Annotated in this window: 100 protein-coding genes and 3 pseudogenes (1 of these 103 cut by a window edge); 66 read left to right on the forward strand and 37 right to left on the reverse strand. The window is 69.3% G+C overall.

Annotated features, from left to right (window positions below; translation table 11 throughout):
- Together ACGFX9_RS18715 and ACGFX9_RS18720 are read right to left on the reverse strand one after the other, a co-directional pair.
- Positions 1–741 carry the 5' portion of a LysR family transcriptional regulator gene (locus tag ACGFX9_RS18715; RefSeq protein WP_393472693.1) on the reverse strand. It extends 171 nt beyond the left edge of the window, so only the first 741 of its 912 coding nucleotides appear in the window; it begins with the start codon at positions 739–741; the stop codon falls past the left edge of the window.
- A 2-nt stretch (positions 742–743) separates the two neighbouring features.
- Positions 744–1,085 carry a PLDc N-terminal domain-containing protein gene (locus ACGFX9_RS18720; RefSeq protein WP_393472696.1) on the reverse strand — a complete coding sequence of 114 codons (342 nt, stop codon included), beginning with the start codon at positions 1,083–1,085 and terminating at the stop codon, positions 744–746.
- A 101-nt stretch (positions 1,086–1,186) separates the two neighbouring features.
- Here ACGFX9_RS18720 and ACGFX9_RS18725 point away from each other — a divergent pair, with 101 nt between their 5' ends.
- From ACGFX9_RS18725 to ACGFX9_RS18765, 9 genes are all read left to right on the forward strand, one after another.
- Positions 1,187–2,644: a menaquinone biosynthesis decarboxylase gene (locus ACGFX9_RS18725; protein ID WP_393472699.1), complete on the forward strand. Its 1,458-nt coding sequence runs from the start codon at positions 1,187–1,189 to the stop codon at positions 2,642–2,644.
- A gap of 2 nt (positions 2,645–2,646) precedes the next feature.
- A complete protein-coding gene (mqnP, locus tag ACGFX9_RS18730) occupies positions 2,647–3,570 on the forward strand; it encodes a menaquinone biosynthesis prenyltransferase MqnP (protein WP_393472702.1) in 924 nt (307 codons plus the stop codon).
- Positions 3,571–3,579: 9 nt separating this feature from the next.
- Entirely contained in the window at positions 3,580–4,260 is a 681-nt protein-coding gene (locus ACGFX9_RS18735; RefSeq protein WP_393472704.1) for a UbiX family flavin prenyltransferase, read from the forward strand.
- A 119-nt stretch (positions 4,261–4,379) separates the two neighbouring features.
- Positions 4,380–4,835, forward strand: a complete 456-nt coding sequence (locus tag ACGFX9_RS18740; protein WP_160510435.1) for an Lrp/AsnC family transcriptional regulator — start codon at positions 4,380–4,382, stop codon at positions 4,833–4,835.
- A 63-nt stretch (positions 4,836–4,898) separates the two neighbouring features.
- A complete protein-coding gene (gene mqnE / locus ACGFX9_RS18745) occupies positions 4,899–6,062 on the forward strand; it encodes an aminofutalosine synthase MqnE (RefSeq protein WP_393472707.1) in 1,164 nt (387 codons plus the stop codon).
- A gap of 111 nt (positions 6,063–6,173) precedes the next feature.
- The gene (locus ACGFX9_RS18750) at positions 6,174–6,698 is read left to right on the forward strand and encodes a GNAT family N-acetyltransferase (protein WP_393472710.1); all 525 of its coding nucleotides are present in this window, start codon (positions 6,174–6,176) and stop codon (positions 6,696–6,698) included.
- A gap of 117 nt (positions 6,699–6,815) precedes the next feature.
- Positions 6,816–7,106 carry a DUF4229 domain-containing protein gene (locus ACGFX9_RS18755; protein WP_393472713.1) on the forward strand — a complete coding sequence of 97 codons (291 nt, stop codon included), beginning with the start codon at positions 6,816–6,818 and terminating at the stop codon, positions 7,104–7,106.
- A gap of 406 nt (positions 7,107–7,512) precedes the next feature.
- Complete coding sequence (locus tag ACGFX9_RS18760; protein ID WP_393472715.1) at positions 7,513–8,874, forward strand: dicarboxylate/amino acid:cation symporter; 1,362 nt, start codon at positions 7,513–7,515, stop codon at positions 8,872–8,874.
- 174 nt (positions 8,875–9,048) lie between these two features.
- On the forward strand, positions 9,049–9,660 hold the full coding sequence (locus ACGFX9_RS18765) for a TetR/AcrR family transcriptional regulator (RefSeq protein ID WP_393473949.1): 612 nt from the start codon (positions 9,049–9,051) through the stop codon (positions 9,658–9,660).
- Here ACGFX9_RS18765 and ACGFX9_RS18770 read toward each other — a convergent pair.
- Positions 9,657–10,496 carry a MaoC family dehydratase gene (locus tag ACGFX9_RS18770; protein ID WP_393472718.1) on the reverse strand — a complete coding sequence of 280 codons (840 nt, stop codon included), beginning with the start codon at positions 10,494–10,496 and terminating at the stop codon, positions 9,657–9,659. The genes ACGFX9_RS18765 and ACGFX9_RS18770 overlap by 4 nt on opposite strands.
- Before the next feature lie 323 nt (positions 10,497–10,819).
- Positions 10,820–12,139, reverse strand: a complete 1,320-nt coding sequence (locus ACGFX9_RS18775) for a 3-oxoacyl-ACP reductase (protein ID WP_393472721.1) — start codon at positions 12,137–12,139, stop codon at positions 10,820–10,822.
- Between the two features lie 72 nt (positions 12,140–12,211).
- Between ACGFX9_RS18775 and ACGFX9_RS18780 the strand changes: the two genes are divergently transcribed.
- The 3 genes from ACGFX9_RS18780 (at position 12,212) to ACGFX9_RS18790 (ending at position 17,418) form a co-directional block, all read left to right on the forward strand.
- Positions 12,212–13,486 (forward strand): acetyl-CoA C-acetyltransferase, encoded by a 1,275-nt coding sequence (locus ACGFX9_RS18780; protein WP_393472723.1) that lies wholly within the window; start codon positions 12,212–12,214, stop codon positions 13,484–13,486.
- Positions 13,487–13,745: 259 nt separating this feature from the next.
- Positions 13,746–15,659 (forward strand): AMP-dependent synthetase/ligase, encoded by a 1,914-nt coding sequence (locus ACGFX9_RS18785; RefSeq protein ID WP_393472726.1) that lies wholly within the window; start codon positions 13,746–13,748, stop codon positions 15,657–15,659.
- 331 nt (positions 15,660–15,990) lie between these two features.
- Positions 15,991–17,418 carry an alpha/beta hydrolase gene (locus tag ACGFX9_RS18790; protein ID WP_393472728.1) on the forward strand — a complete coding sequence of 476 codons (1,428 nt, stop codon included), beginning with the start codon at positions 15,991–15,993 and terminating at the stop codon, positions 17,416–17,418.
- Between the two features lie 5 nt (positions 17,419–17,423).
- On the opposite strand, the gene ACGFX9_RS18795 is transcribed toward ACGFX9_RS18790, so the two are convergent.
- Positions 17,424–18,281, reverse strand: a complete 858-nt coding sequence (locus ACGFX9_RS18795) for a helix-turn-helix domain-containing protein (protein WP_393472732.1) — start codon at positions 18,279–18,281, stop codon at positions 17,424–17,426.
- A 427-nt stretch (positions 18,282–18,708) separates the two neighbouring features.
- On the opposite strand from ACGFX9_RS18795, the gene ACGFX9_RS18800 reads away from it, so the two are divergent.
- Positions 18,709–20,121, forward strand: a complete 1,413-nt coding sequence (locus tag ACGFX9_RS18800) for an MFS transporter (RefSeq protein ID WP_393472734.1) — start codon at positions 18,709–18,711, stop codon at positions 20,119–20,121.
- A 149-nt stretch (positions 20,122–20,270) separates the two neighbouring features.
- A complete protein-coding gene (locus ACGFX9_RS18805; protein ID WP_393472736.1) occupies positions 20,271–20,930 on the forward strand; it encodes a hypothetical protein in 660 nt (219 codons plus the stop codon).
- A gap of 27 nt (positions 20,931–20,957) precedes the next feature.
- Here the strand turns inward: ACGFX9_RS18805 and ACGFX9_RS18810 are convergent, their stop codons facing one another.
- Positions 20,958–22,118 (reverse strand): lipase family protein, encoded by a 1,161-nt coding sequence (locus ACGFX9_RS18810; RefSeq protein ID WP_393472739.1) that lies wholly within the window; start codon positions 22,116–22,118, stop codon positions 20,958–20,960.
- Between the two features lie 155 nt (positions 22,119–22,273).
- A complete protein-coding gene (locus tag ACGFX9_RS18815) occupies positions 22,274–23,317 on the reverse strand; it encodes an AraC family transcriptional regulator (protein WP_393472742.1) in 1,044 nt (347 codons plus the stop codon).
- A gap of 493 nt (positions 23,318–23,810) precedes the next feature.
- Here ACGFX9_RS18815 and ACGFX9_RS18820 point away from each other — a divergent pair, with 493 nt between their 5' ends.
- Positions 23,811–25,637, forward strand: a complete 1,827-nt coding sequence (locus tag ACGFX9_RS18820) for an AMP-dependent synthetase/ligase (protein ID WP_393472745.1) — start codon at positions 23,811–23,813, stop codon at positions 25,635–25,637.
- Here ACGFX9_RS18820 and ACGFX9_RS18825 read toward each other — a convergent pair.
- Positions 25,603–25,917 (reverse strand): AzlD domain-containing protein, encoded by a 315-nt coding sequence (locus ACGFX9_RS18825; RefSeq protein ID WP_393472748.1) that lies wholly within the window; start codon positions 25,915–25,917, stop codon positions 25,603–25,605. The two genes, ACGFX9_RS18820 and ACGFX9_RS18825, sit on opposite strands and share 35 nt — an antisense overlap.
- Positions 25,914–26,717: an AzlC family ABC transporter permease gene (locus tag ACGFX9_RS18830; protein WP_393472751.1), complete on the reverse strand. Its 804-nt coding sequence runs from the start codon at positions 26,715–26,717 to the stop codon at positions 25,914–25,916. Before ACGFX9_RS18830 ends, ACGFX9_RS18825 begins: the two co-directional genes overlap by 4 nt.
- 96 nt (positions 26,718–26,813) lie before the next feature.
- On the opposite strand from ACGFX9_RS18830, the gene ACGFX9_RS18835 reads away from it, so the two are divergent.
- The gene (locus ACGFX9_RS18835; protein WP_393472754.1) at positions 26,814–27,395 is read left to right on the forward strand and encodes a helix-turn-helix domain-containing protein; all 582 of its coding nucleotides are present in this window, start codon (positions 26,814–26,816) and stop codon (positions 27,393–27,395) included.
- Between the two features lie 277 nt (positions 27,396–27,672).
- On the opposite strand, the gene ACGFX9_RS18840 is transcribed toward ACGFX9_RS18835, so the two are convergent.
- Positions 27,673–27,876: a cold-shock protein gene (locus tag ACGFX9_RS18840; RefSeq protein ID WP_018528239.1), complete on the reverse strand. Its 204-nt coding sequence runs from the start codon at positions 27,874–27,876 to the stop codon at positions 27,673–27,675.
- A gap of 336 nt (positions 27,877–28,212) precedes the next feature.
- On the opposite strand from ACGFX9_RS18840, the gene ACGFX9_RS18845 reads away from it, so the two are divergent.
- Together ACGFX9_RS18845 and ACGFX9_RS18850 are read left to right on the forward strand one after the other, a co-directional pair.
- The gene (locus ACGFX9_RS18845) at positions 28,213–29,091 is read left to right on the forward strand and encodes a menaquinone biosynthetic enzyme MqnA/MqnD family protein (protein ID WP_393473951.1); all 879 of its coding nucleotides are present in this window, start codon (positions 28,213–28,215) and stop codon (positions 29,089–29,091) included.
- A 126-nt stretch (positions 29,092–29,217) separates the two neighbouring features.
- A complete protein-coding gene (locus ACGFX9_RS18850) occupies positions 29,218–30,846 on the forward strand; it encodes a serine/threonine-protein kinase (protein ID WP_393472756.1) in 1,629 nt (542 codons plus the stop codon).
- A gap of 105 nt (positions 30,847–30,951) precedes the next feature.
- On the opposite strand, the gene ACGFX9_RS18855 is transcribed toward ACGFX9_RS18850, so the two are convergent.
- Positions 30,952–35,634, reverse strand: a complete 4,683-nt coding sequence (locus ACGFX9_RS18855; RefSeq protein ID WP_393472758.1) for an FtsK/SpoIIIE domain-containing protein — start codon at positions 35,632–35,634, stop codon at positions 30,952–30,954.
- Positions 35,635–35,943: 309 nt separating this feature from the next.
- Here ACGFX9_RS18855 and ACGFX9_RS18860 point away from each other — a divergent pair, with 309 nt between their 5' ends.
- The 7 genes from ACGFX9_RS18860 to ACGFX9_RS18890 all read left to right on the forward strand — a co-directional run bounded on the left by ACGFX9_RS18860 (position 35,944) and on the right by ACGFX9_RS18890 (position 40,030).
- A complete protein-coding gene (locus ACGFX9_RS18860) occupies positions 35,944–36,246 on the forward strand; it encodes a WXG100 family type VII secretion target (protein WP_249588461.1) in 303 nt (100 codons plus the stop codon).
- Between the two features lie 108 nt (positions 36,247–36,354).
- Positions 36,355–36,708, forward strand: a complete 354-nt coding sequence (locus ACGFX9_RS18865) for a hypothetical protein (RefSeq protein WP_393472760.1) — start codon at positions 36,355–36,357, stop codon at positions 36,706–36,708.
- 2 nt (positions 36,709–36,710) lie between these two features.
- Complete coding sequence (locus tag ACGFX9_RS18870; protein WP_393472763.1) at positions 36,711–38,153, forward strand: putative T7SS-secreted protein; 1,443 nt, start codon at positions 36,711–36,713, stop codon at positions 38,151–38,153.
- Entirely contained in the window at positions 38,150–38,824 is a 675-nt protein-coding gene (locus ACGFX9_RS18875; protein WP_393472766.1) for a hypothetical protein, read from the forward strand. The genes ACGFX9_RS18870 and ACGFX9_RS18875 overlap by 4 nt, the downstream gene beginning before the upstream one ends.
- Before the next feature lie 9 nt (positions 38,825–38,833).
- Complete coding sequence (locus ACGFX9_RS18880; RefSeq protein WP_393472769.1) at positions 38,834–39,112, forward strand: hypothetical protein; 279 nt, start codon at positions 38,834–38,836, stop codon at positions 39,110–39,112.
- A 32-nt stretch (positions 39,113–39,144) separates the two neighbouring features.
- Positions 39,145–39,468: a hypothetical protein gene (locus ACGFX9_RS18885; RefSeq protein ID WP_393472771.1), complete on the forward strand. Its 324-nt coding sequence runs from the start codon at positions 39,145–39,147 to the stop codon at positions 39,466–39,468.
- A gap of 1 nt (position 39,469) precedes the next feature.
- The gene (locus ACGFX9_RS18890) at positions 39,470–40,030 is read left to right on the forward strand and encodes a hypothetical protein (protein ID WP_393472775.1); all 561 of its coding nucleotides are present in this window, start codon (positions 39,470–39,472) and stop codon (positions 40,028–40,030) included.
- A gap of 26 nt (positions 40,031–40,056) precedes the next feature.
- Here ACGFX9_RS18890 and ACGFX9_RS18895 read toward each other — a convergent pair whose 3' ends face one another.
- The 9 genes from ACGFX9_RS18895 to ACGFX9_RS18935 all read right to left on the reverse strand — a co-directional run bounded on the left by ACGFX9_RS18895 (position 40,057) and on the right by ACGFX9_RS18935 (position 49,569).
- On the reverse strand, positions 40,057–41,124 hold the full coding sequence (locus ACGFX9_RS18895; RefSeq protein ID WP_393472778.1) for a hypothetical protein: 1,068 nt from the start codon (positions 41,122–41,124) through the stop codon (positions 40,057–40,059).
- The gene (locus ACGFX9_RS18900) at positions 41,121–41,792 is read right to left on the reverse strand and encodes a hypothetical protein (protein WP_393472781.1); all 672 of its coding nucleotides are present in this window, start codon (positions 41,790–41,792) and stop codon (positions 41,121–41,123) included. Before ACGFX9_RS18900 ends, ACGFX9_RS18895 begins: the two co-directional genes overlap by 4 nt.
- A 207-nt stretch (positions 41,793–41,999) precedes the next feature.
- Positions 42,000–43,355, reverse strand: coding sequence for a hypothetical protein (locus tag ACGFX9_RS18905; RefSeq protein ID WP_393472784.1), 1,356 nt, complete (start codon positions 43,353–43,355; stop codon positions 42,000–42,002).
- Positions 43,345–45,594 (reverse strand): hypothetical protein, encoded by a 2,250-nt coding sequence (locus ACGFX9_RS18910; protein WP_393472787.1) that lies wholly within the window; start codon positions 45,592–45,594, stop codon positions 43,345–43,347. The genes ACGFX9_RS18905 and ACGFX9_RS18910 overlap by 11 nt, the downstream gene beginning before the upstream one ends.
- Before the next feature lie 10 nt (positions 45,595–45,604).
- Positions 45,605–46,564, reverse strand: a complete 960-nt coding sequence (locus ACGFX9_RS18915) for a hypothetical protein (protein WP_393472790.1) — start codon at positions 46,562–46,564, stop codon at positions 45,605–45,607.
- Positions 46,564–47,298, reverse strand: coding sequence for a hypothetical protein (locus ACGFX9_RS18920; RefSeq protein WP_393472793.1), 735 nt, complete (start codon positions 47,296–47,298; stop codon positions 46,564–46,566). The genes ACGFX9_RS18915 and ACGFX9_RS18920 overlap by 1 nt, the downstream gene beginning before the upstream one ends.
- Positions 47,295–47,966: a hypothetical protein gene (locus ACGFX9_RS18925; protein WP_393472795.1), complete on the reverse strand. Its 672-nt coding sequence runs from the start codon at positions 47,964–47,966 to the stop codon at positions 47,295–47,297. Before ACGFX9_RS18925 ends, ACGFX9_RS18920 begins: the two co-directional genes overlap by 4 nt.
- 30 nt (positions 47,967–47,996) lie before the next feature.
- Positions 47,997–49,181 (reverse strand): enoyl-CoA hydratase/isomerase family protein, encoded by a 1,185-nt coding sequence (locus ACGFX9_RS18930; RefSeq protein ID WP_393472798.1) that lies wholly within the window; start codon positions 49,179–49,181, stop codon positions 47,997–47,999.
- 55 nt (positions 49,182–49,236) lie between these two features.
- Complete coding sequence (locus tag ACGFX9_RS18935) at positions 49,237–49,569, reverse strand: hypothetical protein (protein WP_393472801.1); 333 nt, start codon at positions 49,567–49,569, stop codon at positions 49,237–49,239.
- A gap of 335 nt (positions 49,570–49,904) precedes the next feature.
- On the opposite strand from ACGFX9_RS18935, the gene ACGFX9_RS18940 reads away from it, so the two are divergent.
- Positions 49,905–50,726: a hypothetical protein gene (locus ACGFX9_RS18940; protein ID WP_393472804.1), complete on the forward strand. Its 822-nt coding sequence runs from the start codon at positions 49,905–49,907 to the stop codon at positions 50,724–50,726.
- Here the strand turns inward: ACGFX9_RS18940 and ACGFX9_RS18945 are convergent.
- Together ACGFX9_RS18945 and ACGFX9_RS18950 are read right to left on the reverse strand one after the other, a co-directional pair.
- Positions 50,716–51,657, reverse strand: coding sequence for a hypothetical protein (locus ACGFX9_RS18945; protein ID WP_393472807.1), 942 nt, complete (start codon positions 51,655–51,657; stop codon positions 50,716–50,718). The genes ACGFX9_RS18940 and ACGFX9_RS18945 overlap by 11 nt on opposite strands.
- Before the next feature lie 68 nt (positions 51,658–51,725).
- The gene (locus ACGFX9_RS18950) at positions 51,726–52,409 is read right to left on the reverse strand and encodes a hypothetical protein (RefSeq protein WP_393472810.1); all 684 of its coding nucleotides are present in this window, start codon (positions 52,407–52,409) and stop codon (positions 51,726–51,728) included.
- Between the two features lie 542 nt (positions 52,410–52,951).
- Here ACGFX9_RS18950 and ACGFX9_RS18955 point away from each other — a divergent pair.
- The 4 genes and pseudogenes from ACGFX9_RS18955 to ACGFX9_RS18970 all read left to right on the forward strand — a co-directional run.
- Positions 52,952–53,593 (forward strand): hypothetical protein, encoded by a 642-nt coding sequence (locus tag ACGFX9_RS18955; RefSeq protein ID WP_393472813.1) that lies wholly within the window; start codon positions 52,952–52,954, stop codon positions 53,591–53,593.
- A 99-nt stretch (positions 53,594–53,692) separates the two neighbouring features.
- Positions 53,693–54,823 carry a DUF6531 domain-containing protein gene (locus ACGFX9_RS18960; protein WP_393472816.1) on the forward strand — a complete coding sequence of 377 codons (1,131 nt, stop codon included), beginning with the start codon at positions 53,693–53,695 and terminating at the stop codon, positions 54,821–54,823.
- Positions 54,824–54,899: 76 nt separating this feature from the next.
- Positions 54,900–55,025: a hypothetical protein gene (locus ACGFX9_RS18965; protein ID WP_393472819.1), complete on the forward strand. Its 126-nt coding sequence runs from the start codon at positions 54,900–54,902 to the stop codon at positions 55,023–55,025.
- Positions 55,026–55,049: 24 nt separating this feature from the next.
- Positions 55,050–55,394 (forward strand): annotated as a pseudogene (locus ACGFX9_RS18970) (Imm26 family immunity protein); the annotation flags it as partial.
- A gap of 137 nt (positions 55,395–55,531) precedes the next feature.
- Here the strand turns inward: ACGFX9_RS18970 and ACGFX9_RS18975 are convergent.
- Positions 55,532–56,434: a S1 family peptidase gene (locus tag ACGFX9_RS18975; RefSeq protein WP_393472822.1), complete on the reverse strand. Its 903-nt coding sequence runs from the start codon at positions 56,432–56,434 to the stop codon at positions 55,532–55,534.
- Between the two features lie 462 nt (positions 56,435–56,896).
- Between ACGFX9_RS18975 and ACGFX9_RS18980 the strand changes: the two genes are divergently transcribed.
- From ACGFX9_RS18980 to ACGFX9_RS19020, 9 genes are all read left to right on the forward strand, one after another.
- Positions 56,897–57,628, forward strand: a complete 732-nt coding sequence (locus ACGFX9_RS18980) for an RcpC/CpaB family pilus assembly protein (protein WP_393472825.1) — start codon at positions 56,897–56,899, stop codon at positions 57,626–57,628.
- A 17-nt stretch (positions 57,629–57,645) separates the two neighbouring features.
- A complete protein-coding gene (locus ACGFX9_RS18985) occupies positions 57,646–58,536 on the forward strand; it encodes a hypothetical protein (RefSeq protein ID WP_393472828.1) in 891 nt (296 codons plus the stop codon).
- Positions 58,533–59,843: a CpaF family protein gene (locus ACGFX9_RS18990; protein ID WP_393472830.1), complete on the forward strand. Its 1,311-nt coding sequence runs from the start codon at positions 58,533–58,535 to the stop codon at positions 59,841–59,843. Before ACGFX9_RS18985 ends, ACGFX9_RS18990 begins: the two co-directional genes overlap by 4 nt.
- A gap of 7 nt (positions 59,844–59,850) precedes the next feature.
- The gene (locus tag ACGFX9_RS18995; protein ID WP_393472833.1) at positions 59,851–60,915 is read left to right on the forward strand and encodes a type II secretion system F family protein; all 1,065 of its coding nucleotides are present in this window, start codon (positions 59,851–59,853) and stop codon (positions 60,913–60,915) included.
- Positions 60,912–61,847: a type II secretion system F family protein gene (locus tag ACGFX9_RS19000; protein ID WP_393472836.1), complete on the forward strand. Its 936-nt coding sequence runs from the start codon at positions 60,912–60,914 to the stop codon at positions 61,845–61,847. Before ACGFX9_RS18995 ends, ACGFX9_RS19000 begins: the two co-directional genes overlap by 4 nt.
- Positions 61,848–61,927: 80 nt before the next feature.
- Complete coding sequence (locus ACGFX9_RS19005; RefSeq protein WP_393472839.1) at positions 61,928–62,179, forward strand: hypothetical protein; 252 nt, start codon at positions 61,928–61,930, stop codon at positions 62,177–62,179.
- 103 nt (positions 62,180–62,282) lie between these two features.
- Positions 62,283–62,663 (forward strand): TadE family protein, encoded by a 381-nt coding sequence (locus ACGFX9_RS19010; protein WP_393472842.1) that lies wholly within the window; start codon positions 62,283–62,285, stop codon positions 62,661–62,663.
- Positions 62,663–63,109: a TadE/TadG family type IV pilus assembly protein gene (locus ACGFX9_RS19015; protein ID WP_393472845.1), complete on the forward strand. Its 447-nt coding sequence runs from the start codon at positions 62,663–62,665 to the stop codon at positions 63,107–63,109. Before ACGFX9_RS19010 ends, ACGFX9_RS19015 begins: the two co-directional genes overlap by 1 nt.
- 2 nt (positions 63,110–63,111) lie before the next feature.
- Positions 63,112–63,570: a pilus assembly protein TadG-related protein gene (locus ACGFX9_RS19020; protein ID WP_393473954.1), complete on the forward strand. Its 459-nt coding sequence runs from the start codon at positions 63,112–63,114 to the stop codon at positions 63,568–63,570.
- Between the two features lie 37 nt (positions 63,571–63,607).
- Here ACGFX9_RS19020 and ACGFX9_RS19025 read toward each other — a convergent pair whose 3' ends face one another.
- The 7 genes and pseudogenes from ACGFX9_RS19025 to ACGFX9_RS19055 form a co-directional block, all read right to left on the reverse strand.
- Positions 63,608–65,476: a serine/threonine protein kinase gene (locus tag ACGFX9_RS19025; protein WP_393472848.1), complete on the reverse strand. Its 1,869-nt coding sequence runs from the start codon at positions 65,474–65,476 to the stop codon at positions 63,608–63,610.
- A gap of 93 nt (positions 65,477–65,569) precedes the next feature.
- Positions 65,570–65,923 (reverse strand): hypothetical protein, encoded by a 354-nt coding sequence (locus tag ACGFX9_RS19030; RefSeq protein WP_393472851.1) that lies wholly within the window; start codon positions 65,921–65,923, stop codon positions 65,570–65,572.
- A 36-nt stretch (positions 65,924–65,959) separates the two neighbouring features.
- Positions 65,960–66,502, reverse strand: a complete 543-nt coding sequence (locus ACGFX9_RS19035) for a barstar family protein (protein WP_393472854.1) — start codon at positions 66,500–66,502, stop codon at positions 65,960–65,962.
- A 10-nt stretch (positions 66,503–66,512) separates the two neighbouring features.
- On the reverse strand, positions 66,513–66,794 hold the full coding sequence (locus ACGFX9_RS19040) for a ribonuclease domain-containing protein (RefSeq protein ID WP_393472857.1): 282 nt from the start codon (positions 66,792–66,794) through the stop codon (positions 66,513–66,515).
- A gap of 199 nt (positions 66,795–66,993) precedes the next feature.
- Positions 66,994–67,206: pseudogene (locus tag ACGFX9_RS19045) on the reverse strand (hypothetical protein); the annotation flags it as partial.
- A gap of 64 nt (positions 67,207–67,270) precedes the next feature.
- Complete coding sequence (locus ACGFX9_RS19050) at positions 67,271–68,359, reverse strand: hypothetical protein (protein ID WP_393472859.1); 1,089 nt, start codon at positions 68,357–68,359, stop codon at positions 67,271–67,273.
- Positions 68,356–68,988, reverse strand: a complete 633-nt coding sequence (locus tag ACGFX9_RS19055; protein WP_393472862.1) for a hypothetical protein — start codon at positions 68,986–68,988, stop codon at positions 68,356–68,358. The genes ACGFX9_RS19050 and ACGFX9_RS19055 overlap by 4 nt, the downstream gene beginning before the upstream one ends.
- 467 nt (positions 68,989–69,455) lie before the next feature.
- Here ACGFX9_RS19055 and ACGFX9_RS19060 point away from each other — a divergent pair, with 467 nt between their 5' ends.
- From ACGFX9_RS19060 to ACGFX9_RS19090, 7 genes and pseudogenes are all read left to right on the forward strand, one after another.
- Positions 69,456–72,452, forward strand: a complete 2,997-nt coding sequence (locus tag ACGFX9_RS19060; protein ID WP_393472864.1) for a BTAD domain-containing putative transcriptional regulator — start codon at positions 69,456–69,458, stop codon at positions 72,450–72,452.
- Between the two features lie 98 nt (positions 72,453–72,550).
- Complete coding sequence (locus ACGFX9_RS19065; RefSeq protein ID WP_393472867.1) at positions 72,551–73,276, forward strand: prepilin peptidase; 726 nt, start codon at positions 72,551–72,553, stop codon at positions 73,274–73,276.
- 71 nt (positions 73,277–73,347) lie between these two features.
- A complete protein-coding gene (gene mqnC, locus ACGFX9_RS19070; RefSeq protein ID WP_393472870.1) occupies positions 73,348–74,547 on the forward strand; it encodes a cyclic dehypoxanthinyl futalosine synthase in 1,200 nt (399 codons plus the stop codon).
- 30 nt (positions 74,548–74,577) lie between these two features.
- Positions 74,578–75,177 (forward strand): hypothetical protein, encoded by a 600-nt coding sequence (locus tag ACGFX9_RS19075; protein WP_393472872.1) that lies wholly within the window; start codon positions 74,578–74,580, stop codon positions 75,175–75,177.
- Positions 75,178–75,356: 179 nt separating this feature from the next.
- Positions 75,357–76,049, forward strand: a complete 693-nt coding sequence (locus ACGFX9_RS19080; RefSeq protein ID WP_393472875.1) for a demethylmenaquinone methyltransferase — start codon at positions 75,357–75,359, stop codon at positions 76,047–76,049.
- A 196-nt stretch (positions 76,050–76,245) separates the two neighbouring features.
- A pseudogene (locus tag ACGFX9_RS19085) lies at positions 76,246–76,314 on the forward strand (zinc-ribbon domain-containing protein); the annotation flags it as partial.
- 333 nt (positions 76,315–76,647) lie between these two features.
- Positions 76,648–78,783, forward strand: coding sequence for a hypothetical protein (locus tag ACGFX9_RS19090; protein ID WP_393474038.1), 2,136 nt, complete (start codon positions 76,648–76,650; stop codon positions 78,781–78,783).
- Between the two features lie 48 nt (positions 78,784–78,831).
- Here ACGFX9_RS19090 and ACGFX9_RS19095 read toward each other — a convergent pair whose 3' ends face one another.
- Complete coding sequence (locus ACGFX9_RS19095) at positions 78,832–79,356, reverse strand: GNAT family N-acetyltransferase (protein WP_393472877.1); 525 nt, start codon at positions 79,354–79,356, stop codon at positions 78,832–78,834.
- A gap of 97 nt (positions 79,357–79,453) precedes the next feature.
- Between ACGFX9_RS19095 and ACGFX9_RS19100 the strand changes: the two genes are divergently transcribed.
- Together ACGFX9_RS19100 and ACGFX9_RS19105 are read left to right on the forward strand one after the other, a co-directional pair.
- Complete coding sequence (locus tag ACGFX9_RS19100) at positions 79,454–80,743, forward strand: geranylgeranyl reductase family protein (RefSeq protein WP_393472879.1); 1,290 nt, start codon at positions 79,454–79,456, stop codon at positions 80,741–80,743.
- Positions 80,744–80,862: 119 nt separating this feature from the next.
- On the forward strand, positions 80,863–81,189 hold the full coding sequence (locus ACGFX9_RS19105) for a putative quinol monooxygenase (protein WP_393472882.1): 327 nt from the start codon (positions 80,863–80,865) through the stop codon (positions 81,187–81,189).
- Between the two features lie 81 nt (positions 81,190–81,270).
- On the opposite strand, the gene ACGFX9_RS19110 is transcribed toward ACGFX9_RS19105, so the two are convergent.
- On the reverse strand, positions 81,271–82,089 hold the full coding sequence (locus tag ACGFX9_RS19110) for a C40 family peptidase (protein WP_393472885.1): 819 nt from the start codon (positions 82,087–82,089) through the stop codon (positions 81,271–81,273).
- Between the two features lie 997 nt (positions 82,090–83,086).
- Between ACGFX9_RS19110 and ACGFX9_RS19115 the strand changes: the two genes are divergently transcribed.
- The 15 genes from ACGFX9_RS19115 to recQ all read left to right on the forward strand — a co-directional run bounded on the left by ACGFX9_RS19115 (position 83,087) and on the right by recQ (position 101,189).
- Positions 83,087–83,446 carry an NADH-quinone oxidoreductase subunit A gene (locus ACGFX9_RS19115; protein WP_003992243.1) on the forward strand — a complete coding sequence of 120 codons (360 nt, stop codon included), beginning with the start codon at positions 83,087–83,089 and terminating at the stop codon, positions 83,444–83,446.
- Between the two features lie 20 nt (positions 83,447–83,466).
- Positions 83,467–84,021, forward strand: coding sequence for an NADH-quinone oxidoreductase subunit B family protein (locus ACGFX9_RS19120; RefSeq protein ID WP_005313804.1), 555 nt, complete (start codon positions 83,467–83,469; stop codon positions 84,019–84,021).
- Positions 84,018–84,740, forward strand: coding sequence for an NADH-quinone oxidoreductase subunit C (locus ACGFX9_RS19125; protein WP_393472888.1), 723 nt, complete (start codon positions 84,018–84,020; stop codon positions 84,738–84,740). Before ACGFX9_RS19120 ends, ACGFX9_RS19125 begins: the two co-directional genes overlap by 4 nt.
- Positions 84,740–86,062, forward strand: coding sequence for an NADH-quinone oxidoreductase subunit D (locus ACGFX9_RS19130; RefSeq protein ID WP_393472891.1), 1,323 nt, complete (start codon positions 84,740–84,742; stop codon positions 86,060–86,062). Before ACGFX9_RS19125 ends, ACGFX9_RS19130 begins: the two co-directional genes overlap by 1 nt.
- Before the next feature lie 38 nt (positions 86,063–86,100).
- Positions 86,101–86,907, forward strand: coding sequence for an NADH-quinone oxidoreductase subunit NuoE (gene nuoE, locus ACGFX9_RS19135; protein ID WP_393473957.1), 807 nt, complete (start codon positions 86,101–86,103; stop codon positions 86,905–86,907).
- Positions 86,907–88,268, forward strand: a complete 1,362-nt coding sequence (gene nuoF / locus ACGFX9_RS19140) for an NADH-quinone oxidoreductase subunit NuoF (RefSeq protein ID WP_393472894.1) — start codon at positions 86,907–86,909, stop codon at positions 88,266–88,268. The genes nuoE and nuoF overlap by 1 nt, the downstream gene beginning before the upstream one ends.
- On the forward strand, positions 88,265–90,778 hold the full coding sequence (locus ACGFX9_RS19145) for an NADH-quinone oxidoreductase subunit G (RefSeq protein WP_393472897.1): 2,514 nt from the start codon (positions 88,265–88,267) through the stop codon (positions 90,776–90,778). Before nuoF ends, ACGFX9_RS19145 begins: the two co-directional genes overlap by 4 nt.
- Entirely contained in the window at positions 90,778–92,151 is a 1,374-nt protein-coding gene (gene nuoH, locus ACGFX9_RS19150; protein ID WP_393473960.1) for an NADH-quinone oxidoreductase subunit NuoH, read from the forward strand. The genes ACGFX9_RS19145 and nuoH overlap by 1 nt, the downstream gene beginning before the upstream one ends.
- Positions 92,144–92,818, forward strand: a complete 675-nt coding sequence (gene nuoI, locus ACGFX9_RS19155) for an NADH-quinone oxidoreductase subunit NuoI (RefSeq protein WP_393472900.1) — start codon at positions 92,144–92,146, stop codon at positions 92,816–92,818. Before nuoH ends, nuoI begins: the two co-directional genes overlap by 8 nt.
- A complete protein-coding gene (locus tag ACGFX9_RS19160; RefSeq protein WP_393472902.1) occupies positions 92,815–93,630 on the forward strand; it encodes an NADH-quinone oxidoreductase subunit J in 816 nt (271 codons plus the stop codon). The genes nuoI and ACGFX9_RS19160 overlap by 4 nt, the downstream gene beginning before the upstream one ends.
- Positions 93,627–93,926, forward strand: a complete 300-nt coding sequence (nuoK, locus tag ACGFX9_RS19165; RefSeq protein ID WP_249588397.1) for an NADH-quinone oxidoreductase subunit NuoK — start codon at positions 93,627–93,629, stop codon at positions 93,924–93,926. Before ACGFX9_RS19160 ends, nuoK begins: the two co-directional genes overlap by 4 nt.
- 14 nt (positions 93,927–93,940) lie before the next feature.
- Positions 93,941–95,836, forward strand: a complete 1,896-nt coding sequence (gene nuoL / locus ACGFX9_RS19170) for an NADH-quinone oxidoreductase subunit L (RefSeq protein WP_393472905.1) — start codon at positions 93,941–93,943, stop codon at positions 95,834–95,836.
- 5 nt (positions 95,837–95,841) lie between these two features.
- Positions 95,842–97,413, forward strand: a complete 1,572-nt coding sequence (locus ACGFX9_RS19175; protein WP_393472908.1) for an NADH-quinone oxidoreductase subunit M — start codon at positions 95,842–95,844, stop codon at positions 97,411–97,413.
- Complete coding sequence (nuoN, locus tag ACGFX9_RS19180) at positions 97,410–99,074, forward strand: NADH-quinone oxidoreductase subunit NuoN (RefSeq protein WP_393472911.1); 1,665 nt, start codon at positions 97,410–97,412, stop codon at positions 99,072–99,074. The genes ACGFX9_RS19175 and nuoN overlap by 4 nt, the downstream gene beginning before the upstream one ends.
- A gap of 174 nt (positions 99,075–99,248) precedes the next feature.
- Positions 99,249–101,189 carry a DNA helicase RecQ gene (gene recQ, locus ACGFX9_RS19185; RefSeq protein ID WP_393472914.1) on the forward strand — a complete coding sequence of 647 codons (1,941 nt, stop codon included), beginning with the start codon at positions 99,249–99,251 and terminating at the stop codon, positions 101,187–101,189.
- Positions 101,190–101,341: 152 nt separating this feature from the next.
- Here recQ and fahA read toward each other — a convergent pair whose 3' ends face one another.
- Positions 101,342–102,664: a fumarylacetoacetase gene (gene fahA, locus ACGFX9_RS19190; RefSeq protein ID WP_393472917.1), complete on the reverse strand. Its 1,323-nt coding sequence runs from the start codon at positions 102,662–102,664 to the stop codon at positions 101,342–101,344.
- A gap of 189 nt (positions 102,665–102,853) precedes the next feature.
- Between fahA and ACGFX9_RS19195 the strand changes: the two genes are divergently transcribed.
- Together ACGFX9_RS19195 and ACGFX9_RS19200 are read left to right on the forward strand one after the other, a co-directional pair.
- Positions 102,854–104,116, forward strand: a complete 1,263-nt coding sequence (locus ACGFX9_RS19195; protein WP_393472920.1) for an ATP-grasp domain-containing protein — start codon at positions 102,854–102,856, stop codon at positions 104,114–104,116.
- Positions 104,117–104,193: 77 nt separating this feature from the next.
- Positions 104,194–105,396, forward strand: a complete 1,203-nt coding sequence (locus ACGFX9_RS19200) for an FAD-dependent oxidoreductase (protein WP_393472923.1) — start codon at positions 104,194–104,196, stop codon at positions 105,394–105,396.
- A gap of 45 nt (positions 105,397–105,441) precedes the next feature.
- Here the strand turns inward: ACGFX9_RS19200 and ACGFX9_RS19205 are convergent, their stop codons facing one another.
- Positions 105,442–105,939 carry a hypothetical protein gene (locus ACGFX9_RS19205; RefSeq protein WP_393472925.1) on the reverse strand — a complete coding sequence of 166 codons (498 nt, stop codon included), beginning with the start codon at positions 105,937–105,939 and terminating at the stop codon, positions 105,442–105,444.
- A 34-nt stretch (positions 105,940–105,973) separates the two neighbouring features.
- Positions 105,974–110,461 (reverse strand): DUF6531 domain-containing protein, encoded by a 4,488-nt coding sequence (locus ACGFX9_RS19210; RefSeq protein ID WP_393472928.1) that lies wholly within the window; start codon positions 110,459–110,461, stop codon positions 105,974–105,976.
- Positions 110,462–110,781: 320 nt separating this feature from the next.
- Between ACGFX9_RS19210 and ACGFX9_RS19215 the strand changes: the two genes are divergently transcribed.
- A complete protein-coding gene (locus tag ACGFX9_RS19215) occupies positions 110,782–111,633 on the forward strand; it encodes an HAD family hydrolase (protein WP_393472931.1) in 852 nt (283 codons plus the stop codon).
- 107 nt (positions 111,634–111,740) lie between these two features.
- Here the strand turns inward: ACGFX9_RS19215 and ACGFX9_RS19220 are convergent, their stop codons facing one another.
- Together ACGFX9_RS19220 and ACGFX9_RS19225 are read right to left on the reverse strand one after the other, a co-directional pair.
- Positions 111,741–113,729 (reverse strand): CocE/NonD family hydrolase, encoded by a 1,989-nt coding sequence (locus ACGFX9_RS19220; protein WP_393472934.1) that lies wholly within the window; start codon positions 113,727–113,729, stop codon positions 111,741–111,743.
- 10 nt (positions 113,730–113,739) lie between these two features.
- Complete coding sequence (locus tag ACGFX9_RS19225) at positions 113,740–115,254, reverse strand: peptide MFS transporter (RefSeq protein WP_393472936.1); 1,515 nt, start codon at positions 115,252–115,254, stop codon at positions 113,740–113,742.
- Positions 115,255–115,343: the final 89 nt, after the last annotated feature.

Genomic DNA, 115,343 nt, shown 5'->3' on the forward strand with positions numbered 1-115,343 from the left:
CACCGCCATCCGCGGAAGCAGCGCCACCCCGAGGCCACCGGCGACACCCCGCTTGGTGGCCTCGATGGTGCCGAACTCCATGAAGGGCGGCGGCGCCCCGTTCCGCTCCCGCAGCGCGTCCTCGAACAGATCCCGGTAGGGGCAGCCCGGCTCCGTGCCGACCAGCTGGACCGCCGCCAGATCACCCGTGGCCAGCGGACCCGACCCGTGCCGGGCCAGCGCGTGCGACGGCGCGCAGACCAGGACCAGCGGCTCCTCGGCCAGGACCTCGGTCTCCAGGCCCGCGTGCTCGGTCTCCCGCTCCATCAGGAACCCGACGTCGTACGTCCCCTGCCGCAGCGCCTGGCGCGTCTCGTCGCCCAGGGTGGGCCGCAGGGAGAGCTGCACCTTCGGGTAGCGGTGGTGGAAGAGTTCGAGCAGCGGGGGCAGGCGGTAGGAGGTCAGCGACTCCATCGTGCCGACGGCGATCGCCCCGGTCGGCTCCTCTGCGCCGACGACCGCGGCCCGCGCCTCGTCCGTCAGCTCGATGATCTGCCGGGCGTAGGGGAGCAGCCGCATCCCCGCCTCGGTCAGGCGGATACGGCTGCCGAGCCGGTCGAAGAGCTCCGTGCCGAGCGAGGACTCAAGGGCGCGGATCTGGCTGGTGACGCTTGACTGGGCGTACTTCAGCTCGGCGGCGGCCTGCGTGAAGCTGAGCACGGTCGCGACCTTCTCGAAGGTGACGAGCAGCCGAAGTTCCATCGTCAGCTCTCCGTGCCGTCGTCCCGCTTCTTGTCGTCCGGGTCCTTGCCCGGGTCCTCGTCCCTGAGGGACTTCAGGAACTCCGGGTTGTCGTCCGGCGCCACCCACGGCCCGCCGCGTCCGGTGCGCGGGCCGCGCGGCCCGCCCCCGGCGGGAGCCTGGCGCACCTTGCCCGTCACGAACCAGGCGATCGGACCGAGAAGCACTTCGCCGAAGAGCAGCACGATGATGACCCACACCACCTTCGGCAGATGCCTGATCTCCTTCTCCGGAGTGTTCAGGACATCGATGAAAGCGTAGATCCACACGGCCAGGACCAGCAGGAACGGCAGATACCTGAGCATGGTGGCGAGATTCCCCCAGCGACGGAAGGCGGGCGGCGTCAGGCGACATGGCCTGCCCCCGGTGACCGGGCCAGGGTAGCCGGTGACCGATACTGGAACGCATGGCTTATGACGATCTTCGCTCCCTGCTCCGTGCACTGGAGCGCGAGGGCGATCTCAAGCGCATCAAGGCCGAGGTCGATCCGTATCTGGAGGTCGGCGAGATCACCGACCGGGTGCAGAAGTCCGGCGGCCCCGCGCTCCTTTTCGAGAACGTCAAGGGCTCGGCGATGCCCCTGGCCATGAACGTGTACGGGACGGACCGCCGCCTGCTCAAGGCGCTCGGCCTGAAGTCGTACGCCGAGATCAGCGACAAGATCGGCGGGCTCCTCAAGCCGGAGCTGCCGCAGGGCTTCGTCGGCGTACGCGAGGCCTTCGGGAAGCTCGGCGCGATGACGCACGTGCCGCCGAAGAAGGTGAAGTCCGACAACGCGCCCGTGCAGGAGGTCGTCCTCACCGGAGACGACGTCGACCTGGAGAAGCTGCCCGCGCTCTTCACCTGGCCCGAGGACGGCGGCTCCTTCTTCAACCTGGGCCTGACCCACACCAAGGACCCGGACTCCGGCGTCCGCAACCTCGGCCTGTACCGCCTCCAGCGCCACGACAAGCGCACCATCGGCATGCACTGGCAGATCCACAAGGACAGCCGCAACCACTACCAGGTGGCCGCCCGCAGGGGCGAGAAGCTGCCGGTCGCGATCGCCTTCGGCTGTCCGCCCGCCGTGACGTACGCGTCGACCGCGCCGCTGCCCGGTGACATGGACGAGTACATGCTGGCCGGGTTCATCCAGGGCAAGCGCGTGGAGATGGTCGACTGCAAGACGGTCCCGCTCCAGGTGCCCGCGCACGCCGAGGTCGTCATCGAGGGCTGGCTGGAGCCCGGCGAGATGCTGCCGGAGGGTCCCTTCGGCGACCACACGGGTTTCTACACGCCGCAGGAGGACTTCCCGGCGCTGAAGATCGACTGCGTGACGATGCGGAAGCGTCCGCTGCTCCAGTCGATCGTGGTGGGCCGGCCGCCCACGGAGGACGGGCCACTGGGCCGCGCCACCGAGCGTTTCTTCCTGCCCCTCCTCAAGGTGATCGTCCCGGACATCGTGGACTACCACCTGCCGGAGTCGGGCGGCTTCCACAACTGCGCGATCGTCTCGATCGACAAGAAGTACCCGAAGCACGCGCAGAAGGTCATGCACGCCATCTGGGGCGCCCACATGATGTCGCTGACCAAACTGATCGTGGTCGTGGACAAGGACTGTGACGTCCATGACCTGCACGAAGTGTCCTGGCGCGCGCTCGGCAACACCGACTACGCGCGCGACCTGACGGTGGCCGAAGGTCCCGTCGACCATCTCGACCACGCCTCCTACCAGCAGTTCTGGGGCGGCAAGGCGGGCATCGACGCGACGAAGAAGCTGCCCGAAGAGGGATACGTACGGGACGGGGGCTGGCCGAACATGGTCGAGTCCGACCCGGAGACGGCGTCGAAGGTCGACCGCCGCTGGAAGGAGTACGGGCTCTAGACATGAGTGCTGAATCAGCGACCCCGGAACTCTTCGGACCCGAACCCGCGCCCCCCGGCAAGGTCAAGGCCTTCCTGCGCCTCGTCATGATCGAGCACTCGGTCTTCGCGCTGCCCTTCGCCTATATCGCCGCGCTGACCGCGATGTTCCAGCTCGACGAGAACATCCACTGGGGGCGGCTGCTCCTGGTCACCATCTGCATGGTGGGCCTGCGCACGTTCGCCATGGCCGCCAACCGGATCATCGACCGCGAGATCGACGCCCGTAATCCGCGGACCGCCCACCGTGAACTCGTCACGGGCGTGGTCTCGGTGAAGTCCGCCTGGACGGGCGCGCTCATCGCGCTCGTCGTGTTCCTCGGCTCGGCGGCGCTGCTCAACCCGCTGTGCCTGGCGCTCGCGCCCATCGCGGTGATCCCGATGGTCGTCTATCCCTACGGCAAGCGGTTCACCAACTTCCCGCAGGCGATCCTCGGCCTCGCCCAGGCGATGGGCCCGGTCGGCGCGTGGATCGCGGTCACGGGGGAGTGGTCGGGGCAGGCGGTGATCCTGGGGCTCGCGGTGGGTGTCTGGATCGGCGGCTTCGACCTGATCTACGCCTGCCAGGACGTGGAGACGGACCGTGAGGTCGGCGTGATGTCGGTGCCCGCGCGGTTCGGCATCCCGGGCGCCATCTGGGGCGCGCGCGCCTGCCACCTGGTGACCACGGCGCTGCTGGTCTGGTACGCGGCCTCCACCGACGCGGGCGGCTTCTTCTGGCTCGGCCTCGCGGTCGTCGCCGGTGCCTTCGTCTACGAGCACTCGATCGTGAAGCCGCATGATCTGTCCCGCCTCAACCGTGCCTTTTTCCAGGTCAACGGCTTCATCGGCATCGCACTGTTCGTCTGCGCGCTGCTCGATCTGCTGGTGCGTGGCCTGACCGTCTAGGCTCACAGCGTGAAGCCAGGAGATACGCAGCGTAAGCCTTGGATCGTGGGGGTGTCCGGCGCCTCGGGGACCCCGTATGCCGCGGCCGTGCTGCGTGCGCTGCTCGCGGCCGGGGAGAGCGTGGACCTGGTGGTCTCGCGGGCATCGCGCCTTACGATCCTCGACGAGACGGGCATCGCCTTCCGGGACGCGCACTGGCAGGAGGACCTGCGGGAGTGGCTCGGCCGTGGCGCCGACGGGAAGCCGGGGACCTTCGAGGTGCCGGTGGACGACGTGCGGTACTGGGCCGCCGGGGATCTGGCGGCGGGGCCCTCGTCGGGGTCGTACGCGACCAAGGGGATGCTGATCGTGCCCGCGTCCACGGCGTGCGTGGCCGGGGTGGCGCTCGGTCTCTCCAAGGATCTGCTGCAGCGTTCGGCGAGCGTGACGCTCAAGGAAGGGCGTCAACTGGTCGTCTGCGTACGCGAGACGCCGCTGAACGGACAGACACTGAAGCACTTGGTGACGCTGGACGAGGCGGGCGCGGTCGTGCTGCCCGCCTCTCCGGCGTTCTACGCGGGGGCGACGCACATCCAGGATCTGGTGGACTTCGTCGCCGGGCGGACACTCGACGCGGCGGGGGTGCCGCACCGGCTGTACCGGCGCTGGAAGGGGGAGCTCGGTTCGGGCTCCGCCCCTTCGGGGGACTAGCGCCGAACGCGCACTCCCGAGTGTTATTTTCCGAAGATTCATAGGGCCTAGACCCTGTTGCACCTTAGATTCTGAACATAGACTCGCGGTATCGCTGAATAATGAAAGGCATCGCACCTATGGACGCCGTGGACAGGCAGCTCATCCAGGCTCTGCGCGAGAACGGCAGGGCCTCGTACGCCGAACTGGGCCGGCTCGTCGGCCTCTCCGGCCCCAGCGTCACGGACCGGATCAACCGCCTCGAAGCGGCGGGCGTCATCACCGGCTACCGCGCGACCGTCGACTCCGCCTCCCTCGGCCTGGGCGTCATCGCCCTCATCGGCATCTCCCTCTCGGACGCCGCCGACCACGAGGACGTGGCGCGGCGCCTGAAGGACCTGCACGAGATCGAGGACTGCTGGTTCATCGCGGGCGACGACTCGTACATGCTCAAGGTCCGGGCCAGTGACGTGGACGGCCTGGAGAAGACGATCCGCCGGCTCAGCGGCACGAAGGGCGTCTCCAGGACGCGTACGACGATCGTGCTCTCCACGAAGTGGGAGAACCGGGTCGGGGAGCTGCCTGAAGAGGAGTGAGCCCCGGGGCGTACGGTTGGCGGGGGTTTGTGACAGGTCGTAGGGAGAGGTAAGGGCGAGGGCATGGACGCAGGTCTCAAGCGCGAGCTGGAGCAGAAGGTCCGGGACGGTGAGCGGCTGTCCCGCGAGGACGGCATCGCCCTCTACGACTCGGACGACCTCGCCTGGCTCGGCGGTCTCGCCCACGAGGTGCGCACGCGCAAGAACGGCGACGTCGTGCACTTCAACGTCAACCGCCACCTCAACATGACGAACGTGTGCACCGCGTCGTGCGCGTACTGCTCGTTCCAGCGCAAGCCGGGCGAGAAGGACGCGTACACGATGCGCATCGAGGAGGCCGTCCGCCTCGCCAAGGCGATGGAGGGCGAGAACCTCACCGAGCTGCACATCGTCAACGGCCTGCACCCCAACCTGCCGTGGCGCTACTACCCGCGGTCGCTGAGCGAGCTCAAGAAGGCGCTCCCGAGCGTCTCCCTGAAGGCGTTCACGGCCACGGAGATCCACCACTTCGAGACGATCTCGGGGATGTCGGCCTCCGACATCCTGGACGAGCTGATCGAGGCGGGCCTCGAATCGCTGACCGGCGGCGGCGCGGAGATCTTCGACTGGGAGGTCCGCCAGCACATCGTGGACCACCGCACCCACTGGGAAGACTGGTCGCGCATCCACCGGCTCGCGCACGAGAAGGGGCTCAAGACCCCGTCCACGATGCTGTACGGCCACATCGAGGAGCCCCGGCACCGCGTCGACCACGTGCTTCGGCTGCGTGAACTGCAGGACGAGACCGGCGGTTTCCAGGTCTTCATCCCGCTGCGCTACCAGCACGACTTCGTGGACATGAAGGACGGCAAGGTCAGGAACCGCCTCCAGGCGCGGACGACCATGGCGTCGGGCGCCGAGGCCCTGAAGACCTTCGCGGTCTCGCGCCTCCTCTTCGACAACGTGCCGCACGTCAAGGTCTTCTGGGTCATGCACGGCCTGCAGACGACGCAGCTCGCGCTGCAGCACGGCGCGGACGACATGGACGGCTCGGTCGTCGAGTACAAGATCACGCACGACGCGGACAACTTCGGTACGCCGAACAAGCTGACGCGCGAGGACCTGCTCGACCTCATCCGCGAGGCGGGCTTCCGTCCCGTCGAGCGGAACACGCGCTACGAGTCGATCCGTGAGTACGACGGCCCTGACCTGGCGCTCCGCGAGACTCCGCAGGCGATGCGGGTCTGACGGACCCCCCGCGCCGACGACGAGCCCCGGCCCTTCGGCCGGGGCTCGTCGCGTTGTCCGGGATGCGGAACGCGCTTGAGGCACGGCGGATGTAATGGTTAGCCTTCCCTTATGACGCTTACCTTCCGCCTGGACCCCGAGATCGATCCCGCTCTGCGCGACGGCGTGCTCGCGCTCTGGGCGGATGTGTCCAACGCCGGCGGCGCCGTCGGCTTCGTACCGCCCGTGACGGTTGACGACATACGGCCGGAGTGGCTCAAGCGCCTGGCCGAGCTGAGCGACGGGCGCACCCGGCTGCTCGTCGGGTACGACGAGGACGGAGCCGTCGCCGCGACCGCCTTCCTCGCCTACAACTCGCACCGGCTGATGAAGCACTGGCTCTGGCTGTACGTGGTGATGGTGCACCCCAGGCACCAGGGCAAGGGATACGGGCGCGACCTGATGGGCGCGGCGGCCGACGCCGCCCGCGGGATCGACGGCATCGAAGCTATCCGGCTGACCTGCCGGGGTGGCACGGGAGTCGACCGGTTCTACGGGTCCTGCGGATACAAGGAGGTCGGGAGGGTGCCCGGCGCGATCCGCGTGGCCCCCGGTGACGACCGCGACGACATCACGATGCTGCTCCCGCTCGGCTGACGGGTCGCGGGAGGTTCGCGCGAGGGCTCACCCCCTTGTCGGACGCGCCCCCTCCCATGCTTCACTGGTGTGGCTCGTCCTACTCGGGCCCATTTCGGAACGGAAGAGTGGATTGACATGCTCCGCTACACGCTGATGCGCCTCGGACTCTTCGTGGGCTGCTTTTTCGCGGTCTGGGGACTTGTCTACGCCGGTGTCCTGCCCAAGGGACTCGGAGACTCCAACCTCCTGTGGGTGCTGCTGCTCGCACTCGTCATCTCCGCGCCCCTCAGCTTTGTGCTGCTGCGCAAGGAGCGCGACCGGGCATCGATCCAGGTCGTCGCCCGCGTGGACCGCACGAAGGCCAACCTGGAGGCGAACCGCAGCCAGGAGGACCTCGCCGACGAAGCGGCTCGCGCGCAGTCGTAAGTTTCGTCACAAAGCCCACAACCCCGGTACCGGAGCGGTCGCTCCAGACCGGGGTTTCGTGCGTCCCGGGGTGTCTCCGCCTCTGATTGGCCTCGTCTACCTCAAACAAGACCTTTGATGTTCCCAAAGTTCAAGTGTTAACGTGTTCGACATGAAGACAGCAGCCGTCGCGCCCCGCATCCCCATGAGCGTTCCGCTCGTGGCGCGCCTGCATGTCGATCTCTGCCGCTGCATGTCCGCGGCCTGTCGTCGCCGTCTCTGAGTCTCTCCGCAGTCTCTGCGAACAGCGCGAACGACAAGCACCAAGTGACATCTGCATTGCAGCGGCGCCCTCAAGGCCGTTCCGTCCGACCCCCTCGCGGTCGCCGCTCCCTCACGTCCCCCCGCCATTACCCGGAGTGTGTCCGTGTCCGCGAACTCCCCCGTATCCCCGGCCGTCGAGGCCGAGCAGCCGAAGTCCGGCTCCCGGATACCCAGATTCCTCAAGCTCCCCTTCTGGGCCCAGATCCTCGGCGGTCTGGTCCTCGGTGTCCTGCTCGGCTGGCTGGCCCGCAGCCAGGACGTGTCCTGGCTCGTCACCACCCTGGACAAGGTGGGAAGCACCTTCATCGGGCTGCTGAAGCTCGCTGTCGCGCCGCTCGTCTTCTTCGCCATCCTGGTGTCGATCACCAACCTGCGTAAGGTCAACAACGCCGCGCGGCTCGCCACGCAGACGCTGGTCTGGTTCATGATCACGTCGCTCATCGCGGTCGTCATCGGCCTCGCGATCGGGCTCATCACGAACCCCGGCGCAGGCACCGGCCTCACCCCGAAGGACGGCTCCAAGCCGGACGAGGCGGGGTCGTGGATCGACTTCCTCACCGGGATCATCCCGACGGACGTCATCACGCCGTTCACCGAGCTCAACGTCCTGCAGATCGTCTTCATGGCCGCCGTCGCCGGTATCGCCGTACTGAAGATCGGTGACAAGGCGCAGCCGATCCTTGAGCTGAGCGAGTCCGTCCTCGCGCTGCTCCAGAAGGCCCTGTGGTGGGTCATCAAGCTCTCGCCGATCGGCACCATCGGCCTCATCGGCTTCGCCATCGCCGACTACGGCTGGGACCTGATCAGCAAGTACGCGACCTTCACCGCCGACATCTACGTCGGCTGCGCCCTGGTGATGTTCGGCGTCTACCCGCTGCTGCTCTCCACGGTCGCCAAGGTCAACCCGCTGCAGTTCTTCAAGGGCGCCTGGCCCGCGATCCAGCTCGCCTTCGTCTCGCGCTCCTCGGTCGGCACGATGCCGGTCACCCAGCAGGTCACTGAGCGCCTCGGCGTGCCGAAGGAGTACACGTCCTTCGCGGTGCCGTTCGGCGCCACCACCAAGATGGACGGCTGCGCCGCGATCTACCCGGCGATCGCCGCGATCTTCGTCGCGCAGATCTTCGACGTGCAGATGGGCATCAAGGAGTACCTGCTCATCGCCTTCGTCTCGGTGGTCGGCTCCGCCGCCACGGCCGGTCTGACCGGCGCCACGGTCATGCTGACGCTGACCCTGTCGACGCTGGGCCTGCCGATGGAGGGCGTGGGCCTGCTGCTCGCCATCGACCCGGTCCTGGACATGATGCGTACGGCCACGAACGTCGCAGGCCAGGCGGCCGTGCCGGTGATCGTCGCCGCCCGCGAGAAGATCCTCGACCGCGACAAGTACGCGAAGGCCACGTCGTCCCCGCTCGACGGGTACGACGAGCCCGCCGACGAGCGGCAGCCGGTGCCTGTCGCCGCCTGACGTCCCCCCGCTCGATCGCCCTGCCGCGCCCCGCCCCCGTTCTGGGGGCGGGGCGCGGTCGGTTGTCAGGGGGTGATCGTAGGCTGGAGGTTCTGTGCGTCGGTTGGGTGGAAGGCGGGGGCGGCCGGGGTGGGCGAAGTTGTGGCCGGGGCGGCGGGTAGGCGGCAGAAGCGGATGCCGCGGGCCGTGCGTGAGCAGCAGATGCTGGATGCCGCCGTGCGGATCTTCGGGCAGCGGGGGTACCGGGCCGCTTCGATGGACGAGATCGCCGAGGTCGCCGGGGTCTCCAAGCCGCTCGTCTATCTCTACCTGAACTCCAAGGAGGAGCTGTTCACCGCGTGCATCCGCCGGGAGGCGGCGGCGCTGGTGGCGGCGGTGCGGGGTGGGGTGAGCGGCGAGGGCCCCGCCGACCGGCAGCTGTGGGACGGGCTGCGGGCCTTCTTCACGCACACCGCGGAGCGGCCCGACGCGTGGGTGGTCCTGCACAGCCAGGCGCGGACGCACGGGGAGCCGTTCGCGGCCGAGGTCGCCGTGATGCGCGAGGAGATCGTGGCGTTCGTGACGTCACTGATCGCGGAGGCGGCCCGGGAGGCCCACCGCAAACCGGAGCTGGCCGAGCGTGAAGTGGCGGGCCTCGCACAGGCGTTGGTGGGGGCGGCGGAGTCGCTCGCGGGGTGGGCGAACGGGGACGCTTCGGTGTCGGCGAAGGAGGCAGCGGCGACGCTGATGAACTTCGCGTGGGCGGGGCTCGGGGGGTTGATGGAGGGGCGGGGCTGGGTCCCTTAGCGGACTGTTCCGCTGAGGTAGGTCCTGTCGGCGCTGAGGAGCTGGAAGGCGGGGCCTTCGGAGGCGTAGGTGACTGTGCTGGGGAGTAGTACGGGGGCCTTGAAGTCGATGCGTACGTGGACGGATTCGGGCGTGCGGTTGTGGTTCTGGCTCTCGTTCTGGTCCTCGTGCTGGTGCTCGGCGAGGCAGCGGGCGGCGGTCCACATGCCGTGGGCGATGGCGCGGGGGAAGCCGAAGAGGCGTGCGGTGAGCGGGTGCAGGTGGATGGGGTTGCGGTCACCGGAGAGGGAGGCGTAGCGGCGCCCGAGGCCGGCGGGCAGCTGCCACTCGGCTTGGGCGGGGAGGGGCTGGGCGTCGTCCCTTTGTGGTGGCTCGATGGTGGTGCGGTGGCGGGCCAGGTAGGTGCTGCTTGAGGTCCATACGAGAGTGCCGTCGACGCGTGCCTCGGTGACGAGGGTGGCTTCGGTGCCCCGGTGGTGGGGTGCCAAGTGGGATGCGTGGACGGAGAGTTCGAGGCTGTCCGTGGTGGTCAGGGTGCGGTGCTGGGTGATCTCGATGGACGTGTGGACGAGACCGAGGAGGGGGAGCGGGAAGTCGCGGGCGGTCATGAGGCGCATGGCCAGGGGGAAGCTGAGGACGTGGGGGTAGGTGAGGGGGAGGGGTTGGTGGGCCTGCTGGGGGGTGCGGTAGCCGCAGAGGCGGGAGTAGGCGGCTAGGTGATCGGGGCGGGGGCGTACGCCGGTGAGGGTTGGGCGGGAGCGGGGGAGGGGGGCGTCGGGGTCGGGGCGCTTGAAGGGGGAGAGGGCTGCGGCGCGGAGGAGGTGGGGGGTGAGCATGGGGTCCCTTCGGGGTGGCGGCTGGTGGGCGGTGTCTGTTGGTCTTGGGGCTGCGGCGCCGGAGTTCCGCGAACCGTGCTCCGGGCGGAAATACCGACACGTCCCCTCGCGAGCGTCGCCGACTGCGGGTGCGCCCACCGGGGCCCCGCTCTCTCCGAACGAAGGTCACTACGGGGCAATCGGGCGGGTGGGTGGGAGAGGCTTGTTCGTGGAGGGGTCGCTGCGGGGCAATCGGGCGGGTGGGTGGGAAGGGCCCGTCCGGTGCGAAGCGGCTGCGGGCCAACCGGCCGGAGGGTCGGCGCGGGGCACGGTCAGGGCGAGGGCTACGACCCGAGCAGGCTCTGACCGCAGACCCGGATCACAGAGCCGTTCACCCCGCCGGAGGCGTCCCCCGCGAGCCACGCCGTGGTCTCCGCCACGTCCACCGGCAGTCCCCCCTGCCCGAGGGAATTCATCCTGCGGCCCGCCTCGCGGATGAAGAGAGGGACCGCCGCCGTCATCTTCGTCTCGATGAAACCGGGGGCCACCGCGTTCACCGTCACCCCGTACTCCGCCAACGCCCCCGGCGCGAGGGCCCGCACCAGGCCGATGATCCCCGCCTTGCTGGCCCCATAGTTGGTCTGGCCCACGTTGCCCGCGATCCCGGCGATCGACGCGGTGGCCACGACCCGCCCGCCCCGCTTCAGCGTCCCTGACTTCAGCAACGCGTCCGTCGTACGAAGCACGCTCGTCAGGTTCACGTCCAGGACCGCATTCCAGCGGTCCGCCGCCATGTTGGCCAGCTTGCGGTCCCTCGTGATCCCCGCGTTGTGGATCAGGATGTCAAGGCCGCCCCGGTCGGCGAGCGCCGCCGCCATACGCTCCCCCGCGTCGTCCGCGGTGATGTCCAGCGGCAGCGCGGTCCCCTTGAGCCGGTCCGCCACCCGTACCAAGTCCTGCTGGGCGGAGGGGACATCGAGGACGACCACGTGCGCCCCGTCCCGCGCGAGCACCTCCGCCACCGCCTCCCCGATCCCACGCGCCGCCCCCGTCACGAGTGCCGTACGGCCGGAGAGTGGGCGGTCCCAGTCGATGGAGGTCGTCGGGTCAGCTTCCCCCACCTCGATCACCTGGCCGCTCACATACGCCGACCTCGGTGAGAGGAGGAACCGCAGCGTCGACTCCGCCGCCCCGGCCGAGCCCATGCGGACCAGCGACGCCGTGCGGCCCCTGCCCAGCTCCTTGCCCAGAGAACGTACGAAGCCCTCCAACGCCTGTTGCGCCGCCGCCTGGTGGTGGTCGGAGGGTGAGACCGGGGCGCCGAGGACCACCACGCGGCCGTTCTCCGCCACCGAGCGCACCACGGGATGCAGCGCCGCGTGCACCTCGGCGAGGCCCGGAGTGTCGCTTATGCCCGTCGCGTCGAGCACCACCGCCGTGGGGTGCGTGGGATTGGGGGTCGACGTGAGGCCCGTGCGGGCGAAAATCTCGGTCAGTTCAGCCCCGTGCGGCGACGCACCCGCCGTCAGGTGCAGCAACTCACCCTCCAGATAAGGGTGTTCCGCTGACCATCGCCTCAGCGCCGACGGCTGCGGCAGGCCGAGCTTTCGGGTGAGGAAGCGGCCGGGTGCGGTGCCCGTGAAGTTCAGATAGCGGTCGGCCATTGTCCAACTCCCAGCTCGGTCGTAAATTTACTTCAGAGTAAGGTTACTCAAGAGTCAGGAGCTGGTCGAGAGATGAATCTGCCCACCACCCGCCGCGTGGCGGTCATCGGCGGCAGCCGTATCCCGTTCGCGCGCTCCGACGGCCCGTACGCGACCGCGTCCAACCAGGAGATGCTGACCGCCGCCCTTGACGGGCTCGTCGAGCGGTTCGGCCTTGAGGAGCCCGGCGCGGTCGGGGAGTTCGTGGCCGGCGCCGTGCTCAAGCACAGCCGGGACTTCAACCTCGCCCGCGAGACCGTCCTCGGCTCGCGCCTCGCGCCGACCACACCCGCGTACGACATCCAGCAGGCCTGCGGTACCGGGCTGCAAGCCGTCATCGCCGCCGCCAACAAGATCACGCTGGGGCAGACGGAGTCAGCGGTGGCCGGCGGCGCCGACACCGCGAGCGACGCCCCGCTCGGCGTCAACGACTCCCTGCGGAAGATCCTCCTGGCGGCCCGCCGCGCCAAGTCGGCCGGAGGCCGCGTCAAGGCCCTCGCGCGCGTGCGGCCCTCGCACCTCGTGCCCGACATCCCGCGCAACGCGGAGCCCCGCACCGGCCTCTCGATGGGCGAGCACGCCGCCGTGACCGCGCGGGCCTGGGGCGTCACGCGCCAGGCGCAGGACGAGCTCGCCGCGGCGAGCCATCAGCGGCTGGCGGCGGCGTACGAGAGAGGGTTCCTGGACGGGCTCGTGGTGCCGTTCCGGGGTCTTGAGCGGGATCAGAACCTGCGGCCGGGGTCGAGCGTCGAGAAGCTGGGTCAGCTGAAGCCCGTCTTCGGGGCGAAGAAGCCCGGCGCGACGATGACCGCCGGGAATTCGACCCCGCTGACGGACGGTGCCGCCGTCGCGCTGCTCGCCAGTGAGGAGTGGGCGGGGGCGCGCGGGCTTGAGCCGCAGGCCTACCTGACCGCGTACGAGACGGCTGCCGTCGACTTCGTCGGAGGCGATGTCGCAGGGGGCGAGGACGGTCTGCTCATGGCGCCCGCCTACGCGGTGCCGCGGATGCTGGAGCGGGCCGGGCTCGGGCTCGCGGACTTCGACTTCGTCGAGATCCACGAGGCGTTCGCCTCGCAGGTGCTTGCCACGCTGGCCGCGTGGGAGAAGCGGGGGCTCGGCACCGTGCCCCGCGACCGGCTGAACGTCACCGGGTCCTCACTCGCCACCGGCCACCCCTTCGCCGCCACCGGCGCGCGGATCATCGCCACGCTTGCCAAGCTGCTGGCCGAACGGGGCACTCCTGGACGCGGGTTGATCTCGGTCTGCGCGGCGGGCGGGCAGGGGGTGACGGCGATTCTTGAGCGGTAGCCGGTGGCGGGGCACGCAAGGGCTTGGTCCGGCTCGGGGTTGTTGCTCAAGCGGGAGCCCGGCATCGGCTCGTTTCTGAGGTGCCGCAGCCGCCGCAGGCAAGCACCGGCCCCGTCGAGTTCGAGGTCCCGCCCGCCCCCGCGCCATACGTGCCGAATTCCTCCCCCTGACCATCACCGCACGCGTCGCATTCCCCCCGATCATCACCCGGACGGGCTGCCCCCCATCAGCGCCCGAACCCGACAAGGAGCCGCCACCCATGTCACGCGCCCCCGCCTCCCCCTCCCCCCAACCCGCCCTCGTCGAACCCCACTTGCGCCACCTCGACGGCGTCGTACGCGAGGCATCCATGCCGCCCTTCGCCGCCGCCGTCAGCAGTGGGTCCCTCGCCGACATCCCCTTCGACAACGCCCGTGAGGCAGCCGCCGAAGTCGTGCTCTCCCGTAAGGGTGCCGACGGGAAGTGGCGGGACGTGAGTGCCGGGGAGTTCGCCGAGGAAGTCCTCGCCGTCGCCAAGGGGCTGATCGCCGAGGGGCTGGCCCCGGGGGACCGGCTCGCCATCATGGCGCGTACGACGTACGAGTGGACGCTGCTCGACTTCGCGGGCTGGGCGGCCGGGCTCGTCACCGTGCCCGTCTATCCGACCTCCTCCGCCTACCAGACCCGGTGGATCCTCCAGGACTCGGGCGCCGTCGCGCTCGCCGTCGAGACCGCCGAGCTCGCCTCCTCGCTCGGGCCCGAGCGGGACCGGATGCCCGACCTGGAGCATCTGTGGTCCTTCGAGAAGGGCGATGTGCGCCGGCTCGCGGAGCTGGGGCGGCAGGGGGGTATCGAGGATGCCGAAGTCGCCGGGCGCCGGGCCGAGTTGGGGCCCGATTCCGTCGCCACGCTCATCTACACCTCCGGCACCACCGGGCGCCCCAAGGGCTGCGTGCTGACCCACGGCAACTTCTTCGCCGAGGTCGACAACGCCATCGAGCTGCTCCACCCCGTATTCAAGTCCGTCAGCAAGGAGCCCGCGTCCACGCTGCTGTTCCTGCCGCTGTCCCACGTCTTCGGGCGCATGGTCGCCGTCGGCTGCATGCGCGCGCGGGTGCGGCTCGGGCACGCGCCCAGCATCCAGACCCAGGACCTGCTCGCGGACCTGGGGGGCTTCAGGCCCACCTTCCTGCTCGCCATCCCGTACGTCCTGGAGAAGGTCTTCAACACGGGGCGCGCCACCGCCGAGAAGATGGGCCGCGCCTCCTCCTTCGACCGCGCGGCCCGCCTCGCCGTCCGCTACGGCGAGGCGGTCGAGGCACGGGAGCACGGCACGGGCCCCGGTCCGGCGTTCGGGCTGCGCCTTGCCCGCGCGCTGTACGACCCGCTCGTCTACCGGCGGATCCGCGCGGCACTCGGCGGCAAGGTGCGGTACGCGATCTGCGGCGGCTCACCGCTCGGGCGCCGTCTCGCCGCGTTCTACGCGGGGGCGGGCGTCGAGATATTCGAGGGGTACGGGCTGACCGAGACCACCGCGGCGGCGACCGTGACCCCGCCGCTGAAGCCGCGCCTGGGGACGGTGGGCTGGCCGCTGCCCGGCACCCGCGTGCGGATCGCGGACGACGGGGAGGTGCTGCTCGCCGGCGGGCAGGTCTTCGGCGGGTACTGGGACGGGCAGGCGGGCCGGGCGGTGCCCGCGGAGGGGGAGTGGTTCGCGACGGGCGACATCGGCGCGCTCGACGCCGACGGATACCTCTCCATCACCGGGCGCAAGAAGGACATCCTCATCACCACCGGCGGCAAGAACGTGGCGCCCGCCCCCCTTGAGGACTGGCTGCGCGCCCACCCGCTGGTCGGTCAGTGCATGGTGGTCGGCGACGACCGGCCGTACATCACCGCGCTGCTCACGCTGGAGGCGGACGGCATCGCGCACTGGTGCCGCATGAAGAAGAAGGACGGCATGGAGATGGCCGAACTCGTGGACGACGCCGATCTGCGCGAAACCCTGCAGCGGGCCGTCGACGAGGCCAACAAGCTCGTGTCGCGGGCCGAGTCCATCCGGCGGTTCACCGTCCTGCCGGTGGACTTCACCGAGGCGAGCGGGCATCTGACCCCGTCCCTGAAGCTGAAGCGGGACGCCATCGAGCGGGACTACGCGGCGGAGATCGAAGAACTGTACGGACACGCACGGTAGCGATACTCCCGGTTCGTCACCCACTGTCACCTGGACGGGCGGGGTCGCCGCGCCGCGCTTAGGGTGATCGAGGGGCAGACCCTGGGAGGTTGCCGTGCGCAGAGCTGTTGCGCTCGCCGGCGTTGCCGCGCTGGCAGTCATGGGGACAGGAGCGGGACTGCCGGGCATGAGCGCGGCAGCCGCTCCTACAAAGCCGTCACCGGAACCGTCACCGTCTCCAACCTCATCCTCACCCTCATCCTCACCTTCGCCTTCGCCTTCGCCCAATCTCTCCCGGTACTACACGCAGAAGATCAAGTGGGGCGCCTGCGAGGGAGACGGCGCGGACCTCATGGCCGACTCCGACGCCACCGCCGTACCCAAGGACAAGAACATCCGCTGCGGCAAGATCAAGGTGCCGCTCGACTACGCGAAGCCGGGGCGCGGCACGGTCGACGTAGCCATGATCCGCGTCAAGTCCAGCGGCGACTCGCGTGGTTCGCTCCTGCTGAACTTCGGGGGGCCGGGAGGCGCCGGTGTTTCCGGGCTCCTCAACGCGCAGAAGGAGTTCGAGTATCTCGGCAAGGGGTACGACGTGGTCTCCTTCGACCCGCGTGGCGTGGGCGAGAGTTCGCCGGTCAGCTGCGGGGACGCCGGGGCGGAGGAACCGGGTGCGGGGGAGAACCCCGACCATCCGGCGGCCGTACTCAAGGAGATGCGCAAGATATCCGAGCAGTGCAAGAAGGAGTCGGGGCGCATCCTTCCCTACGTCGGGACCGTCAACGTCTCGCGCGACATGGACGTCATGCGTGAGGTGCTCGGCGACAAGAAGCTCAACTACCTGGGCTTCTCGTACGGGACACGGCTCGGCGCCGTGTACACCTCCCAGTTCCCCGGGAAGGTCGGGCGGATGGTCCTCGACGGCGTGGACACGCTGACCGAGAACGTCACCGAGCAGGCCCTGGTCAGCGCGGAGGGACGGCAGACGGCGCTCGACAACTTCCTCAAGTGGTGTACGGGCAACGCGGGTTGTGTCTTCGGGACCGACTCGCGTGCGGCGCGTGGCCAGATGGCCGACCTGATCAAGGGGCTCGACCAGTTTCCTCTTGAGTCATCGGACGGCGCCGAGTTCACCGGCCAGGACGTGGTGGACGTACTCGGGCAGGCGCTCTACAGCAGGCAGTCGTGGCCCGCCCTTTCGCAGGCGCTGGGCGCGCTGATGGCGGACGGCGACCCCAGGGCTCTGCTGCGGATGAGCGGCTCCCTTGCCCAGCAGAAGCCGGGCGGCGGCCTTGCGGGGGTGGTGCGGGGACGCGCGCCCGAGGATGTGCCCGCCGACAACATGGCGGCGGCGCTCATGGCCGTGAACTGCGCGGACGACCCGGACCGCCCCGACGCGGGCAGCCTGGAGAAGAAGGTCGCGAAGCTGCAGAAGGAGTTCGAGGCGACGTCCGCCACGTTCGGGCGGTCGATGCTGATGCCGGTCCTGTTCTGCTTCGGCAGGCCGCCGGGCACGGACTACATCCGCGACGACGTACGAGACGTGAAGAGCCCCGATTTCCTCCTGGTCGGCACCCGCGGCGACCCGGCCACGCCGTACCGCTGGACGGAGGAGACCGCCGAGCGACTCGGCTCGTCGGCCGTCGTACTGGACAACAAGGGCGACGGGCACACGGGTTATTCCGGTTCCAAGTGCGTGCGGGACAAGGTGGACGGGTTCCTGCTGTACGGGGAGATGCCGAGGCACGGGAGTTCGTGCGGGGTGGAGGAGGAAGACTGAGGCGGCTAGCGGGCGGCGCGGGCCGCCGGGTCCAGGCGCAGCATCGCTTCCTCGTCCGGGGTGCCCGGCTCGGCCTGGTAGACCACGAGACGCTGGCCGTCCGTCCTTGACAGCTTCATCACCTCGTACGTGAGTGTCATCGCGCCGACCTTCGGATGGTCGAAGGACTTGGAGCCGCCGCCGCGCTCCTTGACTTCGTAACGCTCCCAGAGACGGGCGAAGTCCGGTGACTTCAGGAGGAGTTCGCCGACCAGGGCGGCCAGCTGCGGGGAGTGCACGTCGACGCCGCCGACCGCGCGCAGGTGTGCGATGGACTTGGCGACGGTCTCCTCCCAGGGCCGGTAGAGCACGCGGCCCACGGGGTGGAGGAACTGGTACCGCGTGACGTTGCGCTGTTCCGGCGGCAAGTCCCACAGGCCCGGCAGGAGGCGGCGCCCTGCCGGGTTCGCGGCCAGCATGTAGCTGTGGCGGCTCACCACGTACGCGGGAAGGGGGCTCAGGCCCTCCAGCATCCGCTGGATGCTCGGGCGGACCGTGTCGCCGGGGGTGGGGTACGGCTCGGTGAGGCGGCCCGACGCCAGCTCGGCCAGGTCGTGCAGCCGCTCGTGGGCGTCACCGCAGAGGCGCAGGGCGCGGGCCAGGGAGTCGATGACGGAGGCGGAGGGGTTCGTCTCGCGGCCCCGCTCAAGGCGGGTGTAGTAGTCGACGCTGACCCCGGCGAGGGTGGCGAGTTCCTCACGGCGCAGCCCCGGGGTACGGCGCAGTCCGGTGCCGACCGGTAGCCCGGCGTCGGCGGGGCTGATCTGCGCCCGCCTCGCCCGCAGGTACCGGCCGAGTTCTGTTCCCTCTGGTGCTGCTGCCATCCGTCCATTGTCCCCGGTGCCGGGGGTGTGTGGGGGGCCGTGTCAGGGCCAGGAACGGTGCGGTCTGCCGGGGGCGGCGGTTTGGGCGGAGCCTGGGGATGACTCCGGGCGGGGCGCCGTCCGTAGCCACCGTCCGTAGCCCGCAGCCGCCGTCCACCGCCCGTAGCCCGCCGTCCGCCGTCTATCCGTCCGTCCGCCTATCCGTCTGTCTGCGGGTGCGTTGTGGCTTGTCGCGCAGTTCCCCGCGCCCCTTGCGGGGCTGGGTGCCGTCTGCGGGTGTGTTGTGGCTGGTCGCGCCGTTCCTCGCGCCCCTTGCGGGGCTGAGTGTCGTCTGCGGGTGCGTTGTGGTTGATCGCGCCGTTCCCCGCGCCCCTTGCGGGGCGCCTATCCGTTCGTCCGTCCGCTGTCTCGATAGGAGCCACAGCCCATGTCCCCCTCCACCGTCACCCAGAGCGCCGCCCCCTCCACCCCCTCGACCCTCCCCACCCGCCCCGGAACCCTCGCCCCCCTCCTCGCCTCTCTCCTCGGGTTCACCGTCATCACCATCGACGTGTCCGCCGTGAACATCGCGCTGCCCGCCATCCGTACCTCCCTGCACGGCGGCATGGCCGGCCTGCAGTGGGTCGTCGACGCGTACACGTTGATGTTCGCCGCCCTCATGCTCTCCGCGGGGGCCCTCGCCGACCGGGCGGGGGCGCGGCGCGCCTACGTATGGGGGGTCGGGCTGTTCACGCTCGCCTCGCTGGCCTGCGCCCTCGCGCCCGGCATCGGAACCCTCATCGCCGCCCGCGTGGCGCAAGGCGGGGCCGCGGCCGTCGTCATGCCCGCGTCCCTCGCGCTGATCCGGCAGGCGTACGACGACCCGCGCCGCCGGGCCCGCGCCATCGCGCTGTGGACGGTGGGCGGGTCGGTGGCCATGGCCGCCGGGCCCGTACTCGGCGGCGTACTCACCGAGGTGGCCGGCTGGCGTGCCGTCTTCCTGCTCAATCTGCCCGTCGGTGCCGTGATTCTGGCCCTCCTCGCCCGCACCGCCCCCTCCCCGCGGCGCCCCGCGCCCCTCGACCTCGCCGGTCAGGCCACCGCCGTACTCGCCCTCGCGGGCCTCGCGTTCACCGTCATCGAGGGCGGGCACCTGGGGTGGACCAGCGCGCCGGTGCTGGGTGCGGCGGCCCTCGCCGTCGCGGCGGGCCTGGCCTTCCGCGCCACCGAGAAGCGGCACCGCGCGCCGATGGTCCCGCTCGGCATGGTGCGCGAGCGCCGGGTCGTCGTCTCGCTGGCGGTCGGCTTCGCCGTCAACGCGGGCTTCTACGGGGTCGTCTTCCTGCTGGGCCTCTACTTCCAGCAGCTGCGCGGGATGTCGGCGGTGGCGGCGGGCCTGATGTTCGTGCCGCTGGCCGTCATCATCACGTCGACGAACCTCGTCTCGCCGCGCATGGCGGAACGGATCGGCCGCCGCCGGGTCATCGTGGCGGGCCAGGCGGTGCTGGCCCTCGCGATGTTCGTCCTCGTGCCGCTGGCCGCGGACACCCCGCTCTGGCTGGTACTCGTCCTCCTCATCCCCACCGGCATGGGCGGCGCGTTCGCGGTCCCCGCGCTGACCGCCCTGCTGATGGACGCCGTACCCGCCGAGCGCGCCGGCACGGCCTCAGGCCTGTTCAACTCCCTTCGCCAGACCGGCGGCGCGATGTCGGTGGCCCTCTTCGGCGCACTCCTCGCCTCCGACGACGCGACGGGCTTCTCCGTCACCGGAATGCGGGAAGCGCTCCTCGCCGTGGGCCTGCTGCTGTGCGCGACGGCGGCGCTCGCGGCGTGGCTGCTGCCGAGGGACGGACGCCGGTGAGCATGCGGGCCGGCGAGTTGCGGAAAAGTTCCGGTAACAGGCGAGGCGTGCCACGTGATGCCGGAACTTTCCTGCAACTCGGCGACCTGGGCGACCCGGCTAACCCGGGCAGCCTGGGACCGGACAGCACGCACGGCTACCGTTCCCGCATGCGCCGACAAGCCGAACAAGATGCCGCAACCCCCGGCCCCGTAACCGCCGACGACCTCGACCAGGCGGTCCAGCTCGCCCTCGCCACCCTGCGCGAAGCGCCCCCCACCGCCTGGGACGGCAAGGCGGGGACCCTGGAGTGGGACTGCTGGGAGACGGTGGAGCACCTCAGCGACGATCTCTTCGCCTACGCCGCCCAACTCGGCCCGCGGCAACCGCCCTTGGACGGTGAGGTGCCCTTCCTGTGGGAGCCCCGCAGGCCCGGCGGCCCCGCCAACGCCATCCACGCCGACCACGCCGCGGGGCCCGTGGGCCTGCTCCAGGTCCTGGAGGCGAGCGGCGCGATGCTGATCGCCATGGTGCGTACGGCACCGCCGTCCACCCGCTCCTACCACGGCTTCGGCATCTCCGACCCCGAGGGCTTCGCGGCGATGGGCGTCGTCGAAACCCTCGTACACACCCACGACTTGGCCGAGGGACTCGCACTGCCCTGGGCCCCGCCGACCGCCCTCTGCGCCCGCGTACTCCACCGGCTCTTCCCGGACGCCCCGTACGACACCGACCCCTGGCCGACCCTGCTCTGGGCGACCGGCCGCGCCGAGCTGCCGGGCCACCCGCGCCGCACGACCTGGCGCTGGAACGGCGTACCCAGGTCGTGAGAGACGCCGCCCCAAGGCCCCGTTCGGCTAGCCGCAGTTGCCCCTCGCCGGCTTCCCCGCGAACCGGTCCGCCAGCCAGTTGGCGGCCAGCGGCGACTGCGTGATCACCCCGGAGATGTGCTCGCCCAGCGGCACGGTGTGCCACTGCACGTTCGCCCCCTTGGCGCACCAGTCCTCGCGGACCTGCTTGCCCACGCCGTACGGGATCAGCTCGTCGGTGATCACGTGGTACTGGTACACCGGCGCGTCCGGAGCCCGCGTGCCGACCGTCGACTCGCGCAGGCGCTGCTGCCAGTCGGGCTGGTCGAGGGGGTTCTTGGACGTCATGTCGGAGATCTTCTTGAAGGAGCCGAGCACTGAGCCGTCCACCACGCAGCTGGTGCGCAGCGCGTCGGTCAGCTTCTTGCCTTCCGGGTTCAGGTAGGACTCCAGGTTCAGTTCGGGGAAGGCCGCGTCCTGGCCGATCGCGGCCATGAAGACCAGGCCCGAACCGTACGAACCGTTGTTGAAGTCCGCCACTTTCCGCAGGTCGCCGGGGATTCCGCCGGCCGCCGTTCCCTTGACGTCGAGGTCGGGGGCGTACGACTCGTGCAGTTCGGCGGCCCACCCGGCGGCCTGACCGCCCTGCGAGTAGCCCATGACGCCGACCGGGGTGCCCTTGCCGAGCCCCGCCTCCGGGAGGCGGATCGCGGCGCGGGCGGCGTCGAGCATGGCCTGACCCTCGGCCCTGCCGACCGTGTAGGTGTGGTCGCCCGGGGTGCCGAGGCCCTCGTAGTCCGTCACCGCGACCGCCCAGCCGCGCAGGGTCAGCTGCTGGATGAGGTTGGCTTCGAGGGCCGTGCCCTTGGGGAAGCCGGCGCTGGGGGCGCAGTGGTCACCCATGCCGATCGTCCCGACGGCGTACGTGATGAGGGGGCGGGGGCCGGTCCTGCCGTCCTGCGGCACGATGACGGTCCCGGAGACGGTGTTGGGCTCACCCTTCGCCGTCGTCGAGCGGTAGTGGATCTTCCAGGCCTTGGTGTGGGTCGGCTGGCCCGGCAGGGGGTGGAAGCTGCTCGGTTCGGAGCTGACGATGTCGCCGGGGGCGGTGGCGTCCGCCGGTGCGGCCTGTGCCGTCACCGGGGTGATGACCGACAGGCCGAGCGCGGCCACCACGGCCAGGGCTCTCGCGCTGGTACGAACGTGCATGCGGCTCTCCCAACTGTCCTCAGTGGCTGGGCATGATCATTCTGTGTGCGCCGTGCAGGCGTTGACGGTAGTGACGCGCGAGCGGATTCCGTGCTGGCGGGAGCGCTCAGCTTCGTTGACTCCGCGTCACTTGAGGACTGCGCCCGGCACTTCCGCTAGCCGAGCTCCGAGCCAGGCTGCTCCCAGGAGTCGTCGTAGGGATGCGCCACCCGATAGGCCCCCGGCGTCGTACCCGTCCACCGCCGGAAAGCCCGATGAAAGGCCGTGTCCTCGGAGAAGCCGAGCCGGGCGGCGAGATCGGCGATCGGTTCCGTGCCCTCCGCGAGCCCCGCTATCGCCGCGTCGCGCCGTACGGCGTCCTTCAACTTCTGATACGAGGTGGACTCCAGGGCCAGCCTGCGCCGCAGCGTGGCCGGGCTCACCGCGAGTCGGGCGGCGAGCTCGCCGAGTGCGGGGAGGCGGGGCGAGGTGCGCAGCGCGTGGGCGAGGGCGCGGCGGACCTGTTCGGCGACGGTGGTGCCGTACTCGCGCCGCGACAGGAGGTCGAACGGCGCCCGGTTCAGCATCGCCTCCAGCGCCGCCTCGTCCCGGATCAGCGGCGCGGCCAGCCAGCGCTCGTCGAACCCTGCGCCGGTACGCGCCGCGCCGAAGCGGACCGGGCAGCCGAAGAGCAGCCCGTACTCGTCCTTGTGCACGGGCGGCGGATGCCCGAACTCGGCCCAGTGGAGGGGGATGCGGCGCCCGATCAGCCAGCTGCACAGCCGGTGCCAGATGATGACGAGGCACTCGGCGAGGAAGTAGTCGTGTTCGAGATCGTTGCGTACGGCGAAGACGGCGCTGCCGGTTTCGCGGTGCTCCAGGGTGAGGTCGGGGCCGCCGGGGAACAGGCCGTAGAAGGTGACGCCCCGCTCTATGGCCGCGCCGAGATCGCGGCAGCCGAGGGCCGCGTGGCACATCATCGCGAACGTGCCGGGCCTGCTGCCGCCCGAACCGAGCCCGAGGAACTCGTCACCGGTCGCGCGGTAGAGCTCCCGGAAGAGCCGGGCGAACTGGACCTCGGTGATACGGGCCCGGTCATCGCCGAGAAGCAGCGGGGGGATCTGGGCGGCGCGAAGCAGCGGGACGGTGTCGATCCCGTGACGTCCGGCGCCGTGGAGCATGGCGCGGACGTGGTGGACGGTGATGGTCCGGCTGGGCATGGGGGTTCTTTCCCCCGCTGGGGGGCGGGGCATGCGGGTAGGGGGGCGGGGGCCTGGCCTTTCCCGGGAGGGGCTGCCTGCCCTGCCCTGCCGCGCTCCGTGTCGCCACTCCACTCCCCGGTCCACCCCGCCCCGCCCGGGCCAGGGGTGACACGCGCCGGGACGGAGCGAGCCGTGCGGTACCGGGGGCGGGGGCAGGGGAGCACCCCGCGGCCTTCCCTGCTGTCAGACGCCGGACAGGCCGGTGAGCGCCCCGAAGCCAGCGGCCAGCGGACGGCGGCCAGCGGACGGCGGCCGGCGGTCGGAGGCCCGGCGGCACCGGCGTTCAGCCGCCCAGCGCGGCACAGGCGTTCGCTGAGGCCGGCGCCTCGGCGATCACGCCGCCCCGGTATCGAAGGCCAAGCCCGACGCGCAACGCCTGAGCTCCGCGGCCAACCCCGCTGACGCTTCCCGTCATCCCACCCGCGCCCGCCCTGTCCCTAGCGTCATAGGCATGCAGCCGACCGAGCGCCCCGAGACCTTGGCCGTCCTCACCGAGTGGGCGGCCGACCGCCACGGCAAGCTGCCCGCCCTCCGCTTCAAGGGCGAAGGCGGGGCGTGGGAGGAAGTCTCGTACGAACAACTGCGCACCGAAGTAAGGGACTTCGGCCGGCGCCTGCTCGCTCTCGGCGTCCAGCCGGACGACCGCGTGGCGATCCTCGCCGAGACCCGCCCCGAGTGGACCTACGCCCACTTCGCCACCTTCGCGGCGGGCGCGGTCGTCGTCCCCGTCTACCCGACGGCGGGCGACGAGGAGGTGGAGTGGGTCATCGGCGACTCCGGGGCATCGGTGGTGATCTGTGAGAACGCGGCGCAGGCAACAAAGATCGAGCGCCTGCGGCCACAGCTGACCGGCGTACGGCACGTGCTGCTCATGACGTCGAGCGAGGAACACCGCCCCGCCCCGGGCTCAGCCAAGACCCCCTCGGAGCCACCCGCCCCTCTCCTCGCCCGTGCCCGAGCCCGTACCCCCGCCGACCTCGCCACCATCATCTACACCTCCGGCACCACCGGCCTCCCCAAGGGCTGCCTCCTCACCCATGGCAACCTCGGTGCCGTCCAGTCCGCCACCCTCCCCCTCATCGAGGGCGGCCCCGGCGATTCCACCTACCTTTATCTCCCACTGGCCCATCTCCTCGCCCAGCTCATCGAGTTCACGACCCTCATCGAAGGCGGCGAGCTCTGCTTCTTCGGCGGGGAGATCGAGAACGTCGTGGCCGAGCTGGCGGAGGCGAAACCCACCCATCTCCCTTCCGTGCCGCGCCTGTTCGAGAAGGTGTACTCGGTGGTCCTCTCCCTCGCCGAGTCCCAGGACGGAGGGCGTGAACGCTTCGAGGAGGCGGTACGCATCGGCGTACTCGCGGCGGACGGAGCCCTGCCGCCCGATCTTCAGGATGCGTACGAGGCTGCCGACAAGGCCCTCTACAGCCTGGTCCGGCAGGCGCTCGGAGGCCGTGTGCGGTGGGCGCTGACCGGCGGCGCGCCCATCGCCCCGCACGTCGTCGACTTCCTGCGGGCCTGCGGCATCGAGGTCTACGAGGGGTACGGGATGACCGAGTCGGCCGGGGTCATCAGCCTCAACCACCCGGGCGCGGTGCGCTACGGCACCGTCGGCCGCCCCATCACCGGCTGCGAGGTCCGCATCGCCGACGACGGAGAGGTGCTGGCCCGTGGCCCGATGGTCTTCCCCGGCTACCACGCGGACCCCGCCGCCACCCGCGAAACCCTGGACGGCGAGGGCTGGCTGCACACCGGCGACCTGGGCACCCTCGACGCCGACGGCTACCTCAGCATCACCGGCCGCAAGAAGGACCTGATCATCACCTCCGGCGGCAAGAACCTGACCCCCTCCCTCAGCGAACTGGCCATCCAGCGCTCACGTTTCGTGTCGCGGGCGGTGATGGTGGGCGACCGGCGCCCCTACCCCGTGGCCCTGATCACGCTGGACGCGGAGGAGGTCAGCGGCTGGGCGGCCCGCGAGGACTGCCGTCTCGCCGAGCCGCTCTCCCGTGACCCCCGCGTGCGCGCCCTCGTCCAGGACGCGGTGGACGCGGCGAACGCGACGGTCTCGCACCCGGCCCACATCCGCGAATTCGCCCTCCTGGACGAGGACTTCACGGTGGATGACGGCCTGCTCACGCCGAGCCTGAAGGTGCGCAGGCGCGCGGTGACGGAGCGGTACGCGGAGGTGGTGCGGAAGCTGTACGAGGGACCGCGCGAGCCGCGCGGTCCCGGCCCCGTTGCTGCTACGCCACCCCCGCGAGACGCAGCAGCGCCGTAGCCGCCGCCGCACCGACCACGACCACGGCGAACGGCGCCTTCCGCCACGCGAGCGCCCCGCCCACCAGGACGCCGAGGGGCCGGGCCCACCCGGCGAAGTCGTGCCCTTCGGTGAGCGCGCCGGTGGCGAGCAGCGCGACCAGCAGGACGGTCGCGCCGATGGCCAGCAACTCCTGCACCCGGGCGGGAAGTTCCACCCTCCCGTGCAGCAGGGGCCCCGCGAGACGGAAGGCGTACGTTCCCGCGGCGAGGACGAGGACACAGGCGAGGTAGGCGTTCACGAGGCGCTCCTCTCGGAGGGATGGGCGTCGGTGAGGTGAGCGTCGGTGGTGTGAGCGGCGCGGGCGGGGCGGCGCGGCCCGCGCCGCGCGGCGAGCAGCCCAAGGAGCGCGAGCAGTACCGGCACCCCGGCGGGCAGCACCGGAGCGGCGGCCACCGCGATGACGGCTCCGGCAGCCGCGGCCCGCCGCGTCATGCTGTCGCCGCGGAGCGCGGGCAGCACGAGCGCGAGGAGCACCGCCGGGAACGCGGCGTCGAGCCCGAACCGGTCGGTGTCGCCAAGCGCGGATCCGGCGAGCGCGCCCCCGAGGGCGCTGACGTTCCATACGGCGAACAGCCCGAGCCCCGATATCCAGAACGCGGCCTTGCGCCGCTTCCGGTCGGGCTGGGCCAGCACGAAGGCCGCGGTCTCGTCGGTGATCAGATGCGCGCCGAGGAACCGCGCGGCCCAGGACCGGCCGAGACTGTCCGCGACGGCCAGACTGAACGCCGCCGTACGGGAGTTGAGCAGCAGCCCGGTAGCCGCCGCGGCGGCGGGACCACCGCCCGCCGCGAGGATCCCGACCGCGCTGAACTGGGCGGAGCCCGCGTACACGAGCAACGACATCAGGACGGGAACCCAGACGGGCAACCCGCCCGCGACGGCGATGGCACCGAAGGAGACACCGACGACGGCATCGGCGACCCAGACGAGGCCGATGTCGCGAAGGACCCCGCGGGGAAGGTGGGAGAGCCGGACGAACCCGTCGTTGGTTGGGGTCGTTCGGCTGGGCGGGCTGTCTGTTCGGTGTGACGAACGCATACATCGTAGGATGGACAGAGCGAGCGCCGTTCGTCAAGGCGAACGAATGGTCCGCTATAGCGAACAACCGACGATGGACGGCAAGGAGCACGCCACATGGCGCGAGACGTGACGGACGGGGGAACCCCCTCCCGCCTCCCCCGGGAATGGATCGCCGCGGCTCTGCGCCGCGAGCGCGCCAAGGCGGGGATCTCGCTCTCCGAGCTGGCCAAGCGGGCCGGGATCGCGAAGTCGACGCTGTCCCAGCTGGAGGCGGCGACCGGCAACCCCGGCATCGAGACGGTATGGGCTCTAGCCGTGGCGCTCGGCGTGCCGTTCAGCGTCCTCGTGGAGTCACCGGCGCCCGCCGTGACGGTGATCCGGGCGGGCCAGGGCCCCACCATCCACGCCGAACAGGCCTCGTACGCCGGTACGTTGCTCTCCGCGGGCCCCTCCGGCGTCCGGCGCGACATCTACCACGGCGCCCTTGAGCCGGGTTCGGTACGGGAGTCGGAGCCGCACATCCCGGGGTCGGTGGAGCACCTGGTCATCTCCACGGGCCGACTGCTCGCGGGCCCGCATGACGAGACGGTGGAGCTGTCGGCCGGCGACTACATGTCGTACCGGGGCGATGTCCCGCACCTGTACGAGGCGTTGGAGACGGGCACGACGTTCGTACTGGTAATGCAACACGTGTAGCCGAGCCCCCGCCAGAGGCGCCCCGATCAGGGGCGCGGGGAACGGCGCGAGGCCCCGTCAGGGGCGCGGGGAACGGCGCGAGCAACCACAACAAGCCCGCACCCAAGAACCCGGCAGCAACAAAGCACTCCCCCGTCCAGGGCGCCCACGCCAGAAAAAGGCAGGAGCCCCGCCTCAACCGCTCACGCGGGGAGGCAGGGCTCCTTGGGTACTGCTATCCATGTCCGGATCAAGTCACCGGAACTGTCACACGCCCCATTCACATGGGGCGCCCCCACTACTGGGGGGTGACGTTCTCCGCCTGCGGACCCTTCGGGCCCTGCGTGACGTCGAAGCTCACGGCCTGGTTCTCCTCAAGGGAGCGGAAGCCGTTTGCGTTGATCGCGGAGTAGTGGACGAAGACGTCGGGGCCTCCGCCTTCCTGGGCGATGAATCCAAAGCCCTTTTCGGCGTTGAACCACTTCACGGTTCCGGTAGCCATAAGCCCTCCTTGGGCCAAAGGGTTGCCCTGCTCCAGAACCTGCGATTGTTGAAACAACTGCATAAGTCTGAAAACGACGAGAGCCTGCGGGTTACATGCTCCGCAGGCTCTGTACTGCAAGGGAAACCAAACTGCAACTTGCGGCGAGCTTAGCACGCAGGCAGCCGAATGCAATAGGGGGCTAGATCACGTCACCCGGATGTTTGACGGACCCCCCAGAGGGGTTGACGGACCAGGTCCGAAGCTCTTGACAAGGACGGGATCAGGGCCCCGCTTTCTGCACCGTACCGCAAGGGGGCTAGCCTCCCCGATGTGGACAATTCTCCCGTTGGCACCATCGCCGAGGCGGGCTCCGACCAGCCCCTCGGCCTTCGCCGTACCCCGCGCCCGCGTGTCGGTCACATTCAGTTCCTGAACTGCATGCCCCTGTACTGGGGGCTCGCGCGGACCGGAACCCTGCTCGACTTCGAGCTCACGAAGGACACCCCGGAGAAGCTCAGTGAGCAGCTGGTGCGGGGCGATCTCGATATCGCTCCCGTCACCCTCGTCGAGTTCCTCAAGAACGCCGACGATCTCGTCGCATTCCCCGATCTCGCGGTCGGCTGCGACGGCCCGGTGATGTCCTGCGTGATCGTCTCGCAGGTACCCCTCGACCAGCTCGACGGCGCCAGGGTCGCGCTCGGCTCGACCTCGCGTACGTCGGTGCGCCTTGCGCAGCTGCTGCTCGCCGAGCGCCACGGCGTACAGCCCGACTACTACACGTGCCCGCCCGACCTCGGCCTGATGATGCGGGAGGCGGACGCCGCCGTACTCATCGGGGACGCGGCCCTGCGCGCGAATCTGATCGACGGGCCGCGGCTCGGTCTCGACGTGTACGACCTGGGCCAGATGTGGAAGGACTGGACGGGTCTGCCGTTCGTCTTCGCGGTCTGGGCCGCCCGCAAGGACTACGCGGAGCGCGAGCCCGCCGTCGTGCGGGCGGTGCACAAGGCGTTCCTCGCCTCGCGTGACCTCTCCCTCGAAGAGGTCGGCAAGGTCGCCGAACAGGCCGCGCGCTGGGAGGCCTTCGACGCGCAGGTCCTTGAGCAGTACTTCACGACGCTCGACTTCCGGTTCGGAAGCGCGCAGTTGGAGGGCGTCACGGAGTTCGCGCGCCGGGTCGGGGAGACCACGGGCTTCCCCGCGGATGTGCGAGTGGAGCTGCTGCGCCCGTAGTCGGGCACTGCACTGTGGGGTTTGGCGGACGCCCTCTCGGACTACGCTGATCCGCGAGGATCGCGTGCGGCCTTGCTGGTCCGCGCGCACCGACAGTGTGCGGCGCGTCCGGGGGAGGCCTTCGTCATGCACCCGCTCGATCCCGGCGAACCCACTGCCATCGGGCCCTACCGCCTGCTCGGCCGGCTCGGCTCGGGCGGCATGGGCCGGGTCTATCTGGGGCGCAGTTCCGGCGGCCGTACGGTCGCCGTGAAGGTCGTCCATCCGCACTTCGCGCAGGACGAGGAGTTCCGCGCCCGCTTCCGGCGCGAGGTCGAGGCGGCGCGGCGGGTGGGCGGCGACTGGACGGCGCCGGTGCTCGACGCGGACCCGGAGGCTTCGGTTCCGTGGGTGGCCACGGGGTACGCGGCCGGTCCTTCCCTGACGGAGGCGGTACGGGAGTCGGCGGGGCCGCTGCCCGGCCACTCGGTACGGGTGCTGGGGGCGGGGCTCGCCGAGGCCTTGTCGCACGTACACGGTCTCGGGCTCGTCCACCGTGACGTCAAGCCGTCGAACGTCCTGCTCACGATGGACGGCCCGCGCCTCATCGACTTCGGCATCGCCCGCGCGACGGACGGCACCGCCTCGCTCACGTCGACGGGCGTCTCCATCGGCTCGCCCGGCTATATGTCGCCGGAGCAGATCCTGGGCAGGGGGATCACCGGGGCGGCGGACGTCTTCTCGCTCGGCGCGGTCCTCGTCTACGCGGCGACGGGCGATTCGCCTTTCCCCGGCGACTCGTCGGCGGCGCTGCTCTACAAGGTCGTTCACGAGCCGCCCGAGCTGGGCGCGATGGAGGGCGAGCTGCGGGCCGTCGCGGAGGCCTGCCTGGCGAAGGACGCGGCGGAGCGGCCGTCCCCGGATGAGCTCGCGCGACGCCTCGCCCCGGAGGGCGCGGGCCGCCTGGTGGCGGCGGGGTGGCTGCCCGGACCGCTGGTGGAGCGGGTGAGCCGGAGTGCGGTGCGGCTGCTCGACCTGGAGACGGGGCCGGTCCTGGAGACGGGGCCCGTCGGCTTCAGCAACCCTTCGCTCGGCGGGGTGTTCGGGCCGCCGGACGAGTCGTACGGGGCGCCGGTGGACGAGTCGTACGGGGCGCCGGTGATCCCTGCGGTGCCGAAGCCGCCGGACTCCCCGCCGGGGAAGCTGTCTCTCTCCGTGGCCGCGACCTCCGTGCCGGAGGGGCCGAACGGGCGTGGGCGCAGGCTGAGTTGCACGGTGGCGCTCGCGGTGGCCGGGGCGCTGGCAGCCGTGACGGTGGGTTCGGTGTTCGTCTTCAGCCTGATGTCGGGCGGCGGGTCCGACGACAGCGACAGCAACGCGGACAAGCAGCAGCCACCAGCGGCGACCGGCGGGCAACGGCCCGGCGAGGTCCCCGCCGCGTACGCCGGAAAGTGGACAGGCGAGGCTTCGGCCGCGAACGGGACCGTGCCGCTGGGCACCTTCGACGTGACGGTGCGGCAGGTGAAGCCGGGGGAACGCCTCGGGACCGTGACGCAGAACGACCCGATCGGCAACACGTGCGTGGACGACCTGACGTTGAAGTCCGCCTCGCGGAAGGAGGTCGTGGCCACCGGGCGCGGCGCGGAGTCCAACGGCGGCCAGTGCTCGCAGGCGACGCACACGGTCCGCCTCCGCCTCGACGGCAAGGTGCTCCGATACACCTCACAGGACCCGAAGGCGGGGAACCCGGCGGCGGAGCTGACGCGCCAGAAGTAACGACCGCCGGGCACGCCCCAAAGGGCCTGCCCGGCGATCGGCAACGACGAGCATGCTCGCCGATCGGCAACGACGTGACCGCGGCTGAACCGAGGCCACGGCACCTCACATCGGCGTCGTGACCGTGACGGGCTCCCCGCTGCCCGTGTACAGCAGGCCCTTGCCCGGCGCGATCGGCCCGCCGACCATGCTCCGGGTCGTACGGATACCGATCAGCTCACCGCTGGAGGAGTCCTGCGGGGAGAGCAGGATCCCGCGGCGGCCCTTCTTCGCCTCGACCTGCCAGCCGGAGAAGCCACCGCACACCTCCTCCTCGTCGCCGCCGATGATGAGGCCGAGCCCGCGCTCGGAGCCCCGCTGCACGAGGCGCTTGAACTCACGCTCCGCGTCACAGTCCTCCAGGACCTCACCGTCGTCGATGATCCATACGATCGGGTCCTCGGGCGACGCCGACTCGACGACCTCCTTGAAGTCGTCGCTCTCGATGTCGTCGTCCATGAAGACCTTGAGCACGCCTTCCTGACCGTCCAGTTCACGCAGCGGCGAGGGACGCGGTGCGGCGATGACCAGGCGTACGCCCTGAGTGAGATAGGACCGCGCCAGGTTCATCAGCGTCGTACTGCGGCCGGATTTCGCAGGCCCCGCGACGACGAACGTAGGCACGCCCTGCGCGAGGTCGGGGCCAAAGCCCATGATGTCGTCGCCGCCGATGCCGGCAAGCGCCCACAGCTTGGAGCGCGAGGCCTCGGGGTCACGCATCTCCCACGCGTCGGCGAAGTTGATCCGGCTGGGCAGGCTGTCCACACGGAACGGCTTGCGCGAGCGCGGCACGTCCGCGTCACGGGCAGCCGCCGCCTCGCCGATCTCGGAGATCGCCGCGGCCTGGCCCTGACCCGTTGAGTCCTCGGCGAGCAGGGCGAACTGCGTCTCCGTGCCGTGCTCGTTCTTGAAGCCGCGGCCCGGCGGGATCTCCTCCGGCACCTTGCGCGCGTTCATGCCCAGCATCGAGAAGTCGGAGCGGTCGGCGAGCCGCAGCCCGTACTTGTCCTCGGTGAGCGAGGCCATGCGGCCGATGAGGACCTGGCGGTCACCGGTGATGACCAGGTGGATGCCGACGCTCGCGCCCTCACGCATCATCGCCTGCAGCTCGTCGGTCAGCTCGCCGTGGTCGTACTCGCCGAGGGTCGGCAGCCAGCCCTCCCAGCGGTCGAGGAGCACCACGATGTGCGCGAGCCGCTCCTCCTCGGCCACCGCGGCCCGCTGCTCGCCGATGTCGGCGAAGCCCTTGTCGGCAAGGAGGTCCTGGCGGCGGGTCAGTTCACCCTTGAGGCGCGTGACGAGGCGCACCGCGCGCTCGGTCTGGTTACGGCTGACGACGGCGCCGCAGTGCGGAAGCCGGGTCAGCGCGTTGAGGGCGCCGTTGCCGCAGTCGATGCCGTAGAGGTGCACGTCGGCCGACGAGTGCGTACGGGCGAGGGAGCCCGCGATCGTACGGAGGATCTGCGAGCGGCCGCTTCGCGGGGCGCCGCCGATGAGCAGATGCCCGAAGGTCTCGAAGTTGACCACGACCGGGCGGCGCGCCTGGTCGGCGGGGATGTCCTCAAGGCCGTACGGAGCCGGGGCGAGGGAGCCCGGCTTGTCGCTTCCGGCGGGCAGCGGGATCTCGTCGAGCTGGAGCGTCTCGGAGAGCGCGGGCAGCCACGGACTGTGCTGGGCGGGGATGCCCATCGTCGCGTTCGCGTCGCGCACGGCGTCCACGAGCACCTTGAGGTCGGTGATCTCCTCCTCCTCGCGCGCCGCGGCCTTGGGCTTCACCAGGGCGGCACGGCCCAGGTCCTCCCACCCGAGCGGACCCGCCCAGGGCGCGAGGAGCGCCGGGTCGGTGGCGCCGGGCCTGCGGCCACCGACACGCCCTGACTGGAAGGGGACGAGCGAGGCGTGACCGAGGCGGACGTAGGCGCGGCCCGGGGTGCTCTTGGAGATGTGGCCGGCTTCGGGGGAGTCGATGACGTCGCTGGACTCCGCGCCGTCCGTCACGCGCAGGGCGATGCGGAGGTTGGTGTTGGCGCGGATCTCGGGAGACACGACGCCGCTCGGGCGCTGGGTGGCGAGGAGCAGGTGAATGCCGAGCGAACGGCCACGCTGGGCGATGTTCACGAGCCCCGTCACGAAGTCGGGCAGGTCACGCACCATGGAGGCGAACTCGTCGATGACGATGAGAAGCCGGGGCACGGGCGGGTTCGAGGGGTCGCGGCGCACCAGGTCCTGGTAGTCCTCGATGTCTTTGGCGTCGGCGGCGGCGAGGATGTGCTCGCGTCGCTTGAGCTCGGCGCCGAGGGATTCGAGGGCCCTCTCCACGAGGTGCGCGTCGAGGTCGGTGACCATGCCGACGGTGTGCGGCAGCTTCACACAGTCCTTGAAGGCGGACCCACCCTTGTAGTCCACGAGGACGAAGGTCATGTTCTCGGGCGTATTGGCGACGGCGAGCGCGGCCACGATGGTCTGCAGCAGCTCCGACTTACCGGAACCGGTCGTACCGGCGATCAGGCCGTGCGGCCCGTCGCGCCGCATGTCGATGCCGAAGGGACCGTCGTACGACTCACCGATGACGGCCATCGTCGACTGGCCGCCCATCCGCCAGCGCGCGGTGATCTGGTCGGGCGTCGGCGGCTCCAGCTGAAGCACGTCGAGCAGCCGGCTGGAGCCGGGCAGCGCCGAGTCCTCGGTCTCGCCGCTGATGTCCCGCAGCGGGGACAGCGCGCGGGCGAGGCGTCCGCACCACGCGGCGGAGACGAAGTCGGGGCGTACGGAACGGATGCGGGCGGCGCCGGTCTGCTCGACGCGGAGCCGCAGTTCGAGAGGCTTCTCGTGGGCCTGGTCGCTGTCGTCGGCCGTGGGATGCCAGGCCTGGAAGGAGGGGAAGCCACCGGGAACGTCCGGGGCGGGTTCGGGGCTCGACCCGGGGGAGCGGGTCGGCAGACTGATCTCCTCGGGCCGCGGCTCGGCGATCACGACGGCCTGGCACTCACCGGGCAGGAACCGCTCCTCGTCGTCGAGGCAGAGCGCGAACATGGACACGGCGGGCCCCTCGCGCAGCAGCTTCACCACACCGGGCATGGACCGCAGCCGCCGTGACCCGTCCCAGACCACCACGATGTCGGGGTCGCCGAAGGAGGCGCCGCCCTGCCGGTTGTTGTTCTCCTTGGCGGCCTTCTGCCGGGCGGCGAGAATCTGCGTCAGCTCACCGATGCGGGAGCCGACGGTCTCGGCGTCCGTGCCGATCAGTACGTTCGCGTCCTGCGCCCCGGAGGGCCGCGAGTGCGGCAGCCAGCGCGTCCAGTCCCAGGTGGCGCGGGCGGAGTTCTCCGTCAGGACGTAGAACTGGACGTCCAGCGGGCTGTGAAGCACCGCGGACTGCGCGACCGCCCAGCGGCCGAGGGCCTGCGCGGAGTCGCCGGGGCCCGCTATGCCGATGACGCCGAGCTTGCGCAGCGAGAGCGCGACGGGCGCGTCCTCGATCTTCCAGGTGACCTCGCGCTTGTGGTCGTCCTGCTCGGGGTCGTCGAGGACGACCTCGGAGTCGAGCCGCCCGGTGCCGACGCGCAGCAACAGGTGATCCTCATCCGTCCTGCGCCGCTCCCACAGCCGCGTACGAGGCCCCGTACTGAGGGAGAGGATCCCCGCGGGACTGAGGATGGCCTGCCGCTTGTCGAGCCGCTCGGCGACGAGGGCTTCCTGGGCGTCGTTCTCGATCCGCTCCTTGTGTTCGTTGTACTCCTTGACCTGTTTGGCATGGGACTTGCGCCCATGCTTCTTGTCCATGAAGTAATTGCCGAAGAGGATGAGCGGACTGAGCGCCGCCATGATCAGGTAGTACCAGCGCTGGAAGATCATCACCGATACGAGGGCGCCGACGAGCGGCGTGAGCGCCATCAGCCAGGGCAGCGGCCGGGCCTCGAAATCACGTACGGGATTGGGCAGCTTGAATTTCGTCTGCCGCTCGGGCGGGCGGAGCCGGGGAGGCCGGTTGTAATCGAGACCGGTGCCGTCCTCTGACCATTTGAGGGCGGCATTGGGCGGGGTATAGCGGTCGAGTTCGAGGAGGGTATTGCCGACGGCGATTTGCGCACCGAGAGGCCATTCACCCTTGTCGCGCTTTTTGCTTCCGCGATCCTTGCCGCCGTCATTCTTCCCCTTACCCCCCTTCTTTCCCGTCTCGCCGTCCTTTTCACTCTCGTCGACGTCGGCGAACTTCTTGCCCTCAAGGGTTACGCCGTCTATGTCACCATGTACGGCGACTTGGCAGGTGCCATCGGTTGCAACTGACAACGTCAGGGCGCGCGTCGGCAGTTCGGGATCTTCGATGCGGATGTACGAGGCGGGCCCGCTGCCGATGTCGTAGCGCCCGATGCCGAGCCGGTGCACGGCGCCGGCGGCGGGCCCGCCCGCGACGCGCAGTTCGACCAGGCCGGTGGGTTCGCCGGGCAGGCATCCCGCGGGGTCGTGCAGGCTGACGACGGCGCCCTCACGCAGCGGGGAGGTCCCGATGGTGGCGGAGGCGTCGATGGGATAGCCGTCCACGAAGACGACGGGCGCACCGCCCTGGCCGCCGCCGGGCTGGAGTTGATGCCCGCCGATCGGAATGATCTGAGCGTCGCCGCCGCCGTACCCCACATGTGAGGCCAGCTCCTTGGCGATGTCCCCCATGGAGGACTCAGGATCGGCGTCGAGCACGACGTCGGCGTTGGCGCCGCCGAGCGGATCGACGACGGTCAGAGTCAGGCGCACGATCGTCCTCCCCTTAAGCCCCTTTTGACCGCTTCCGGAACGCGGTCTCGGTGGCTGATCCACAGTGCCTGTGAGGCTGTCCACAGTGCTTGTGACGATAGCCGCTCCACCCTTCCCGCAGGCAACGGGCTGTGCACGAGCTCATAGCAGAGCTGTGACTCAACCGGGGTGTGCTCACTTCTGCCCCACCCGTAAGCTGCTGACCCAAGAGCGGAAGATCGCACGAACGGCCACACGGCCTCCGAGCGGCCCGCACTGAGGAGCCAAGGGGGATGGCCCTGCGGCGAGTTGGATTGGATGTGAAGCCACATGGCCAAAGACGCTGATATCACTTATGAGGAGATGCGGACCGCGGCGGGCAAGCTGAACGACGCCAAGGACAAGATCGATGAGAAGCTCGACGCTCTTGAGCGCTTCATCGAGAACCTGGTGAAGAACGGCTACACGACTCGCAAGGGCTCGCAGGCCTTCGAGGACTCCTTCAAGGAGTTCAAGAAGGGCGCCAAGGACACCATCGAGGGCCTCACGGGCATGGGCAAGTTCCTGACCAGCGCCGCGAAGGCGTACGAGGACCTGGACGACGACCTCGCGAGGGGCGTCAAGGGCAAGTAGTCACGCCCTTGGTCCGAGGCAGTGGTAACCCGGTGCGATGAGCCGCCTGCGCGGCGGCTCTCGCACCGGTCGTATGTCGGCGTCTTGTGTTGAGGCCGTGAGTCGGTTGTGAATGCACGTGAGGGTATTGGGGCGCTTGTGGGCGGCGGAGGCGGACGCACCCAGCTCGACCTTGATGTGATCAAGGGAATGGGTACGGGGCTCAACAACGTGAAGAAGGCCTTCGAGGGTCTTGAGGATCTCGGCGGCAAGTACGAGGAAGACTTCGGCAACGGTGACCTCGCAGACAAGTTCGGGGACTTCGCGGACAACTGGAAGCTGAGCCGTAAGCGCCTCACGGACGAGGTCGACGCGCTCGCCCAGATCGCCAAGGCCGCCGCGGAAGCGTACGAGAGCATCGACCACCAGCTGGCCGAGGCGATCCGTGACGCGCAGGACCCCAAGCCGAAGAAGAAGGGGTAGCCATGGCCGGACGCCCGCGCGATTGGCACCCGGTCGCGGACAGCGACCCCATTCCTGGAGATCCCCGCCGGGTCGCGGAACTGGGAAAGAAACTCCGCAAGACCGCCGACGAGCTCGAGAAGCAGATCAAGAGCCTCAAGGCGGTCGCCGACGTCGAGGCCTGGGACAGCAAGGCGGGCAAGGAGTTCCGCGAGAAGGCCAAGGGGAACGTCAAAAAGCTGGAAGCGGCCTTCAAGCGGTACGACACGGCGGCGGACGCCTTCGGCAGCGAAGTGACGGAGGTCGGCGGCGGATACGAGGACAAGGCCCACGCCAAGTCGACGGACTACGCGTCAGACCTGAACCGTGCGCAGGAGATCGCCGACATCGCGCGCAAGGAAGCCCAGGACGCGGAGGAGCGCAAGAGCGCCCACCAGAAGAGCCTGGACGGCCTCTCGGACAAGGGCAAGAACAAGGAACAGAACAAGGACGACAAGAAGAAGCTCGAAGAGGCTCGGGACAACGCGGGCAACGAGATCGAGGCCGCGAAGGCCAAGGTCGAGCGGGCCCGGGAGATCCGCGACGACGCGGCGAAGCATGCGCGCGACGCGATCGAGGATGTCATCTCGGACGACTCCCTGAAGGACGGCTTCTGGGAGACGCTCGTTGACGACATCAAGTCCGTGATGGAGGTGATCTCCACCGTCTGCGGGGTGCTCTCCCTCATCGTCGGGTGGATTCCCATCATCGGCCAGGCGTTGGCGGGTGTGCTGGGCGCCATCGCGATGATCGCCACGTTGATCGGCACCATCGCCACGATCATCCAGGTGTTCCAGGGGAACGCCGACATGATGGACCTGGGGATGGCGGCGCTCGGTTTCCTCATGATGGGTGTGGGCAAGGCCTTCTCGAAGGTGGCGGGCAAGTATGCGAAGACTGCCCTGTCTCGCATGGGGAGTGCGCGCACTGCAAAGACTGCGGCGCAGGTCAGGCGTGCAAAGAAAGGGGTCAACCGGGCTTCCGGCGATGGCTTCCAATTTGACAAGTCCAGGCCCGCTTCCTCGCTCCGGGAATCCGTGGCCGGGAAGCTGCAACAGTTCAAACTCCAGAAGGGCGAGGGTTGGAATTCGCTCAAGGAGCCGTTCAAGGAGCCCTTCTCGCCATCCGCCTGGGGCGATAACCTGCGCACCCTCAAGCCGGGAAGCGGGAACTACCGGGAAATGTGGGGAGGCGTGGCATCGCGCGGGGACGGCAATGTGGCAGTGGGCGCGGGACGCTCCTTTTCCATGGCGGACCCCGGCGTTGCGTCGCAGCTCAAGGAGATCAAGTTCGCCGCGTCAGCATTGGGCGGATCGCCGGCGGTCAACCGGATCTCCAACACGGCCACCGGGCTCTCTCTCGCCGGTGCGGGGGTTACGCTTGGAGGGCTCGGCTTGGACGGTAACCTCAATCCTCTTCTGGAATGAAAGGCAAAAAATTGGACTCACTGGAGAGTGGCGGTCCCGTAGCCGACGACTGTAACTTTCGTTTTCAACTTGACGGCGGATGGATTGATCTGACGCTCGATGATGGACTGCCGGCAGAAGCACTTGGCCTTGCCGGGCAGGCTGTCGATCGATTCAACCCGCTGGAGTTGACGGTGAGTGCCCGGAAGTTGGTTGACGAACTGACTTCGCGCGCCGTGAGACTGAACAAGAGTGAACCGCTTCTGGCTGCCTCCTACTACACGCCAGGAGGAGTTCGACTCGTAGATGTGCTGGTGGATTCATACGGCGACGATGATGTCCCAATTCCGACGCCCGCCGAGGTCGTTCCGATTCTTCTGGATTGGTCGAACGTCGAAATCGCCGGTGAAGCGGACGTCAGGTACCTGGAATTGGCCTCCGTACCTGCGGTGCGTGTGCAAGCAATGGTAGAGGGGAAACGCAAGTTCGGGTTTGGCAGGCAGCTGGGCGAGTTCATCAAGTACGCCTTTTTCCCGCCTGGCCTCAACACCTTCGTTGTAGTGTCCGCAAGTTGGGACAGCATCCAGGATTCCGAGGAAATTACACAACTGGTGGATTCTTTGGCCGCGACGTTGGTCATCGTTCCCGTAGATTCGGATGGGAATGAAATTACCGGCGACCTTCCGAACTGACGGACCGCAATGAAAACATTCAGCGACTTCACTTCGCCCCCTTCCGACTACAACGTCATCGTCCCCGACGGCTGGTTTCAGCTGCCGCTCGACCCGGATGACCGCGACCGCGCCATCATCGCTCTCGCGGACCAGCAGTTCCGCGGCGTGGACAACGCCCCGCACCTCAAGCAGCAGTTCATGCGGGAAATGCAGCGCAGGGCCAAGCGGGCCTACGGCGTGGGGGCACGGAGCTGTACATCTCGACCCTGTCGGTCGGGCCGCTGCCGCTGGCCTCGTCGCTCCTGATCAGCATCCCCGGACCCGACGAGTGGCCCAAGGTGTCGGACGCGGAAGAGCTGGCGGAGCACCTGGCGGACAAGGCGGCGTCGGACGCGGCCGACGAGTCCGCGGAGAGCCGAGGCGAGGTCGGCTTGGTGAACCTGCCGGCGGCGGGCCAGGCCGTGCGCCAACGCCGCAGGGAGGCCCCGGACCCCTCGGCCCAACTGGGGAACACGCTGCCGAACACGCTCCTCACGTACTACGTCCCGATCCCCGCGACCAAGAGCTGGCTGCTCCTGAACTTCTCCACCCCCATGGATCCCCTCGCGGACCAGATGGTGGAGCTGTTCGACGTGGTGGCCGGCACCCTGCATTGGGACTGAGATGACGAGTACTGACACCGCTTCGCGAAAACTGCGGGTGCGCGACGGGTTCGGCATTGCCGCCTTCGTCCTGGTGCTCGCCGCCCTGGTCGTCGGCTTCCTCTGGGTCAAGGGAGCCTGGCGCGCGGTGATTCGGGAGGCCCCGGATCTGATCGCGGAGTGGCCCGGCGGCCCCTGGGGCTTCGGCGTCGTGGCCGGGGCGCTGGCGGTGGCCGGAGCGTACGGAGGCCTGTGGGCGTCCGATGCCCCGCCGGGTACGGAGACCTCGCGCCGCGTCGTCCGCCGCACGGCCACCGCGGTGTGCTGGGCCGTGCCGTTGCTTCTGACGCTGTACATTCTTTCGGCGCTGCCCGGGCGCAACTGCCGGTCGACGTCAGCCAGTTGCCGGGAAATCGACGGCGCTTTCCCCGCCCTCCTGACGTACGCCGTCACGGCGGCGGCCGCGGGCTGGGCCACGTACCGCGTGCGGGCCAACCGTGAGGAGCAGCGCCGCGCCGCCCAGCAGGCGAGGCTGCGCAAGCTGCGGAAGAAGGGCAAGGGGAAGAGCCGAGGGGCTCGGTAGGCGGCGGCTCTTCCCCCGCTTAGCGATCAGCGGTTGATCGACTGGATCTCCTCGACGGTGATGTCCTGGACGGCCTCGATGGTGCCGTTGGGCATGCCGACCGGGTTCGCCTGGCCCGTGCCCTGCCAGGTGATCTCCCACGTGAGGGAGGCCTTGAGCGGGTACGTGTCACCGCCGGAGGAGCGGCGGTAGATGATGCCGCAGGGAGGGGTCTTGTCGGCCTTCCCCTTGGCGTAGGGCTCACCGATCTTGCCGTCGACGATGGGGCATTCGCCGTCGGCGGGGATGGTGGTGGCGTCCTTGGTCCCCGGGTTGAGGGTCAGGGACTTGGGAGTGGCCGTCGTCGTCGCCTCGAGGTTGAAGCCGGGGACGTTGATGGCCGCCGTCGCCTTGACGTCGTCGAAGACGGCCTTGTCGAGCCAGGCCCAAGTAGGCAGATTCACCTTGGTGGTGCCCTCAGGAGCGAGGGTGACCTTGGTGCCCGGGAGCTCCATGTGCTGGTAGGCGAGGGCGGCGAGCATCTCCGGGGTGATGGCCTCTTCGTACTGGGGCGGCGGGGGCTCGCCGTTGTCGACCCAGAAGGGGATGTCGGAACACGACATCCGCTTGAGAGCGTCCGGCTCGTTGGGGTTCTCGACGCCTGCCCAGAACATCCCCTCGCCGTCCTTCTCGACGTTGTAGTCCTTGTAGCCGGGGGTGTCCGTCCAGCCGTAGTCGTCCTCGTAATGACGCTGCAGCTCGTTGATCGCGGCGCCCGCGTGGCCGGCCATGCCCGGGGTGTTCTTGGCGTCCTTGATCTCGCCGGACATCTTCTTCTTGAATTCCTTGGCGCCGTAGGCCGGGGCGTACCAGCAGGGCGGCGGGTCCCAGTTGACGTCGGCAGAGGAGACGTTTCCGCTGCCGCCGCTCTTGGTGACGGCGCCGGTGTACTTGACCTGCGCGGCGGCGTAGATACCGGTCTTGTCGCCGCCGCCTTCTTCTTTGACGTCGCCCTTGCCGTTACCGAAGTCTTCGTCGGCGTGGGCGACCCCGCTCGTCAGAAGACCGCTGATGACGAGGGACAGCGAGAGGCAGGCGGTCGCGGCTCGGTTCACGCGCACTGGGCTGCCTTTTCCGTCACGTACACGAGCGAAGCGCGCCACAAGTCGTCCTTCCCCGGGAACTTGACCATAACGATCTTGAAGAAGTCGTACGACGCCGCTCCGGGTGCCCCCTTGCGGACCTTCTTCGACTTCACTTCCTTTGAGTAAAACTTGCTGGAATCCACGCAGAACGAGACCTCGACCGCGTTGCCGTTCGGGGCCTTCCGCACCTTCTCCTGGAAATGGCGTCGAGTGCCGGTGGAGGTCAGCCCCGCATCGACGCGGCCCTGGATCTGGGTGCGGGCGTAAGCGAGGCCCTTGTCGGTCGCGTAGGTGGAGACGGCCGGGTCCTTGACCGTCTGCTCGGCGACTCCCCGGTAGATCGACTGCACGAAGTGCCGGGCGTCGTCCATCGCCGCGGCCTCATCCTTGTCCTGCGGCTTGTCCCAGTCGAAGACAAGGTCAATGTCCTTGGGCAGCGTCAGGTCAACGCCGTCCGGCTTGTCCTCCGCCGGTGCGCCCGACGAGTCGGGCGACTTCTTCGGCTTCGCCGAGTTCTGATCGGCGCCGGCGATCTTGTCGTCCTTGGACTTGCCGTCGCCTCCGCTGCCGCAGGCCGTCAGAAGCAGGGCTGCGGTCGCGGCGAGCGCGGTGGCGGCAGGCATGGTGCGGCGGTTCACAGTCGGCTCCCGGTGGGGCGAGGGGTGTCTCCAGCAGGCTGACGCTATCCGTGGGGTTGTTGGTTCCGCCAGGGTCGATAGCCGGACAAGTCGCCGTATCCCGGCGGACTGTCATCGTGTCGTGACGCGTAAGTCGCTGCCGGTGATCGTCCCGAACGGCGAGGGGCTCTCAACTGGTCGCTCCCCTCCCTTGGTTGCTCCCCTCCCTCAGCCACGCCCCCGCGAAAAGTCCCCTCGCCCCACCCGCCCCGCGAGCCCCTCCTCGTCCGTGTCCCCGAGCAGCGATCCATACCCCGTGGCCGCCCACACGCTCCGTTCGGCCAGTACCTCGAAGTACGGGACCGCGCGGCCGTCGACGTCGTCCGTGAGCACCTCGGGTGCGCGCCGGGTCCGTACCGCCACGGCGCATTCCTCGCACGCGGCCACGTGCAGCTGGTCGCGCCGGCCCAGTGGGCGCCACCGGATACGGCGATCCGCGCGCCCGTGCAGGGGGTTGAAGAAGCAGAGAGGGAGAGGGGACGCCGCGTTCTCCGGGGCGTTGTCCCGAGTGTTCTCCAGTGCGTCGCGGCCCTCCGTGACGAGCGCCAGCACTCCCGCCAGGTCGGGCAGGCCGCGCGCGGAGTCGAGGACGGTGCCCGCGGCGGCGTATGCGTCAAGTGCACGCCGCAGCCCGGGGGTTGTCATACCCGCAGATTGGACCGCCTCGCCCAGAGCCAGCACCTCCGCCTCCGTCCGCCGCCGCAGCCCCGCCTCATCGGCGTCACGCGCCGCCGCGAACACGGCCTGGGGGTAGGCGAAGGGCGAGCCCGTCGCGCTCGGGTAGCGCCGCGGGCCGCGTCCCCGGCGGCGTACGCGTACGAAGTACAGGCCTCCGGCGGCCAGGGCCAGAGCGGCGGTGGCGGCGATCGCTGCCGGCAGCAGCCAGGAGGAGCCGGGGGAGCCCTCCGCCTCGTCGTCGGCACCTTCGCGCGGCAGGCTCCCGCCGCTTCCGCTTCCGGCTCCGTCCCCGCCGTCGGCCCCGAGGTGCTCCGTGGCGTCCTCGTACACCTTCGTGCCGTCCCCCTCCGCGATCAGCTTGACCGCCTTGGCCGTCTGCTCGGCGAGCCCCGCTTCCTTCATGTCGTCCAGGAAGCCGACCGCGCTCACCGCGTCGTGGGCCTGCTGCTTCTCGTCGGGCCACTCGTAGCCGTTGAGGTCGCCGCTCCACTTGTCGCCGCCGGTGACGAGGATGAGCTCGCGCCGGTCGACGCGGTCGTGGACGACCTCCGCGAAGGCGTCGGCCTCGCCGTCGTACGCGTCGCCCTGGACCAGCGGCACCAGGGCGACCTTGATGGGGAGACCGGTCTTCTCGATCTGCCGTACGAGTTGACGTTGGCGGGCGGGGGGTACGGAGTCGGCGTACGCGGCATCGACGTACACCGGAGACCGGCGCAGCGCCGCGGCGACCTTCTCGCCGGGGCTGGGGGCTCCGGGCGCCTGCGCGGCGGCCGGGAGCGTCGCCGCCATGAGGGCCGAGAGGGCGACGCAGGCCGTCGCGAGGGCACGCTTCAGATCACTGGACACCGGCGTACTCCCTTACCTGACGGATGAGTTGAGGGATTCCGTCGCGAGCCGCTGACAGCGGGCCGGCCGCCTCCTCGTACGGCACCCGCTCCCCGCGCCGCGCGCCCGGCAGCGTGAGCCGGAGCGTGTAGGCGAGGCGGGGCTGTACCGCGACGAGGACGCGGCACTCGGCGCACACCGGGATGGTGCGCAACCGCTGGTCCTCGGGCGCGTACAGGGCGTCGCGCCATCCGGTGGCCGGACCGTGCAGCGGGTTGAGCGCGCAGCAGGCCTTGTCCGCGCCGACCAGCGCGCCGCGGCCCGCCCGCGCGAGGACGATGGCGGCGGCGAGGTCGGCGGGCGTGGCGTCGTCGTCGACGTGCCCGTCCGGGTCGCGGTCGGCGAGCAGCGTCGCGGTGTCGAGGCAGTCCCATACGCGGGTGCGTACGGCAGAGGGGAGCTCGATGTCGGGGCTGAACTCCCGTGCCAGCGCGTCGAGTTCTGCGCTCGCGGTGCGGCGCAGATAGCCGGTGGACGGGTCCGGTGGCGCCTCGAAGGAGGTGGTGGCCGAAGGGGTCGCCGTCGCCGTACGCGGGCGTCGCAGCCCCGGCACCGCGAGACGCAGGATGCCGAGCAGCGCGGCGACGAGCACGAAGAGCAGCCCGGCGGCGAGCGCGCCGACCATGAGGCCCGGCCAGAAGTCACCGGAGAACAGCGGCGAGAGCCGGTTCTCCTCGACGGGGTCCGGGGCGTCGTCCATGCCGAGCGAGGACGTCTCGGGCCGGTCGGTGCGCGGCGCCTTGTCGAGGAGCGTCATGAGCGCGTCGAGGCGCTTGCCGAGCTGGTGGTCGGTGGAGCGGTCGTCGTCATCGCCGTAGCGGATGGAGTCGGGGAGGTCGAAGGCGATGAGGTTGGCGTCGATGCGGACGTCGTACGTGACAACGTCGATGTCGCCTCCGAGCGGATCGGCGACGACGTAGACGCCGTGCTCGCCCTTGTCCCCGATCTTCTGCCGGACGGCCTCCACGAAGAGCTCGGGCTCACCCTCGGACTCGTCCTCGGTCAACTGCGGGACGAGGGCGACGAATACGGGCCCGCGGTCGAACTCGGCGATTCGGTCCGTGAGTTCACGCCTCTGCGCCGAGTCGAGCGGCTGCGGACTCTCGGGATCGCTGTAGATCGGACCGCTCTTCCGCAGCCCGTCGGCGACCCGCTCGACGCGGCCGGTCAGGTCGGACGCGGCGGGCGGCGGGGCGGCGCTGGACGTCTCTTCGTCGAAGGCGAGGGTGGCGCCCAGGGCGATCGCGGCGGCGACGAGGACGGCCACGCCGGCCTCGACGCGGCGGGCGGTGAGGTGGGCGAGGCGGCGCGGGGCTGCCGCCTTGCGGTCCGGGACCCCCGCCTCTCTCGACCGCGGCCTCCGCCGCCACCAACGGCGGACGTACGGGCTGACGCAGATGATCAGCAGCGGTACGCCGGTGAGCGCGATCCCGGTGACGAAGGACTGGTTGTCGCGGTCGACGGGATCGATGTGCAGCTTCGGGACGTCGGCACCACCGGCCTCGTCGCTTTTCTCGCGGGCCGCGTCAGCGCGTTCGGCGGCCTTCTTGCCGCCCTGGGCGATGACGTCGGTGAACCGCTCGAAGCTGAGCAACGGGCCCGCATCGTACGGAAGTTCATAGAGCGCCACGGTCGACGCGTCATCGGCGGGAGCCCGCACCCCGAAGGCCGTGGCCTCGGCGACGCCCATGTCGTCGACGAGCACATACAGCCCGTCCCGCCCCAGCCGGTCATGCACGGCCGCGAGCAGCCGGTCGGGGTCGCTGCCCTGGTCCGGCAGTACGAGGACGTAGGTCGGTACGCCGGTCCGCTCGGCGAGCTTCGCGAAGTCGGGGGCGGCGGAGCGGGGGATGTCGCGGGGGAGTTGGTCGGTGACGTAGACGGGGTCGGAGCGGAGGAAGGCGGCGAGGGCGGCGGCTTGGGACCCTGTGGTCGCGGCGGCGGACGACGCACCGGCGGCGCCGCCGAGCAGGAGAAGAGAGCAGAGGGCGGCGAGCAGTGCGAGGGCGCGCAGTGCGAGGGCACGCTGTGCGAGGGCGCGCCGCGCGCCGTCGCGCACGCGGGGGCCGGGGTCCGCCTTCGTGGCGGCTCCTCCCTCGGCAGCCGCCTTCTCACGCGCCGTCGCCATCCCCGTCCCCGTCGCCATCCCCGCCCCCGTCGCCATCCCCGCCCCCGTCACCCGTCCCACCCCGCTGTTCATTGGCCGCACTTTACTGTCGCGACGGGTGCGTTTCCACGGGGATGCTGTTCCGGGGAGGGATGAGGGAGCCGGCGAACCGAGGGTCCTTGATCTCCTCGCCGTCCGCCCCCATGACCATGTCGCGCAAGCCCTCGCAGAGCCCGGAGGAAGGACTGACCGTGTCCGAGGCCCGGATCCCGATGCGGAAATCGCCGTCGGGGAGCCGGGTCACCAGGGGCGTACCGGCAGCCGAATGTGCGGCGGCGAAGGCCATGACCGTCATCCGCTGGGCGGTGGTCAAGGACTCCAGGCGTACGAGATCGGGCAGCTCGCCGAGGTGATGGACGAAGTCGTCGCGCCAACGGGATCTCAGCCTGCACCAAGAACCGTCCGTGAAGACGACCTTGACATCGTTCCCGCCCGCGCAGAAGTCCCGCGGTTCCACGCGGTGGACGGCGGAGCGCGGCGCTTCCCACAGGACGTCGTCCCAGATGGTCTCGCTGTCGTCGAGCAGCCCGACGAGGACGAGGCGCCGGTCGGTGATGATCGCGTGGGTGCGGTCGGTCTTCGGGCAACGGGCGGGGTCGAGCTGCCAGGGCAGGCGCCGCGCGAGGGTGCCGGGCGCGGCCCAGAGCACGGGGAAGTCCTCGACCTCGTCCGCCGGGTCGTCGGAACGGCCGAGCGTGCTGATGTCCCCGACTCCGGTCCCGCCGAGTGCGGCGACGACTCCGATGAGGGCGACCGCGAGCCCCGCCTTCAGGCCACCCCGCGCGAGGCGTGAGGCCCGCGAACGGGCAACGTACGAGGGCCCTTCGGGCCAGCCTTCCAACTCCCGCTGAATGTCCCGCCGTTCGCCGTCACGGAACCAGCGCATGCCGGATACGGGGGTGGCCGCCCCCGTGGCGAAGGTGACGGGGATGCGGGCCAGGAGGGTTTCGCCCGGTTCGGGGCGCCAGGCCCCCGCGGGGCCGGGCCCGCCCGCAGCCCCCATCAACTCACCGCCCCGGCGGAGGGCGCGACCACCGGGCGTTCCGGTTCCAGTGCTGCCTTCGGCCCCGCCTTCAGCCCCGTCTTCAGGTCGGTATCCGGCTCCGCGAAGCTGACCGTCTGGAGGATCGCCATGATCATGTCGCAGAACTCGCCCCAATACTCCATGGACGCCGTGTCGAGCGTGAAGACAGCCATATAGGGGCCGGTGGGAAAGGGGATGTGGATCTGTATCCGGCCCGTGATGAGCTTGGGCTGCTCGCCGGTGGGAGGCGTCTGCTCCAGATCGAGGGAGAGTTCGCGCAGCGTGACGCAGGAGACCGCGGGGCCGCACGGCAGGTCGAGCCAGCGTGCGTCGTTCAGCGGATCGCTCGCGAGCGTCGCCAGAGCACCTTGGGCGGCCACATCCGGATCCGTGTGGCCGGAGTCGAGGAAGGCCGCCGTCAGCGAGCAGTGGGCGACGCCGGGGCCGTCGAGACCGAAGATGCCGAGCGCGGAGAAGGCCAGGCCGACCGTGGCCATGGCTGCCGTGACCTGTTCGTAGTAGGGCGCTGCCGAGTCCCACAGCGTGCTGTCGCCACCGGGATAGAGGTCGCGGACGAACTCGGCCGCCGCCGCGGCGCGTTCCTCCGCCGATGCGTCCACCGGCAGTGCGTGGATCCCCTCCGGTACGACGAAGTTCATCGGCGGAACGGTGCGGGCCACGCGTTCGCCGATCAGCCGGACGAGATCGTTCATCGGTTCGCGCCCTCCGCGTTCAGCCGGTCCACGAGCTTGCCGGCGTCACCGGTCTTCCAACGTGTCCAGGAGCCATCGATGAACCGGACCCTGACGTCGGCGCCCCCCTCGGAGAAGGTCATCCGCTGGGCGCCCGCCACGCTCGCCATCGGCAGATCCCACAGTTCGTCGGCCGGCGCGAGGCCGGCCGACGCCTGGACGCCGAGAATGAGGAGGCGGAGATCGGTCAGCACGATTTCGGTCCGGTACCCCTTGGGTCGCCGCGAGGGGTCCAGCTGCCAGGGCAGGGTCCGCGCGACAGTGTCCGGGGCGGCCCAGACGACCGGGAAGTCCTCGACCTCGTTCTCCGGTTCCTGCGGTTTCCCCGCGCTCTGCGGATCACCGAAGGGGGCACCGCTCGGCCCGCCGGCGTTCGCGACCATGTTGAGCAGACGGGGGATGCCGAGCAGGGCCACGTCCAAGGCGCGGACGCCTGCCCTGCCGGCTTTGTCCCGTACGGCGAAGCGGGGGCCCGGAGGCCAGCCGGCTGCGGTCAGTTCGCCTTCGATGTCCCGCCTTCCGGTGTCCCGGAAGGAACGCAGTCCCGCTACCTTGGGGGCGCTCCCCGTGGCGAAGGAGGCGTTGACGCGCATGATCAGCGTCTCCCCCTGGGGCGGATACCAGTCCACGGCCCTCAAGTCCTCTCTGCGTGCCGCAGCTCAGTGGGCTGCCGCGGATTCCTGGAGACGATCACCGGGGCTGGTCATCTCTCCGATGTGGTTCGGGATGGACCAGGCCTTGGGTGCGATCTTGATCGCGCCATCGATTCCACGCCCCAAATTGCTCATTGAATCGATGTTCTTCAGGCCGGGGATACCGCGGGTGCCGATCCACTGTCCATTGCGGACGGTCTGCTCGGCGACCAGGCTCATACGGTTCATGAGCCCGCCCTCGGTCGAGATGAAGCCGCCCGCCTTGAGGCCGCCCAGGCCGATCGTCTTGCCCTTGAGGGTGAAGCTCGCGGCACCCGCGACGTTGTCGCCCACGCCGACAATGTTGCGGCTGATGGTGGAGACACCCTTGAAGCCCTTGCCGAGCTGCGCCGCACGCGCGGCAGCCACCCCGCCGTCAGCCACCTTGACGCCCTTGGAGAAGGCCCCGATGCCCGGCAGCGACCCCAGCGCGTCGAAGCCGATGGACACCCAGCTCACGTCGGCGCCCGCGGCCTTGGCCACGAGGTGCGTCACCAGGGCGAGCCCGCTCGTCACCACCGCGGCTGTGGCGAAGATCGCGCCGATCGGTTCGAAGGGGGCGGTGACGATCGCGAGCATCCCGAGGATGCCGCTCAGATCGCTCAGCAAATCGCCGATCAGCTTGATCATGTCGGCGTGGTCCTTGATCCACTGACCGGTGGCGTCCCAGGCGTCCGCGACGCCCTTGGTGAGCTTGTCCCAGAAGCCGGGCTCGTCCGGGGCGATGTCACCCGCCTTGTCTAGCTCCTTGCTGATGTGGCCGGCGGCCCGCTTGAAGCGTTCCTCCAGCTCGTAGACCTGCTGGGCGACCCCGTCGACATCCCCCGACGCCTTGGCGGCTTCCTCGCTGTCGGGCTTCGCCTCTTCCCGGGCCTCCAGCTTCCGCCCGGCCGACTTCTCAAGGCGGTCCGCCTCGTCCTGGAAGTCCTGCAGTTCATTGGCCCACTTGTGCAGCGCTCGCGAGGCCTTGTCGAACGATTCGTGGCTTTTGCGGACGAGCGGCGTGACGTCATGTCCGATGTACTCGGTGAAGGCGAGCGCGGTCTTGCCCTTCCAGGCCCCGCACTCGATCCGCTCCAAGTCCCTTACCGCCGCGCCGAGTTCGCTCGCAAGCCCGCCCAGCTTCTTCGCGAGCTCCCGGGTGTCCGTCACGTCCCCGGGGGTGGGGTCCCACCCGATGTGCGGAAAGGCAGGCCGACGCCCCACGTCAGTTGCCGCCCTTCTTCTTCGAGTCCGACTTCTTCGAGTCCGCCTTCGCCGACTTGAGCGACTCGGCCAGCTCCTGGTCCAGCTCGCTGAACTTCTCGTCGATCTTGTCGATCATCTTGACGGCGCCGTGTGTGTGCTTGCCGAGCTGCTTGACGCCGTAGCCCCACTCGTCGGCGAACTCGTGTACGTCCTCAACCAGCTTGCCCGCGCCGACGGCGGAGCCGTCCGTGTTGCGCAGCGCGCGGCGCGCTGCGTCCATCCGGTCGCTGACAGTCGAGAACGTCTTCCGCAGGTCTTCGAAGATCGTGCCGTCGAGGTGTAGATCGCTCATGTCCGCTGTGTGCTTCCCCTCGGCGGTCATCGTCTGCTGGCCGGCGCATGGAAATGGCGCCGGGGGTCGACGATAGCTGTGGGGCACATGAGTTCGCCAGGGCGAACTCATGTGAGGCGAGGCTGGCGGCCTGGTATGTGCAGACCCGGTGAATGCTGGCCTACCGACCGCTGCTCACCTTACCCACCCTTTGCCTTCCGCTTTGCTTCTATTTACTTTTCTCTCGTACCGGCCCTTGCCGGGAGGGGAGCTGTGGCGTGCGGGACTCAGGCTGTAGTTTCTCCGGGGAGTGCCGAGGGGTGCCGAGGAAGCGAGGGCCGGGGGTGGCAGAGTCGATGGACCTGCGCGCAGTCGTGGGCGGCTTCAAGAACGTCACCCCGCTCCCCGGCCTCGCCGACGCCTGGTACTGGTCCCCGGCACGCACCCTGCATTTCGCCGGCGCGCTGTCCGCCGACGGCCGCCGTCTGCTGCAGCTGAGCGGGCGTGAGGACTTCGACGAGCAACTGGCGGTAGCCACCCTGCGGTTCGCGAGGGAGCGCGAGGAGGAGATCTTCGCCCGTAACCCCTACCTCGGCACGGCGGATGGCTTCGCCGCACCGCGGACGGCTACGGGGAACCGCCGCGTATTCGACGTGGTGGTGGGCATAGCTCCCGAGGTCCACGACTTCTACCGGGTCGAGAACCCGGCCCTGACGCCGCACGTCCGCCTCGTATTCCCCGCGTACGCCCACGAGTTCTCCGGACGCGAGACCCTCGACGAGGCGATCACGCGCTACCGCATGCTGCGGCTGCACGAGTTCGACCGCAGGGACCCGCAGCCTTTCCTCAAGATGCGGTACGCCAACACCCGTACGCGGGGGTGGAGCGACAACCCCGGCCGGGGCTTCACCAAGGAGCGGATCCTCGAACAGGAACTACGCCTCCTGGAGAACGCCCCCGGCAGCTTCGTCGAGTTCGAGAACCGTCACGGGGTGGTATGGCGGGTCGAGTGGCACGACGGGCCGTGGCTCCTCGCGGAGTGGGGCACGGCGGCGGGGCCTCTGACTCCGGAGGCTCGTGACGCGGTCGAGCCGCGGGAGATCGAGCTTGAGGAACTGCTCGACTTCGCCGCGGCACGGCTGCGGGACCGGAACAGGTCGCCCGGCATCACCGGTTGACGGACTGGATCTCCTCGACGGCGACCGGCTGGGCGTTCCCGTACTCACCGTTGGGGAGTGTGCCGCCCGGGCTGTTCGTACCCGTCCAGGTGATCTCCCAGGTAGCGGTGGCCTGGAGGTTGAAGGTGCCGTTGCCCGAGGAGCGCTGGTAGGTGACGCCGCAGGGCGGCGTCTGCTTCGACTTGCCCTTGGCGTACGGCTCGCCGATGGAATCGTCGGCGTTCATCTCGCACTTGCCGGACGCGGGGATCCGCACGGCGTCCTCGGTGCCCGGCTTGATGCTGAGCGCGACCGGCTTGGCGGTCGTCTTCGCCTCGATATGCAGGCCGGGAGCATCGAGCGAGGCGGTCACGGACACGGGCGCGAAGTCTCCCTTGTCGAGCCAGGCCCAGGTGGGGAGGTTGACCTTGGAGGGGCCGTCGGGGGCGAGGCTGACCTTGGTGCCGGGGACCTTGATCTGCTCGTACGCGAGACCTGCGAGGGTTTCGGCGTCGATGGCCTCGGGGACGCCGGGGTCTTCGCCGTTCTCGACCCAGAACGGCTCCTTGTCGCACGCGAACTGGTCGGCCATGGAGGCGTTGGGGTTCTGCTGCGCCCCCCACCACATGCCGTCCTTCTCCTTGTCGATGTTGTAGCCGTCCTTGGCGTACGCCTGGTTCTGGTCGGACATGTCACCGAGAACGTCGCGCGGCGCGTCCGGGTCATGCCGCGCCCCGAAGTAGAGCCGCTGCCGGTACTCCTGGAACTCGGTGGCCTTCCACTCCGGCGCGTACCAGCAGGCGGGCGGAGTCCAGTTGGTGTCGACGGAGGCTATGGGGCCGCCGCCTTTGTTGTTGCCGGAGGAGGTGTAGGAGATTTTGGCTACGGCGGCGACGGTGTCGCCGTCCTTCTTGCCCGACACGTTCCCGTCGCCGAACTCCGTTCCTGCCACTGCCGGTCCTCCGGCAGCAAGTACCAGCGATATGCCCGCAGTCAGTAGAACGATCGGCTTCCGCACTGTCATCGCCTGCACTCCTCAGCCCCGTCCCGCACCTGAGCCTGCTTGGCCCTCCACAGCCCCTTGTTGCTGTCGGAGGCCGTCATGAGGATCTCCCAGGAGGCGAAATCCGTGACGCTCGGCTTGGTGCGGTGCACTTTCTCCGTCTTGACTTCCTTGCTGAAGAACTTGGTGGCGTCGCTGCAGAAGGAGACGACAGCCGACTTCTTGTTCTTCACCACTTCAACCTTGGTGCCGCTGAAGCGTTGCTCGCCCGTGACCGTGTATCCGGCGTCAACGTTCTTCTTGATCTGGTCCTTCGCGTACTTGAAGGCCGGTCCCTGGTATTCCGAGTAGAACTTGTATGCCGCGTCTTCAGCGTCCTGCTTCACGATTCCGTGCCTGATGGACAGGACGAAGTTCTCGGCGTCGGTCGCGGCAGCCGCCTGGTCGGAATCCGAGAGGTTGGCCTTGTCGAAGACGACGTCGACGTCGGACGGGAGCTTCATCTCGGGCCGGTCGATGCTGGGCGCAGCACTCTTCTCGCCGCTGGGCGACGCACTCTTCTTCGCGCCCCCGTCATCGGCCCCCGCGATCTTGTCCTTATCCGAGTCCTTGTCGCCCCCACCCCCGCATCCGCTCAGCAGCAGGGCAGCGGCAGCCGCCATCGAAACGGCGGCGACGGGCAGAGTGCGACTGCGGTTCACGTGGGACTCCCGGTGGGGCGACAGTTCTTCAAGCCTTCTGAAGGTACTGAAGTGGTCGACGCCTTCGCCAGGGTTCACTTTGCCGAGTAGTGAATGTCTCGTGAGGCCAATTGTCGTACAAAGCCGCCCAGTTCGGTCGCATAACGGACGAATGGCCCGCCGCCCGTCACGAATACCGGATGGGGAAGCTCCATAGGCCGCCGAGCTCGGTGGTTGATTGCAGAAAGATTCCAGTGGCGTATCGCAAAGGGGGCTGCCGGTGGAACTTTTCTGCAGTCGCGTGCCGTGCCGCCCAGTGCCCGCCCCAGGAATCGAACGATAGGGTCGCTCATGGCCAAGGCTCCTTACGCCGCGTTGGCCATGCCCCGGGGCGGTGGCAGCCGTCGCCGGGGTCTGTGTTGCGTACGCCATAACGGCCTCATCGTCACGGTCCACGGCAAGGGAACCTTCGTCGCCGACCCACTCCCGGAAGCCCCCGGCGGCGAGGCCTGATGCTCGTACGCTGACAAGCCAGAGCCAACAAAGGGGACGGGGAGAACAGCATGGCCCGCTACACCGAAGCGCAGACCATCGCCCGCGGCGGTTTCAGCATCAAGGTGCCGGAGACCTGGTGGGAGTTCGACGTCCGCCCGGAGTCGCGTGATGCCAGCATCCGGCAGATGATCAACGACCGCATACGCGAACGCCCCGAGCTGGAGCCGCACCGCGGCACCTTCGAGGGCTTCCTGCGGAAGGCGTCCAAGGAGGCCTGGCAGTCCGGCGCCCTGTACTGCGGCTGCATGGCGGAGAGCTTCGGCGGCGACGTGCCGATCACCGGCTCGGTCACGGTCTCCCTGGTGGGCGCCCGCACGTCGAACGGCGACGTGATGCCGACGGACCCCGCAGCGATCGTGGCGCAGCTCGGCGTACGGGAGGCCAAGCGCGAGGGCGACACGTACCGCAAGGTGACGACGGTCGACATCCCGGGAGTGGGGATGGCGGCGCGCACGTACGGCATCGAGGACATCTCGGTCCCCGGCGACGACCGCACGATGCGCGTCGTACTGATGCAGACGTTCATCCCGGTGCCGGGCCAGGAGGGGAAGGTGGCACTGGTGGCGGGCAGCAGCCAGGTCCTGGACCTGGCGGACTCGTTCTTCGACATCTTCGACGCGGTGACGTCTACGTTCCGCTTCGCGGAGTAGGTGGCCCAGCGCTGACTTCGTGCTGCCCTGCCGCCTTCCTTCACCTCGGAGTTCGAGTCCGCGCCGGGCAAGTTGAAGAAGCTCAAGAAGAGCTACGAGATGGCAGGCGACGCCCTGTCTTCGTACTGGCCCGAACTCGAACGCTCCCAAGCCCTCGCGGACAAGGCCCTCGCGCAGGGCCGTGAGGCGCAGACCAGCCTCAGCGCCGCCCAGTCCCGCCTGACCTCCGCCGACTCCTGGATGGACAAGGCGGGCAAGGAAGCCGACAAGTACAAGGACGACGACGGCGGCAGCAAGTCGGGCAAGGACGTCCCCAAGCCCGACCCCGACAAGGTCAAGGCCGCCACCCGCAACGCCAACTCCGCCGAGAAAGCCCAGACGGCAGCCAAGTCGGACGTCACCGCCGCGCAGAGCAACCTCGACGCAGCGAAGAAGATGGCCGAGGACGCCCGCAAAATGCGCGAGAACGCCGCGGGCACCGCCAAGAAGAAACTCGAAGAAGCCTCCGACGCGGGTATTCAGAACCGTAAGTGGTGGGAGGAGGTCGGGGACTGGGTCACCGACAACTGGGACACCATCGTCGCCGTCTGCAAGGTCGTCGTCGCCGTCCTCGGCATCATCGCCATGATCATCGGCGGGCCCATCCTCGGCGCGATCGTCCTCATCGCCGCCCTCATCGTCCTGGCCGACACCCTCAACAAATACGCCAAGGGAGAAGCAGGCCTACTCGACGTCGCCTTCGCCGCCCTGGACTGCATCCCCGGCATGAAGGGACTCACCAGCCTCCGCGGCCTCGCCAAGGGGCTCAAGGGTCTCAAGGGCGGCCTCAAGGGGCTGGCCCTCGGCGCCAAGGGGCTGGGGAAAGGCGCACGTCAGGGCGCCCGGAATATCAAGAAGCTCTTTACCTGCGGAGATCCGGTGGACGTATCCACCGGCGAGATGGTCATGTCCGCCATTGACGTCTCTCTGCCCGGCGTCCTGCCTCTTGTTCTGGAGAGGAACCATCGAAGCCAACAATCTGGCCCGTCGAGAGGCCCAACACATAGCCAAGAACTATGGGATTGCTCAACTCGTTCAGGTGCCTGGGGCTGCTGGCCTGAAGAAGTGGCAGGCCAGGGCGATCGAGCAAGGCCTCATTCACGACGTCCGTGCATCAGGGTTCAGCAGGATCAAGAATGGTGTACCCATCGGACAGATCAACTCCATATCACCGAAGAAGTCGCACTTTAACGCAGCTCTGAGGTGGGGCAGAATATTCATGTCGTGACGTCCCTGGCGTCATGAATGAACGAAAAGGATGTAGCCAGTGGCATTGAAGAAGATGAAGGGTCAGCGCAGGCAGCACGCGGCCGGCGACGTATTCGTGCTTCAACTGGAGGACGAGAGCTACCGTTTCGGACGAATCGTCAAGGTGGGGGAGAGCACCCCTTAAGCGCGTTTCCCCGGTGGTGTCCTCGCGTATATCTACGATGTTCCGTCGGCCGATCAAAATCCTGACCTGACTCAGCTCACGCCCGACCGGCTGCTCATGCCGCCCTTCTTCACCATGGGCTGGGTCTGGTCCAAGGGATATTTCCGAACGGTGACGCATGTGGAACTGACCGCGGAGGATCTCCTGAAGCAACACTGCTTCTATGACGCGTACTACAAGGACTACGTCGACGAGAACGATCGCCGTATCGCTGATCGTGCCGACCCTTGCGGGGTTTTCGCTCTCTCCAACTTCGAGTACTTCCAGCACGAAGTCGACGAGGCGCTTGCCGGTAACCCGGTTGTGGGGCGCCGCCGGGCGGAAAAGTAGAGGCCCCCTTTACTTGACCGGCGCGAAGCTGATGGGCACGGGAGCGGCATTGCCGATGTGGCGCTCGGGTTCCTGGGTGCCTGACGGCGGTGGTGCGTGCGCCACGGCTGCCGCGGAGTCCCGAGCGCCCTGAGGCATCAGCCCCGGTTCATCCCCCGCTGCACCCTCTTCCCCGCCGCGGACTCACCCAGCGTCTTCCACAGCTTCGACGAGCTCACCGACGTATACACACCCGGCGCACCCTGCGCCCCGCAGCCCTCCCCGTACGAGACGACGCCGATCTGGATCGGGGCCCTGCGGCCGGGGACCGTGCGGAAGATGGGGCCTCCGCTGTCGCCCTGGCAGGAGTCCTTCGTTTCCACGCCCGCGCAGAAGTTGACCTTTGCGTTGTACTCCCCATAACTCGTCCCGCATTCCGCGTGCGAGAGGATCGGGACCTTCACCTGGCGCAGGCGGTCCGGGGTGCTCGGGAGTTCCGCGTCCGTGTTTCCCCAGCCCGCGACCGTCGCCTTCTGGCCGGGGCGGATCAGGGCGTCCGTGCCCTGGGTGGGGAGGGCGATGGGGGAGATGCCCCTTACCGGCTTGCTGAGTTGGATGAACGCGACGTCGTACGCCTCCTGGCCCTTGAGGTAGCGCGGGTGCACGACCACGCCGCCCCTCGCCACGTTGCGTATCTGGCCCTGGCCGGACGCGGAGAGCACCGTGCGGCCCACCGCCACCTGGAGCTTCTTCGGCTTCACGGGCTTGCCCGCGTCGTCCACCAGGCAGTGTGCCGCCGTCATGATCGTGTCTGCCGTGACCAGGCTGCCGCCGCAGAACTGGCGGTCCAGCGGGCTGCCTGAGCCCTTGTCCATGACCGCGGCCATGAACGGGTAGGCGTCGTTGGAGACTTCGGTGCCGCCGATGATCGCGTGCGCGGCGGGTGTGCTGGTGGCCAGCATGGCGAGTGCAGCAGTGGAGACGCCGGCTGCCGCCATGGTCTTGCGTGCACGTGTCGCGGTGCGCGAGGAGGAAGGGGAGGGGGAGGAGGAAAGTCTCATGGGGGTTGAATTTCTCTTCCGTGTTGAGGGCGTGGCGGAGTGTGAGACGGGGGTGCGGGGATGGGGGTTCATCGGGGTGTAGGTGGAACCGCCCCCGCCCCGTGGAACCGCCCCCGCCCCTCCCCGCGTCATCCGTGCGGCTGATGGGGCAACTGGTGTTCCTCATCACCGCGCCCCGCGCCCACCCATTGCGCAAAGGGCAGTTATTCGCGTATGCACATCTCGAACCTCTCCCGCGATCCCGGAATGCGTGGGAACCATGGAGCGCGGATTGCGCGTGGATAACGATGAGGGGTGCGGGCCGCAGCAGCCTCAGCGCGCCTTGAGGGGCTTATGTGCTGCTGATACGGTGCGATGACTTGACACTGTGCCTGGGGCTGAATAGCCCGCCCGAGGCGGGCGAGAGAGTCGCGAGTGTCCTGAAAATGACCGAATCTTCTTGGGCGTGCGGGGAGCAGTTGCGTGAAGATCCAAGAGCGTACGGGGGCGGGCAACAACCGTGCCGCCACGCCGGTTCAGCCAGCGGTCGGTGAGCGCCTTCCCGCGCCGCCTCGCGAGCGCAAACCGGCACTCGCCGCCCTGGCCGTTCTGCTCATCCTCATCGGCGCGCTCGGCGCGACCGTCCTCGTGCTGCGCGCGGGGGACCGGATCGAGGTCGTGAAGGTGACGAGTGAGATCACGGCGGGCGAGTCGGTGAACGACAGCAACGTCACCTCCGTCATGGTCGCCGAGGACCCGAGCATCCACTACGTGAAGTGGGACCAGGTCGCGGGGCTGAAGAAGCTGAAGGCCACCAACACCATCCCCAAGGGTGCCGTCGCGGTCGGCGAGATGTTCTCCAGCAAGAGCGGCCTGCCCGCGGGCAAGTCCGCGGTCGGTGTCTCCCTCAAGGAGGGGCAGTACCCCGCGGGCGGCCTGAAGGCCGGCGACACCGTGGACGTCTTCCAGGTCGGTGACGGCGCCTCCGGCGCGAGCGACAAGGGGACCGGCGGTTCCGCAGGGTCGAGCGCGAGCGACAGCCCCATCGTCGCCGCCGCCCGCGTCAACTCCGTCGCGGACAAGAGCGACGCCACCGTGAGCACCGGCGCCCTCGGCGTCACGCTCCTGGTGGACAGCGCCGATGCCGCCGCCGTCACCCGGGCCGCGTCCGCCGGTGCCGTCTCGCTCGTCCAAGTGTCTCCCAACGGCAACTAGAGGCGAGTAGAAGAGACATGGCGCTCATTGCTCTCGCCGCCGACAAGGGTTCTCCCGGAGTCACCACCGCGGCCGTCGCGCTGGCAGCCGTCTGGCCGCGGCGCGTCCTCGTCGCGGAGACCGACCCCGCGGGCGGCGACCTCGTCTACCGCAGTGCCGCGGCGCACGGCGGACCGCTCAACCCCAACACCGGGATGCTCAGCATCGCGGCCACGGCCCGCCGTGGCCTCGTACCCGACCAACTCTGGGACCACACCCAGCCGTTGGCCGGTGGACTCGAGGTGCTCGTCGGGCTCGGCATCGCCGAGCAGGCCGCCGGGCTCGCCGGGCTCTGGCCGACCCTCGGGCGCGCCTTCTCGCAGCTCGCCGACTCCCCGCACGCGCCCGCCGACGTCATCGCCGACTGCGGCCGCGTCAGCGGGGACACTCCTGCCGTCGAGCTCTTCCCGCAGGCGGCCCTCGTGCTGCTCGTCTCGCGGACCGAGCCCGAGGCCATCGCCCGCGTGCGCGACCGTGCCGCCGCCCTCGCCGCCAAGCTGCACGGCGGATCCCGCGGGGCGGCCTCGCTCGCGACCCCGCTCATCGGCGTACTCCTGATCGCGGACCCCTCGACGTCCGCCAAGCTCGTCCACCAGGTCAACGACATGCTGGTCGCCGGGCAGACCGGCGCCCGCGTCGTCGGCACGCTCGCCGATGACCCGGCGGGCGCCGAGCAGTTGGCCGGGCGCAAGCGCGGCCGGCTCGACAAGTCGATGCTGATCCGCTCGGCCCGCAAGGTGACCGTCGACCTGTACCAGCAGTACGGCGCCGCCTGGGCCAACCCGAACGCGGGCCCGCACGGGACCGCCGGCCCGCACGGAACCGTCGGCACGCACGGAACCGCGGGCACGCACGGGGCGGGCCGATGAGCGCACCCGTCGATCACCAGCTCGTCAAGCGGTTCCGGCAGGACGCCGGTGACCGCATCGCCGAGCAGCGCCGTCTGGACCAGGTCTCCGGCGTCACCCCCATGTCGGGCGAGGACGAGCGGCAGTACGCCCGCGCCGTCATCGCCCAGATCCTGGAGGAGTACGCCCGGACAGAGATCAACGCCGGGCGCACCCCGCTGGACGCCGAGACCGAGGAGCAGTACGCGGCCGCCGTGCACGCGGCGCTCTTCGGCGTCGGACGGCTTCAGCCGCTGCTCGACGACCCCGAGGTCGAGAACATCGACATCAACGGGTGCGACCAGGTCTTCGTCGGATACGCCGACGGGCGCGAGGCCAAGGCCGATCCGGTCGCCGAGACCGACGAGGAGCTCGTCGAGCTCATCCAGATCCTCGGCGCCTACTCCGGCCTCTCGTCCCGCCCCTTCGACTCCGCCAACCCGCAGCTCGACCTCCGGCTCCCCGACGGCTCACGTCTGTCGGCCGTCATGGACGTCACGCGGCGCCCCGCGCTCTCCATCCGACGTGCCCGCATGGGCAAGGTCTTCATGTCGGACCTGGTGGGCAACGGCACGGTGACCCCCGAGGTCGCGCACTTCATGGCCTGCGCGGTGCGGGCCCGCAAGAACATCATGATCGCGGGCGCGACGAACGCCGGTAAGACGACGTTGCTTCGCGCCCTCGCCAACGAGATCCCGCCGCACGAGCGCCTGGTGACCGTCGAGCGGGCCCTGGAGCTCGGCCTCGACCAGTTCGCCGACCTGCACCCGAACGTCGTGGCGTTCGAGGAGCGGCTGCCCAACTCCGAGGGCCAGGGCACGATCTCGATGGCGGAACTCGTACGCCGATCGCTCCGCATGAACCCCTCCCGCGTCATCGTCGGTGAGGTACTCGGCGATGAGATCGTGACGATGCTGAACGCGATGTCGCAGGGCAACGACGGCTCGCTGTCCACGATCCACGCCAACAGTTCGAGTGAGGTCTTCAACCGCATCTCGACGTACGCCCTCCAGGCCACCGAGCGGCTGCCCATCGAGGCGAGCCAGATGCTCGTGGCCGGAGCCGTCAACTTCGTCGTCTTCATCCAGCGGCGCAACAACTACCAGACCGGCGGCAAGCTCCAGCGCATGGTGACCTCGGTCCGTGAGGTCAACGGCGTCGACGGCCGCGTCCTGTCCAGCGAGGTCTTCGCGGAGGCCGCGAACGGGCAGGTCGTCGCGCACGCGCCGATAGCCTGCATGGACGACCTGGCCCAGTTCGGCTACCGCCCCGCCGGGCAATGGGGGTGAGCACGACATGAACTCACTCGGCTCGATGGGCGGCCTTTTCTCGCTGCCCGTCCTGTACGCACTGGGCTGCGGCGTCGCGGTCGGCGGTGGCCTCGCGGTCCTCGCGATCGCGCTGCGCGGCCTGCCGGTGAAACCCGAGCACGAGAAGCAGCGGGCCAGCGAGCGGATGAGCGAACTCATCCGGTTCGCGGGCCGGCGGGGCTCGCTCGCGATCGGCGTAGGTCTTGTCGTCCTGCTGCTGACCCGCTGGGCGGTGGCGGGCATCGCGTCCGGCATCCTCGTCTTCTTCTGGGACAAGCTGTTCGGCGGCGCGGCCGAGGAGCGCGGCCAGATGCGCCGCGTCGAGGCGCTCGCCGCCTGGACGGAGTCCCTGCGCGACACCATCGCGGGCGCGGTCGGCCTCGAGCAGGCCATCCCCGCTTCGGCACGCGCGGCGGCTCCCGTGCTCCGCCCCCACCTGGACGCCCTGGTGGACCGGTTGCGTGCGCGTACGCCGCTTCCCGAGGCCCTTCAGGTCCTCGCCGACGAGATCGACGACGCGTCGGCCGACATCATCGTGGCGGCGCTGATCCTGAACGCGAAGCTGCGCGGCCCCGGCCTGCGCCAGGTCCTCGGCGCCCTCGCCAAGTCGGCCCGCGAAGAGGTCGACATGCGCCAGCGCGTGATGGCCCAGCGGGCGTCGACGCGGCGCTCGGTGCAGATCGTGGTCGCGGTGTCGATCGCGTTCGTCCTCGGCCTCTCCATCTTCAACCGCGACTTCGTCGAGCCCTACGGCACGGCGGTGGGCCAGCTCGTACTCGCCTGTGTCTGCGGCCTGTTCGCGCTCGGCTTCTGGTGGCTGCGCAAGCTCTCCACGGTGGAAACCCCCGACCGCTTCCTGGTCAGGGACGAGCCCGGGGTGCAGTTCGTGCGCCCCCGGGGGCCTGGCGCGGGTCTTGCGGGCGGGGGCGACCAGGCACCGCTGACGGGCCAGGGCGGCCCGTACGGGCAGCCGGGCTTTTCGAATCCTTCAAACCCATCGAACCCTTCGCATCCTTCGAATCCTTCGAATCCTGAGGGGGTACGTCGATGAGCCTGACGATGCCGATAGTGATCGGCGCGATCATGGGCCTGGGCATCTACGCCCTCGTACGTGCCCTGATGCCGTCCAAGCGGAGCGCGGTCGCCACGGTCGCGCGGATCGACGCGATGCGGGCGCGGGGGGCGGCGTACGAGTCGCACCGTTCGCCGTCCGGTGACGTCAAGAAGGTCTCCGGCCGCCTGGACTCGACGTCCGCCCGGGTGGGCGCGCGGGTCGCCGACTTCTATCTTCAGCAGGGCTGGGAACAGCGTTCCCTGCGGGCCGACTTGGCGGTGCTCGATCGCAGCTGGGAGAAGTTCCTGGCGACGAAGACGCTGCTCGCGGCCGCGGGAGTCTTCTTCGGGCCGTTCATGTTCGCCATCATCTGGACGCTGGGGGTCGGTCGCAGCCCGATCATTCCCGTATGGCTCGCGTTGATGTTCGGCGTCATCTTCTTCTTCCTTCCCGACCTCGAAGTGCGCCGGGACGCCGCCGACAAGCGGCGCGACCTGCGCCGCGTCATCGGCGCGTACCTGGACCTCGTTTCGATGAGCCTGGCGGGCGGACGAGGCCTCCCCGAAGCCTTGATGGCGGCGGCGGAGATCTCGGACGGGTGGGCGACGAAACGTATCCGAAACGCCCTGGCCGATGCCCGGATCACCGGTATCAGCCAGTGGCAGGCGCTCGGCACCCTCGGCGAGGAACTGGGCATCGAAGAGCTCAAGGACCTGTCGGCCTCGCTCGCCCTTGTGGCGGACGACGGCGCGAAGGTGCGCGAGTCGCTCGCCTCCCGCGCGGAGACGATGCGCCACCGCGAAATGGCCGAGATCGAGGGCAGCGCGGGCGAGAAGTCCCAGTCGATGCTCGTCGCCCAGCTTCTGCTGTGTGCGGGCTTCCTGGTCTTCCTCATCTTCCCCGCGGCGATGCGTGTGTTCCAGGTCTAGCGATCTTTGAGGCGACAAACGGGCCGGCCGAACGGGGGCGGCCCGACAACCTCCCCCCACTTCTGAGAGGACAACGCACCATGAACGGACGGAACTTCAACACCGGTAACCCGGCTGTGGACTTCCTGGTCACCTTCCTGAAGGGCCGCGTGCAGCGTGCCCGCTCCGGCGAGCTCGACCGCGGTGCGTCCGCGGTCGAGTGGGTCATCATCTCGGCGGTCGTCGTGGCGATCGTCGGCGTGGTCGCCGCCGTCATCAACGGTGCTCTGAAGGGCGGCGCGGAGGACGTCAAGAAGTGCATCGAGGGCGCCGACCAGGACGGCACCTGCTGATCAGCCGTTGACCGGGGAGCGAAGGCGGATACGAGTGCGCGGGTGTGTGAAGCGATGGGTACGCCGCAGGGTGGAGGCAGCCTCCGCCCGCGGTGAATCCGGCATGACCGCGATCGAGTTCGTGCTGCTCACTCCGGTCCTCTTCTTCATGATCTTCGCGACAGTGCAGTTCGCGCTGTACTTCTTCGCGGATCATGTCGCCCAGGCCGCGGCCCAGGCGGGAGCGCGCAAGGCCCGCGCGACGGCCGACGAGAACGCGGGATGGCGGGGCGACGCGCGTGACGTCGTCGACGACTACATCCAGCAACTCGGCCCCCAGTTGGTGCTGAACCCGGATGTGAAGACGCTCGAACCGAAGGCGAACACGGTCGGCGTGGAGATCACCGCGAAGGTGCCGTCCGTCTTTCCCGGCCTTGACATGACGGTGCGCGCACAGTCGTCCGGACCGGTGGAGCGGTTCGTCGAGGAGGGCGAGGGCGGCTGATGAGGAACGTATGGGTCCGTGCCCTTCTCCCGGGGGCGCCCGAGTCGGGCCGCTGTTCGGACCGTGGGCTCTCGACCATCGAGGTGGTCATCCTCGCGCCCGTGATGATCCTCTTCATCCTGGTTCTGGTGGCCTTCGGCCAGCTTGTCGACGGCCGGGGTGCCGTTGACGGCGCGGCGCGGGACGCCGCGCGTGCCGGTTCGATCCAGAAGGACCAGGGCACGGCGATGGCCGAGGCGAGGGCGGCGGCGGAGGCCGACCTCGAGGACGTATGCGTGGGCCCGGTCAGTGTCAGCCAGACGAGTGCCGGCTTCGTCTCCGGCACGTTCTTCACGGTCGAAGTGAGCTGTGAGGTAAGGGGTTTGGCCATGCTCGGCCTCGACTTGGAGACGACGCTGAAGGCTAGCTTCAGCTCTTCGCTGGACCCCTACCGGAGGTCGGCGTGAGCATCGCTCCTCGTGTACGCGCATGGGCCGCCGCTCGCCGCGAACGCCTTGACGACCGTGGCTCGGGCGCGGGCGCCGTCATCATCTTCGCCCTCGTCTTCCTCACGCTCTCGGCCTTCGTCATCGACGGCGGCCTGTCCATCTCCAAGCGGGAGCGGGCCGCGGACATCGCGGAGCAGGCCGCGCGCTACGCCGCGCAGGACCTCGACACCGAGGGCATCTACGAAGGCGCCAAGGGTGCGCCCATCAACTACGAGAACTGCGGCGCGCGAGCACAGCAGTACGCCCGCTCGGCAGGCATGCGCGGCGCGGACATCGCGGCGACGCACTGCGTGACGGCGAACGCGAACCAGGTCGAGGTCGAGGTCCAGATGACCTACAGCCCGGTGTTCACCGGGATGTTCTACGGCGGCGATGTGACGGTGCGGGGACGCGCGGTCGCGGAGAACGCGGTCGGCTGAGCCCGCTGAGTCGGCTGACCGCGCTCCCCATGCGGCTTCACTCGGGCTTCCACTGGGTGGCCGTCATCACGTACGTCCGGAGATTGTCGTTCTCCGGCTCCTCGTTGACCTTGGTGATCCACAGATGCGTCACGGCGCCTTCGCCCGACTCGATGCAGATGCCGGTGTCCTTCTTGACCAGCGCGTCGTTTCTGATCTTGCTCAGAGGGATGGGGTTGGGCAGGTCAGCCCCGCGCGCCGCCGTCCGGCACGCGCTGGGAGTGGGACGCTCTTCGGTGATCGTGCCGAAGCCGCCGCTCTTGTCGGCGAGGCGGATGCCGTTGCGGCTCAGGGGTTCCGCGCAGTCCGTGTACGTGAGGTACGGCCCGGCGCTCGACAGGGACTCCTTGTTCGTCTCGACCTCCAGGTCGTTGACCTCGAGCGTGGTGACGTCGGAGGGCCGACACATCGAATCGAGCCCTACGTCCTTGGAGTTCGGGTAGAACTTGGGCGCCCGCAGGGTCAGCGGCTTGTTCTGCGCGCTGACCTGCCACCCCGGCTCGGTCTTGGGCCCGGCAGGAGCCTTGTCGGCCCCGGAGTCCGTCTCACTGCCGCCGGGCTTCCCGTCCACCTTCGAGCCCTGCGACCCCCCGCCCGCCGAACTGCCGCTCGCGCTACTGCCCTTGTCGCCCTCACCCATCAACTTGTACGCGGCCACGGACCCGCCCCCGACGGCGAGGACGCCCACAGTGGCGACCACCGGAAGCACCCAAGGCCGGCGCCGTTTGGCGGGCTGGGGCTGGGGCTGATGGTGCGGAGTCTGTGCGGGCCGCGTCGGTGCGGCGGAGGCGAAGGCCTGGCCGGGGGTCTGCGCGGGCTGGGTGGGAACGGCCGCGGCGTACGCGGCGCCGGGGGAGTGCGCGGGCTGCGTAGGGACAGGTGGGGCGGCGGGGGTTCCGTACGCGGCAGGTGCTCCGAACACCCCGGGCACGCCGGACGAGGCGGCTGGGGCGGGCGCCCCCGGGGCCTGCAACCGCATCGTCTGTTCCTGCTCCTGCCGCGCGATCTGCTGTGCGACGGCAGGCGGCAGCCACCAGCCCTCCTGGCGGGCGAGCCCCGACGTCCCCGCGAGCGAAGCGCACGCCTCGACGAGCTGGGCCGGGGTCGGCCTGGCTGACGGCTCCTTGGCGAGGCAGGCGGCGATGAGGCCGCGCAACTGTTCGGGGCAGGTGGAGAGGTCGGGCTCGTTGGAGACGATGCGATAGAGCAGCGCGTGCGAGGAGCCGTCCCCGAAAGGGTGCCGACGGGTCGCGGCGAAGTACGCCACGAGGCCGAGCGCGAAGATGTCGAGAGCCGGAGTGACTTCACCGCCCATGGCCTGCTCGGGGGCCATGTAGGCGGGGGTGCCGAGACGTACGTCCGTGCCGGTCAGCGCGGTGGTGTCGGCGGCGCGGGCGATGCCGAAGTCGATGACGCGGGGGCCGTCGGCCGCCAGCAGGACGTTGGAGGGCTTGAGGTCGCGGTGGATGACGCCGGCGGTGTGAATCGTCTGCAGGGCCTCGGCGATGCCGGCGATGAGCTGCAGGACGGTCGGCACGGGGAGCACGCCGTGCTCGTACACGGCGGAGGAGAGGGCGGGCCCGGGGACGTAACTCACGGCGAGCCAGGGCTCGGGGCCCTCGGTGAAGCTGTCCAGGACGGGGGCGGTGTAGGGCCCCTGGACGCGGCGGGCGGCGGTCACTTCCTGGGTGAAGCGCTGCCGGAACTCGGGGTCCTGCGCGTACTCCCGGCGTACGACCTTCAGGGCCACCGGCTGACCGCCGCGCGTGTGCGACAGATAGACCACGCCCATACCCCCCTCGCCCAGGCGGGCGCGCAGTCGGTATCCGGCTATCTCGCGGGCGTCATCCGGCGCCAGCTCGTCCATGGTGGGTCCTCCCCGAATAGATGGGAGCCATGGTACGGAAGGGGGTTGTGGGGGAGGGGAGGCGCGGGGCGGGCACGCGAGAGCCCGCCCGGATCAGTCCTTGCCGCCGCCGTCCTTGCCCTTGCTGCCCTTCCCGCCCTTGTCCTTCACGCCCTCGGAGACATCCTTGGCGAGCTTGTCGTCCAGCTTCTTGAACTCGCGGACGACGGCGTCGGACATGTCGGCCAGCGCGGTCAGCTGCTGGGTGATGTCCTCGCGGCCGTCCTCCCAGTTGGACTCGAAGTCCTCCAGCGCGTCGTACACGCCGCCGTCGCCGATGTCGTCCTTGTAGGACTCGAAGGTCTTCTTGGTGCGGTTCATCCGGTCCTTGACGGACCGCAACCGGCTTCCGTAGTCCTCGAGATCGCTCAGTGGAAGCGCGAGGTCGCTCTTTCCCTTACCGCCCACGGCTGTGCCCCCCTCGGGTCATTCGGTCCTGCGGAATCAGTGCCATTCGTCGGGATCAAGCTGGGCCGCCACGAATCCCTCCCCTTCCGTGACGACCAGGTCGGGCTGCCGTACTTTGCCTGCGATTCTCTCCTGGTCGAACGCGTCGAACTCGAAGATGAAATGCTCGGCGACCGCGGGGCGGTCCAAGGGGAATCCGTCGAGGTCCACCGCCGAATTCGTCCGGTCCGCACCCTGACAGAGGACCGAAACGAAAAGGGGGAAGTGTTCCGCTTCGAGCAGCGGGTCCGCTCCGTGAATGACACCCGCGATGCCGACGCGACCGGTGACGGCGCCGCACAGGTCGTCCAGGCAGTCCACCAAGGCGTCCCAGTTCCTGCCGTAATAGCCGGGGAACTGAAGGGCCTGCGCGAACGCGTGGTGGATGCCCTGCTCGGTCATCAGGTCGGACGCGTGGAAGCGGTGGACCTGGCCGCCCTTCGCCTGCAGGGCGGACAGTTGCCGTTGGACCTCGGCCGTCCCCCGGGGGGCGAAGACGACCCAGGGAGCCGAGGTTCCGGTGACATCGAAACCAGTCATTGTCTCTGCATCATCCCGTGAATTCGCCGACATAGTAGAACGTTCCGTAGTGGTCGGGGGTGTAATACGCAGGGCCGGGTCCGTCCTTCGGGGTCAGGAGTCGCTCAGGCCCCCTGATCCCGTCTCCACAGCCCGGCGCACTGCAACGCGGCAGGTCTACTTTCGCGTTGACGTCCCACTCCTTGTACTTACCCCCGGGCAGTTGGGATTTGTTGTTACCCCAGTTCTGGTTTCCATGGTAGCCCTCGACCTTTCCGATGCCGCCGGTCCTGCCGTTGACCTGGTTCAGCATGTCCGAGGCACGCTGCGGCGCGGGGCCGGGCAGGAGTCCGGCACCGTCAGGGCTGCCGGTGTCTCCGCCGTGCTTGTGGCACAAAGGCGCGAGGCCCAGGGGGTCGGACCATGTGTGGGGGTTGTGGACGTAGGCGACGGGGTTCGGCGCGGGGAGCAGGCCGAGGGGGGCGGCGCTCGTGTAGCGGGCCGTCTCGGGGTCGGAGCTTCTTCAGCTTGCCGGGCGCGGACTCGAATTCCGAGGTGAAGGACTCCGCCGTCTTACCCGCCCAGGTGAGGATCGCGTCCTCGCCTGCCATGCCCTTGATATCGCGGAGGACCTTGGAGACGTCGTCGGTGAAGTCGTGCAGATTCTTGGCGAGGTTCCGAACCCGGCCCGGATCACCGGGGGTTGGGTCCTTGTCGAAGTCCAGGACATGCCAATCCGCTGGACGATTGCCCCCCCATGCCGCTCCCCCGTTTTGCTCGTGTCGTCGTCTAGCGGTTGATCGACTGGATCTCCTGGACGTCCATGTCCTGGGTGGTTTCGAAGGTGCCGTTCGGGAGTTGGTGTACGCCGTCGTTGTCCGAGCCCTCCCAGGAGATCTCCCACGTGACGGACGCCTTCAATTTGTACGGCTCTCCGTTCGTTGCCCGGAGGTAGTTGATGCCGCACGGCGGGTCCTGCTTCGACTTGCCCTTGGTGTAGGGCGTGCCGATGCTGCCGTCGTCGTTGATCTTGCATTCGCCGGATGCGGGGAAGGTCTCCGCGTCGGCGGTGCCGGGCTCCAGGTGGAGGCTCTTCGGCGTCGCCGTGGTCTCCGCCCAGAGCGGGGTGTTCGGCAGCTCTGCGCGGACCTTGACGTCCTTGAACGTGCCCTTGTCCAGCCAGGCCCACGTGGGCAGGTTCACCGTCGACTTGGCGGCCGGCTTCAGCTCGACCTCGGTGTCCGGGACCTTGACCTTGTCGTAGGCGTACTCGGCGAGCATCTTCGGGGTCGGGGCGTGCGGGTCGTCCGGGATCTGTCCGGCGTCCACCCAGAACATGAGGCGGCCGCAGTCCCACGACTTGGGGTCGCTTTCATCGGGCGCGACACCGCGCCAGAAGCGGCCCATCTCGCCTTCGTTGTAGTCCTTGTAGCCCTCGGCGGAGCTGTTCGAAGCCTCGTGGAGGTCGAAGTTGTCGGCCGGCTTGCCGTCCCGGTAGTGGTCGGTCCAGAGCTCCTTGCCGAACCACTGCTCGTGGATGCCGACGTCGCCGCCGCCGTCCTTGTCCACGAAGTCCTTCAGCTCCTTGGACGTGAACGCGGGCTCGTACCAGCAGGCCGGTGGCTTCCAGTTCGGGTCGATCGGGGCGAGGTTGCCCTTCTTGCCCCCACCCTTCCCGCCCTTGGGGTACGAGAGCTGGATCGAGGAGGTGCCCGCCGACAGCTCATTGCCGCTGACGTTGCCGCTGGGCTTCTCGGAGGATGGTGGCTGGGTCGTGTTGTCCCCGGGCCCGGCCGCGTACGCGAAGGTCCCGGACCACAGCACGGCCGTCACCGAGAGAGCGGCGGCCCAGCCAAAAGTGTGTCGTGGGGATGTCATCGTCGGCACTCCTTCACCCGGCCTTCGACCTCGATCTGCAGCACCTTCCAGATCTTCTGCTCACCCTTGGGCTGCTTCATGAGGAGGCGGAACTCCTGGTAGTCATCAAGGCTCGGCTTCGTGTACCTGATCTTCTCGGTGTCCACGTTCTTGCCGTAGAACTTGCTCTGGTCCCGGCACATGGTGACGAGCACGCCTGCCGTGCCGACCTTGTCGGTCTTGGCCCGGTAGTAGCTGTCCGTCCCGGTCGCGGTCCATTTGTCGTCCACCCAGGACTTGATCTGCTCCCGCGCATAACGGGCGGCGTTGCCGAGCCCATAGAACTGGTACGCCGGGTCCTCGGGGTCCTGGGCGGTGATGCCGTGGTTGAGGGCGCGGATGTAGTTCTCGGCGTTCTCCTGGGCCGCCGCGTCGCGCGGGTCGGACGGTTTCGACGAGCCGAACTCGACCTTCAGGTCCTTCGGCAGGGCGAGGTCAGGGGTGCCACCGTTGGCCGACGCAGAAGGGGACGGCTTGCTCGACCCCTGTCCCGCTCCCTCGATCTTGTCCGAGGAGTCATCGCTCCCGCCGCTCCCGCAAGCGGTCAACAGCAAGGTCGCGCTCGCCACCAGAGTGGCAACGATGGGCATAGTGCGACGGGCCACGATTGCAGTCCCCCAGAGTTCGGCATGTGTGCGGGCGGGAAAGTGTGTGCAGGCGAGAATGAAGCTGAACGACGCTACCAGCCGTGTGTTACCGGCACTGGTGGGCCTTGTGAAGGTTCTCGCCTCCCGTGGGATGACGGAAGCGAACACTCCTCAAGTGCTACGCGCGCGCAGCGAATCCGTGCCGGAACTGTGACGCCGGGTGGTGAATGCCCGGCCCGCGCGGTCTTTCGCGGGCCGATACATGACAGCCACGGGGGCCAGGACGGCAGGGGGAGTCGGTCCTTTGGTGCAACTCCCACCCAATCGGGCACCCCTGAACCCACAGCCCCTGTATGACCTCCAGCCGCTTCCGTACCATCACCTCAGTACGCTCAGCTCGCTCAGCACACAGACCGCTGATCCCCTGAATTCCCATCCGCTCCCTCTCAGAGGACACCAGGACACCCGCCATGGCGCGCACCACTTCAAGTTCGACAGGCGGCTCGTCGGCTCCGCGTAATCGGACGCCGCAGCCCCTGCCCCGGCGTCGTCGTACGTTCGGGGACTTCGTCAAGGCGTTCTTCGCCTTTGTCGCGTTGGTCGCGCTGGTCGTCGGCGTGCCTGGAGCCCTCGCGTACGCCGTGGGGTGGCCGCTTCCCGGTGGGGCGCCCTCGCTGGGGTGGTTGCAGCAGGAGATCACCGTCGGGACGTTCATCAACGTACTGACCGTCGTGGTCTGGCTCGCCTGGGCCCAGTTCACCGCCTGCGTGCTCGTCGAGGTCAAGGCCGCGCTCTCCGGCGTCGGGATGCCGAACCGGATTCCCGGTGCCGGCGGCAGCCAGCTCCTCGCCCGCCAGCTCGTCGCCGCCCTGCTCCTTGTCGGCGCCACCGCCGCCAGCTTCGCCCCGGGGCTCTCGCAGTTCGGGCAGTCCCTCGAGGGGAACCAGAGGCCCGCGTCCGCCGCCTCCGCCCAGCAGACCCCCGGCGGTCTCTTCGGGCAGGAACAGGCCGGCAGCACCGCCAGTGCCATCGCAGAGCAGGCCGAGCAGGCCGCCGCGCACGCCGATGGCAGCGCCAAGGACGGGGACACGAAGTACTACCGGATCCAGCCGCCCGAAGGCCGTCACCACGACTCCATGTGGGAGATCGCCGAGCGGCACCTGGGAGACGGGCGCCGGTACAAGGAGATCTACCAGCTCAACAAGGACCGCGAGCAGCCCGACGGATCCAAGCTCTCCGAGGCCAGCCTCATCCGGCCCGGCTGGATCATGGAAATGCCCGCGGACGCGCACGGCGGCGAGCTCGTCGAGATGCCCGACGAGGCGCCCAAGGTCTCGCAGGACGTGAAGGAACAGATCTCCGACTACGCCAAGTCCGGCGACCACCGGCAAGGCGGCGGCGCCCAGGAGCAGGGCGGCGGTCAGCAGGGCGGTGGGCACCAGGGCGACCGCGACACCGCGCACATCACCATTCCCGAGCAGCGGCCCAGCGACACGGGTAAGGGGGAGGGGCAGCAGGAAGCCCCCGCCGCCAGTCAGGCCGGCCAGTCCCAGGAGTCCTCCTTCGGGCTGCCCGAAGCACTCCTCGGCGCGCCCCTCCTCGCCGCCGGGCTGCTCCTCGCACTCGGCCGCCGGCGCCGCCACGCGCTGTGGCAGTCCGCCATGGGTGCCGTCGGCGGGCGCCGCGGCATGGAGCCGCCCACGCCGACCGGGGACGCCGCCGATGTGCAGGACGCGCTGCTCGTGGGCGCCGACCCCGAAGGCGTACGCCTGCTCGACCTGTCCCTGAGGGGGCTCGCGGCGTCCCTCGCCGACGAGTCCCGCGCACTGCCCACCGTGTACGCGGCCTGGCTCAGCAACGGCGATCTGCACCTCCAGCTCGCCCAGCCCGCCGGACGCCCGCCCGCGCCTTGGCAGTTGGGGCAGGACCAGACGTTCTGGATGCTGGCACGCACCGATGCCGAGCGGTACGAGGATGTCGACACCGCGGCGCCCTACCCCGGCCTCGTCAGCCTGGGCACCCTCGACGACTCGCGGCTGCTCCTCAACCTCGAAGCCGTGCCGGGTGTCGTGTCGCTGAGCGGCACCGAGGCCGACCGTGCCGCCGTCTTCGCGTCCGTCGCCGCCGAGCTCGCCACCAACGGCTGGTCGGACCGCATGACCATCACCCTCGTCGGCTTCGGGCAGGACCTGACGCCGCTCGCGCCCAACCGCCTTCGCCACCTCGACGACATCGAGGCGCTGATCGAGACGATGGAGGCCGAGACGCGCCAGCGGCGCGGCGCCCTGGGTGCCGCCGGGCACGACTCGGTCCTCACCGGGCGTACGGGCCCCGCTCAGCACACCCGCTGGGCGCCGCACCTCGTGCTGCTCGCCGCCGAGCCCACCGGGGACGACGCCGTCAAGCTCGCCGAACTGGCCGCCGACGCGAGCCGGTTGGGCATCGGCTACCTCGTCGGCACCGAGTCCGGGGACCTGCCGGGCGCCGCCTGGGAGATGGAGATCACCCGCGAGGGCAAGCTGCTCGCCCCGCTCCTCGGCCTGGAACTTGAGGCCCAGTCGCTGCCGGAGGCCCAGCAGCGGGCCGTGGTGGAGCTGTTCACCGACGCCGATCCGGGGGAGGACGGCACGGGTTCGTCCGCGGGCTCCGGCCGCGCGGCCACCGCTCCGCCGTTCCTCGTCGACGTCACCGAACAGGGGCGACCCGCGGTGTACGCCCGCCTCGTCGGCACGTACGAGATCATCGGCCTCGACACGCCGGACGGCGAGCGCAGCCCGCTGATGCACGAGGCGCTTGCCCTGCTCCTGCTGCACCGCGAGGGGGTGCACCCGCGGGTGCTGGCCTCCGCGCTGTGGCCGCGCGGGGTCACCGAGGACGTACGGGACGCGCTCGTCGAGCGGCTTCGGGAGTGGCTCGGCACCGAGCCCGACGGAACGCCCCGGCTGCGGGCCGACCGCAGCGGGCGGCTCACGCTCGCCAAGTCCGTCGTCTCCGACCTGGACGTGCTGCGGTCGCTGTACCACGAGGCCACGCAGGGACGCGGGGCCAACAGCCGTGCCGTGCGCGGGCGGATGCTCACCGACGCGCTGGTGCTCGTACGGGGGCCGCTGCTCGCGGACCGTCCGCGGGGGCGCTACGCCTGGCTCACCCACGAGATCATCGACGCGCAGCTTCCGCTGCTGGTCGCCGACATCGGGCTCGCCCTCTCCGAGTTCCACCTGGAGAAGGGGCGCGCGGAGAAGGCCATCGAGGCGCTGAACGCCGCGCTGAACTCCTCGCCGGGGGACGAGCGGCTCTGGAACGAGCTGCTCAGGGCCACGCATGCGGTGGGCGACCCTGCGCGGCTCCAGCAGGTCGCCGCAGATCTTGTTGCCCGGAGCGGGGCCCGGGGTGTGCCGCCCCGGACCGAGGCCTTGCTGGACGAGCTGCTTCCTGCCTGGCGCAGTGGGCTTTCCGCGGTGGGGTAGTTCCCTTCCCTGCGGGTGGGGGGCGTTTTCTAGGCCGCCGCTTCGCGGCGGATCTCTCCCACCCACCCACCCGTTTCTCCGCGTCTAGAGGGTGAACGTTGGACCCCTTGGTGTATCTCGTCGTCGGCGCCGCCCTCTGGGGCGCCCTCGCCGGGCTTCTCGTGCCCCGTGCCGCCTACCGGCTGTCCGTTGCGCCCGAGGAGGCCTGGCGCGGCGACTGCCCCGAAGGGCATCCCCTCGGCGGCTGGGTCGGGCTTGCGCGGTGTCCGCGGGGTGACCGCTTCGGGCCACGCCCGGTGAGCGTCGCCCTCGCCACCGCCCTCGTCGGCGCCGCCCTCGCCGCGGCGACAGGGCCTAGGCCCGAGCTGGCCGTCTGGATGCTGCTCGCCCCCTTCGGCGTACTGCTCGCCATCGTGGACTTCGGCGTGCACCGGCTGCCCGACGTACTGACCCTGCCGCTGGCCGGAGCCGCCCTGGTACTCCTCGGGGGCGCCTCGCTGCTGCCGGAGGAGGGCGGGTCCTTGCCGCACGCGCTGTACGGGGGGCTCGCGCTCGGCGGCGCGTACTTCGTGCTCTTCCTCATCAGCCCGAACGGCATGGGCTTCGGTGACGTGAAGCTTGCGCTCAGCCTGGGGGCCGTCCTCGGCTGGTACGGCTGGGGCGTGCTGCTCCTCGGCACCTTCGCGGGGTTCCTGCTGGCCGCCCTGTACGGGACGGGGCTCGTCATCGCCCGCCGCGCCGGACGCAAGACGGCGATCCCGTTCGGGCCTTTCCTGATCGGCGGCGCGTTCGTGGGACTGCTCATCGGGGCGTACGCCGCCTGACGTCGGGCGGCCGGAAGGGCTGGCGTACGCTGAATCAGTCCGTCCAGAACCCTTACGAAAGGGACGCCCCGGTGACCGAGAAGGCCGAACTTCAGTCCGTCCTCGACCGTGCCGCCGCAGGTGGGCGGATCAGCGAAGAAGAGGCGCTCGACCTCTACCGCGATGCCCCGCTGCACGCGCTCGGCGCCGCCGCCGACGCCGTACGCCGCCGCCGGTACGCCGGGACCGAGCACATCGCGACGTACATCATCGAGCGGAACATCAACTACACCAACGTGTGTGTGACCGCCTGCAAGTTCTGCGCCTTCTACGCCGCCCCGAAGGACACCAAGAAGGGCTGGACGCGCGACCTCGACGACATCCTGCGCCGCTGCGCCGAGACCGTCGAGCTCGGTGGCACGCAGGTCATGTTCCAGGGCGGGCACCACCCGGACTTCGGCGTCGAGTACTACGAAGAGCACTTCTCCGCGATCAAGAAGGCCTACCCGCAGCTGGTCATCCACTCCCTCGGTGCCTCCGAGGTCGAGCACATGGCCCGCATCTCGAAGGTCTCCGCCGAAGAGGCGATCCAGCGGATCCACGCCGCCGGGCTCGACTCCTTCGCAGGCGCCGGCGCCGAGCTGCTCCCGGCCCGCCCCCGCAAGGCCATCGCCCCGCTCAAGGAGAGCGGTGAGCGCTGGCTGGAGATCATGGAGATCGCCCACAACCTCGGTGTCGAGTCGACGTCCACCATGCTCATGGGCACGGGCGAGACCAACGCCGAGCGCATCGAGCACCTGCGGATGATCCGCGACGTACAGGACCGGACCGGCGGCTTCCGGGCCTTCATCCCGTACACCTACCAGCCTGAGAACAACCACCTCAAGGGGCGGACCCAGGCCACGATCTTCGAGTACATCCGCATGATCGCGATCTCGCGGATCTTCCTCGACAACGTCGCCCACATCCAGGGATCCTGGCTGACCACCGGCAAGGAGGCCGGCCAGCTGACCCTGCACTACGGCGCGGACGACCTCGGCTCGGTGATGCTGGAGGAGAACGTCGTCTCCTCCGCGGGCGCCAAGCACCGCAACAACCTGCGCGACATGATCGACATGATCCGCACCGCGGACCGCGTCCCGGCCCAGCGCGCCACGACGTACGAGCACCTCGTCGTGCACGACGACCCGGCGAACGACCCGACCGACGACCGCGTCGCCTCGCACATCTCGTCCACGGCGATCGAGGGCGGCACGGCCCACCCGGAGCTGAAGCTCCTCGCCACCAACTGAGTCATTACTTAGCCACCAACTGAGGCTGTCTTGCGCACACTTCACGTCGCCGAGGGCACACCGGAGGCGGCGGTCCTGGTCGACGGGGCGAGCGTCGCCGCCGTCGGCCCGTACGAGGACCTCGCCGCCGCGGACCCCGCCGCGCGCGTCAGGCGCTGGCCCGGCATCCTCACGCCGGGCCTGCTCAATCCGTACGGTCCCGAGCTCCTCGAAGCCACCTACCACCCCGACCCGCGCGAGGCCGACTGGCTCGGCACCGAGCCCATCGGCGGGGAGCGCGCTCAGGCGCTCTTCCGGGCCAAGCCCGCCCGCCTCGGGGGCAGCGCCCGACGGGGAGTGCAGCGGCTCTTCGCGCACGGCACGGTGGCCGTCGCGGGCGAACTGAACTCCCGTCCCGTCCTCGACACCGTCCGCAGGTCGGGCCTCGCGATCGGCCACCGCCCACCGAGCCTGCCGGGCCCTCCGTCCCTGTCGCCGACCCCACTCGTACTCCTGCCGCCGCTGACCGAGGGCGCCGCGGCCCGCTTCGCGATCTTCGACGTGGCGGACCGCGCGGAGCTGGTGGAGCGGGGCCCGGGGACGTGTGTGGCGACGGTGGTGGCCGGACGACTGGTGTACAGGGCCCGCTAGGGCCCCGGTAAGGGGCGCGGGGAACTGCGCGAGCAACCAAGAACCAACCCGCACCCGCCAAGAGCCCGTGGACGGCAGACGCTCCCGCGAGGAAGTAAGCCCGCCGCAGGCGAAGAAGCCCGCTGCAGGCAAGCGAGGCCGCCGCCAGAAGAGAAGACCGGCCTGACACAATGGGCCGGGTGACCCGCGCCTCTCTGGACAAGCAGCCGCACGAAGTCGCTTCGATGTTCGACGACGTAGCGGAACGGTACGACCTCACGAACGACGTCCTGTCGCTCGGCCAGGCCCGGCTGTGGCGCAAGGCGGTCGCGCAGGCCGTCGACGCGCGGCCCGCGCAGAAGGTGCTCGACCTGGCCGCCGGGACCGCGACCTCCTCGCAGCCGTTCGCGCAGGCCGGCGCCTATGTCGTGCCCTGTGACTTCTCCATCGGAATGCTGCGGGTCGGCAAGACGCGCCACCCGTGGATGCCGTTCACGGCCGGGGACGCGACGAAGCTGCCGTTCAAGGACGACACGTTCGACGCCGTGACGATCTCCTTCGGGCTGCGGAACGTGCAGGAGACGGACCAGGCGCTGCGCGAGATGTACCGCGTGACGAAGCCGGGCGGCCGGGTCGTCATCTGCGAGTTCTCGCACGCGACGTGGGCGCCGTTCCGCACGGTCTACGAGGAGTACCTGATGCGCGCCCTGCCGCCGGTCGCGCGCGCCGTCTCCTCCAACCCCGACGCGTACGTCTATCTCGCCGAGTCCATCCGCTCCTGGCCGGACCAGCCGACGCTGGCCTCGCTGATGCAGGACGCGGGCTGGTCGAAGGTGGCGTGGCGGAACCTGACGGGCGGCGTCGTGGCGCTGCACCGGGGCTTCAAGGCCTGAGCGTCGCGGGGCACTTGAAGCGGAACGGTGCCGACGCCCTTGAGGTGAACCCCGTCGCGGGGAACCGGCCAGGGGGCAAGATGTGTCCGTTGATACGACTCTGTCTGCGGGGCTGTGCCGATTTCCCCTCGGCGCTGCGAGCTCGGCCGGCGCGAGTCGCTCTGCACGGTCATCTCCCCAATGACGGAGCGTTCCCATGGCGTCGAACTGCCCGCACTGCGGGGCATCCACCCCGGATGAGGCCCGCTTCTGCATGAAGTGCGGGCGGGAGCGTCCGCGTGACACGACGGTGAACGCGGGGCCGGAGGTACTGCCTCCGGCAGAGGCGCCGCCCGAAGCACCTCCGGCGGCTGAAACACCTCCGGCGCCTGAACCTCTGGCCCCGGAGCCCCAGGCCCCGGAGCTCCAGGCCCCCGAGCCCCCGGCATCCGCCCCCGCCGGGCCCGGTTACACAGCGATCTCTCTCCCCGCGCCTCCGCCTCCGCCCCCGCCCGCATACGTTCCGGGCGCGCCCTCGACGCCTTCGCCCCTCGGGGCCTTCTTCGGGAGGGCGCTACGGGGGGACTGGGCCGGAGCCGCCCAAGCTGCCCTGTGGCCCGTGGGGTTGGTGCTGATCGGCGCTGTCGCTCTGGCCATGCCTTCCTACGGGCAGGGTGCGGACAGCGGTGACGTCGCCGTCGGGTTCATCGACCGGCTGCGGGTCGCTCTCGCCATGCTGCTCCAGGCCGTGGGTGGCGGCTTCGAGGTGTCGGGCGGCGGGCGGCAGCAGTCGCCCGTCTTCGGGGACAGCGGCTCCAGCGCGGACGTCGCCTTCGACGGCAGCGTCATGGTCCACCTCGTTCCGCTCACCGTCACCGCCCTGTGGATCGGGGCGCTCTTCATCGGCGTACGCATCCTTCGCCATCGTGTTCTCGTACGCGGTGGAGGCAACGGCAGCGGCACGGCGGGGCTCGAAGCGGCCGTGCGCGTCAGTCTGTTGGTGACTGTGGGCGTCCTCGTGCTCAGTCTCTTCGCGCAGCCCGAGATCGAGGGCGTCCAGCTCTCCTCCTCGCCGGTGTTCGCCACGCTCGGTGCGCTCGTGCTCGGACTCGCCGTCTCCTGCGGGGTGCTCCACCGCTATGACCTTGCCTACTGGCTGTCCCAACGCCCGGTCTGGCAAGGGGCGTTCCGCGCCGGCGGCACCGCACTGCGTGCGCTCGCGATCGTGCTGGTCCTCTGCTCCGTCGTCGCGTTCATCAGCCTCGCCCAGATCGACGACCTCGCCGATCTCACCAACCGCCAAGACGACGACGTGTCCCCGCTGCTCATCGCCCTGCTCGTGCTGCCGAACCTCGGCATCGCCGCCCTCGGCCTCGGCTGGGGAGCGCCGCTCGAAGCGTCGGTGGAGGGCAGCGGTTCGGGCTACGGCGGCGGTTACGAGAGCGAGTCCTTCGGGCTCTCCGAGCTGGGCGACGTCACCAACTCCTGGGCGATCGCGGCGGCGTTGGCCCTCGGGCTGGTCTGCGCGCTGACCCTCGGCATCCTCGCCGCACGCCGTTGCGCGCACCGGGGCGAACAACTGCTGGCCGCCGGTGTCTTCTTCGGCCTCTTCTTGCTCGTCGCCGGGTTCGGCGGGATCGGCGTCGATGCGACCGGAAGCGCCTCGGCGGAGCTCGGCGGCAGCGGAGGCAGCGGAGGCAGCGGTTCGGGCAACGGCAGTTTCCAGGCGGGCGTGAGCGTGCCGGACGCGCTGCTGTTCGGGCTGCTGTGGATTTCCGTCGCCGCGTTCGTCGCGCCGTATCTGCTGCGGATGGCCGGGCAGCGGACGGGGGCCGTCGCGGGACCGGTGCAGCCGCCGATGCCAAGCGGCTCCGCGGGTGGGGCGGGCGGAGCTGTCGGGCCGGTGGTGACCGGGTCACCAGGGGTGGGAATCGGCGCTCCGGCGCCGCAAGTCTCGTATGACCTGCCCTCGTACGACCAACCCACCTACGACCAGCCCACTCGCGACCAGTACGCCTACCCCGCCCACAGCTTCGGCCCCGCCCCCAAGCCCCGGCGCACCGCCCTCTGGGTCGGCACCCTCGCCGCCGCCTTCCTCATCGGCAGCGGCATCGCGGCCGGCGTCCTGCTCTGGCAGGACAACGGTGACGGCAAGGCCGACAAGGCGGGCGGCAAGGACGACAAGCCCGCCATCAGCCGGACCGATGACCCCACCCGCTCGCCTACGCCGTCCCCCACGTTCACCCCCACGCAAGAGCCGAGCGAGAGCCCCGAGACCGTGGACGACGGGCCTCAACTGCCTGCGGGCTCCCACTTGGTGTCCGATGTACGCGGCTTCGAGTTCGCCGTGCCCGGCGGCTGGGCCCGGCAGGGCGAGGAGCGGCCGGGGCAGGTCAAGTATGCGGGGTCGACGGGCGGGGAGGCGTTCCTCGTCGGCGTCGTGCCGAACGCCACGTACACCTCGTACGAGAACTTCACGACGATCGAGAAGGACGCCAAGAAGGACCCGGACAAGACGGACTACCAGCGGATCCGCCTGGAGCCGAACACCTTCCAGGGCCGCGGCGGCGCCATCTGGGAGTACACCTACACCGACACGGCGGGCCGGGAGATCCACGCGCTCGACCAGAGTTACGTCGCGGACAACGGCACCGAGTACGCCATCCAGCTCTCCTGGCGCGCGGACTTCTGGTCGGCGGGTGAGGGCGAGAAGATCCACCAGACCGCGCTCGATCACTGGCGCCTCAACGGCTGAGGCGGCACCCGGCGGGACACCCCCGCCGGGCCCCGGTGGGCGCCCCCGCTACAGCGCGAGCCCGAAGCGGTGCGCCTCCCGCTCCGTCCCCGGAATCGGCAGGGTCTCCGCCAGCTCCATGCCGAGCCGCCGCGTCACCGCCACGGACCGTTCGTTGCGGGTGTCGACCATCGCCACGACGTTCGCCACGCCCGCCGCCCGTACGCGCTCCAGGGTCGCCCGGGCGGCGGCGGTCGCGTACCCCTTGCCCCAGGCGGACCTGGAGAGCCGCCAGCCGATCTCGATCTCGCCCTTGGGGCCCCATTCGTGCGGCCAGGGCTGCGCGCCGGTGAAGCCGATCGGCTCGCCGTCCGCGTCGAGCAACGTCCAGAAGCAGAAGCCACGTTCGGCGTCGTGTCTGCGCTGCCGGGCCGTCATCTCCTCGTACACGGACAGCTCGGCCGACGTGCCGCCGTGGAACTCCATGACCTCCGGGTCGTCGAAGAGCCGGTGCCAGACGAAGGTGTCCTCGTGCGTCGGAACGCGCAGTTGTACGGCGGGCAGGGGCGTGGTCGGCAGTGCCTGCTTTGTCACGGGTGGCCCTTCGGCTGGTGGATCAGTACCGCTGCATAGACTGCCCGTATCCCGTGCCCGCCGGCACACAGATTTCGAGCCTTGGGGAGAACCTGCCGTGACCGAGCCCCAGCCTCTCACCGAACACACCGCTGATGTGATCGTCGTCGGGGCCGGGCCAGCCGGTTCGACGACCGCCTACTACCTGGCGAAGGCCGGACTCGACGTACTCCTCCTGGAGAAGACCGCGTTCCCAAGGGAAAAGGTCTGCGGGGACGGTCTGACGCCGCGCGCCACCAAGCAGCTCGTGTCCATGGGGATCGACATCTCCGAGGAGGCGGGCTGGCTGCGGAACAAGGGCCTGCGCATCATCGGGGGCGGTGTACGGCTCCAGCTCGATTGGCCGGAACTCGCCGCCTACCCCAACTACGGCCTGGTCCGTAAGCGCGACGACTTCGACGAGACGCTCGCGCGGCAGGCCCAGAAGGCGGGCGCGCGGCTCCACGAGCGCTGCAACGTCGGCGCCCCGATCATCGACGACCGCACGGGCCGCATCACCGGCGTGCACGCCAAGATGGGCGAGGAGAAGACCCCGGTCACCTTCCACGCGCCGCTGGTGGTCGCCGCCGACGGCAACTCGACGCGGCTCTCCCTCGCGATGGGTCTGCACCGCCGCGACGACCGCCCGATGGGCGTCGCCGTCCGGACGTACTTCACCTCACCGCGCCACGACGACGACTACCTGGAGTCCTGGCTGGAGCTGTGGGACCGGCGCGGCGCCGAGGACCGGCTGCTTCCCGGCTACGGCTGGATCTTCGGCATGGGCGACGGCACCTCGAACGTCGGGCTCGGCATCCTCGACTCCTCCGCCGCGTTCAAGGAGCTCGACTGGCGCGAGGTCCTGAAGGCATGGTGCGCCTCGATGCCGGAGGACTGGGGCTACACCCCGGACAACATGACGATGCCGATCCGCGGCGCGGCCCTGCCGATGGCCTTCAACCGCCAGCCGCACTACACCAAGGGCCTGCTCCTGGTCGGCGACGCGGGCGGCATGGTGAACCCCTTCAACGGCGAGGGCATCGCGTACGCCATGGAGTCCGGCCAGATCGCGGCCGACGTCATCGTCCAGGCGCACGCGCGCGCCACCCCCGGACAGCGCGAACTGGCGCTGCAGAACTACCCGAAGACCCTCAAGGACACCTACGGCGGCTACTACACGCTGGGCCGCGCCTTCGTGAAGCTCATCGGCAACCCGAAGGTCATGAAGATCGCCACGCAGCGCGGCCTGACGCACCCGATGCTGATGCGCTTCACACTGAAGATGCTGGCCAACCTGACCGACCCGACGGGCGGCGACGCCATGGACCGCATCATCAATGGGCTGAGCAAGGTGGCCCCGAAGGCGTGAGGCGGAAGGCGTGAGGCGGAAGGTATGAGGCGGAAGGTATGAGGCGGAAGGCATGAGGCGGAAGGCGTGAGCGTCTGTCCGATTTGCCCTTACCCCGTGGGTGGTACGAGGCTGGTCGGATGATTTTCATCGCCGTCAAGTTCACCGTCCGCCCCGAGTACGCCGACACCTGGCTGGAGCGGACCGCCGAGTTCACCCGGGCCACGCGCGCGGAGGAGGGCAACCTCTTCTACGACTGGTCCCGCAGCGTGGACGACCCCAACCAGTTCGTCCTCCTGGAGGGCTTTGCCTCGCAGGAGGCGGGCGCCGCGCACGTCGGCTCCGACCACTTCAAGGCCGCCATGGAGTCGATGTCCGAGTTGATCGCCTCGACCCCGGAAATCATCCACACGGAGATTCCGGGCAGCAGCTGGTCCGAGATGGGTGAGCTCTCGCCGAAGGGCTGAGGCCTGCGGGCCGCTGGACGCACGGAAGGGCCGGGAACCCTATACGGGGTTCCCGGCCCTTCTACGTGGCTGTGAGGGCCCTCAGAGGACGCGCACGGCGCCGTCGGCGGGGTAACCCGACAGGTCCTGGATGACAACGCCCTTGCCGGGGTTGGCGGCGTCGAGGTACTGGCCGTTACCGATGTACACACCCACGTGGTACGCGGAGCCCGCGCCACCCCAGTAAAGGATGTCGCCCACCTGGACGTTGGAGAGCGAGACCGGCGTACCGGAGACCGACTGGTCCTGCGAGACGCGCGGAAGGTCCACGCCCGCCTGCTTGAACGCGGCCTGGACGAGGCTGGAGCAGTCCCAGGCGTTGGGTCCTGAGGCACCCATGACGTACGCGTCGCCGAGCTGGGCCTTGAGGAAGCTGATGACCGTGCCGACGCTGCCGCTGGCCGGGGCGGCCACATCGGCGGAAGCGCTGGAGCCGGAACCGGCGGTGGCGCTGAGCGTCGTGCGCTCGGCGGAGCGCGAGGCGCGCTCCTCCTCCGCCTTCTTCTTGGCGGCGGCCTCGGCCTTCGCCTTGGCCTTCGCCTTCTTCTCGGCGTCGGCCTGGTCTTCCTTGGCCTGCTTGGCGGCCTTCACGGCGGCAGCGTCCTGCTCGGCACGGAGCTCGTAGCTGGCGGCGGTCTGCTGGGTGGCTTCCGCGGACTGCGCGATCTGCGTGGAGAGATCCGTGGTGAGCGTGGGCATTTCGATGGTCTCGGTCACCGGCTCGGCGGCGGTCGCCGTTCCGGCGGCGGCGGCCACTGCCAGGGTGCTGAGGACGCCACCGGCAACTCCGGCGCGCAGGGCCATCTTCGAGGCGCTACGACGGGGCTTCCGGTGGCTGGGTATGTGAGCGGTGTGGGACATGAGAACAACCGCTATCAGGGAGTCAGGGTTCCCATCAAGAAACGTGGGCTGCGCCACAGTTGCTCCCGATGGCCGTGAATCCCGGGCGTGTCACTTCTTATTGACGCCGTAACGGGCAATGCGGACAACGGTGATCACGCCTGTGATCATGGGTTTTCTGCGATACGCCCGAATTGCCCATGGTCTACCACCCGTTGAGGCGGTTGGCCAAGCCCGGTTTATTCGCCGCACTGCCCTATGTGGCGCAGGTCACAGGTGTGGCCCTAGGGGATCTCCCTGAGATCCCGCCGAGACCTTCCTGAGATCTCCCTTGGATTTCCGGTGCGTTACCTGCGTGGGGGAACGGTGACGGATCGACGGCGGATCGACGGTGGGCCGGTGCCGGATCGACGGTGGATCGACGCCTGGGCCCGTGTTGTGGTCGTCCCGTGGCGCTCGTGTGTCCGTGGCGGGGTCACGTCATGACGTGGCTGCCGCTCGCGGATCGTCCGGCCGCGGAGCCGCCGCCGCGGATCGTCCGCTCGCGGATCGGCCGCTCGTGAATCGGTGCACGCGGACCGCGCCCGTCCGTTCTCGTCCACCCTCGTCCACACCGCTCCCGCCAAAGTGTGAACGAGCCGCCACTATCAAGCCAGCCTGTCCAGCGCCAATTTGCTTGCGACCGCCGCTGCTTGATAGGGCGTCCCCCTCCCGACCAGCGGTATCTCGCTGAGATGTCACCTCTCGTGATCACTCAGGCGCTTCGCGTATGAAGATCACCGCTCATCCGACTTCATGATCCTTCGTCAGGTGGTGGAGATCACAAAGCCGTTGTCGCACCCCGTGTCGCAGATCACAGACCGGCGGGCATAAGATGCGGGGCAGTTGGGCTTGTGACCTGCTTCACATGTGCGCGATCTTCGTCGGGAAGCGGCGGTGATCGGGGCGGTGACCACGGGCGGGGATCGAGGCCGACGCAACCGCCAACAGTCAGTGCCGACTGAGAGGAGCGAGGAGCGTGAACGCCTATGCGCCCATCCTCGTGCTGGGAGCCCTCGGGGCAGGCTTTGCGATCTTCTCCGTGGTCATGGCCACGCTTATCGGTCCAAAGCGGTACAACCGCGCCAAGCTCGAGGCGTATGAGTGCGGTATCGAGCCGACGCCGACTCCGGCCGGTGGTGGGCGATTCCCCATCAAGTACTACCTGACGGCGATGCTCTTCATCGTCTTCGACATCGAGATCGTCTTCCTTTACCCCTGGGCCGTCACTTTCGACGCGCTGGGGATTTTCGGGCTCGTGGAGATGCTGCTCTTCGTGCTCACCGTCTTCGTCGCGTACGCGTACGTATGGCGGCGTGGCGGCCTGGAATGGGACTAAAGGTCTGAGGGGCCAAGAGCATGGGACTCGAAGAGAAACTGCCGAGCGGATTTCTGCTCACCACCGTCGAACAGGCCGCGGGCTGGGTGCGCAAGTCATCCGTCTTCCCCGCGACCTTCGGCCTCGCGTGCTGCGCCATCGAGATGATGACGACGGGAGCCGGGCGCTATGACCTGGCTCGCTTCGGCATGGAGGTCTTCCGCGGTTCACCGCGCCAGGCCGACCTGATGATCGTGGCCGGCCGGGTGAGCCAGAAGATGGCGCCGGTCCTGCGGCAGGTCTATGACCAGATGCCCAACCCCAAGTGGGTCATTTCCATGGGGGTTTGTGCTTCATCGGGCGGGATGTTCAACAATTACGCGATCGTGCAGGGTGTGGACCACATTGTCCCTGTTGACATCTATTTGCCCGGCTGTCCGCCGCGGCCCGAGATGCTGATGGACGCCATTCTCAAGCTCCACCAGAAGATCCAGGGCTCCAAGCTCGGGGTCAACGCGGAGGAAGCGGCACGAGAGGCGGAGGAGGCGGCCCTCAAGGCGCTCCCCACCATCGAGATGAAGGGGCTGCTGCGGTGAGCGACGAGCACGACAAGCACCTAAACGGCAACGGCGTTCCCGCTCCCCGCGACGAGGCCGGCGAGGTCATCGGCGTCCGCAGGGGCATGTTCGGCGCCAACAACGGCGGTGACACCTCCGGTTACGGCGGGCTCGTGCGGACGGTCACCCTGCCGGGCGCCTCCGCGCGTCCGTACGGCGGCTGGTTCGACGAAGTCGCGGACGAGCTGGAAGGGGCCCTGGAAGAGCAGGGACTGCTACCGGAGAACGCGATCGAGAAGACGGTCGTCGACCGCGACGAGCTGACCTTCCACATCGCGCGCGAGCATCTTCTCCGGGTCGCCCAGACCCTGCGCGACGACCCGGCCCTGCGCTTCGAGCTCTGTACGGGCGTCTCGGGGGTGCACTTCCTGGAGGACAAGGGCCGCGAGCTGCACGCCGTCTACCACCTGCGCTCGATCACCCACAACCGCGTGATCCGGCTCGAAGTCGGTGCCCCTGACGCCGATCCGCACGTCCCCTCGCTGGTCGCGGTCTATCCGACGAACGACTGGCACGAGCGCGAGACGTACGACTTCTTCGGCTTGATCTTCGACGGTCACCCGGCGTTGACGCGGATCATGATGCCGGACGACTGGCAGGGCTTCCCGCAGCGCAAGGACTATCCCCTCGGCGGCATCCCCGTCGAGTACAAGGGCGCCCAGATCCCGGCTCCGGACCAGCGGAGGTCGTACAGCTGATGAGCACGTCACACGCATCCGCCCGCGAGACGACCGAGGGGACTGTATATACAGTCACCGGCGGCGACTGGGACGAGGTCGTCCAGGCCGCCAACCGGTCCGACGACGAGCGCATCATCGTCAACATGGGCCCGCAGCACCCCTCCACCCACGGTGTGCTCCGGCTCATCCTGGAGATCGAGGGCGAGACCGTCTCCGAGGCCCGCTGCGGCATCGGCTATCTGCACACGGGCATCGAGAAGAACCTCGAATACCGCACGTGGACGCAGGGCACGACGTTCGTCACGCGCATGGACTATCTGACGCCGTTCTTCAACGAGACGGCGTACTGCCTCGGGGTCGAGAAGCTCCTCGGCATCGAGGACCAGATCCCCGACCGCGCCTCGGTCCTGCGCGTGCTCCTGATGGAGCTCAACCGGATTTCCTCGCACCTGGTGTGCATCGCCACCGGCGGCATGGAACTCGGCGCGACGACGATCATGATCTACGGCTTCCGTGATCGTGAACTCGTTCTCGACATCTTCGAGTTGATCACCGGCCTGCGGATGAACCACGCGTATGTCCGGCCCGGCGGCCTCGCGCAGGACCTGCCGCCCGGCGCGGTGGACCAGATGCGCGAGTTCGTGAAGAAGATGAAGAAGAACCTTCCCGAGTACGACAAGCTCGCCACCGGGAACCCCATCTTCAAGGCCCGCATGCAGGACGTCGGCTATCTCGACCTCGCGGGCTGCATGGCCCTCGGCGCCACCGGCCCGGTCCTCCGCTCGGCGGGCCTGCCGCACGACCTGCGCAAGTCGGATCCCTACTGCGGCTACGAGAACTACGAGTTCGACGTGCCGACCGCCGACACCTGTGACTCCTACGGGCGCTTCCTGATCCGCCTGGAGGAGATGCGCCAGTCGCTGCGCATCATCGAGCAGTGCCTTGACCGGCTCGAGCCGGGCCCGGTCATGGTGGCCGACAAGAAGATCGCCTGGCCGGCGCAGCTGGCGCTCGGCCCGGACGGCCTCGGCAACTCGCTCGACCACATCAAGAAGATCATGGGCACCTCCATGGAGGCCCTGATCCACCACTTCAAGCTGGTGACCGAGGGCTTCAGGGTCCCGGCCGGGCAGACGTACTCCGCCGTCGAGTCGCCCAAGGGCGAACTCGGGGTGCATGTCGTCTCCGATGGCGGCACCCGCCCCTACCGGGTCCACTTCCGCGACCCGTCCTTCACCAACCTGCAGGCCATGGCGGCGATGTGCGAGGGCGGCCAGGTCGCCGACGTCATCGTCGCCGTCGCGTCCATCGACCCCGTGATGGGAGGCGTCGACCGGTGACCACCACCCCTTCCCAGGGCGCGGGCGTCAGCCTGGGCATGCCCCAACTCCCCGCCCCCGACTACCCGGCCGACGTACGGGCCAGGCTCGACGCGGACGCCAAGGAGATCATCTCCCGCTACCCGGACTCCCGGTCCGCGCTCCTTCCGTTGCTGCACCTGGTGCAGTCGGAGGAGGGCCATGTCACGCGCACCGGAATGGCCTTCTGCGCGCAGGTGCTCGGTCTGACCACCGCCGAGGTCACCGCGGTCGCGACCTTCTACACGATGTACCGGCGCAAGCCCTCCGGTGACTACCAAGTCGGCGTCTGCACCAACACGTTGTGCGCCGTCATGGGCGGTGACGCGATCTTCGAGTCGCTGCAGGAGCACCTGGGCGTCGGCAACGAGGGAACCACAGAGGACGGCAAGGTCACGCTGGAGCACATCGAGTGCAACGCGGCCTGTGACTTCGCTCCCGTCGTGATGGTCAACTGGGAGTTCTTCGACAACCAGACTCCCGAGACCGCCAAGCGGCTCGTCGACGACCTGCGCGCGGGCACGCAGGTCGAGCCGACCCGCGGCGCCCCCTTGTGCACGTACAAGGAGACGGCCCGGATCCTGGCGGGCTTCCCGGACGAGCGCCCCGGAGCCGTCGAGGCGAGCGGCGGCGCGGGCCCCGCTTCGCTGATCGGACTGCGCCTGGCCAAGGGCGAGTTGCCGCAACCGCGCGTGGTGCACCCGCGTACGGGCGGCCCGCAGGACGAGGCGCCCGCCGAGCACCTCAGCTCGCACGACGCACCGCAGCAGACCTCGGCATCCGACCCGGCCCACCCGGCCGGACCGACCGCCGAGGAGGGGGAGTGATGACGTTGGCAGCCGAGATCGACCACGAGACCAGCCCGGAGAAGCTGCTCGCACCGGTGCTTTCGGCGTTCTGGGACGAGGAGAAGTCCTGGACGCTCGACACCTACCGACGGCACGAGGGGTACGAGGGCCTGCGCAAGGCCCTGGCCATGGCGCCGGACGACCTCATCGCGTACGTGAAGGACTCCGGCCTGCGCGGCCGGGGCGGCGCGGGATTCCCCACCGGAATGAAATGGCAGTTCATTCCGCAAGGAGATGGAAAGCCGCACTATCTAGTTGTCAACGCCGACGAATCGGAGCCCGGGACCTGCAAGGACATCCCGCTCCTCTTCGCGAACCCGCATTCCCTCATCGAGGGGATCGTGATCGCGTGTTACGCGATCCGTTCTTCGCATGCCTTCATTTACCTGCGTGGTGAAGTCGTCCCCGTGCTCAGGCGGCTGCACGAGGCCGTGCGTGAGGCGAAAGAGGCGGGATTCCTGGGCGAGAACATCCTGGGCAGCGGACTCGATCTCGAACTCACCGTGCACGCGGGCGCGGGCGCGTACATCTGTGGTGAGGAGACCGCGCTGCTCGACTCGCTCGAAGGCCGCCGTGGCCAACCGCGACTGCGTCCCCCTTTCCCGGCCGTCGCGGGCCTCTACGCCTGCCCCACTGTTGTGAATAACGTCGAGTCCATCGCGTCGGTTCCCGCGATCCTGAATCGCGGAAAAGACTGGTTCAAATCGATGGGGAGCGAAAAGTCCCCCGGTTTCACGCTCTATTCGCTGAGCGGCCACGTCACAAGCCCCGGCCAGTACGAAGCGCCGCTCGGCATCACCCTGCGCCAGCTGCTCGACATGAGCGGCGGGATCAGGGCCGGGCACCGGCTCAAGTTCTGGACGCCGGGCGGCTCCTCGACGCCGATGTTCACCGACGAGCACCTCGACGTCCCCCTGGACTACGAGGGCGTGGGCGCCGCCGGGTCGATGCTCGGCACCAAGGCCCTGCAGTGCTTCGACGAGACGACCTGCGTGGTGCGGGCGGTCACCCGTTGGACCGAGTTCTACGCCCACGAGTCCTGCGGCAAGTGCACGCCCTGTCGCGAAGGAACGTACTGGCTGGTCCAGTTGCTCCGCGACATCGAGGCGGGCAAGGGCGTCATGGCCGACCTCGACAAGCTGAACGACATCGCCGACAACATCAACGGCAAGTCCTTCTGCGCCCTCGGTGACGGCGCCGCGTCGCCGATCTTCTCCTCGCTCAAGTACTTCCGCGAGGAGTACGAGCAGCACATCACCGGCAGGGGCTGCCCCTTCGACCCGGCCAAGTCGACTCTCTGGGCCGACCGGCCCGGCGCACATTCGGAGGTGAACGCATGACAGTGACCACCAACAGCGCTCCCTCCGGGGGCGGGGAGGCGGCGGTTCCGCCGGAAGATCTCGTGTCGCTGACGATCGACGGCATCGAGATCAGCGTCCCCAAGGGGACCCTGGTGATCCGGGCCGCCGAGCTCCTCGGCATCGAGATCCCCCGGTTCTGCGACCACCCGCTGCTCGACCCGGCCGGCGCCTGCCGCCAGTGCATCGTCGAGGTGGAGGGCCAGCGCAAGCCGATGGCCTCCTGCACCATCACCTGCACCGACGGCATGGTCGTGAAGTCGCAGCTGTCGTCGCCGGTCGCCGAGAAGGCCCAGCGCGGTGTGATGGAGCTGCTCCTCATCAACCACCCGCTGGACTGCCCGGTCTGCGACAAGGGCGGCGAGTGCCCGCTGCAGAACCAGGCGATGCAGGTCGGTGACACGGACACCCGCTTCGAGGGCAAGAAGCGGACGTTCGAGAAGCCGGTGCCGATTTCCACGCAGGTGCTTCTCGACCGCGAGCGGTGTGTGCTGTGCGCGCGCTGCACCCGCTTCTCCAACCAGATCGCGGGCGACCCGATGATCGAGTTGCTGGAGCGCGGCGCGCTTCAGCAGGTCGGTACCGGCGAGGGCGACCCCTTCGAGTCGTACTTCTCCGGCAACACCATCCAGATCTGCCCGGTCGGCGCGCTGACCTCGGCGGCGTATCGCTTCCGCTCGCGGCCCTTCGACCTGGTGTCGTCGCCGTCCGTCTGCGAGCACTGTGCGGGCGGCTGCGCCACCCGCACCGACCACCGGCGCGGCAAGGTCATGCGGCGGCTCGCCGCGGACGACCCCGAGGTCAACGAGGAGTGGCTCTGCGACAAGGGGCGCTTCGGCTTCCGTTACGCCCAGAAGCCGGACCGGCTCACCACCCCGCTGGTGCGGAACTCGGCCACGGGCGAGCTGGAGACGGCCAGTTGGCCGGAGGCTCTCGAAGCCGCGGCCAACGGGCTCGCCGCCGCGCGCGGCCGGGCCGGCGTGCTGACCGGCGGACGCCTGACGGTTGAGGACGCCTACGCGTACAGCAAGTACGCGCGCGTGGCGCTCGACACGAACGACATCGACTTCCGCGCGCGCGTGCACAGCAGCGAGGAGGCCGACTTCCTCGCCGCACGCGTCGCGGGACGGGGCCGGGATCTCGACGGCACCGGAGTCACGTACACGGCCCTGGGGAAGGCGCCCGCCGTCCTGCTCGTCGGCCTCGAGTCCGAGGAGGAGGCGCCCGGGGTCTTCCTGCGGCTGCGCAAGGCCTGGCGCAAGCACGGCCAGCGGACGTTCTCCCTCGCGACCTTCGCGACCCCGGGCCTGGAGAAGGCGGGCGGCACGCTGCTGCCCGCGGCTCCCGGCACCGAGACGGAGTGGCTGGACGCGCTCGCCGGTGGAGTCGGTCTTGACGGCGACGGCGCCAGGGCGGCCGAGGCGCTGCGCTCTCCGGGAGCGGTGATCCTGGTCGGTGAGCGGCTCGCCGCGGTGGCGGGCGGGCTCACCGCCGCCGTACGGGCCGCTTCGGCGACCGGCGCGCAGCTGGTGTGGATTCCGCGCAGGGCGGGTGAGCGCGGGGCCGTCGAGGCCGGCGCGCTGCCGTCGCTGCTGCCCGGCGGGCGTCCGGCCACCGACCCGCGCGCGCGGGAGGAGGTCGCACACGCCTGGGGAGTCGCCGAACTCCCGCACCGCTACGGCCGCGACACAGGCCAGATCATCGAGGCCACCGCGACGGGCGAGCTGGGCGCGCTCCTGGTGGCGGGCGTGGAGGTCGCCGACCTTCCCGACCCGCCACGCGCGCGTGAAGCACTCGCCGCGGTCGGTTTCCTGGTCTCCCTTGAGCTGCGTCCCAGTGAGGTCACCGAGCACGCCGACGTCGTACTCCCGGTGGCCGCGGTCGCCGAGAAGCCGGGCACCTTCCTCAACTGGGAAGGCCGGGCCCGGCTCTTCGACGCGGCGCTCAAGCCCGACCACATGACGCGCACGCTGGCCCCGACGGACGCGCGTGTGCTGCACATGCTGGCCGACGCCGGGGACGTACACCTGGGTCTTCCCGACCTGACGACGACCCGGCGCGAGCTCGACCGGCTCGGCGGCTGGGAGGGGGCGCACGCCACCGAGCCCCTGGAGACGGGTGCTCAGCCGCAAAGGCCCTCCTCCGGAGAGGCCGTTCTGGCGGGGCACCGGCTGCTGCTCGACCAGGGCCGCCTCCAGGACGGCGACGAGGCGCTTGCCGGCACGCGGCACGCCGCGGTCGCCCGGCTCTCGGCCGCCACCGCGGCCGAGGCGGGCGTCAAGGACGGCGACGTCCTGGCCGTCACCGGCGCCGCGGGTGTGACGGAACTGCCCCTCCTGGTCACTCAGATGCCCGACCGGGTGGTCTGGCTGCCGCTGAACTCGACCGGGGGAGGCGTCACTTCCGACACCGGTGCGCGCCCCGGCGATCTCGTCCGCATCGGCCCGGCGGTCCTGCCGGAGCCCTCCGAGGCCCCGGAGGTGACGTCGTGATGCACACAGTGGTGCCGCTTGCGGCGGAAGACCTGTCCATGTTCGGCCGTGACCCGTGGTGGCTTGTCGCCGTCAAGGCGGTCTTCTGCTTCGCGTTCCTGATGGTGACGGTGCTCTTCTCCATCGTGTGGGAGCGCAAGGTCGTCGCCTGGATGCAGCTGCGCATCGGCCCCAACCGGCACGGCCCCTGGGGCATGCTGCAGTCCCTCGCGGACGGCATCAAGCTGATGCTCAAGGAAGACGTGATCGTCAAGCGCGCGGACAAGGTGGTGTACGTCCTCGCGCCGATCATCGCGGCGATCCCGGCCTTCATGGCGATCGCGGTGATCCCCTTCGGTCCCGCGGGCAACGAAGTCTCGATCTTCGGCCAGCGCACGACGATGCAGCTCACCGACCTGCCGATCGCGATGCTCTACATCCTCGCGGTCGCCTCGGTGGGCATCTACGGCATCGTGCTCGCGGGTTGGAGTTCTGGATCCACCTATCCGCTCCTCGGCGGCTTGCGCTCCTGCGCGCAGATGATCTCGTACGAGATCGCGATGGGCGCCGCGTTCGCCTCGGTGTTCCTCTACTCCGGGTCGATGTCGACCTCGGCGATCGTGGAGGCGCAGGCGGACCGCTGGTACATCCTGCTGCTTCCCGTCTCGTTCCTGATCTACATCGTGACGATGATCGGTGAGACCAACCGCGCTCCGTTCGACATGCCGGAGTCCGAGGGCGACCTCGTCGGCGGCTTCAACACCGAGTACTCGTCGATCAAGTTCGCGCTGTTCATGCTTGCCGAGTACGTCAACATGGTCACCGTCTCGGCGGTCTCGGTCACCCTCTTCCTGGGCGGCTGGCGGGCCCCGTACCCGGTCAGCACCTTCTGGGAGGGCGCGAACCACGGCTGGTGGCCGATGCTCTGGTTCGTGATCAAGGTCCAGCTGTTGCTGTTCTTCTTCATCTGGCTGCGCGGCACGCTGCCACGCGTCCGCTACGACCAGCTGATGAAGCTCGGCTGGAAGGTCCTCATCCCGGTCTCGGTCGTCTGGCTGATGCTCGTGGCGACGGTCAGGGCGATGCGGAACGAGGAGTACGACTTCACCTCGATCGCGCTCTATGTGGGCGGCGGAGTCATCGCGCTGCTGTTGCTCTCCGTGGTCGTCGACATCTTCCGCGACAAGCGTGAGAAGGAAGCGGCAGTCGAGGAGGAACCGGTCGCCTTCGACCCGATGGCGGGCGGATTCCCGGTCCCGCCACTGCCCGGGCAGAGCCTGCCGCCGGTGCCGCGCCGCCGTTCGCGTCAGGAGCGGGAGCTGATTGTCAGTGGTGGACCGGATACTCAAAGTGACGGACCCCGAAGTGACGGAAAGGAGGCGTCCGATGGCTGAGTCGAAGAACGAGTCGCACCGCGAGCCAGACCACGATGCGAACCAATCGAAGCAGGGGTTCCAGAACCCCGTCGCGGGCTTCGGCGTGACCTTCAAGGCCATGTTCAAGAAGCGGCTGACCGAGCAGTATCCGGAGCAGGAGAAGACCACCGCTCCCCGCTTCCACGGCAGGCACCAGCTCAATCGCCATCCGGACGGCCTGGAGAAGTGCATCGGCTGCGAGCTCTGCGCCTGGGCCTGCCCCGCGGACGCGATCTACGTGGAGGGCGCGGACAACACCGAGGAGGAGCGCTACTCCCCGGGCGAGCGGTACGGCCGCGTCTACCAGATCAACTACGCCCGCTGCATCCTGTGCGGTCTTTGCATCGAGGCGTGCCCCACGCGCGCGTTGACGATGACGAACGAGTTCGAGCTGGCCGACAGCACGCGCGCGAACCTCATCTACACCAAGGAGCAGCTGCTCGCCGGCCTGGAGGAAGGCATGGTCGAGTCACCGCACTCGATCTTCCCCGGCACGGACGAACAGGACTACTACCGCGGTCTGGTGACGGAGGCCGCGCCGGGCACGGTGCCTCAAGTGGCCCTCTCCAAGGGGGAGACGCCCCAGGAGGCCGCTTCGACCTTCGGGGACGGCGAACCCGCGTCGGGTGAGGTGATCAACCGATGACGCAGCTCGCCGCCTACACCACCTCCACCGGTGAGGCCGTCCAGTTCTGGGTGCTCGGCACCGTCGCCGTGATCGGCGCCCTGTGCACGATCCTCATGAAGAAGGCCGTGCACAGCGCGCTCTGTCTCGCCGGGACCATGATCGTCCTGGCGGTCTTCTACCTCGCCAACGGGGCGTACTTCCTGGGCATCGTCCAGGTCGTCGTCTACACCGGCGCGATCATGATGCTCTTCCTCTTCGTGGTCATGCTCGTCGGCGTCACCGCCGCCGACTCCCTGAAGGAGACCATCAAGGGCCAGCGCTGGCTGGCCGGAGTCTGCGGCTTCGGCTTCGCCCTCCTGCTCTTCGCGGGCATCGGGAACGCCTCGGTGAGCGAGTTCGCCGGGCTCGGCAAGGCGAACGCCGGCGGCAACGTGGAGGGGCTCGCCGAGAGCATCTTCACGAAGTACGTCTTCGCCTTCGAGATCACCGGCGCACTCCTCATCACCGCCACGGTCGGCGCGATGGTGCTCACCCACCGCGAGCGCACGGAGCGCGCCAAGACGCAGCGCGAGATGTCCGAGGAGCGCGTGCGTTCCAAGCACCTGCCGCCGCTGCCCGCCCCCGGCGTCTACGCCCGGCACAACGCCGTGGACATCGCGGGCCTGCTCCCCGACGGCACCCCCTCGGAGCTCACGGTCAACAAAACGCTGCGCGAGCGCGGGCAGATCCGCGATGTGTCCCACGAGGCACTGGATGATCTGCGAGCCCTCGAACAGCGCTCGACGGAGCGCCTTGAGCGGTCGCCCAAGAGTGAGGAGGCGTCGAAGTGAATCCGGTCAACTACCTGTATCTCGCGGCGCTGTTGTTCTCGATCGGCGCCACCGGCGTGCTGATCAGGCGGAACGCGATCGTGGTCTTCATGTGTATCGAGCTGATGCTCAACGCGTGCAACCTCGCCTTCGTGGCCTTCTCCCGGCTGCACGGCAATCTCGACGGCCAGATCATCGCCTTCTTCACGATGGTCGTCGCCGCGGCGGAAGTCGTGGTCGGCCTCGCGATCATCGTGTCGCTGTTCCGCTCCCGTCACTCGGCCTCGGTCGACGACGCCAGCCTGATGAAGCTGTAAGGGGTCGCTGAAAAGTGGAGAACCTGATTGCGCTGCTGGTAGCGGCGCCTCTGCTCGGAGCGGCCGTACTGCTGTGCGGCGGGCGGCGGTTGGACCGTGTGGGCCACTGGCTCGGCACGCTGCTCGCGGCCGCCTCCTTCGTCGTCGGCGTGGTGCTCTTCACCGACATGCTGGGCAAGGGCGCCGAGGAGCGCTCCCTGTCGCAGCATCTGTTCAGCTGGATCCCCGTAGAGGGCTTCCAGGCGGACGTCGCCTTCCAGCTCGACCAGCTGTCGATGACGTTCGTCCTGCTGATCACCGGTGTGGGCTCGCTGATCCACATCTACTCCATCGGGTACATGGAGCACGACGAGCGGCGCCGCCGCTTCTTCGGCTATCTGAACCTGTTCCTCGCGGCGATGCTCCTGCTGGTCCTCGCCGACAACTACCTCCTGCTGTACGTCGGATGGGAGGGCGTCGGCCTCGCCTCGTACCTCCTGATCGGCTTCTGGCAGCACAAGCCCAGCGCGGCCACCGCCGCGAAGAAGGCCTTCCTGGTCAACAGGGTCGGCGACATGGGCCTCTCGATCGCGATCATGCTGATGTTCACCACCTTCGGGACGTTCGCCTTCGGGCCGGTCCTGGAGGCCACGGGTGAGACGTCGGAGGGCAAGCTGACGGCCATCGGCCTGATGCTGCTGCTCGCGGCGTGCGGCAAGTCGGCCCAGGTGCCGCTGCAGTCGTGGCTCGGCGACGCGATGGAGGGCCCGACCCCGGTCTCGGCCCTCATCCACGCGGCGACGATGGTGACCGCGGGCGTGTACTTGATCGTCCGCTCCGGCGCGATCTTCAACGCCGCTCCGGACGCACAGCTCGTCGTCACCGTCGTGGGCGCGGTCACGCTCCTCTTCGGTGCGATCGTCGGTTGCGCGAAGGACGACATCAAGAAGGCCCTCGCCGGGTCGACGATGTCCCAGATCGGGTACATGATCCTGGCCGCCGGCCTCGGTCCCATCGGGTACGTCTTCGCGATCATGCACCTGGTGACGCACGGCTTCTTCAAGGCCGGGCTCTTCCTCGGGGCCGGTTCGGTCATGCACGGCATGAACGACGAGGTCGACATGAGGAAGTACGGCGGCCTCAGGAAGTACATGCCGGTCACCTTCGTGACCTTCGGGCTCGGGTATCTGGCGATCATCGGCTTCCCCGGTCTGTCCGGCTTCTTCTCCAAGGACAAGATCATCGAGGCGGCGTTCGCCAAGGGCGGCACGGAGGGCTGGATCCTCGGCTCGGTCGCGCTGCTCGGCGCCGCGATCACCGCCTTCTACATGACGCGCGTGATGATCATGACCTTCTTCGGGGAGAAGCGCTGGCAGCCCGACGCCGAAGGACACGAGCCGCACCCGCACGAGTCGCCCAGGTCCATGACAATCCCGATGATCGTGCTCGCCTTCGGGTCGGTCTTCGCTGGCGGCTTCTTCAGCATCGGCGACCGCTTCATGCACTGGCTTGAGCCGGTCACCCACCACGACCACGGCGACTCGCCGCTCAGTGCCACCACGGTCACGGGCGCCACCATGGTCGTCCTGGTCATCGGTGTGGCCCTGGCCTACGTCCAGTACGGCCGCAGGCCCGTCCCGGTCACCGCCCCGCGCGGTTCGCTGCTCACCCGGGCGGCCCGCCGCGATCTCCTCCAGGACGACTTCAACCACGTCGTCCTGGTGCGCGGCGGAGAGCACCTCACCCGCTCCCTGGTGTACGTCGACCACACCCTGGTCGACGGAGTCGTCAACGGCACGGCGGCCTCGGTCGGCGGGCTCTCCGGGCGGCTGCGCAAGATGCAGAACGGCTACGCCCGCTCCTACGCGGTCTCGATGTTCGGCGGCGTTGCGGTACTCATCGCCGCGACCCTGCTGATGAGGGCGGTCTGATACCGATGTCCTTTCCTCTGCTGACAGCGACGGCGGCCCTGCCCGCGCTCGGCGCGATCGCCACGGCAGCCGTCCCGGCCGCCCGGCGGACCGCCGCCAAGTGGCTCGCGCTGCTGGTGTCGCTCGCCACGCTCGCGCTCGCCGTGACCGTGCTCGTGCGGTTCGACCCCGACGGATCCCGCTATCAACTGACCGAGTCCCGCGCCTGGATCGCGGAATTCGGGGTGCGCTACGAGCTCGGGGTGGACGGCATCGGTGTCGCCCTCATCGCGCTCACCGCGCTCCTGATGCCCTTCATCATCCTGGCGGGCTGGCACGATGCCGACCCCCTGGAGACGAAGTCCTCACGCTGGCGGCCGACTCAGGGCTTCTTCGCCCTGATCCTCGCCGTCGAGGCGATGGTGATCATCTCCTTCGCGGCCACGGACGTCTTCCTCTTCTACATCTTCTTCGAAGCCATGCTCATCCCGATGTACTTCCTCATCGGCGGCTTCGGAGACCGCGCCCACTCGGGCAGCGACGAAAACGCCTCGGCGCAACGCTCGTACGCGGCCGTGAAGTTCCTCCTCTACAACCTGGTCGGCGGCCTCATCATGCTGGCCGCCGTCATCGGGCTCTACGTAGTGGCCGGTAACTTCTCGCTCCAGGAGATCGCCGAGGCGCGGGCCAACGGCTCGCTCGACATGGCGACCAACACCGAGCGGCTGCTCTTCCTCGGCTTCTTCTTCGCCTTCGCGGTGAAGGCCCCGCTGTGGCCGCTGCACACCTGGCTGCCGAACGCGATGGGCGAGGCCACGGCCCCGGTCGCCGTACTGATCACGGCAGTCGTCGACAAGGTCGGCACGTTCGCGATGCTGCGGTTCTGCCTCGGGCTCTTCCCCGAGGCGAGCAAGTGGGCGACGCCGGTCATCCTCGTACTCGCGCTGATCAGCATCATCTACGGCGCGCTGCTCGCGGTCGGCCAGCGCGACATCAAGCGCCTGGTGGCGTACGCGTCGATCTCGCACTTCGGGTTCATCATTCTCGGCATCTTCGCGATGACCTCGCAGGGCCAGTCCGGCGCGACGCTCTACATGGTCAACCACGGAATCTCGACGGCCGCGCTGATGCTGGTGGCCGGCTTCCTGATCTCGCGGCGCGGTTCGCGGCTCATCGCGGACTACGGAGGAGTGCAGAAGGTCGCACCGGTGCTCGCCGGTACGTTCCTGATCGGCGGTCTCGCGACGCTCTCGCTGCCGGGGCTCGCCCCGTTCGTGAGTGAATTCCTGGTCCTGGTCGGCGCGTTCGCGCGCTATCCGGTGGTCGGCATCATCGCCACCATCGGCATCGTGCTCGCCGCGCTCTACACCCTCGTCCTCTACCAGCGGACGATGACGGGTCCGGTGAAGCCGGAGGTCTCGGCCATGCCGGACCTGCGGGTGCGTGAACTCGTGGTCGTCGCACCGCTGATCGCGCTCCTGATCGGCCTCGGCGTCTACCCGAAGCCGCTCACGGACCTGGTGAACCCGGCGGTCAAGCACACCATGTCCGACGTACAGCAGAAGGACCCGAAGCCCGACGTGGAGGCGGCCAAGTGAGCGCATCAGCCGTCCACAGCCTGTGGACAATGGCGTCGGCCGCGGCGCCCCAGGATCAGATCGACAAGATCGAGACTCCCAATATCGAGTACGGGCAGCTGTCGCCGACGTTGATCGTCATCGGCGCGGCCGTCCTCGGGATCCTCATCGAGGCCTTCGTGCCCCGCAAGTCCCGTTACTACGCACAGGTGTTCGTGGCCGTCGTCGCCCTCACGGCGGCCTTCGCCGCGGTCGTCGGGCTCGCGGCCACGGGGTATGGCACGACAAAGGCGCACATCGCCGCCATGGGCGCGATCGCGGTCGACGGGCCCGCGCTCTTCCTGCAGGGCACGATCCTGCTCGCGGGGCTCGTCGCGATCTTCACCTTCGCCGAGCGGCGCCTCGACCCGGAGGCACACGGCAACCGCGTCGACTCGTTCGCCGCGCAGGCCGGCTCCGTGCCGGGCAGCACGAGCGAACAGGCCGCCACCAAGGCCGGGTTCACCACCACCGAGGTGTTCCCGCTGGCGCTCTTCGCGATCGGCGGGATGCTCGTCTTCCCGTCGGCGAACGACCTCCTGACGCTCTTCATCGCCCTTGAGGTCTTCTCGCTGCCGCTCTACCTGCTCTGCGCGCTCGCCCGCCGCAAGCGGCTGATGTCGCAGGAAGCCGCCGTCAAGTACTTCCTGCTCGGCTCGTTCTCCTCGGCGTTCCTGCTCTTCGGGATCGCCCTGCTCTACGGATACGCGGGCTCGGTTTCGTACGGCACGATCGCGAAGGTCATCGACGGCAGCGTCCAGACGGTCGACCCGGCGCTCGCCGACACCATGGGCAACGACGCGCTGCTCCTGATCGGCGCCGCGATGATCGTGATGGGGCTGCTCTTCAAGGTGGGCGCGGTGCCGTTCCACATGTGGACGCCCGATGTGTACCAAGGGGCGCCCACTCCGGTCACCGGCTTCATGGCCGCGGCGACGAAGGTGGCCGCCTTCGGCGCGCTGCTCCGGCTGCTCTACGTGGTCCTGCCGGGCCTTCGCTGGGACTGGCGGCCGGTCATGTGGGGCGTCGTGATCCTGACGATGCTGGCGGGCGCGATCGTGGCGATCACCCAGACCGACATCAAGCGCCTCCTCGCGTACTCCTCGATCGCGCACGCGGGCTTCATCCTCGCCGGTGTCATCGCCATGACCCCGGACGGCATCTCCTCGGTCCTCTTCTACCTGGGGGCCTACTCCTTCGTGACGATCGGCGCGTTCGCGGTGGTCACGCTGGTGCGGGACGCCGGCGGCGAGGCCACGCACCTGTCCAAGTGGGCGGGGCTCGGCAGGCGCTCACCGCTGGTCGCGGCCGTCTTCGCGGTCTTCCTGCTCGCCTTCGCCGGTATCCCGCTGACCTCCGGGTTCACCGGAAAGTTCGCGGTGTTCAAGGCGGCGGCGGAGGGCGGTGCGGGAGCGCTCGTCGTGGTCGGTGTGATCTCGTCCGCGATCGCGGCGTTCTTCTACATCCGTGTGATCGTGCTCATGTTCTTCAGCGAGCCGAAGGCGGACGGACCGACCGTCGCCGTGCCCTCGCCGCTGACGATGACGGCGATCGGCGTGGGCGTCGCGGTGACGCTGGTCCTGGGCGTGGCCCCGCAGTACTTCCTGGATCTGGCGAACCAGGCGGGGGTCTTTGTCCGATAGCCCACCATTTCGCTAGCCCACCTGTTCTACTCGCCGCCGCCCGGCACCCTGTCCGACTGGGGTGCCGGGCGGCGGCCTGTGGATAACTCATTGGGTGTCGGTGCTGAGCCCTATCGTGGAGGCAGTGGTCGAAGCGCGACTTACGGGGGCAGGGCGATGGATGGGATCGATGGCATGAGCGAGGTGACCGTACCGACCGCGGTGGCGGAGAGTGACGCGCTGCGGACGCTGCACCGCGTCTTCGGGTATGACGCGTTCCGCGGCGAGCAGGAAGCGATCATCGACCACGTGGTCGCGGGCGGGGACTCCGTCGTGCTGATGCCCACCGGCGGCGGAAAGTCGCTCTGCTATCAGATCCCGGCCCTGGTGCGGCCCGGGACGGGCGTGGTCGTCTCGCCGCTGATCGCGCTCATGCAGGACCAGGTGGACGCGCTGCGGGCGCTCGGCGTGCGGGCCGGGTTCATCAACTCCACGCAGGACTTCGACGAGCGGCGCGTGATGGAGGCCGAGTTCCTCGCGGGGGAGCTCGACGTGCTGTATCTGGCGCCGGAGCGGCTGCGCCTCGAAGGGACGCTCGATCTCCTCTCCCGCGCCAAGATCTCCGTCTTCGCGATCGACGAGGCGCACTGTGTGGCGCAGTGGGGCCACGACTTCCGCCCCGACTATCTGGCGCTGTCCCTCCTCGGTGAGCGCTGGCCTGACGTGCCGCGCATCGCCCTGACGGCCACGGCGACGCACGCCACGCACCGCGAGATCACCGAGCGGCTCGGCATGCCGGACGCGAAGCACTTCGTGGCGAGCTTCGACCGGCCCAACATCCAGTACCGCATCGTGCCGAAGGCCGAGCCGAAGAAGCAGCTCCTCTCCTTCCTCAAGGAAGAGCACGCGGGAGACGCGGGCATCGTCTACTGCCTCTCGCGCAATTCGGTCGAGAAGACCGCCGAGTATCTGTGCCGCAACGGCATCGAGGCCGTGCCCTACCACGCGGGCCTGGACGGCGGGACGCGCGCCGCCCACCAGTCCCGCTTCCTCCGCGAGGAGGGCCTGATCGTGTGCGCCACGATCGCCTTCGGCATGGGCATCGACAAGCCGGACGTCCGGTTCGTCGCCCACCTCGACCTGCCCAAGTCCGTCGAGGGCTACTACCAGGAGACGGGCCGCGCGGGCCGAGACGGACTCCCCTCCACGGCCTGGATGGCTTATGGCCTCCAGGACGTCGTCCAGCAGCGGAAGATGATCCAGGGCAGCGAGGGCGACGAGGCGTTCCGCCGCAGGGCGTCCTCCCACCTGGAGTCGATGCTGGCGCTGTGCGAGACGGCCCAGTGCCGCAGAGCCCAGCTCCTGACGTACTTCGGCCAGGACGCGGCGGCGGAGTCCTGCGGCAACTGCGACACCTGCCTCGTGCCGCCGGAGACCTGGGACGGCACGGTCGCGTCCCAGAAGGTCCTCTCCACGATCGTGCGGCTCCAGCGCGAGCGGAAGCAGAAGTTCGGCGCGGGCCAGATCATCGACATCCTGCTCGGCAAGAAGACCGCGAAGGTCATCCAGTTCGACCACGACCAGCTCTCGGTCTTCGGCATCGGCGAGGAGCTGGCGGAGGCCGAATGGCGAGGCGTGGTGCGGCAGTTGCTCGCGCAGGGGCTGCTCGCCGTCGAGGGGGAGTACGGCACGCTGGTCCTGACCGAGGAGAGCGGTTCCGTCCTCGGCCGGGAGCGGGAGGTGCGGTTGCGCAAGGAGCCCAAGCGACCCGCCGCCGCGAAGGCCCCGAAGGGGGAGCGGAAGGCGAAGGCCGCGGCGGCGGTCGCCGAGCTGCCTCCAGAAGCGGTGCCGGTGTTCGAGGCGCTGCGGGCGTGGCGCGGGGCGCAGGCCAAGGAGCTCGGCCTCCCGGCGTACGTGATCTTCCACGACGCCACGCTTCGGGAGATCGCCACCTTGCGACCGCGCTCTCTGGGGGAGCTCGGGGGCATCAGCGGCCTCGGCGAGAAGAAGCTGGCGACGTACGGGGAGGGCGTGCTGGAGGTCCTCGCGGAGCTGGACGGCACGGCCACCATTCCGGCGCCTGCGGGGCCCCCGCAAGCAGAGGAGGAGTGGCCGGAACCGCCGGACGAGTTCTGAGCAGGGCGTTGCGAGGGGCAGCGCCCCGAAGGGGCGCGGGGAACTGCGCGCTCAGCCACGACGGTGCGGCAGGCGAGTAGGGCCACGGGGCAGGACCGGGGGCGAACCAACCCCCGGCCCAAGAACCCTCGCTCAAGGCCCCCCGGCCAGAATCAAGCCGAGGTGATCCTGCCGGAGACCTCGCCGAGGCCGACCCGGGTGCCGTCCGGGCCCGGGGCCCACGCCGTCAGGGTGACCTCGTCGCCGTCTTCCAGGAACGTCCGCTTACCGTCCGGCAGGACAAGCGCGTCGCGGCCGTTCCAGGTGATCTCGATGAGGGAGCCGTACTGCCCCTCGGAGGGGCCGCTGACCGTGCCCGAGCCGTACAGGTCACCCGTGCGCAGGGACGCGCCGTTCGCCGTCATGTGGGCCAGCTGCTGGGCGGCCGTCCAGTACACGGAGGAGAAGGGCGGCTCGGAGATGACGTGGCCGTTCAGGGCCACGGTGATGCGCAGGTCGTAGCCGGCGGGCTCGTCCGCGACGGACTCCGCCGAGTCGTCGAGGTAGGGGAGGAGTTCGTGTGTGCGCTCCGGAGGGGTGACCCGGGCCGCGTCCAGGGCCTCAAGGGGGGTGATCCACGCCGAGACCGAGGTGCAGAAGGACTTGCCGAGGAACGGTCCGAGCGGAACGTACTCCCAGGCCTGGATGTCACGCGCCGACCAGTCGTTGAGGAGGCTGAGCCCGAAGACGTGTTCGCGGAAGTCGGCGAGCGGCACCGGCGTGCCCAGCTCCGACGGCGTACCCACGACGAAGCCGACCTCGGCCTCGATGTCGAGGCGGACGGAAGGGCCGAAGACCGGGGCGGTCTCGGTGGGGGACTTGCGCTGGCCCTTGGGGCGGACCACGTCCGTCCCGGAGACCACGACGGTCCCGGCCCGGCCGTGGTAACCGATGGGCAGGTGCTTCCAGTTGGGGGTCAGCGGAGTCGGCGAATCCGGGCGGAAGATCTGGCCCAGGTGGGTCGCGTGGTGCTCGGAGGCGTAGAAGTCCACATAGTCCGCGACCTCGAAGGGGAGGTGCAGCGTCACCTCGGAGAGCGGGTGGAGGAAGGGGCGTACGACCTCGCGGTGGGCCGGGATCGTCACCCACGCGGTGAGCGCGCGGCGCACATCGGACCAGGCCCTGCGGCCGGCGGCGAGCAGCGGGTTCAGCGTGGGCCGGGCGAGCAGCGAGACATAGGGAGAGCCGAGCGCGGCGGCCGCGGCGCCCGCGTCAAGGACGTGATCGCCGAGTCGTACGCCGACCCTGCGTCCCGCGTCCCCTGCCGGGTCCTGGGCCGCCCGGGCCGAACCCTCGGCTTCACCGGCCAGGGAGAACACGCCGTACGGGAGATTGTGCGGCCCGAAGGGGTCGCTCTCCGCGAGTGCGAAGGGGTCGCCTGCGGAGCGGGCGGAAGGGTCGCTCCCGGCCGGGTCGAGCGGGGTGTGCTCGGACATGCGTACCTGCCTCGCTTTCCATGTGGGTGTGCCACACGTTACGTGGGAAGCCCCCCGTTACGGCAGTGCCTAAAGAGTTCGCAATGTCCGAATAAGCCTTGCTGGAGTGGTCAATTCCGGCTTAGCGTCCTTTGGGGGACGCGGACGGGGTGGGTCCGGGTCATAGGAGAGGGACACGTGGGGGGACCCGTGGCCAGGAGAGACGACAGCGTGCCCTTCGCGGCGGACCGTGAGGTGCCCGGTCTGATAGTGAAGTTCGGCAGTTATCCGCTGCACCACGGAGGTGTGGGCGCGATCCGCAGCCTCGGGCGGCTCGGTGTGCCCATGTACGCGATCACGGAGGACCGTTTCACACCCGCGGCTGCTTCCCGGCACCTCACCGGCGCCTTTCCCTGGCCGACCACCGGGGCGGAGGAGCCGGAGCGGCTCGTCGACGGGCTGCTGCGCATCGCGCGCCGGATCGGCAGGCCGACGGTCCTGATCCCGACCGACGAGGAAGCGGCCGTCCTCATCGCGGAGCATCAGGAGCCGCTGAGCGGAGCGGGGTTTCTCTTCCCGCGCGTGGAACCGGAGTTACCTCGCCGCCTCGCCAGCAAGCAGGGCCTGCACGAGCTGTGCGTGGAGCACGGCATAGCCTCGCCGGCCGCGTCCTTCCCCGGGAGTTACGCCGACATAGAGAAGTTCGCCGCCGACGCGGTCTTCCCGGTGGTCGCCAAGAATCGTGAGGCGTTCACGCGCCGCAGCCGGCCCGCGGTGAACGGGACGACGCGCATAGAGACTCCGGGGGGCCTGCTCGGTCTGGCCAGGGACTGGGGTGAGCGGCCCGGTGTGATCCTCCAGGAGTATCTGCCGCGGGAGCAGGCCGAGGACTGGATCGTGCACGCGTACTTCGACGCGGACTCGACACCGCGCGCGCTGTTCACGGGCGTGAAAGTGCGCTCGTGGCCGCCCCACGCGGGGATGACGGCGAATGCGTACGTCGTCGACAATCCGGAACTCGCGGACCTCGCCGCACGTTTTATCAAACAGATCGGCTTCACCGGCATCATCGACCTCGACCTGCGCTTCGACCGGCGCGACGGTCAGTACAAACTGCTCGACTTCAACCCCCGTATGGGCGCCCAGTTCCGGCTCTTCGAGAGCGAGTCAGGGGTCGACGTCGTCCGTGCGATGCATCTGCAGTTGACGGGGCGCCCGGTTCCGGAGGGGGAACAGCGCGCCGGCCATCGGTACGTCGTGGAGAACATCGACCTGCCCGCCCTCCTCGCCTACCGCCGCAGCGGCTATTCGACACCGCACGCGCCCCCACGCGCGAGTGGCACGGAGCTGGCGTGGCTGGCCGCGGACGACATGAAGCCGTTCTTCACGATGCTCGCCAGATTCGTCCGGCCGGGGGTGAAGCATCTCTACCAGCTCTGGCGCACGAACCGCCGTAGCGGCCGGCGCGGTTGAGCTGCCCCGAGGATCCGGCCGCACCACGAAGTAGGCGCACGACAAGTACGGAAAGTGACGTTCTGGGGAGGGACTTCGTGATCCATCCAGTAGCAGTCATCGGGGCTGGGCCGTTCGGCCTGTCCACCGCGGCCCATTTGCGGGCCCGCGGCATCCCGGTACGGACATTCGGCGATCCGATGGTGAGCTGGCGGGCCCACATGCCGGCCGGAATGCTCCTGAAGTCGACGCCCGCCGCGTCGAGCATCGATGCCCCGCAGCGCGGACACACACTCCTTGACTACTGCGACGCGGCGGGGATACCGCGGCTCGTCACGGACGAGGACATCATCCCCGTACGTACGTTCGTGGAGTATGGGGAGTGGTTCCAGCAGAAGCTCGTGCCCGACCTGGAGCAGGTGCGTGTGGTCTCGGTCGACCGGCGCGGCACGGAGGGCTTCGAGCTGAAGCTGGACTCGGGCGAGCAGTTCACGGCCCGCGCGGTGGTCGTCGCCACCGGCCTCTCGGGTCTCGCGCAGCTGCCGCCCGCGCTCGCCGGGGCAGCGCTGGACGGGCCGACCCCCTCCGGGCCCCTCTCGCACAGTTCGCAGCACCACGACCTGTCCCGGTTGTCGGGACGGGAGCTGATCGTGGTCGGCGCCGGGCAGTCGGCTCTCGAGACGGCGGCGCTGGCCGCCGAGGCGGGTGCGCAGGTCCGGGTGGTGGCGCGCGGCAAGGGCTCGGTCTCCTTCGGAGCACCCCCGTGGGAACAGCCGAAGCTGCGCCCGGAGTCCCCCTTCGGCCGCGCCTGGTCGCTGTACGCGATCAGCTACCACGCCGACCCATACCGCCATCTGCCGCCGCAGGCCCGCCACTTCCTGGTCCGCCGCATCCTCGGCCCGCTGGGCGCGTGGTGGCTGCGTGACCGCTACGAGGGCAAGGTGGAGACGCACGAGGTCCGCGGGATCACCTCGGCGGCCGTCCGTGACGGCAGCCCCGTCCTGACGGTCGAGTCCCTGGGCGGTCGCGCCAAGGAACTCTCCGCCGACCACGTCATCGCGGCCACGGGCTACCGCGTCGACGTCAGCGCCATGGACTTCCTGAGCCCCGGCCTGCGCACCCGCCTGGCGGTGAGCCGCGGCACACCGAAGCTGGGCGCGGGCTACGTCTCTTCGGTGCCGGGCCTGTACTTCACGGGGATGCTGGGCGGCTCGTCGTTCGGCCCGATCATGCGGTTCGTCTGCGGCACGGAGTTCGCCTCACCGCGGCTGGCCCGGCATTTGGCGGGGGCGCACGGCTGAGGCTTCCGGTTCCGGATCAGGGGGGCTTCACGAAGGGGAAGCCGATCACCGAGCGGCTGCGCCGAACGACTCAAGGAAGTCGGCGAGTACGCGGCCCGAGAACGGGTCAGCGGCTGGGTCGTCCGGTGTGACGAGGCTGACGGCGTAGTACTCGGCCAGCAGAAGTCCCGTGCCCTCGAGGGCTGTCGCGGCCTCGGCGTCCACGCTCCGGACTCCCGTCACCCGGTCGGCGCGCAGTGGCTGTGAGTGGAGACGGTAGAAGACGGAGAAGGGACCTTCCCCCACGCCGTCGAGGGCGTATCCGTTCTCCTCCCAGAAGTCCTCCATCTCCTGCCCGGCCGAGAAGGTGACGATGCCGGAGTAGTCGTCGTCGCCGTCATCGTCGTCCGGGAGTTTCCAGTCGTCCAGGGACTGCGTGCTGACCGGCTCCCCGTAGAGAAACAGGCCCGGCCACCGCTGGTGCCGGCGTCCGACGAATCGCCGCATGGATACGGGAAACGTGAGGTCCGCGATGTAGTCGCTCGAATATCCGGTGATTTCCATGATTCCTTGCCTGTGCCGACTGTTTCGGTCCCGTTCAGGCTTTCCAGCCCGATGTGGGTCCGTGATACCTGATCGCATCCCGAGGAATGCTGACATTGCTGTTGGAGAACCAGACGTGGCTTCGGGTGCCCGGGAGGCGGCCGGAGAAAAGCTTCTTCTCGACCTCGAACTCGATCATGTACTCGCTCTTCTCCCTCGTGAGGCCGAGATAGGACTTGAATCCACCCGGCTTCTTGGCGACGTCGGCCGGGCTCATGGGCGACACGTAGACGGCGGACGCGTTCTTTCCCTTGGAGCTCTTCGGCACCTTGAGGGTGATTCCCTCTTTACTGCCGCCGCTCATGATTTTCTGGTAGCCGTTCTTGTCCGTGTAGTGCCGGATGACGGCCTTGCATGATGGCGCGAGACCGAGCGGGTCGATCCAAGTCAGCGGGTTCACCACATAGTTGTGGTGGTGCGGCGCCGGATCTAGACCGAGCGGATCGGGGCTGTGATAGCGCGCGGTGCTCGGGTCGTAATAACGGTAGTGGTTGTAGTGGAGGCCGGTCTCGGCATCGTAGTACTGTCCGGGGAACCGCAGCGGGCAGTCGGCTGCCCCAGGCGTGCCCTGAAGAGGCAGGCCCCAGAGGGAAGTACGGGAACGCCAGGCTGTCCTTCCCGTCTCGTCGACGAGTTCGGTGGGGGTGCCGACAAGATCGGTGACGATGGAGTAGAACTGCTCGTCCACCCAGTCGGGCTGGTCCACCCGGTCCGGCAGGGATCCGGAGCGGCTTCGCTGCGCGATCGGGCGATCGCCGGCGGGCTCCCAGTCCCACGTGGTGATCCGGCTTCCCTCACTCGTGCCCGATGTCCCGTGTACCTCTTCGGCCAGACGCGTGCCGTCCCAGGCGAAGTCGGTGCGCTCAGCCACCGATTCCCCGCTTGCGGAGAGTAGTTCCTTCGCGATGCGCCGTCCGAGCGGGTCATAGCGATAGCGCCAGCGCCGCCCGTCCGGGGTGGTGACCTCGCGAAGCCGGTCCTCCGCGTCCCAGGCGAAGAGCCAGGTGCGGGACCCGCCGGAAAGAAGGGTCCGCGTGTGGCGGATCACGCGCCCCTGACCGTCGTGCTCGTAGCGGGACCGGCCGGCCGATCTGACCAGAGTGCCGGTGTACGTCATGGACTTCTGAGTGTCGTCACTGTGGCGGCCCGCCGCGCCCGAGTGGACGAGATTGCCCAGACTGTCGTAGGCGTACGTCTCGCTGCGATCCGGAGCCGCTACGGCGGTGACCCTTCCGTTCACGTCGAGCTCGTAGGTGGAGGTGCCCGAAGCGGCATCGGTGACGGACCGGATCAGCCCGTCGGCTCGGTAGGAGTAGCTGCGGTCGACGTCGGGGGTCTGTGCCCCCCGAGCGCGCACCGTCAGCGACGCCAGACGGTGCCCGGTGCTCCACGCATGGACGAGTGAGGTGCCCGAAGGGAGCTCACGGCTGGTCTCGTTGCCGGCCGAGTCGTAGCCGAAGCGGACCGTACGGCCGGAGCCGCGCAGCTCGACCGGTTGATGCTCGGAGTCGTACGTCCATTCGCTGAGGGCGCCGCCGGGGGTACGCCGCCGCACGCGGCGGCCCGCGGCGTCGTAAGTATTGGTCAGCACACGGCCGTTGCAGCTCTCGGACAGCACCCTGCCGTGGATGTCATACGTGAAGGTGAGCTCGGCGTCCTGGTTGGCCGCTCGGATGAGGGCGCCGCCCTGGTCGTACTCGAATCGGGTGGCGCTGTTGTTCTCGGTGTCGCGCTGCTCGACGACACGGTCGAGCAGGTCGCGGACGTAGCGGATGGTCTGGCCGGCACCGTTGGTGCGTTCCGTGATGTGCCCGACTACGTCGTGCCGGTAGCTCACCGTACGGCCGTTGAAGTCGGTTTCCCGCGCGATGTTGCCGAGGGCGTCGTACTCGTAGGTCCAGGTCTGTCCCTGGGCGTTGGTGACGACGACCGGCCGGAGCTCGGTGTCGTAGGTGAACTCGATCCGTGTGCCGTCCGGAGCGGTCCGGGCGGCGCTCCGGTCGAAGGGGGCGATGTCGAACCGGGTGACGGCGCCCTTCGCGTCGGTGTGCGCCAGCGTGTTGCCCTCGGCGTCGTATACCCAGCTCTCGGCGGTGCCGTCGGGATACTCGCGTCGGGCCGGAAGGCCCTCGCTGGTCCAGATGACCGTGGTGGTCGACGCGTCGGGTTCATGAACCCGGCTGACCCGGCCGAAGGCATCGTGCTCGAATCGCGTGGTCGCACCGAGGGGAGTGGTGACCTTCGTCGCGAGGCCGGCCGCGCAGCTCTCGACCTGGCTTTCGTGGCCGAGCGGGTCGGTGACGGTCGCTACGGCGCCCTGTGCGTCGTACGTATATGTCGTGGTGGCCCCGGCCGGGTCGGTGGCCGCGACGATGTTTCCGCGGACATCGTGCTCGTACCGCCAGCGGGCGTCGTCCGGTTCGGTGGCTGAGATGAGCGCCCCGGAATCGTCGTACTCGTAGTGGGCGCTGCCGCCATCCGGATGTACGACGCGGCGGGTGTTGCCGCTCTCGTCGTAGGTGTATGTGGTGGTGCGGTCGAGCGGATCTGTGAGGGACACGAGGTTGTCGTAGCGGTCCCAGGTGCGGGCGGTGGTATGCCCCAGGGGATCGGTCTCGGCGATGAGCTGGAAAGCGTCGTTGAACTGGTAAGTCGTGGTGTGGCCGAGGGAGTTGGTGGCCAGCGATCGGTGGTTGTCTGTGTCGTACGTGTAGGAGTAGTCGAGGATGCCGTCGGTTCCGTTGGTGCGGACGCAGCGGTCGTCGGCGTCGTAGGCGTAGCGGTACCACGTGCCGTTGCGGTCCTCCCATCCGGTGATCCGGCGCTTCTCGTCGTAGCTGAGCTCCAAGGGCCGGCCGGACGAGTTGTAGATCTCGGTCAGGTTGCCGATGGCGTCGTAGCCGTAGCGGACGAGCACGGGCTGTTCGGGGTCGTTGAGCAGGGTGAGAGTCGTGATCCGGCCCCGGTCCACGGTCAGCCCGATGCGGTAACCGCCGGTGTGAACCACCTCCCGTGGCATGCCGTCGGCCCCGTACTCCAGGCGGATCGCATTTCCGTTGCGGTCGGTGATGGCCGAGAGGGGGAGTTCGGCGGCGGGACGCCCGGGAAGCGGCCGGAACTGGAGGGTGAGGCCGGACTCGGGCTGCCGCACCGTCATGGTGCCGCCCATGCTGCCGTCCCACTCCAGAGGCCACCGCGGGCCCTCGACAGGATGAAGGGAGGCGTCCGGGTCCGGGACGGGGTAGTGGAGGACCATGCCGTCGGCCGTCGCGAACCGGACGCCGCCTTGGTCGAGGATGAGGCGCTGGTCGAGGGTGGAGGCCCAACTGGGCCCGAACCAACGACCGGACCGCAGGCCGGTGCGGTGATGACGCTCCAGCTCCAGCGGGAGGACGCCGGGCAGTTCCACGTCGGTCTCGGACATCACCATGTTGCCCGTGGCCATGTCGACCGGGTCGCCGCAGGTGAAGAGCTTCTTCATCGGACGGCCCATCGCGCGGGCCCCTTTGCCGAGCCCCTTGACGCCGAGAGACAGTCCCTTGAGGCCGCCCTTGAGGCCCTTCATGCCCTTGGCGAGGCCGCGGAGGCTGGTGAGTCCCTTCATGCCGGGGATGCAGTCGAGGGCGGCGAAGGCGACGTCGAGTAGGCCTGCTTCTCCCTTGGCGTATTTGTTGAGGGTGTCGGCCAGGACGATCAGGGCGGCGATGAGGACGATCGCGCCGAGGATGGGCCCGCCGATGATCATCGCGATGATGCCGAGTACGGCGACGACGACCTTGCAGACGGCGACGATGGTGTCCCAGTTGTCAGTGACCCAGTCCCCGACCTCCTCCCACCACTTACGGTTCTGAATACCCGCGTCGGAGGCCTCTTCCAGCTTCTTCTTCGCCGTGCCCGCCGCGTTCTCGCGCATCTTGCGGGCGTCCTCGGCCATCTTCTTCGCGGCGTCCAGGTTGCTCTGGGCGGCGGTGACGTCGGACTTGGCTGCCGTCTGGGCTTTCTCGGCGGAGTTGGCGTTGCGGGTGGCGGCCTTGACCTTGTCGGGGTCGGGCTTGGGGACGTCCTTGCCCGACTTACCTTCGTCGTCTTTGTACTTGTCGGCTTCCTTGCCCGCGCGGTCCATCCAGGAGTCGGCGGAGGTCAGCCGGGACTGGGCGGCGCTGAGGCTGGTCTGCGCCTCGCGGCCCTGCGCGAGGGCCTTGTCCGCGAGGGCTTGGGAGCGTTCGAGTTCGGGCCAGTACGAAGACAGGGCGTCGCCTGCCATCTCGTAGCTCTTCTTGAGCTTCTTCAGCTTGCCGGGCGCGGACTCGAACTCCGAGGTGAAGGACTCCGCCGTTTTCCCAGCCCAGGTGAGGATCGCGTCCTCACCCGCCATGCCCTTGATGTCCCGCAGAACCTTCGACACATCGTCGGCGAAATCGTGCAGGTTCTTCGCCAGGATCCGAACCCGGTCCGGATCACCGGGAGTCGGATCCTTGTCCAAGTCCAGGACATGCCAATCCGCAGGACGATTGCCCCCCATGCCGTAACCCCCCGTCATGCCTGTACCGCCAACGACCTTGTGCTGCGTGCAAAGTTACTGGACGTGCAGGTGGGGAGGGGTAACTGAGGCCGATCGGTTACCAGATGCGTATGGGCGGGCGTAGGCCCGAACTCTGGGAGCGCTGCCGCCGGGAGGCCCGGCGGCCATCACCGGTTCGAGCGCTCTCCCGCCCCCCCTGAACCCGTGCGAGCCCGTCGCGAACCCTCGCACGGCCTGTCATGGCGGTTACGGCGTGGCCGGGGATCCGTATTCTCTCGATCATGGCCGCTCCGATCGCATATTCACTCATCGCCACTGACCTGGACGGAACGCTGCTCCGCGGCGACGACACCATCTCCGACCGGTCGCGGGCCGCTCTGCTGGCGACAGCCGCGGTGGGGGCCCGGCACCTGGTGGTGACCGGGCGGCCCGCGCCGCGGGTGAAGCCCCTGCTCGACGATCTGGGCGGTGCGGGGCTTGCCGTCTGCGGCCAGGGCGCCCAGCTGTACGACGCCGACGCCCATCGCATGATCTGGTCCGTGACGCTCGACCGGGAGCTCGCCGAGGCCGCGCTCGGGAAGATCGAGGCGGAGGCCGGGCAGGTCTACGCCGCCGTGGACCAGGACGGCGTGGACGGGCTCACGCTCATCGAGCCCGGGTATCTGATGCCGCACCCCACCCTGCCCGCCGTGCGCGTGCGGGGGCGGGACGCACTGTGGGCCGAGCCCATCAGCAAGGTGCTTTTGCGCCATCCTGAGCTGACGGACGACGAGTTGGCCGCCCTCGCCCGCGACGCCGTGGGGCCCCTCGCCACCGTCACCATGTCCGGGCCCGGCACCGTCGAGCTCCAGCCGCGCGGGGTGACCAAGGCGACCGGGCTCGCGCTGGCCGCCGAGCGGCTCGGGATGACCGCCGAGGACACCATCGCCTTCGGCGACATGCCCAATGACGTGCCGATGTTCGTGTGGGCCGCCCGTGGCGTCGCCATGGCCAACGCCCATCCCGACCTCAAGTCGGCCGCCGACGAGGTGACTTACTCCCACGAGGACGACGGGGTGGCCGTGGTGTTGGAGCGGTTGTTGGAGGGGGCGCTGGACGGGGCGTGCGGGTCGTGCGGGGCGCATGGGGCGTAGGGGCAGTACCGCGCGCCCCGCCGCTTCGCCGCGCTACCAGTCGTTCTGCGCGCCCCCGACCACCGCCACCGCCACCGCCACCGCGACCGCCACTGGAACCGCCCCCCTCACCCCGCCGTCCGCGGAATCCGCTTCTCCCACGTCCGGTGGAAGACGACCTCGCCGCCGTCCTTGCACACCACCTCGTTCGACGTGATGAAGTCCGCCGCGTCGCACGTGATTTCGGAGCGCGACTCGATCGTCGCGTCCCATCCCAGCTCGGGGCGGTGCAGACGGATCAGCCAGTCGGATCGGGTGCGGGCGGAGAGCGGGTCGGACTCGTTGATCGTGTACGTCTCCAGCGCGTCCTCGGTGAACTCCAGGCCATCGGGGTAGACCCGCGTACCGCCGTAGCGCGGGTCCACCTCCAGGCGCCATTCGCCCTTCGCCACATCGCGTACGACCAGACGCTCGGGACGCGGCTCGTCGAGCGTCGCCGGGTACACCACCTCAAGCGGCTCCGACTGCTCCGGAGCGGCAAAGGTGATGGATGGGTCCAAGTCGCCCTGCCTGACCGGGAGTTCCAGGGCGCTGCCCGCCGGGTCCAGGGTGAAGCCCGCCGAGTCCGCCTGCGGCCAGATCCACGGCCAGTACGCCGAGGACACGGCGAGCCGGATCCGGTGCCCCGGCGGGAACGTGTGGCCGATGGCGTTCAGCTCGAACGTCACGTCCTCCGTACCGCCGACCAGCCACGGCTCCACCCGGTCGCGCCCATGCCGGGCCGATAGGTTCAGGACGCCACGCGTGACCAGGGTGGACGAGCCGTCCGGGGCCACGTCGCAGACCCGCGCGATCGCCTGCCCGGACGGCACGTCCATCCGCAGCCGCAGTGTCACCTTGGGCCGCCCCAGGATGCGTACCGCCGTGGGGACCTCGAACTCGAAGCACGCCGACTTCGCGTCCTCGTCCCGCTGGTCCGGCGGCAGATCCGCGTCGTTGCCGAAGGGGAAGTAGCGGCCCGCGTCGAGGCCCGTGTGCTGGGGGGAGTCGACGACGAGCGGATGGCCCTGGAGGGCGTACGCGGTCGGGGTGACGTTCGGGGAAGGCCAGGAGGGGTCCCCGACCCAGCCGCCCGGCAGCGCGTCGTACACCGTCGCCGGCGGATGGGAGTCGCTGATCCAGGAGCGGAGCTTCGGCTCCGCCATGACGTCGTTCTCGACGCCCTTCAGATGGTGGTCCCACCAGCGCAGGGTCTCCTGGAGGAAGCCGATCGCCGGGCCCGGCGGCAGGCCCCGGTCGGGGTACTGGTGCGACCACGGCCCGATCAGGCCCTGGACCGGCCCCGGCAGATGCTCGACCAGGCGCAGGACCGTGTCCCGGTAGGGGTCGTGGAAGCCACCCACCGCGAGGACCGCAGCGTTGATCGCGGAGTAGTCCTCGCAGACGCTGCCGTGGCGCCAGTAGGCGTCCCGCGTCTGGTGTTCGAGCCAGGTGTGGATGAAGGGGTCCACGGCTTCGAGGCGGCTGAGCCACATCTCCCGCCAGCGGTCGCCCACGAACAGCGGGTCCGGCGGGCGCGAGACGAAGGCCAGCATCGTCGCCGCCCACGCGTGCATGTCCACCGCGAGGACGGAACCACCCATGTAGTGCACGTCGTTGTCATAGCGGTCGTCCGCGGAGCAGACCGTGATGATCGCCTTGAGCGGCTCGGGCGCGAGAGCCGCGATCTGCAGGGAGTTGAAGCCGCCCCAGGAGATGCCGAACATGCCGACCTTGCCGGAGCACCAGGGCTGCTCGGCGAGCCAGTTGACGACCTCCACCCCGTCGGCCAGCTCCACCGGGGAGTATTCGTCGCCCGGCATGCCCTCCGAGTTGCCGTGCCCGCGTACGTCCACGCGCACGGAGGCGTAGCCGTGCCCGGCGTACCAGGGGTGGCGCTGGAAGTCGCGCGGCGCCGTCCAGTCGCTCAGCCGGTAGGGGAGGTACTCCAGGAGCGCGGGGACGGGTTCGTCCGTCACTGGGCGCCAGATGCGCGCGTACAGCTTGGTCCCGTCCGGGAGGGGTACTTGGACGTCCTCGCGGGTGGTCTCGTACGGGAAGGAAGAGCGAATCTGCATGGCGGGAACCTCAGTGGACGGGGTGCATGGTGCGGCGCAGCCATGGGGCGAGCAGGATCACGGCAGCGCCGGCGGCCACCGCGATGGCGCCGTTCACGCCGAAGTAGGCCGGGTTGGAGACCTCTCCGTAGACCTTCACGACCTGCGCCTGGATGCCGTTGGCGAGGGCGAGCGAGAGGAACCAGAGGGCCATGGTCTGGCTGGCGAAGGCCTTGGGGGCGAGCTTCGTGGTGGCCGACATGCCGGATGTCTCCACGAGGATGTCGCCGAGGCCGAGCAGCAGGTAGGAGCCGACGATCCACCAGACCGCCATCTTGTACGTGTCGTCCCCGTGCCCCGAGGTCGGCAGGACCATCAGGAGGAACGACAGTCCGCCCAGGATCACCCCGAATGCGATCTTGTTGGAGGCGTGCGGCTGACGATGACCCATCCGGGCCCAGACCGCGGCGACGACGGGGGCGAGCGCGACCTCGAAGGCGCCGAGCGCGGAGGCGTACCAGCTGGCGGGGAAGGTGAAACCGAGGATCGACGTCTCGGCGTTCGTCGAGGCCAGCAGGATCATCGTCGAGTACGCCTGGAACAGGATGAAGTTGAAGACCACCGAGGCGAGGAAGAGGACCACGTACGGCTTGAGACGGCCGCGTTCCTCCTCGCTCACGCGCGGGCTGCGGAACATGACCGCGAAGTAGACGACCGGTGCGATCACCGAGATGACGGTGAGCAGGTCGACGAAGCGGTCCATCGTCAGCCAGCCGACCGCGGCGAGCAGACCCGCGACGACGGCGAGCGTGACCATGCCCGCGACGATCAGTGTGATCGCGCGGCGCATCGCGTCCTTGGGGAGCGCGAACTCGGCGGACGCTTTGCGCCCCGCGAGGTGCCGGCGGCCCAGCACGTACTGGATCAGGCCGAACGTCATGCCGATCGCGGCCGCCGAGAAGCCCCAGTGCCAGCCCTTGTGGTCACCGAGCCAGCCGGTGATCAGCGGCCCTGCGAAGGCGCCGATGTTGATGCCCATGTAGTACAGCGCGAAGCCCGCGTCGCGCCGGTCGTCGTCGGTGCGGTAGAGCTTGCCCACCATCGAGGCGACGTTCGGCTTGAGCAGTCCGGTGCCCGCGCTGATCAGGCCGAGGCCCACCCAGGTCATCGTCGCCGTCGGCACCGCCATGGAGTAGTGGCCGCAGGCGATGAGGATGCCGCCCCACAGGACCGCGCGGTACGAGCCCAGGATGCGGTCGGCGAGCCAGCCGCCCGCCACCGAGACGAGATAGACGAGCGTTCCGTACGCCGCCGACACCGACGCGGCGGTTCCGGAATCCATGCCCATGCCGTCGTGGGCGACGGAGTCCGCGAAGTAGAGGACGAGGATGGCCTGCATGCCCAGGAACGAGAAGCGCTCCCAGACTTCGAGGCCCGAGAGGGTGAGCAGCCCGCGCGGCTGCCCGAGGAACGCGTGGTCGTCGCCGGGCGGTGGGTCCGTCGGCGGCTCCGCGGGCGGTTCGGTGTCGGCCTCGGTGCGGGACAAGGATTCTGCTCCGGGTGGTTCGGTTGTTTACGGGGCGATACGTCTATCCAGGTCGTATCAGCTGATCAAGAACATACCGGTGCTGATCG

It is taken from the genome of Streptomyces sp. NPDC048436 (assembly GCF_043200355.1).
Classification (GTDB): domain Bacteria; phylum Actinomycetota; class Actinomycetes; order Streptomycetales; family Streptomycetaceae; genus Streptomyces.

Coding starts and splice junctions, on each gene's coding strand:
- ACGFX9_RS18720 (WP_393472696.1), bottom strand. CDS start 1,085: ATGCTCAGGTATCTGCCGTTCCTGCTGGTCCTGGCCGTGTGGATCTAC.
- ACGFX9_RS18725 (WP_393472699.1), top strand. CDS start 1,187: ATGGCTTATGACGATCTTCGCTCCCTGCTCCGTGCACTGGAGCGCGAG.
- mqnP (WP_393472702.1), top strand. CDS start 2,647: ATGAGTGCTGAATCAGCGACCCCGGAACTCTTCGGACCCGAACCCGCG.
- ACGFX9_RS18740 (WP_160510435.1), top strand. CDS start 4,380: ATGGACGCCGTGGACAGGCAGCTCATCCAGGCTCTGCGCGAGAACGGC.
- mqnE (WP_393472707.1), top strand. CDS start 4,899: ATGGACGCAGGTCTCAAGCGCGAGCTGGAGCAGAAGGTCCGGGACGGT.
- ACGFX9_RS18750 (WP_393472710.1), top strand. CDS start 6,174: ATGACGCTTACCTTCCGCCTGGACCCCGAGATCGATCCCGCTCTGCGC.
- ACGFX9_RS18755 (WP_393472713.1), top strand. CDS start 6,816: ATGCTCCGCTACACGCTGATGCGCCTCGGACTCTTCGTGGGCTGCTTT.
- ACGFX9_RS18765 (WP_393473949.1), top strand. CDS start 9,049: ATGCCGCGGGCCGTGCGTGAGCAGCAGATGCTGGATGCCGCCGTGCGG.
- ACGFX9_RS18770 (WP_393472718.1), bottom strand. CDS start 10,496: ATGCTCACCCCCCACCTCCTCCGCGCCGCAGCCCTCTCCCCCTTCAAG.
- ACGFX9_RS18775 (WP_393472721.1), bottom strand. CDS start 12,139: ATGGCCGACCGCTATCTGAACTTCACGGGCACCGCACCCGGCCGCTTC.
- ACGFX9_RS18780 (WP_393472723.1), top strand. CDS start 12,212: ATGAATCTGCCCACCACCCGCCGCGTGGCGGTCATCGGCGGCAGCCGT.
- ACGFX9_RS18785 (WP_393472726.1), top strand. CDS start 13,746: ATGTCACGCGCCCCCGCCTCCCCCTCCCCCCAACCCGCCCTCGTCGAA.
- ACGFX9_RS18790 (WP_393472728.1), top strand. CDS start 15,991: ATGGCCGACTCCGACGCCACCGCCGTACCCAAGGACAAGAACATCCGC.
- ACGFX9_RS18795 (WP_393472732.1), bottom strand. CDS start 18,281: ATGGCAGCAGCACCAGAGGGAACAGAACTCGGCCGGTACCTGCGGGCG.
- ACGFX9_RS18800 (WP_393472734.1), top strand. CDS start 18,709: ATGTCCCCCTCCACCGTCACCCAGAGCGCCGCCCCCTCCACCCCCTCG.
- ACGFX9_RS18805 (WP_393472736.1), top strand. CDS start 20,271: ATGCGCCGACAAGCCGAACAAGATGCCGCAACCCCCGGCCCCGTAACC.
- ACGFX9_RS18810 (WP_393472739.1), bottom strand. CDS start 22,118: ATGCACGTTCGTACCAGCGCGAGAGCCCTGGCCGTGGTGGCCGCGCTC.
- ACGFX9_RS18815 (WP_393472742.1), bottom strand. CDS start 23,317: ATGCCCAGCCGGACCATCACCGTCCACCACGTCCGCGCCATGCTCCAC.
- ACGFX9_RS18820 (WP_393472745.1), top strand. CDS start 23,811: ATGCAGCCGACCGAGCGCCCCGAGACCTTGGCCGTCCTCACCGAGTGG.
- ACGFX9_RS18830 (WP_393472751.1), bottom strand. CDS start 26,717: ATGCGTTCGTCACACCGAACAGACAGCCCGCCCAGCCGAACGACCCCA.
- ACGFX9_RS18835 (WP_393472754.1), top strand. CDS start 26,814: ATGGCGCGAGACGTGACGGACGGGGGAACCCCCTCCCGCCTCCCCCGG.
- ACGFX9_RS18840 (WP_018528239.1), bottom strand. CDS start 27,876: ATGGCTACCGGAACCGTGAAGTGGTTCAACGCCGAAAAGGGCTTTGGA.
- ACGFX9_RS18850 (WP_393472756.1), top strand. CDS start 29,218: ATGCACCCGCTCGATCCCGGCGAACCCACTGCCATCGGGCCCTACCGC.
- ACGFX9_RS18860 (WP_249588461.1), top strand. CDS start 35,944: ATGGCCAAAGACGCTGATATCACTTATGAGGAGATGCGGACCGCGGCG.
- ACGFX9_RS18870 (WP_393472763.1), top strand. CDS start 36,711: ATGGCCGGACGCCCGCGCGATTGGCACCCGGTCGCGGACAGCGACCCC.
- ACGFX9_RS18875 (WP_393472766.1), top strand. CDS start 38,150: ATGAAAGGCAAAAAATTGGACTCACTGGAGAGTGGCGGTCCCGTAGCC.
- ACGFX9_RS18880 (WP_393472769.1), top strand. CDS start 38,834: ATGAAAACATTCAGCGACTTCACTTCGCCCCCTTCCGACTACAACGTC.
- ACGFX9_RS18890 (WP_393472775.1), top strand. CDS start 39,470: ATGACGAGTACTGACACCGCTTCGCGAAAACTGCGGGTGCGCGACGGG.
- ACGFX9_RS18910 (WP_393472787.1), bottom strand. CDS start 45,594: ATGAACAGCGGGGTGGGACGGGTGACGGGGGCGGGGATGGCGACGGGG.
- ACGFX9_RS18915 (WP_393472790.1), bottom strand. CDS start 46,564: ATGGGGGCTGCGGGCGGGCCCGGCCCCGCGGGGGCCTGGCGCCCCGAA.
- ACGFX9_RS18920 (WP_393472793.1), bottom strand. CDS start 47,298: ATGAACGATCTCGTCCGGCTGATCGGCGAACGCGTGGCCCGCACCGTT.
- ACGFX9_RS18935 (WP_393472801.1), bottom strand. CDS start 49,569: ATGAGCGATCTACACCTCGACGGCACGATCTTCGAAGACCTGCGGAAG.
- ACGFX9_RS18940 (WP_393472804.1), top strand. CDS start 49,905: ATGGACCTGCGCGCAGTCGTGGGCGGCTTCAAGAACGTCACCCCGCTC.
- ACGFX9_RS18955 (WP_393472813.1), top strand. CDS start 52,952: ATGGCCCGCTACACCGAAGCGCAGACCATCGCCCGCGGCGGTTTCAGC.
- ACGFX9_RS18960 (WP_393472816.1), top strand. CDS start 53,693: ATGGCAGGCGACGCCCTGTCTTCGTACTGGCCCGAACTCGAACGCTCC.
- ACGFX9_RS18975 (WP_393472822.1), bottom strand. CDS start 56,434: ATGAGACTTTCCTCCTCCCCCTCCCCTTCCTCCTCGCGCACCGCGACA.
- ACGFX9_RS18985 (WP_393472828.1), top strand. CDS start 57,646: ATGGCGCTCATTGCTCTCGCCGCCGACAAGGGTTCTCCCGGAGTCACC.
- ACGFX9_RS18990 (WP_393472830.1), top strand. CDS start 58,533: ATGAGCGCACCCGTCGATCACCAGCTCGTCAAGCGGTTCCGGCAGGAC.
- ACGFX9_RS18995 (WP_393472833.1), top strand. CDS start 59,851: ATGAACTCACTCGGCTCGATGGGCGGCCTTTTCTCGCTGCCCGTCCTG.
- ACGFX9_RS19000 (WP_393472836.1), top strand. CDS start 60,912: ATGAGCCTGACGATGCCGATAGTGATCGGCGCGATCATGGGCCTGGGC.
- ACGFX9_RS19005 (WP_393472839.1), top strand. CDS start 61,928: ATGAACGGACGGAACTTCAACACCGGTAACCCGGCTGTGGACTTCCTG.
- ACGFX9_RS19010 (WP_393472842.1), top strand. CDS start 62,283: ATGACCGCGATCGAGTTCGTGCTGCTCACTCCGGTCCTCTTCTTCATG.
- ACGFX9_RS19015 (WP_393472845.1), top strand. CDS start 62,663: ATGAGGAACGTATGGGTCCGTGCCCTTCTCCCGGGGGCGCCCGAGTCG.
- ACGFX9_RS19025 (WP_393472848.1), bottom strand. CDS start 65,476: ATGGACGAGCTGGCGCCGGATGACGCCCGCGAGATAGCCGGATACCGA.
- ACGFX9_RS19035 (WP_393472854.1), bottom strand. CDS start 66,502: ATGACTGGTTTCGATGTCACCGGAACCTCGGCTCCCTGGGTCGTCTTC.
- ACGFX9_RS19040 (WP_393472857.1), bottom strand. CDS start 66,794: ATGCTGAACCAGGTCAACGGCAGGACCGGCGGCATCGGAAAGGTCGAG.
- ACGFX9_RS19050 (WP_393472859.1), bottom strand. CDS start 68,359: ATGACATCCCCACGACACACTTTTGGCTGGGCCGCCGCTCTCTCGGTG.
- ACGFX9_RS19055 (WP_393472862.1), bottom strand. CDS start 68,988: ATGCCCATCGTTGCCACTCTGGTGGCGAGCGCGACCTTGCTGTTGACC.
- ACGFX9_RS19060 (WP_393472864.1), top strand. CDS start 69,456: ATGGCGCGCACCACTTCAAGTTCGACAGGCGGCTCGTCGGCTCCGCGT.
- ACGFX9_RS19105 (WP_393472882.1), top strand. CDS start 80,863: ATGATTTTCATCGCCGTCAAGTTCACCGTCCGCCCCGAGTACGCCGAC.
- ACGFX9_RS19110 (WP_393472885.1), bottom strand. CDS start 82,089: ATGTCCCACACCGCTCACATACCCAGCCACCGGAAGCCCCGTCGTAGC.
- ACGFX9_RS19120 (WP_005313804.1), top strand. CDS start 83,467: ATGGGACTCGAAGAGAAACTGCCGAGCGGATTTCTGCTCACCACCGTC.
- ACGFX9_RS19130 (WP_393472891.1), top strand. CDS start 84,740: ATGAGCACGTCACACGCATCCGCCCGCGAGACGACCGAGGGGACTGTA.
- nuoE (WP_393473957.1), top strand. CDS start 86,101: ATGCCCCAACTCCCCGCCCCCGACTACCCGGCCGACGTACGGGCCAGG.
- nuoF (WP_393472894.1), top strand. CDS start 86,907: ATGACGTTGGCAGCCGAGATCGACCACGAGACCAGCCCGGAGAAGCTG.
- ACGFX9_RS19145 (WP_393472897.1), top strand. CDS start 88,265: ATGACAGTGACCACCAACAGCGCTCCCTCCGGGGGCGGGGAGGCGGCG.
- nuoH (WP_393473960.1), top strand. CDS start 90,778: ATGCACACAGTGGTGCCGCTTGCGGCGGAAGACCTGTCCATGTTCGGC.
- nuoI (WP_393472900.1), top strand. CDS start 92,144: ATGGCTGAGTCGAAGAACGAGTCGCACCGCGAGCCAGACCACGATGCG.
- ACGFX9_RS19160 (WP_393472902.1), top strand. CDS start 92,815: ATGACGCAGCTCGCCGCCTACACCACCTCCACCGGTGAGGCCGTCCAG.
- ACGFX9_RS19175 (WP_393472908.1), top strand. CDS start 95,842: ATGTCCTTTCCTCTGCTGACAGCGACGGCGGCCCTGCCCGCGCTCGGC.
- recQ (WP_393472914.1), top strand. CDS start 99,249: ATGAGCGAGGTGACCGTACCGACCGCGGTGGCGGAGAGTGACGCGCTG.
- fahA (WP_393472917.1), bottom strand. CDS start 102,664: ATGTCCGAGCACACCCCGCTCGACCCGGCCGGGAGCGACCCTTCCGCC.
- ACGFX9_RS19205 (WP_393472925.1), bottom strand. CDS start 105,939: ATGGAAATCACCGGATATTCGAGCGACTACATCGCGGACCTCACGTTT.
- ACGFX9_RS19215 (WP_393472931.1), top strand. CDS start 110,782: ATGGCCGCTCCGATCGCATATTCACTCATCGCCACTGACCTGGACGGA.
- ACGFX9_RS19220 (WP_393472934.1), bottom strand. CDS start 113,729: ATGCAGATTCGCTCTTCCTTCCCGTACGAGACCACCCGCGAGGACGTC.